The sequence below is a fragment of the Nocardia sp. NPDC058705 genome, assembly GCF_042749305.1.
GTDB lineage: Bacteria > Actinomycetota > Actinomycetes > Mycobacteriales > Mycobacteriaceae > Nocardia.
The window spans coordinates 187,235-302,577 of sequence record NZ_JBHYRN010000002.1 but is presented as its reverse complement, the minus strand read 5'-3'; the positions used below and the strand labels follow the sequence as shown (position 1 = coordinate 302,577).

At 67.5% G+C, this 115,343-nt stretch carries 97 protein-coding genes (2 of these 97 running past the window's edge); 57 read left to right on the top strand and 40 right to left on the bottom strand.

Going from position 1 to position 115,343, the window contains the following annotated elements:
• The 3 genes from ACFW6D_RS04515 to ACFW6D_RS04505 all read right to left on the bottom strand — a co-directional run.
• Positions 1-497 carry the start of a PQQ-binding-like beta-propeller repeat protein gene (locus ACFW6D_RS04515; RefSeq protein ID WP_379324693.1) on the bottom strand. 1,183 nt of this gene lie to the left of the window's left edge, so 497 of the gene's 1,680 nt are visible here — the first part of the coding sequence; its start codon is at positions 495-497; its stop codon lies off the left edge, out of view.
• Between the two features lie 56 nt (positions 498-553).
• On the bottom strand, positions 554-1,612 hold the full coding sequence (locus ACFW6D_RS04510; RefSeq protein WP_379324691.1) for an ABC transporter substrate-binding protein: 1,059 nt from the start codon (positions 1,610-1,612) through the stop codon (positions 554-556).
• Between the two features lie 118 nt (positions 1,613-1,730).
• On the bottom strand, positions 1,731-2,534 hold the full coding sequence (locus tag ACFW6D_RS04505) for a VOC family protein (RefSeq protein ID WP_379324689.1): 804 nt from the start codon (positions 2,532-2,534) through the stop codon (positions 1,731-1,733).
• 297 nt (positions 2,535-2,831) lie between these two features.
• On the opposite strand from ACFW6D_RS04505, the gene ctaD reads away from it, so the two are divergent.
• The 10 genes from ctaD to ACFW6D_RS04455 all read left to right on the top strand — a co-directional run bounded on the left by ctaD (position 2,832) and on the right by ACFW6D_RS04455 (position 14,401).
• Positions 2,832-4,574, top strand: coding sequence for a cytochrome c oxidase subunit I (gene ctaD, locus ACFW6D_RS04500; RefSeq protein WP_379233512.1), 1,743 nt, complete (start codon positions 2,832-2,834; stop codon positions 4,572-4,574).
• Between the two features lie 81 nt (positions 4,575-4,655).
• The gene (serB, locus tag ACFW6D_RS04495; protein ID WP_379325036.1) at positions 4,656-5,885 is read left to right on the top strand and encodes a phosphoserine phosphatase SerB; all 1,230 of its coding nucleotides are present in this window, start codon (positions 4,656-4,658) and stop codon (positions 5,883-5,885) included.
• A gap of 72 nt (positions 5,886-5,957) precedes the next feature.
• The gene (locus ACFW6D_RS04490) at positions 5,958-6,734 is read left to right on the top strand and encodes a peptidyl-tRNA hydrolase (RefSeq protein WP_379324687.1); all 777 of its coding nucleotides are present in this window, start codon (positions 5,958-5,960) and stop codon (positions 6,732-6,734) included.
• A 140-nt stretch (positions 6,735-6,874) separates the two neighbouring features.
• A complete protein-coding gene (locus tag ACFW6D_RS04485) occupies positions 6,875-7,033 on the top strand; it encodes a hypothetical protein (protein ID WP_379324685.1) in 159 nt (52 codons plus the stop codon).
• An 18-nt stretch (positions 7,034-7,051) separates the two neighbouring features.
• Positions 7,052-7,888, top strand: a complete 837-nt coding sequence (locus tag ACFW6D_RS04480; protein ID WP_379324683.1) for an ABC transporter ATP-binding protein — start codon at positions 7,052-7,054, stop codon at positions 7,886-7,888.
• 264 nt (positions 7,889-8,152) lie between these two features.
• A complete protein-coding gene (locus tag ACFW6D_RS04475) occupies positions 8,153-8,959 on the top strand; it encodes an NUDIX hydrolase (protein WP_379324681.1) in 807 nt (268 codons plus the stop codon).
• A gap of 9 nt (positions 8,960-8,968) precedes the next feature.
• Positions 8,969-9,745, top strand: coding sequence for an enoyl-CoA hydratase-related protein (locus ACFW6D_RS04470; protein ID WP_379324679.1), 777 nt, complete (start codon positions 8,969-8,971; stop codon positions 9,743-9,745).
• 216 nt (positions 9,746-9,961) lie between these two features.
• Complete coding sequence (locus ACFW6D_RS04465; RefSeq protein ID WP_379324677.1) at positions 9,962-10,939, top strand: class I SAM-dependent methyltransferase; 978 nt, start codon at positions 9,962-9,964, stop codon at positions 10,937-10,939.
• A complete protein-coding gene (locus tag ACFW6D_RS04460; RefSeq protein ID WP_379324675.1) occupies positions 10,940-12,241 on the top strand; it encodes a class I SAM-dependent methyltransferase in 1,302 nt (433 codons plus the stop codon). It abuts the gene before it with no gap.
• A 90-nt stretch (positions 12,242-12,331) separates the two neighbouring features.
• Complete coding sequence (locus ACFW6D_RS04455) at positions 12,332-14,401, top strand: NB-ARC domain-containing protein (protein ID WP_379324673.1); 2,070 nt, start codon at positions 12,332-12,334, stop codon at positions 14,399-14,401.
• Here the strand turns inward: ACFW6D_RS04455 and ACFW6D_RS04450 are convergent.
• A complete protein-coding gene (locus ACFW6D_RS04450) occupies positions 14,364-15,599 on the bottom strand; it encodes a hypothetical protein (RefSeq protein ID WP_379324671.1) in 1,236 nt (411 codons plus the stop codon). The two genes, ACFW6D_RS04455 and ACFW6D_RS04450, sit on opposite strands and share 38 nt — an antisense overlap.
• A gap of 741 nt (positions 15,600-16,340) precedes the next feature.
• Positions 16,341-17,318, bottom strand: a complete 978-nt coding sequence (locus tag ACFW6D_RS04445; protein ID WP_379324669.1) for a pentapeptide repeat-containing protein — start codon at positions 17,316-17,318, stop codon at positions 16,341-16,343.
• 243 nt (positions 17,319-17,561) lie between these two features.
• Between ACFW6D_RS04445 and ACFW6D_RS04440 the strand changes: the two genes are divergently transcribed.
• A complete protein-coding gene (locus tag ACFW6D_RS04440; protein WP_379324667.1) occupies positions 17,562-17,765 on the top strand; it encodes a hypothetical protein in 204 nt (67 codons plus the stop codon).
• On the opposite strand, the gene ACFW6D_RS04435 is transcribed toward ACFW6D_RS04440, so the two are convergent.
• Both ACFW6D_RS04435 and ACFW6D_RS04430 read right to left on the bottom strand, forming a co-directional pair.
• Positions 17,762-18,301, bottom strand: a complete 540-nt coding sequence (locus ACFW6D_RS04435; RefSeq protein WP_379324665.1) for a DUF1697 domain-containing protein — start codon at positions 18,299-18,301, stop codon at positions 17,762-17,764. The genes ACFW6D_RS04440 and ACFW6D_RS04435 overlap by 4 nt on opposite strands.
• A gap of 54 nt (positions 18,302-18,355) precedes the next feature.
• Positions 18,356-19,102 carry an acyltransferase gene (locus ACFW6D_RS04430; RefSeq protein ID WP_379324663.1) on the bottom strand — a complete coding sequence of 249 codons (747 nt, stop codon included), beginning with the start codon at positions 19,100-19,102 and terminating at the stop codon, positions 18,356-18,358.
• 121 nt (positions 19,103-19,223) lie between these two features.
• Between ACFW6D_RS04430 and ACFW6D_RS04425 the strand changes: the two genes are divergently transcribed.
• Positions 19,224-20,516: a PQQ-binding-like beta-propeller repeat protein gene (locus tag ACFW6D_RS04425; protein ID WP_379324661.1), complete on the top strand. Its 1,293-nt coding sequence runs from the start codon at positions 19,224-19,226 to the stop codon at positions 20,514-20,516.
• A 2-nt stretch (positions 20,517-20,518) separates the two neighbouring features.
• Here the strand turns inward: ACFW6D_RS04425 and ACFW6D_RS04420 are convergent, their stop codons facing one another.
• Entirely contained in the window at positions 20,519-21,517 is a 999-nt protein-coding gene (locus ACFW6D_RS04420) for a polysaccharide deacetylase family protein (RefSeq protein ID WP_379324659.1), read from the bottom strand.
• A gap of 154 nt (positions 21,518-21,671) precedes the next feature.
• On the opposite strand from ACFW6D_RS04420, the gene ACFW6D_RS04415 reads away from it, so the two are divergent.
• Both ACFW6D_RS04415 and ACFW6D_RS04410 read left to right on the top strand, forming a co-directional pair.
• Positions 21,672-22,970 carry a putative glycoside hydrolase gene (locus ACFW6D_RS04415; RefSeq protein ID WP_379324657.1) on the top strand — a complete coding sequence of 433 codons (1,299 nt, stop codon included), beginning with the start codon at positions 21,672-21,674 and terminating at the stop codon, positions 22,968-22,970.
• A 110-nt stretch (positions 22,971-23,080) separates the two neighbouring features.
• Positions 23,081-23,488: a hypothetical protein gene (locus tag ACFW6D_RS04410; protein WP_379324655.1), complete on the top strand. Its 408-nt coding sequence runs from the start codon at positions 23,081-23,083 to the stop codon at positions 23,486-23,488.
• 21 nt (positions 23,489-23,509) lie between these two features.
• Here the strand turns inward: ACFW6D_RS04410 and ACFW6D_RS04405 are convergent, their stop codons facing one another.
• The 4 genes from ACFW6D_RS04405 to ACFW6D_RS04390 form a co-directional block, all read right to left on the bottom strand.
• Complete coding sequence (locus ACFW6D_RS04405; protein ID WP_379324653.1) at positions 23,510-25,480, bottom strand: TerD family protein; 1,971 nt, start codon at positions 25,478-25,480, stop codon at positions 23,510-23,512.
• A gap of 482 nt (positions 25,481-25,962) precedes the next feature.
• Positions 25,963-27,216, bottom strand: coding sequence for a glycosyltransferase family 4 protein (locus ACFW6D_RS04400; RefSeq protein WP_379324651.1), 1,254 nt, complete (start codon positions 27,214-27,216; stop codon positions 25,963-25,965).
• A complete protein-coding gene (locus tag ACFW6D_RS04395) occupies positions 27,213-28,757 on the bottom strand; it encodes a 1,4-alpha-glucan branching protein domain-containing protein (RefSeq protein ID WP_379324649.1) in 1,545 nt (514 codons plus the stop codon). The genes ACFW6D_RS04400 and ACFW6D_RS04395 overlap by 4 nt, the downstream gene beginning before the upstream one ends.
• Positions 28,754-29,542, bottom strand: coding sequence for a class I SAM-dependent methyltransferase (locus ACFW6D_RS04390; RefSeq protein ID WP_379324647.1), 789 nt, complete (start codon positions 29,540-29,542; stop codon positions 28,754-28,756). Before ACFW6D_RS04390 ends, ACFW6D_RS04395 begins: the two co-directional genes overlap by 4 nt.
• 188 nt (positions 29,543-29,730) lie before the next feature.
• Between ACFW6D_RS04390 and ACFW6D_RS04385 the strand changes: the two genes are divergently transcribed.
• The 5 genes from ACFW6D_RS04385 to ACFW6D_RS04365 all read left to right on the top strand — a co-directional run bounded on the left by ACFW6D_RS04385 (position 29,731) and on the right by ACFW6D_RS04365 (position 35,087).
• A complete protein-coding gene (locus tag ACFW6D_RS04385) occupies positions 29,731-30,516 on the top strand; it encodes an electron transfer flavoprotein subunit beta/FixA family protein (RefSeq protein ID WP_379233472.1) in 786 nt (261 codons plus the stop codon).
• Positions 30,517-30,553: 37 nt separating this feature from the next.
• The gene (locus ACFW6D_RS04380; RefSeq protein WP_379324645.1) at positions 30,554-31,510 is read left to right on the top strand and encodes an electron transfer flavoprotein subunit alpha/FixB family protein; all 957 of its coding nucleotides are present in this window, start codon (positions 30,554-30,556) and stop codon (positions 31,508-31,510) included.
• A 103-nt stretch (positions 31,511-31,613) separates the two neighbouring features.
• Positions 31,614-32,264, top strand: a complete 651-nt coding sequence (locus ACFW6D_RS04375) for a Uma2 family endonuclease (protein WP_379324644.1) — start codon at positions 31,614-31,616, stop codon at positions 32,262-32,264.
• 235 nt (positions 32,265-32,499) lie between these two features.
• Positions 32,500-34,065, top strand: a complete 1,566-nt coding sequence (locus ACFW6D_RS04370; protein ID WP_379324642.1) for a protein kinase — start codon at positions 32,500-32,502, stop codon at positions 34,063-34,065.
• Positions 34,066-34,100: 35 nt separating this feature from the next.
• Positions 34,101-35,087 carry an aminoglycoside phosphotransferase family protein gene (locus tag ACFW6D_RS04365; protein ID WP_379324640.1) on the top strand — a complete coding sequence of 329 codons (987 nt, stop codon included), beginning with the start codon at positions 34,101-34,103 and terminating at the stop codon, positions 35,085-35,087.
• 19 nt (positions 35,088-35,106) lie between these two features.
• Here ACFW6D_RS04365 and ACFW6D_RS04360 read toward each other — a convergent pair whose 3' ends face one another.
• Entirely contained in the window at positions 35,107-35,961 is an 855-nt protein-coding gene (locus ACFW6D_RS04360) for a LysR family transcriptional regulator (RefSeq protein WP_379233462.1), read from the bottom strand.
• A 145-nt stretch (positions 35,962-36,106) separates the two neighbouring features.
• Between ACFW6D_RS04360 and ACFW6D_RS04355 the strand changes: the two genes are divergently transcribed.
• From ACFW6D_RS04355 to ACFW6D_RS04345, 3 genes are all read left to right on the top strand, one after another.
• A complete protein-coding gene (locus tag ACFW6D_RS04355) occupies positions 36,107-37,447 on the top strand; it encodes an NAD(P)/FAD-dependent oxidoreductase (RefSeq protein WP_379324638.1) in 1,341 nt (446 codons plus the stop codon).
• A gap of 244 nt (positions 37,448-37,691) precedes the next feature.
• Entirely contained in the window at positions 37,692-38,510 is an 819-nt protein-coding gene (locus tag ACFW6D_RS04350) for a GNAT family N-acetyltransferase (protein WP_379324636.1), read from the top strand.
• A gap of 46 nt (positions 38,511-38,556) precedes the next feature.
• Positions 38,557-39,468, top strand: coding sequence for a lysophospholipid acyltransferase family protein (locus ACFW6D_RS04345; RefSeq protein WP_379324634.1), 912 nt, complete (start codon positions 38,557-38,559; stop codon positions 39,466-39,468).
• A 69-nt stretch (positions 39,469-39,537) separates the two neighbouring features.
• Here the strand turns inward: ACFW6D_RS04345 and ACFW6D_RS04340 are convergent, their stop codons facing one another.
• The 5 genes from ACFW6D_RS04340 to ACFW6D_RS04320 all read right to left on the bottom strand — a co-directional run bounded on the left by ACFW6D_RS04340 (position 39,538) and on the right by ACFW6D_RS04320 (position 43,917).
• Positions 39,538-40,389: a 3-hydroxybutyryl-CoA dehydrogenase gene (locus ACFW6D_RS04340; protein WP_379233455.1), complete on the bottom strand. Its 852-nt coding sequence runs from the start codon at positions 40,387-40,389 to the stop codon at positions 39,538-39,540.
• A 124-nt stretch (positions 40,390-40,513) separates the two neighbouring features.
• The gene (locus ACFW6D_RS04335) at positions 40,514-40,669 is read right to left on the bottom strand and encodes a hypothetical protein (RefSeq protein WP_379324632.1); all 156 of its coding nucleotides are present in this window, start codon (positions 40,667-40,669) and stop codon (positions 40,514-40,516) included.
• 116 nt (positions 40,670-40,785) lie between these two features.
• Positions 40,786-41,637 (bottom strand): helix-turn-helix domain-containing protein, encoded by an 852-nt coding sequence (locus ACFW6D_RS04330; protein WP_379324630.1) that lies wholly within the window; start codon positions 41,635-41,637, stop codon positions 40,786-40,788.
• A 43-nt stretch (positions 41,638-41,680) separates the two neighbouring features.
• Positions 41,681-42,322: a Rid family hydrolase gene (locus ACFW6D_RS04325; RefSeq protein ID WP_379324628.1), complete on the bottom strand. Its 642-nt coding sequence runs from the start codon at positions 42,320-42,322 to the stop codon at positions 41,681-41,683.
• Positions 42,323-42,351: 29 nt separating this feature from the next.
• The gene (locus ACFW6D_RS04320; RefSeq protein ID WP_379325034.1) at positions 42,352-43,917 is read right to left on the bottom strand and encodes a flavin monoamine oxidase family protein; all 1,566 of its coding nucleotides are present in this window, start codon (positions 43,915-43,917) and stop codon (positions 42,352-42,354) included.
• Between the two features lie 239 nt (positions 43,918-44,156).
• Here ACFW6D_RS04320 and ACFW6D_RS04315 point away from each other — a divergent pair, with 239 nt between their 5' ends.
• Together ACFW6D_RS04315 and ACFW6D_RS04310 are read left to right on the top strand one after the other, a co-directional pair.
• Positions 44,157-45,650 carry an APC family permease gene (locus tag ACFW6D_RS04315; RefSeq protein WP_379324626.1) on the top strand — a complete coding sequence of 498 codons (1,494 nt, stop codon included), beginning with the start codon at positions 44,157-44,159 and terminating at the stop codon, positions 45,648-45,650.
• Positions 45,647-46,384 (top strand): IclR family transcriptional regulator, encoded by a 738-nt coding sequence (locus tag ACFW6D_RS04310; protein ID WP_379324624.1) that lies wholly within the window; start codon positions 45,647-45,649, stop codon positions 46,382-46,384. Before ACFW6D_RS04315 ends, ACFW6D_RS04310 begins: the two co-directional genes overlap by 4 nt.
• Positions 46,385-46,420: 36 nt before the next feature.
• Here ACFW6D_RS04310 and ACFW6D_RS04305 read toward each other — a convergent pair whose 3' ends face one another.
• From ACFW6D_RS04305 to ACFW6D_RS04285, 5 genes are all read right to left on the bottom strand, one after another.
• Positions 46,421-47,908 (bottom strand): APC family permease, encoded by a 1,488-nt coding sequence (locus ACFW6D_RS04305; RefSeq protein ID WP_379324622.1) that lies wholly within the window; start codon positions 47,906-47,908, stop codon positions 46,421-46,423.
• Between the two features lie 27 nt (positions 47,909-47,935).
• Entirely contained in the window at positions 47,936-49,015 is a 1,080-nt protein-coding gene (locus ACFW6D_RS04300) for a Glu/Leu/Phe/Val dehydrogenase dimerization domain-containing protein (protein WP_379324620.1), read from the bottom strand.
• Positions 49,016-49,291: 276 nt separating this feature from the next.
• Positions 49,292-52,744: an indolepyruvate ferredoxin oxidoreductase family protein gene (locus ACFW6D_RS04295; protein ID WP_379324618.1), complete on the bottom strand. Its 3,453-nt coding sequence runs from the start codon at positions 52,742-52,744 to the stop codon at positions 49,292-49,294.
• Between the two features lie 187 nt (positions 52,745-52,931).
• Positions 52,932-53,417, bottom strand: a complete 486-nt coding sequence (locus ACFW6D_RS04290; protein WP_379324616.1) for an Lrp/AsnC family transcriptional regulator — start codon at positions 53,415-53,417, stop codon at positions 52,932-52,934.
• A 154-nt stretch (positions 53,418-53,571) separates the two neighbouring features.
• Positions 53,572-54,693, bottom strand: a complete 1,122-nt coding sequence (locus tag ACFW6D_RS04285) for an amidohydrolase family protein (protein ID WP_379324614.1) — start codon at positions 54,691-54,693, stop codon at positions 53,572-53,574.
• Positions 54,694-54,876: 183 nt separating this feature from the next.
• On the opposite strand from ACFW6D_RS04285, the gene ACFW6D_RS04280 reads away from it, so the two are divergent.
• Positions 54,877-55,791, top strand: a complete 915-nt coding sequence (locus ACFW6D_RS04280) for a sigma-70 family RNA polymerase sigma factor (protein WP_379324612.1) — start codon at positions 54,877-54,879, stop codon at positions 55,789-55,791.
• On the opposite strand, the gene ACFW6D_RS04275 is transcribed toward ACFW6D_RS04280, so the two are convergent.
• Positions 55,748-55,957, bottom strand: a complete 210-nt coding sequence (locus ACFW6D_RS04275; RefSeq protein WP_379324610.1) for a hypothetical protein — start codon at positions 55,955-55,957, stop codon at positions 55,748-55,750. The two genes, ACFW6D_RS04280 and ACFW6D_RS04275, sit on opposite strands and share 44 nt — an antisense overlap.
• Before the next feature lie 11 nt (positions 55,958-55,968).
• Complete coding sequence (locus ACFW6D_RS04270; protein ID WP_379324608.1) at positions 55,969-56,547, bottom strand: dihydrofolate reductase family protein; 579 nt, start codon at positions 56,545-56,547, stop codon at positions 55,969-55,971.
• Positions 56,548-56,676: 129 nt separating this feature from the next.
• On the opposite strand from ACFW6D_RS04270, the gene ACFW6D_RS04265 reads away from it, so the two are divergent.
• The 6 genes from ACFW6D_RS04265 to ACFW6D_RS04240 all read left to right on the top strand — a co-directional run bounded on the left by ACFW6D_RS04265 (position 56,677) and on the right by ACFW6D_RS04240 (position 65,405).
• The gene (locus tag ACFW6D_RS04265) at positions 56,677-57,492 is read left to right on the top strand and encodes a type II CAAX prenyl endopeptidase Rce1 family protein (RefSeq protein ID WP_379324606.1); all 816 of its coding nucleotides are present in this window, start codon (positions 56,677-56,679) and stop codon (positions 57,490-57,492) included.
• Between the two features lie 164 nt (positions 57,493-57,656).
• Entirely contained in the window at positions 57,657-58,877 is a 1,221-nt protein-coding gene (locus ACFW6D_RS04260) for a cysteine desulfurase family protein (RefSeq protein WP_379324604.1), read from the top strand.
• A complete protein-coding gene (mnmA, locus tag ACFW6D_RS04255) occupies positions 58,877-59,983 on the top strand; it encodes a tRNA 2-thiouridine(34) synthase MnmA (RefSeq protein ID WP_379324602.1) in 1,107 nt (368 codons plus the stop codon). Before ACFW6D_RS04260 ends, mnmA begins: the two co-directional genes overlap by 1 nt.
• 187 nt (positions 59,984-60,170) lie before the next feature.
• On the top strand, positions 60,171-61,244 hold the full coding sequence (locus tag ACFW6D_RS04250; protein WP_379324600.1) for a methionine synthase: 1,074 nt from the start codon (positions 60,171-60,173) through the stop codon (positions 61,242-61,244).
• A 248-nt stretch (positions 61,245-61,492) separates the two neighbouring features.
• Positions 61,493-63,583 (top strand): NAD-dependent DNA ligase LigA, encoded by a 2,091-nt coding sequence (ligA, locus tag ACFW6D_RS04245; RefSeq protein ID WP_379325032.1) that lies wholly within the window; start codon positions 61,493-61,495, stop codon positions 63,581-63,583.
• Positions 63,584-63,671: 88 nt separating this feature from the next.
• Positions 63,672-65,405 carry a protein kinase gene (locus tag ACFW6D_RS04240; RefSeq protein ID WP_379324598.1) on the top strand — a complete coding sequence of 578 codons (1,734 nt, stop codon included), beginning with the start codon at positions 63,672-63,674 and terminating at the stop codon, positions 65,403-65,405.
• Positions 65,406-65,420: 15 nt separating this feature from the next.
• Here ACFW6D_RS04240 and ACFW6D_RS04235 read toward each other — a convergent pair whose 3' ends face one another.
• Positions 65,421-65,732 carry a hypothetical protein gene (locus tag ACFW6D_RS04235; protein WP_379324596.1) on the bottom strand — a complete coding sequence of 104 codons (312 nt, stop codon included), beginning with the start codon at positions 65,730-65,732 and terminating at the stop codon, positions 65,421-65,423.
• Positions 65,733-65,992: 260 nt separating this feature from the next.
• Between ACFW6D_RS04235 and ACFW6D_RS04230 the strand changes: the two genes are divergently transcribed.
• The 3 genes from ACFW6D_RS04230 (at position 65,993) to ACFW6D_RS04220 (ending at position 68,335) form a co-directional block, all read left to right on the top strand.
• Positions 65,993-67,168: an ATP/GTP-binding protein gene (locus ACFW6D_RS04230; RefSeq protein WP_379324594.1), complete on the top strand. Its 1,176-nt coding sequence runs from the start codon at positions 65,993-65,995 to the stop codon at positions 67,166-67,168.
• Between the two features lie 213 nt (positions 67,169-67,381).
• Entirely contained in the window at positions 67,382-67,726 is a 345-nt protein-coding gene (locus tag ACFW6D_RS04225; RefSeq protein ID WP_379324592.1) for a hypothetical protein, read from the top strand.
• A 93-nt stretch (positions 67,727-67,819) separates the two neighbouring features.
• Positions 67,820-68,335 (top strand): GNAT family N-acetyltransferase, encoded by a 516-nt coding sequence (locus ACFW6D_RS04220; RefSeq protein ID WP_379324590.1) that lies wholly within the window; start codon positions 67,820-67,822, stop codon positions 68,333-68,335.
• 99 nt (positions 68,336-68,434) lie between these two features.
• Here the strand turns inward: ACFW6D_RS04220 and ACFW6D_RS04215 are convergent, their stop codons facing one another.
• The gene (locus ACFW6D_RS04215) at positions 68,435-69,085 is read right to left on the bottom strand and encodes an amino acid-binding protein (RefSeq protein ID WP_379324588.1); all 651 of its coding nucleotides are present in this window, start codon (positions 69,083-69,085) and stop codon (positions 68,435-68,437) included.
• Positions 69,086-69,385: 300 nt separating this feature from the next.
• Here ACFW6D_RS04215 and gatC point away from each other — a divergent pair, with 300 nt between their 5' ends.
• A complete protein-coding gene (gene gatC / locus ACFW6D_RS04210; protein WP_301902357.1) occupies positions 69,386-69,682 on the top strand; it encodes an Asp-tRNA(Asn)/Glu-tRNA(Gln) amidotransferase subunit GatC in 297 nt (98 codons plus the stop codon).
• 23 nt (positions 69,683-69,705) lie between these two features.
• Complete coding sequence (gene gatA / locus ACFW6D_RS04205; RefSeq protein WP_379325030.1) at positions 69,706-71,220, top strand: Asp-tRNA(Asn)/Glu-tRNA(Gln) amidotransferase subunit GatA; 1,515 nt, start codon at positions 69,706-69,708, stop codon at positions 71,218-71,220.
• A 72-nt stretch (positions 71,221-71,292) separates the two neighbouring features.
• Here gatA and ACFW6D_RS04200 read toward each other — a convergent pair whose 3' ends face one another.
• Together ACFW6D_RS04200 and ACFW6D_RS04195 are read right to left on the bottom strand one after the other, a co-directional pair.
• Positions 71,293-71,724 (bottom strand): SRPBCC family protein, encoded by a 432-nt coding sequence (locus ACFW6D_RS04200; RefSeq protein WP_379324586.1) that lies wholly within the window; start codon positions 71,722-71,724, stop codon positions 71,293-71,295.
• Between the two features lie 105 nt (positions 71,725-71,829).
• Positions 71,830-72,588: a hypothetical protein gene (locus tag ACFW6D_RS04195; protein WP_379324585.1), complete on the bottom strand. Its 759-nt coding sequence runs from the start codon at positions 72,586-72,588 to the stop codon at positions 71,830-71,832.
• A gap of 167 nt (positions 72,589-72,755) precedes the next feature.
• Between ACFW6D_RS04195 and ACFW6D_RS04190 the strand changes: the two genes are divergently transcribed.
• Together ACFW6D_RS04190 and ACFW6D_RS04185 are read left to right on the top strand one after the other, a co-directional pair.
• Complete coding sequence (locus ACFW6D_RS04190; protein ID WP_379324583.1) at positions 72,756-73,919, top strand: sensor histidine kinase; 1,164 nt, start codon at positions 72,756-72,758, stop codon at positions 73,917-73,919.
• A gap of 115 nt (positions 73,920-74,034) precedes the next feature.
• Positions 74,035-74,700 carry a response regulator gene (locus ACFW6D_RS04185; RefSeq protein ID WP_379324581.1) on the top strand — a complete coding sequence of 222 codons (666 nt, stop codon included), beginning with the start codon at positions 74,035-74,037 and terminating at the stop codon, positions 74,698-74,700.
• A gap of 10 nt (positions 74,701-74,710) precedes the next feature.
• On the opposite strand, the gene ACFW6D_RS04180 is transcribed toward ACFW6D_RS04185, so the two are convergent.
• The gene (locus ACFW6D_RS04180) at positions 74,711-75,601 is read right to left on the bottom strand and encodes a hypothetical protein (protein ID WP_379324579.1); all 891 of its coding nucleotides are present in this window, start codon (positions 75,599-75,601) and stop codon (positions 74,711-74,713) included.
• A gap of 154 nt (positions 75,602-75,755) precedes the next feature.
• Here ACFW6D_RS04180 and ACFW6D_RS04175 point away from each other — a divergent pair, with 154 nt between their 5' ends.
• On the top strand, positions 75,756-78,284 hold the full coding sequence (locus ACFW6D_RS04175) for a protein kinase (RefSeq protein ID WP_379324577.1): 2,529 nt from the start codon (positions 75,756-75,758) through the stop codon (positions 78,282-78,284).
• A 49-nt stretch (positions 78,285-78,333) separates the two neighbouring features.
• Here ACFW6D_RS04175 and ACFW6D_RS04170 read toward each other — a convergent pair whose 3' ends face one another.
• The 3 genes from ACFW6D_RS04170 to ACFW6D_RS04160 are packed head-to-tail and all read right to left on the bottom strand — an operon-like array spanning position 78,334 to position 81,897.
• Positions 78,334-80,826 (bottom strand): FtsX-like permease family protein, encoded by a 2,493-nt coding sequence (locus ACFW6D_RS04170; RefSeq protein WP_379324575.1) that lies wholly within the window; start codon positions 80,824-80,826, stop codon positions 78,334-78,336.
• Positions 80,823-81,545 (bottom strand): ABC transporter ATP-binding protein, encoded by a 723-nt coding sequence (locus ACFW6D_RS04165; protein ID WP_379324573.1) that lies wholly within the window; start codon positions 81,543-81,545, stop codon positions 80,823-80,825. The genes ACFW6D_RS04170 and ACFW6D_RS04165 overlap by 4 nt, the downstream gene beginning before the upstream one ends.
• A gap of 28 nt (positions 81,546-81,573) precedes the next feature.
• Complete coding sequence (locus ACFW6D_RS04160; RefSeq protein ID WP_379324571.1) at positions 81,574-81,897, bottom strand: hypothetical protein; 324 nt, start codon at positions 81,895-81,897, stop codon at positions 81,574-81,576.
• A 156-nt stretch (positions 81,898-82,053) separates the two neighbouring features.
• Here ACFW6D_RS04160 and ACFW6D_RS04155 point away from each other — a divergent pair, with 156 nt between their 5' ends.
• The 3 genes from ACFW6D_RS04155 to ACFW6D_RS04145 all read left to right on the top strand — a co-directional run bounded on the left by ACFW6D_RS04155 (position 82,054) and on the right by ACFW6D_RS04145 (position 87,171).
• On the top strand, positions 82,054-83,373 hold the full coding sequence (locus tag ACFW6D_RS04155) for a sensor histidine kinase (protein ID WP_379324570.1): 1,320 nt from the start codon (positions 82,054-82,056) through the stop codon (positions 83,371-83,373).
• Positions 83,370-84,059 (top strand): response regulator, encoded by a 690-nt coding sequence (locus tag ACFW6D_RS04150; RefSeq protein ID WP_379324568.1) that lies wholly within the window; start codon positions 83,370-83,372, stop codon positions 84,057-84,059. The genes ACFW6D_RS04155 and ACFW6D_RS04150 overlap by 4 nt, the downstream gene beginning before the upstream one ends.
• Positions 84,060-84,177: 118 nt before the next feature.
• A complete protein-coding gene (locus ACFW6D_RS04145; RefSeq protein WP_379324566.1) occupies positions 84,178-87,171 on the top strand; it encodes a protein kinase in 2,994 nt (997 codons plus the stop codon).
• 45 nt (positions 87,172-87,216) lie between these two features.
• Here the strand turns inward: ACFW6D_RS04145 and ACFW6D_RS04140 are convergent, their stop codons facing one another.
• Genes ACFW6D_RS04140 through ACFW6D_RS04130 form a run of 3 tightly spaced genes read right to left on the bottom strand, consistent with a single transcriptional unit; the run spans position 87,217 to position 90,741 of the window.
• A complete protein-coding gene (locus ACFW6D_RS04140; protein WP_379324564.1) occupies positions 87,217-87,717 on the bottom strand; it encodes an NADPH-dependent FMN reductase in 501 nt (166 codons plus the stop codon).
• A 12-nt stretch (positions 87,718-87,729) separates the two neighbouring features.
• Positions 87,730-88,395 (bottom strand): hypothetical protein, encoded by a 666-nt coding sequence (locus ACFW6D_RS04135; protein ID WP_379324562.1) that lies wholly within the window; start codon positions 88,393-88,395, stop codon positions 87,730-87,732.
• Between the two features lie 21 nt (positions 88,396-88,416).
• The gene (locus tag ACFW6D_RS04130; protein ID WP_379324560.1) at positions 88,417-90,741 is read right to left on the bottom strand and encodes an FdhF/YdeP family oxidoreductase; all 2,325 of its coding nucleotides are present in this window, start codon (positions 90,739-90,741) and stop codon (positions 88,417-88,419) included.
• A gap of 298 nt (positions 90,742-91,039) precedes the next feature.
• On the opposite strand from ACFW6D_RS04130, the gene ACFW6D_RS04125 reads away from it, so the two are divergent.
• From ACFW6D_RS04125 to gatB, 8 genes are all read left to right on the top strand, one after another.
• Positions 91,040-92,278: an FUSC family protein gene (locus ACFW6D_RS04125; protein ID WP_379324558.1), complete on the top strand. Its 1,239-nt coding sequence runs from the start codon at positions 91,040-91,042 to the stop codon at positions 92,276-92,278.
• An 11-nt stretch (positions 92,279-92,289) separates the two neighbouring features.
• Positions 92,290-93,201: a LysR family transcriptional regulator gene (locus tag ACFW6D_RS04120; RefSeq protein ID WP_379324556.1), complete on the top strand. Its 912-nt coding sequence runs from the start codon at positions 92,290-92,292 to the stop codon at positions 93,199-93,201.
• 46 nt (positions 93,202-93,247) lie between these two features.
• The gene (locus ACFW6D_RS04115; protein ID WP_379324554.1) at positions 93,248-93,883 is read left to right on the top strand and encodes a DUF1345 domain-containing protein; all 636 of its coding nucleotides are present in this window, start codon (positions 93,248-93,250) and stop codon (positions 93,881-93,883) included.
• Between the two features lie 77 nt (positions 93,884-93,960).
• Positions 93,961-94,770 (top strand): formate dehydrogenase accessory sulfurtransferase FdhD, encoded by an 810-nt coding sequence (gene fdhD / locus ACFW6D_RS04110; protein WP_379324552.1) that lies wholly within the window; start codon positions 93,961-93,963, stop codon positions 94,768-94,770.
• A gap of 108 nt (positions 94,771-94,878) precedes the next feature.
• Positions 94,879-95,772 carry a hypothetical protein gene (locus tag ACFW6D_RS04105; protein ID WP_379324550.1) on the top strand — a complete coding sequence of 298 codons (894 nt, stop codon included), beginning with the start codon at positions 94,879-94,881 and terminating at the stop codon, positions 95,770-95,772.
• 28 nt (positions 95,773-95,800) lie between these two features.
• Complete coding sequence (locus ACFW6D_RS04100; RefSeq protein ID WP_379324548.1) at positions 95,801-96,835, top strand: ATP-dependent 6-phosphofructokinase; 1,035 nt, start codon at positions 95,801-95,803, stop codon at positions 96,833-96,835.
• Between the two features lie 50 nt (positions 96,836-96,885).
• Positions 96,886-98,262 (top strand): alpha/beta hydrolase family protein, encoded by a 1,377-nt coding sequence (locus ACFW6D_RS04095; RefSeq protein ID WP_379324546.1) that lies wholly within the window; start codon positions 96,886-96,888, stop codon positions 98,260-98,262.
• 45 nt (positions 98,263-98,307) lie between these two features.
• Complete coding sequence (gene gatB, locus ACFW6D_RS04090) at positions 98,308-99,813, top strand: Asp-tRNA(Asn)/Glu-tRNA(Gln) amidotransferase subunit GatB (protein WP_379324544.1); 1,506 nt, start codon at positions 98,308-98,310, stop codon at positions 99,811-99,813.
• Positions 99,814-100,020: 207 nt separating this feature from the next.
• Here gatB and ACFW6D_RS04085 read toward each other — a convergent pair whose 3' ends face one another.
• The gene (locus tag ACFW6D_RS04085; protein ID WP_379324543.1) at positions 100,021-101,142 is read right to left on the bottom strand and encodes a PQQ-dependent sugar dehydrogenase; all 1,122 of its coding nucleotides are present in this window, start codon (positions 101,140-101,142) and stop codon (positions 100,021-100,023) included.
• Positions 101,143-101,279: 137 nt separating this feature from the next.
• Between ACFW6D_RS04085 and ACFW6D_RS04080 the strand changes: the two genes are divergently transcribed.
• Positions 101,280-102,131, top strand: coding sequence for a DoxX family protein (locus tag ACFW6D_RS04080; protein ID WP_379324541.1), 852 nt, complete (start codon positions 101,280-101,282; stop codon positions 102,129-102,131).
• Here ACFW6D_RS04080 and ACFW6D_RS04075 read toward each other — a convergent pair.
• Positions 102,124-102,627 carry a MarR family winged helix-turn-helix transcriptional regulator gene (locus ACFW6D_RS04075; protein ID WP_379324539.1) on the bottom strand — a complete coding sequence of 168 codons (504 nt, stop codon included), beginning with the start codon at positions 102,625-102,627 and terminating at the stop codon, positions 102,124-102,126. The two genes, ACFW6D_RS04080 and ACFW6D_RS04075, sit on opposite strands and share 8 nt — an antisense overlap.
• An 87-nt stretch (positions 102,628-102,714) precedes the next feature.
• Between ACFW6D_RS04075 and ACFW6D_RS04070 the strand changes: the two genes are divergently transcribed.
• Positions 102,715-104,334, top strand: coding sequence for a DHA2 family efflux MFS transporter permease subunit (locus ACFW6D_RS04070; protein ID WP_379324538.1), 1,620 nt, complete (start codon positions 102,715-102,717; stop codon positions 104,332-104,334).
• A 66-nt stretch (positions 104,335-104,400) separates the two neighbouring features.
• Here the strand turns inward: ACFW6D_RS04070 and ilvD are convergent, their stop codons facing one another.
• Together ilvD and ACFW6D_RS04060 are read right to left on the bottom strand one after the other, a co-directional pair.
• Positions 104,401-106,242, bottom strand: a complete 1,842-nt coding sequence (gene ilvD / locus ACFW6D_RS04065; RefSeq protein ID WP_379324536.1) for a dihydroxy-acid dehydratase — start codon at positions 106,240-106,242, stop codon at positions 104,401-104,403.
• Between the two features lie 306 nt (positions 106,243-106,548).
• Complete coding sequence (locus tag ACFW6D_RS04060; RefSeq protein ID WP_379324534.1) at positions 106,549-107,295, bottom strand: PH domain-containing protein; 747 nt, start codon at positions 107,293-107,295, stop codon at positions 106,549-106,551.
• A gap of 313 nt (positions 107,296-107,608) precedes the next feature.
• On the opposite strand from ACFW6D_RS04060, the gene ACFW6D_RS04055 reads away from it, so the two are divergent.
• From ACFW6D_RS04055 to ACFW6D_RS04035, 5 genes are all read left to right on the top strand, one after another.
• Positions 107,609-109,537, top strand: a complete 1,929-nt coding sequence (locus ACFW6D_RS04055) for an acetolactate synthase large subunit (protein WP_379324532.1) — start codon at positions 107,609-107,611, stop codon at positions 109,535-109,537.
• Positions 109,534-110,037, top strand: coding sequence for an acetolactate synthase small subunit (gene ilvN, locus ACFW6D_RS04050; protein ID WP_019048314.1), 504 nt, complete (start codon positions 109,534-109,536; stop codon positions 110,035-110,037). Before ACFW6D_RS04055 ends, ilvN begins: the two co-directional genes overlap by 4 nt.
• A 75-nt stretch (positions 110,038-110,112) precedes the next feature.
• Positions 110,113-111,114 (top strand): ketol-acid reductoisomerase, encoded by a 1,002-nt coding sequence (ilvC, locus tag ACFW6D_RS04045; protein ID WP_379233794.1) that lies wholly within the window; start codon positions 110,113-110,115, stop codon positions 111,112-111,114.
• Positions 111,115-111,527: 413 nt separating this feature from the next.
• A complete protein-coding gene (locus tag ACFW6D_RS04040) occupies positions 111,528-114,464 on the top strand; it encodes a toll/interleukin-1 receptor domain-containing protein (protein ID WP_379324530.1) in 2,937 nt (978 codons plus the stop codon).
• A 71-nt stretch (positions 114,465-114,535) separates the two neighbouring features.
• Positions 114,536-115,343, top strand: the 5' portion of a protein-coding gene (locus ACFW6D_RS04035) for a TRAFs-binding domain-containing protein (RefSeq protein WP_379324528.1). The gene runs 575 nt beyond the window's last position; 808 of the gene's 1,383 nt are visible here — the first part of the coding sequence; the start codon lies at positions 114,536-114,538; its stop codon lies off the right edge, out of view.

Sequence of the window (115,343 nt, the reverse complement as noted above, 5' to 3'; positions counted from 1 at the left end):
GCGCCGGCGCGGATCGGCAGCACGCGGTGGCTAGGTGGTGCGAAGCTGACAGCGAGGACGAGAACAGACCCGAGGACGATGAGATACCACGCGACAACCGCTGTCGGGAGTTGGGGATACGCCACGTAGTAGCCGAATATCCGGTCGACAGTGGAGGGGATTTCGCGGTCCGCGGAGATGAGAATCTCGACGGTGACAACTGCGGCCATGATGACGACGGGCGGGTTCCCCGCGCCCATCGCACGCAGACTCACCGACCATCGCATGGCGACGGCCAGGACAAGTAGAACCACCACGCCGAAGGCGTTTGCGAAGACTCCGAGTTGTTCCGCGATGGGGTCGTAGGAAGAAATATTCGGTTCGAACGGATTATGCGCGGCGAAGAACAGGCTGTAGCTACCGAGACCCACCCCACCGACGAGAACTGTCGTCCCCAGGATCGCGGCAGCGACGATCGCCGCCGAATAGTCCGGCAGGCGTGGCAAAGATGTGTTCATCGACCCTCCCCAGCGATGGTGCGATCACCGTCGCGGTGCTGAGGATAGCGGGTGGGTCAGTCGGTGACGTAGCCGTTGAGGCTGTTGCGGAGGTCGGTGAGGATGGCGCGGGCGGCGGTGAGACCTGTTGTGTGCCAGATCTTGTCGTCGACGGCGAAGACGCGTTTGTCGGTGGCGGCGCCGAGTTCTTCGAACTGGTCCGAGCGGAGGACTTCTTTGCCCTGGGTCTCGCCTTCGGGGCCCGCGAACATCACGTAGATGACGTCGCCTTCGGCTTTGGTGGCGAGGTCGGACTCGGTGATGTCGTAGGAGGTACCGCGTTGGGCGGTGGGGCGCTGGACGCCGACGTCGGAAAGGACCTGGGCGGCAAAGGTTTCGGTGCCCTGGACCTGGATGGTGTCGGGGGTGAAGCGCAGGACCGAGGCCTGGGATTGGCCCGCGTTCAGGGCGGGGCCGAGGTCGTGGGCTTCGGTGAGATAGGACTGCATGGCGGTTTCGGCGGCGGCGTTGCGGTTCATGCCCGCGGAATACGCGGCGAAATCGGACTGCCAGCTGCCGCCCGCGCCGATCAGCACGGTGGGGGCGATCTTGCTCAGTGCGTCGTAACCGCCTGCGGCAGGGGCGATGTCGCCGAGGATGAGGTCGGGCTTCAGTTCGGCGATGCGCGCGGGATCGGGCTGACCGATCGGGCCGACGCTGGGCACCTTCACCACGCCGTAGCCCAGGTACATCGGCTGCGTGCGATCGCCGTCGAACGTGACCGCGCCCGCGACCCGTTCCCACAGGCCCAGCGCGCAGGCCGCGTCGAGCGCGGAGGTGGTGAGCACGACGATGCGCTGCGGGTCGGCGGGCACCTGCGTGACACCGGCGGTGTGGGTGACGGTGCGGGTCGCGCCCGATCCCGCGTCGGGCGCGCTCGGCAACGGGCACGCGGTCGCGGTATCGCGATCGGCGCCGACCACACCCGCACCCGCGATATTGGTGGTGGTGCGGATGATCGTGCTCGCGTCGTCGTGCTTGTCCGCGCAACCTGCCGCGAAAGCCGCCGTGCACAGCAGGGCCACGGCAGCAGTCGTGCGACGGAATCGGGTGCGTACTCGGGCGCTCACCGGCATGCGGACGAGGGTACTGCGTCGACTACGACCCGGGTTCGCGGCCCCGAGCGCCCGTCGGCCGAGCACAGCGGCCCGTGGCCCGGATCGTCCGACCGCGCACCGTCCACCTGCGGCAGATCTACTTCGTGTTGCCGCCGATGCTGAAGTGCGCACCGGTCGGGTCGATCAAGCCGGCCAGGCGGCCGTACGGGGTGTCGATCGGGTCGAAGGCGACGGTGCCGCCGAGGGCTACGGCCTGTTCGGCGGACTTGTCGACGTCGTCGGCGCCGAAATAGACCGTCCACGAGCCGGGCACGCCTTCGGCGAGGTGGGTTCCGACGTCCAGGATGCCGCCGCCCATGGGTGGGGTCGCGTGGATGGTCGTGTACCGGAAGTCGTCGGTGTCGGCGATGGTGAGGGTGTCGCGCCAGTCGAAGACCTCGCGGTAGAAGACCAGTGAATCGTCGTAGGCGCGGGTCGTCAGCTCGAACCAGGACGGGACGCCGACGTGGTCGGACCAGTTGCCGCCGGCGACCAGACCCACCGATTCGAAGCCCGCGAAGGTGTCGGCCTGCCAGACGCCGACGCCGATCCCGCCCACATCGGCGAGCACCGCCATCGCGCCGAGATCGCCGACGGCCATCGGCTCGACGATCACATTGCCACCCGCCGCGCTCGCCTTCGCCGTGGTCGCGAGGGCGTCGGGGGAGCTGAGGTAGACGGTCCAGCGGTCGGGATACGGGTCGCCGGGATCGTCGTGCCTGCCCATCGCCCCTGCCACCGCCCGGCCGTCCTTGCGCAAGGTGGTGTAGCCGCCGAATTCCTCGCCGCCGCGTTCGGCCGTCCAGCCGAACAGTTCGCCGTAGAAGGCGATCGCGCGGTCGAGATCGGTGGTGTAGAGGTCGACCCAGGTGGGATCACCGGGCTTCGGGGTGAATGACATGACTCTCCTCCGCTGTTGGTGTGGCGCGACAGAGACGGTGACACGGGGGCATCCCGTCATCGATCATGACGCGCCGAGCGTCGAAAAGTCATCGCCGACAACCATTGCACCCACGCGACCTGCGGAGGAAGATCGGGAACGCGAACTACGGCGCGCCGAATACGACACAGAGTAGGACCCGCGCGGAATGCTGCGGCAGCACGGTTTACGATTCACTCCAACGCATGTCTGCTGCTGTTCGTTCCCGAAGACGCGGCCGGCCCTGCGAGTGACGTACAGGCATCTTCAGGAGGATCAGTGACTGCGGTAGAGCCCAGGCCAGTCCCTCAGTTGGAAGCGACTCGACCGTATCCGGCTCGGACCGGGCCCAAGGGTTCGTTCCTCTACAAGGCGGTCACCACCACCGACCCCAAGGTGCTCGGCACCATGTACTTGGTGACGGCGATCAGCTTCTTCATGGTCGGTGGCCTCATGGCCCTGCTCATGCGTGGTGAGCTCGCACGTCCGGGTCTGCAGTTCCTCTCGCCGGAACAGTTCAATCAGCTGTTCACCATGCACGGCACGATCATGCTGCTGTTCTACGCGACGGCGATCGTGTTCGGCTTCGCCAACATCATCCTGCCGCTGCAGATCGGCGCGCCCGACGTCGCCTTCCCGCGACTGAACGCGTTCAGCTACTGGCTGTACCTGTTCGGCGGCTCGATGGCGACCGCGGGCTTCGTGACCCCCGGCGGTGCCGCGGACTTCGGTTGGACGGCCTACGTGCCGCTGACCGACATCCTGCACTCGCCCGGCGTCGGCACCGACCTGTGGATCCTGGGCCTGGCCGTGTCCGGTCTCGGCACCATCCTCGGTGGCGTCAACATGCTCACCACCGTGGTCTGCCTGCGCGCACCCGGTATGACCATGTTCCGCATGCCGATCTTCACCTGGAACATCGCGGTCACCTCGGTCCTGGTGCTGCTGGCGTTCCCGCTGCTCACCGCGGCGCTGTTCGGTCTGGCCTACGACCGCCACCTGGGTGGTCACATCTACGACCCGGCCACCGGCGGCATCCTGCTCTACCAGCACCTGTTCTGGTTCTTCGGCCACCCCGAGGTCTACATCATCGCGCTGCCGTTCTTCGGCATCGTCTCGGAGATCTTCCCGGTGTTCAGCCGTAAGCCGATCTTCGGTTACACCACGCTGGTCTACGCGACGCTGGGTATCGCGGCGCTGTCGATCGCGGTGTGGGCGCACCACATGTACGCCACCGGCGCGGTGCTGCTGCCCTACTTCTCCTTCATGACCTTCCTGATCGCGGTTCCGACCGGTGTGAAGTTCTTCAACTGGATCGGCACGATGTGGAAGGGGCAGTTGACCTTCGAGACACCGATGCTGTGGTCGATCGGCTTCCTGGTCACGTTCCTCTTCGGTGGTCTGTCGGGCGTCATCCTGGCCTCGCCGCCGCTGGACTTCCACGTCACCGACTCGTACTTCGTCGTCGCGCACTTCCACTACGTGCTCTTCGGCACCATCGTGTTCGCGACCTTCGCCGGTATCTACTTCTGGTTCCCGAAGATCACCGGCCGCATGATGGACGAGCGCCTCGGCAAGTGGCACTTCTGGACCACCTTCGTCGGTTTCCACACCACCTTCCTCGTCCAGCACTGGCTGGGCGCCGAGGGCATGCCGCGTCGCTACGCCGACTACCTGCCGTCCGACGGTTTCACCACGCTGAACACGATCTCCACGATCGGTGCGTTCATCCTTGGTTCGTCGATGCTGCCGTTCATCTGGAACGTCTTCAAGAGCTACCGCTACGGCGAGGTCGTCACGGTCGACGATCCTTGGGGTTACGGCAACTCGCTCGAGTGGGCCACCACCTGCCCGCCGCCGCGCCACAACTTCTACGAGCTGCCGCGTATCCGCTCGGAGCGTCCGGCGTTCGAGCTGCACTACCCGCACATGGTCGAGCGCATGAAGGCCGAAGCGCACGTGGGCTGGGGCTCGGGCAAGCACAACGCGCATGCGTCCGAAGGCGCGCTCGCGAAGAAGTAAGACACCACCGAACGACAGGGTGTGCACCTGCTGACAGACCAGCAGGTGCACACTCTTTTTGTGGGTATTCGAACGGAGCAGATCGACTTGGCTGACACCACAGTTCTCGTGACCGTCACCGGACCTGACCGACCCGGCGTCACGTCAGTGCTGCTGGCGGCGCTGTCGCGGCACGCGGTGAGCCTGCTCGATGTGGAGCAGGTCGTGATCAGGGGCAGGCTCACCCTCGGTGTGCTGGTGTCGTGCCCCAACGACGCCGAGGCGTTGCAGGACGAGCTCGAAGAGGCGATGAACACCGTCGGCATGCAGGTCGACGTGTCGGTCGACGCGCAGATCGGCAAGCCGCCGATGTCGACGCACGCCGTCGTGGTACTCGGCGCCCCCGTCACCGCACGGGCGTTCAGCGCGATCTCGCGCGAACTCGCCTCCCTCGGCGCCAACATCGACTCGATCCGTGGCATCGCCGACTACCCGGTGGTCGGCATGGAACTGATGGTCACCGCGACCGATACGAGCCCCGAGGGCGATGCGTTGCTGCGTACCGCGCTCGCCGAGGTGGCGGTCGCCGAACAGGTCGACACCGCCGTGGAACGCGCGGGACTGGCACGCCGTGCCAAGCGACTCATCGTGTTCGACGTCGACTCCACCCTGATCACCGGCGAGGTGATCGAGATGCTGGCCGCGCACGCCGGCGTCGAGGACCAGGTCCGCGAGGTCACCGAGGCGGCGATGCGCGGCGAGCTCGACTTCGCCGAATCGCTGCGTCAGCGCGTGGCCACCCTCGAAGGCCTCGACGAGTCGGTGATCGAGGAGGTCGCCGACCGGATCGAACTCACCCCCGGCGCGCGCACCACGATCCGCACCCTGCGCAGGCTCGGCTTCCGCTGCGGCGTGGTCTCCGGTGGCTTCCGACAGGTGATCGAACCGCTCGCCCACGAGCTCGAACTCGATTTCGTGCAGGCCAACACCCTCGAGATCATCGACGGCAAGCTCACCGGACGGGTCGTCGGCGAGATCGTCGACCGGGCGTTCAAGGCGACCGCGCTGCGCAAGTTCGCGGCTGAAGCGGGCGTGCCGATGGAGCAGACCGTGGCGGTCGGCGACGGCGCCAACGACATCGACATGCTCAACGCCGCCGGGCTCGGCGTGGCATTCAATGCCAAGCCCGCGCTGCGCGAGGTGGCCGACACGGCGCTGTCGCATCCGTACCTGGACGCGGTGCTGTTCATCCTCGGCGTCACCCGCGACGAGGTGGAAGCGGCCGACGCTCGCGACGGTGGCGTGCGCCGGGTTCCCCTGCTCGGCCGCTAGCGTCGAATCGCGACCTCGACGACGCTATTAGGCTGGCGATCGGACTGGTGTCGATCGAACGGGTGTTGTGGCATGGGTAGTGGGTTGGAAGCCGAGGTACCGGCAGAGGTCCGTGACGAGGCGGCCGAGTTCGCCGCTCGGCACGCGGAGTTGGCGCAGGGTTACGGCGGCAACGGTGACCCCGACGACCCGGCGATGGTGCAGGCGATGCAGATGGTGCTGCACATTCCCAAGGCCGGTCCGCCCGCCCGCAGTGCCCTGCTGGCGGCAGCGGCCGCGGCGGCGGTCGCGGTGTGCCTCGACCCGCGTTCGGGGCCGGACGGGGAGTGGGAGCCGCGCTATCTCGCGTGGAAGCGGTCGCGGATCAGGAAGGTGGCCCGGCGGGCGCGTGGTGCGCAGTGGGTGGCGGCGCAGGATGTCGACGGGGTGACCGTCGAGGTCGACGGCGCGCAGGCGCGCGCATTCGTTCCAGGGCCGGTCGGGGAGATCGACCAGCGCATCCGCAAGCTGCAGATCGGCGGTACCGATCTCGAGCACGATGAACCAGGGCCGGTGGATGCCACATTGCCGGTGCTGTGGGTGAACGCGGCGTTGGAGATGTCGGTCGGCAAAGCGGCCGCGCAGGTCGGGCACGCGAGCATGCTGTTGGCCGGCGCGTTGCCGCTGGCCGCGGCCGCCGAGTGGGCCGAGCGGGGGTTCGGGTGCGCGGTGCGCGACGCCGACGAAAAGCAGTGGGCGGGGCTGGTGGCCGAGGTGGCGGCGGGTCGCGCGGTGGCGGTGCGCGATGCCGGTTTCACCGAGGTCGCGCCCGGTTCGATGACCGTGATCGCGGTGCCCGCGCGGGGCTGACCCGTTGTGACCGAGCAGTCGAATTCGACAGTTCGGTTGCGGATTTCACGACTCGCCGTGAATTCTGGCGTGTGCGTTCGTGGCGCGCGGGTATACGTATCCCGACGGCTTGGCACATCGAGGTACAGGGAGGTTCCGCGATGATTACGACGATTGTGGTGATCCTGATCGTCTGGGTCGCGCTGTCGGTGCCCGTCTCCTTCGTCGCCGCGCGGATGTTGCGCAGCGAGCATCGCAACACGGGGGACCCGTCGACGACCAGGGCCGACGAATTCCATCCGGGCCGGTCGCTGCGCTGAGGGCTCGCGTGGGCCAAGATGGAGCGCGTGTCGCAACCCGATCCCGATCTGCTCATCGACTTTTCCGACGTGACCATCCGCCGCTCGGGCCGAACCCTGGTCGGCCCCGTCTCTTGGCAAGTAGAGCTCGACGAACGCTGGGTGGTGCTCGGCCCGAACGGCGCGGGCAAGACCTCCCTGCTCAGAATGGCCGCAGCCGAACTCCATCCGACCTCCGGTACCGCGAACCTGTTGGGGGAGACGCTCGGTCGCGTCGACGTCAACGAATTGCGGCCGCGCATCGGGCTGTCCTCGGCGGCGGTGGCCAGCCGAATCCCGGTGGACGAGAAGGTCAGTGACCTGGTGGTCTCGGCCGGCTACGCGGTGCTCGGCCGCTGGCGCGAACGCTACGAGGACATCGACACCGAACGCGCCGTCGACATGCTGGAAACCCTTGGCGCCGAACACCTTTCCGACCGCACCTACGGCACCCTGTCCGAAGGTGAACGCAAGCGGGTGCTGATCGCGCGCGCCCTGATGACCGACCCGGAACTGCTGCTGCTCGACGAACCGGCCGCGGGCCTGGATCTGGGCGGGCGCGAGGAACTCGTCGAGCGTCTCGGCGATCTCGCCGCCGACCCGGACGCGCCCGCGATGGTGTTGGTGACCCACCACGTCGAGGAGATTCCGCCCGGGTTCACCCATGCGCTGCTGCTCAAAGAAGGTGAAGTCGTCGGCCAGGGGCTCCTGGAGGATGTGCTCACCGCCGAGAATCTGAGCAATGCGTTCAGTCAGTCGATCGCGCTGGACCGGGTCGACGGACGGTGGTTCGCGCGCCGGGCGCGGCGTTCGGGCGGGCATCGACGACGCAACTGACGTGGCTCGCTGAGCTCGTACACGCGTCGCGTCGCGTCACCTCGATTCGCTACCGCTCCCTTCCACCGGATGGCGTGCAGTCGGCCCGACTGCGATGCGGCGGCACCGACCTGGCATGCGGCAGGCACCGACCTGGCATGCGTCGATCAGGCCGGGGGATCCGCGCACCGTCGACCAAGCGGGCGTTAGGGTGCTGAAAGGTCGGCTGTGTTCGCCAACGACAGCCGGGCGCCGGGCAGTGGGTTCGGCGGTGAGAGGAACGGTATGAGTGAGTCCGGGGTCCGGGCGCGTGACGCGTCGACCGTGATGCTGGTGCGTGACGGTGCGGCGGGTATCGAGGTGTTCCTGCAGCGCCGGGTCAGCGGGATGGCGTTCGCGGGCGGGATGACGGTGTTTCCCGGCGGCGGTGTCGACGCCGCCGACGGGACCGCCGATATCGCCTGGACAGGCCCCGAACCCGCCTGGTGGGCACAGCGTTTCGGCACCGACGAACAGACCGCGCAGGCGCTCGTCGCCGCTGCCGTGCGGGAGACCTTCGAGGAATGCGGCGTGCTGCTGGCCGGACCGACCGCGGACTCCGTCGTCGACGACTCCGCGCGCTATCGCGAGGCGCGCGGCAAGCTCGAGCGCCGCGAACTCTCGCTCGCCGACTTCCTCACGGCCGAGAACCTGGTCCTGCGCGCCGATCTGCTTCGCCCGTGGTCGAACTGGATCACCCCCGAGGCCGAACCCCGCCGCTACGACACCCGCTTCTTCGTCGCGGTGCTCCCGCAGGGCCAGATCGCCGACGGTGCCACCTCCGAGGCCGCGCAGGTGGTCTGGCGGACGCCACAGGACGCCTTGGCGAGCTGGCGCACCGGCGAGCACGTGCTGATGCCGCCGACGTGGTCGCAGCTCGACGCCCTGTGCGGGTTCGCCGACACGTCCGCGGTGTTGGCCGCCGAACGGGTCATCGAGCCGATCATGCCGAAGTACTCGCCGGGCGAGGGCGGCCGTCCGCTGTCGGACTTCCCCGACAACGAGCGGTATTTCGACGAGCTGCCGCAACAGGGTGGTTTCGGCGGCCGGTAGGTTGCTCCCATGGCCGAATTCGTGACCCTCGAGCTGCCCGCCGAGCCGACCACCCGTGGCGTCGCGCTGCTGCGCATCGATCGTCCGCCGCTGAACCTCGTCGACGCCCAGCTGGCCCGCGAGGTGGCGGCCGCGGCGGCCACGGTGGCCGAGCACCCCGGCGTCTCGGCGTTGATCGTCTACGGCGACGAGCGGGTGTTCAGCGCGGGCGACGAGATGAAGGAGCTGGCCGAACTCGACGCCGGGCAGGCCGCCGCCATGGCCGCCGATCTGCAGGCCGCGCTCGGCTGCCTCACCCGGGTGCCGCAACCGACCGTCGCCGCGATCACCGGTTACTGCCTCGGCGCGGGCCTGGAACTCGCCCTCGGCGCCGATCACCGGATCGTCGGCGACAACGTGAAACTCGGCCTCCCACAGATCAAAGCAGGCCTGATCCCGCTCTCGGGCATCCGCAGGCTCTCGCTGCTGATCGGTGCGAGCCGCGCCAAGGACCTCGTCTACACCGGTCGTTTCGTTGATGCGAAGGAAGCTGCCGAGCTCGGCTTGGTCGACGAGGTCGTGCCCCCCGACGACGTCCTCACCGCCGCCCGCGCCTGGGCCGCCCAGTTCGTCACCGCCGCACCCCGCGCCCTCGCCGCCGCCAAGGCCGTCTTCGAATCCGGCCCCCACGGCCACTCCGCCGCCGTCACCGAATGGTCGGCCCTTTTCGACACCGACGACGCCCGCACCGGCACCCGCACCTTCGCCGCCGAGGGCCCGAACGCCGCGACTTTCACCGGGCGCTAGCAACCAGGCCGGAACCCGCGTTAACTTCGCTCGGGCTGGCGTTGCGAGAACCTGGGTAACCTCGCAGCCACCCGGCGCTGATGCGGTGCGAACCGCCTGTTCGGTCCGTTTCGGGCTCGCCCTCGCAGGAACCCGGCGACCGGTCCCGCGTGTCGGCGAGGGCAGTCTGTTGTCCCAGCAGTAGCGTGCCCGGGCGCACATATTAGGCTGGCCTGCATGACGGTCCATCCCGACGACCCGGCGCCGAACCCCCACGCCACCGAGGCCCAGGTCGAAGCAGCGCGCAAAGACACCAAACTCGCCCAGGTCCTGTACCACGACTGGGAAGCGGAGACCTACGACGACAAGTGGTCGATCTCCTATGACGAGCGCTGTATCGCCTATGCCCGCGGCCGGTTCGACCTCGCCGTCGGTCCGGCTCCGCTGCCCTACGAGCGTGCGCTCGAGCTCGGCTGTGGCACGGGATTCTTCCTGCTCAACCTGATGCAGGGTGGCGTGGCCAAGTCCGGTTCGGTCACCGACCTCTCGCCCGGCATGGTCAAGGTCGCGCTGCGCAACGCCGAGCACCTCGGCCTTGATGTCGACGGTCGCGTCGCCGATGCCGAGACCATCCCCTACGACGACGACACCTTCGATCTGGTCTGCGGCCACGCCGTGCTGCACCACATCCCCGACGTGGAACTGGCCCTCAAGGAGTGCCTGCGCGTGCTCAAGCCGGGCGGACGTTTCGTCTTCGCCGGTGAGCCCACCACCATCGGCAACATCTACGCCCGCCGCCTCGGCCAGGCCACCTGGAAGGTGACCACCGAGATCACCAAGCTGCCGTTCCTGTCCGGTTGGCGTCGCCCGCAGACCGAGCTGGACGAGTCCTCCCGCGCCGCCGCCCTCGAGGCCGTCGTCGACCTGCACACCTTCGACCCGAGCGATCTCGAGAAGATGGCGAAGTCGGCCGGTGCCGTCGACGTGAAGGCCACCACCGAGGAACTCGCCGCCGCCCTGTGGGGCTGGCCGGTGCGCACCTTCGAAGCCGCCGTCCCCGACGAGAAGCTGACCATGCCGTACCGCCTGGCGCAGTACCGCGCGTGGCTGGGTCTGAGCTGGCTCGACGAGAACGTGCTGCGCAAGGTCGTGCCGCGCGAGTTCTTCTACAACGCGATGATCACCGGCGTGAAGCCGGGCGCGGCGCAGAAGTAAGTGGGCTATCGCTTCGGCCGCGACGACGTCGCCTATCTCGGCAGCGCGGCAGGCCGTGCCGCGCTCGCCGAGGTCGACCGGCTGGAGCTGACCTCCGCGACGCACCTGCGCGATATCGAGCAGGTGCGTCGCTCGCACGGTGAACTGGCGCCCGCGCTGATCGAGACCGTGCGATTGCGTCGCAAGGCCGTGGTGAAGCTACCCACGGCGGGGGAGTGGTTGTTCACCGACGACGCGCTGCAGCAGGCCACACCGGCGCTGGTCGCCCGGCATCGGGCAGCCAGGTTGGCCGGTCGCGCGGTGCACGACGTGACCTGTTCGATCGGTGCTGAGCTCGCTGAGTTGGCCGAGGTCTGTCCGGCCGTGATCGGGAGCGATCTGGACGACGTGCGCTTGGCGATGGCCGCCCACAACCTCGCCACCGTTCCCCCGTCAGCGACCGGCGACATCGAGTCTGTTCAGGCGAGCGACAACGGTGCGTTCGTGGCCGCCGAACCCACCGCCGGGCGCGATGCGTTCGACCGCCTGCGAGTCGGCCACCGAAACATCGTGCTGGCCAAGGCCGATGCCCTCACCCCGACCACCCGCGACACCGTGATCATCGCCGATCCCGCGCGCCGAGCAGACGGCCGCCGCACCTACGACCCCGCGAAACTCCAACCCCCACTTCCGGATCTGCTCGCCGCCTACGCGGGCCGCGACATCGCCGTGAAATCCGCCCCCGGCCTGGATTTCGACCGTCTCGCCTGGGACGGCGAAGTCGAAATCGTCTCCCTCGACGGCGCCGTCCGCGAAGCCTGCCTCTGGTCCCCCGGCCTCACCGACCCCGCCGTCACCCGCCGCGCCACCGTCCTCGACTCCCGAGGCACCACAACAACTCTCACCGACGCCGCCCCCGACGACATCCCCGACCTCCCGCCCGGCGACTGGATCATCGACCCCGACGGAGCCGTCGTCCGCGCAGGCCTGGTCCGCCACTACGCCGCGAAACACGGCCTCTGGCAACTGGACCCGCGTATCGCCTACCTCACCGGCGATACGGTCCCTGTGGGTATGCGAGGGTTCCGTATCGAAGACCGCTTCGAACTCCGCGAGAAGACGCTGCGCCAAGAGCTCAACCGCCGCGACTGCGGCAGTCTGGAAATCCTCGTCCGCGGCGTCGATGTCGATCCCGACGCCTTGCGTAAGAAGCTCAAACCACGTGGATCCCGGCCTTTCACGTTGGTCATCACCCGAATCGGTCGCACCGCAACGGTTTTCCTGTGTACGGCACATACGGCACAACTGATGGCACCGCGCTGACCGATCCCGCAACTCCACGGTCGAACCACGATAGTCTCGGCAACGAGTCGTAGTGTGTCGATGGCTGGATCGAGCGGTGGGGAGTTGTGCATGGTCGTGCCACGTGGGGTTCCGGCGGGGCCCGAGGTATTCATCAACCGGCAGCCGGATTTCGAATGGATGGATGACTTCTGGACGCGGCAGACCACCGCGAGGGTCGGTGTCTGCACCGGGCTTCCGGGGGTCGGAAAGACGGCATTCGTTCGCCGCTGTGTCGAAAAGGTCAGGGTCGAAGGGATGTTCGCCGATGGCGACCTGCATGTCGACTTCGGTCCGGTCGACGGTGAGGAGATGTCGGTCACCGATGCACTCGTGATGTGCCTGCATGAGTTGGGCATCAGCATCGAACCGGGCCGCCCACGCTTGCAGCACCTCTCGAACCGCCTACGCAGCGTTACCGCGCAGCGCTCTGTATTGATCGTGCTCGAGAATGTCACCGATTCCGCCCAGGTGATGCCTTTCATCCCCAACAGCGCATCGAGCGCGGTACTGGTGATCAGCAATAGTCCCCTGACCGAATTGGCGGCCGAGAATGCGGTGGTGCGACGGTTGTCGCTGCTGGATGGGGAAGTCGGTCACCATCTGCTGAGTGAATGGATCGGGGCGCGTGCGCAGGCCGAGCCGTCGGCGGTGGCCGACCTCGTTCGGCTGTGTGGCGGCCTTCCGGTGGCAATGCGGGTCGTGGCGAACCGACTGCTGGAGCGCCCCGCCTTGCGGATCGAAACGGTCGTGGCCGGAATCGACGCTGACGAGATCGGGCTAGCGCCTTTCGTGCTGGCGGGGCAGGCGGCGAATCTGTTCGCTGTGTTCTCGGAAGCGTACGCGGCGCTGGGGAAGGCCCAAACCGACGCGATAGCGGCGAATGACAAGGTTCGCGCGGTCGCCGCCGCGGACGCCGCGCGGTTGTATCGTCTCCTCGGTTGCTATCCGGGACACGATCTCAGCACGGAGTCGGCCGCCGTTCTGATGGCGTGCGACAAGGAGCGAACAGGCGCCGCGATCGCGATGTTGATTGCCGTGGGTTTGGCCGAGAGGGACTCCACCGGGGAGCGACTGTCCGTGCATCCGTTGCTGCGACGCCATGCGGCTACCCTGTCGGAGAAGCTGGACTCCGACCGTGAACGGACCGAGGCGCTACTGCGCATCACCCGGCACCTGCTGGTCCGGGCAGCCTTCGCCGATCTGGCGATTCTCGGCCGCGATCGGTACCGGTGCCGCCCGGAGACGCTGACGCAGGGCTTTCTCCCACCATTCAAAGGTTCGGGCGCCTACCTCGAAGCGCTGGGCTGGCTCGACAATGAGCGGATGAACTTGCTCGCTGTCCAGCGTGCTGCCGCCCGCAACGGTTGGCAGGAGCTGTCCTGGCAGCTCGCCGAAGCTCTCTCGGCTCTCTACGTGACCAAGCGCTATTACGTGGACTGGACGGTGTCGTCGAAGATCGGTGCCGACTCAGCGAGGGCGGCGAACAACATTCGCGCCGAGGCCCGTCTGCGCAGCTTCAGTTCCCGCGCTTGGAATGAACGGGAAGATCACGCGCGCGCCGAGACCGAGCTGATCGTGCTGGCGCTACCGCTGGCGGAGTCCGCGGGCGATGCGCGACTGCTCGCCTCGGTCTGGGAGCTGATCGGGCGCCACCGCGAACCCGGTGATCCGAGTGCGGCCGCAGCGGCGTACCAGCGTTCCCTTGCCCTTTTCGCCGGCGAGAACGACGAGCGCGGAACAGCTTTCGTGATGTTCTTCGCGGGCGTGGCTGCTGACCGAGCCGGTGATCGGGATCAGAGTGAGGCGCTGCTGCGTGCCGCGTTGCCGCTGGTTCGTGCCGAAAACAACCCACGCATGCTCGGCCGCTGCCTGACCGAGCTCGGCCGAATCAGCATTGATCAGGGAAAGGCGGACGGTCCGACCTTGCTCGCCGAGGCGGTCGAGGTGCTGTCGGCTTCCGGCAGCACCTACTACGAGGCTCGCGCACACGACCAGCTCGTTCGTCTCGCCGTTGCGGTCGGCGATCTCGCGGCTCAGCGCGCGGCACTGACCCGGCTGATCCAGTTGCACCGTGAATTGGATTCGGACCGGGTCGAAGAGCTCACCGAGACGTTGGCTCGTCTGCCCGATCAACCGTGAACGAGATGTCCATCGTGTGCGCACCCGCTCCGACAGTGATGCGCTGATCATCGAGGCAGCCGTCGAGCAGGCGGCAGTACAGCGCCGAGGCGATCAACGCAGCATGGTGCGGGTGTGACGAAGTAGAGACCGCGGTGACCGTCATGCCACCACGCAGCGCCGCGACCGCACCGTGCGGCGTCCTCGCCACCGCGAGTCGCGCACCCGGATAGTCGATCAATATCGAACGAGCCCAGTGTCTTCCGAGGCCCGGGTCCAGCTCGCGATCGTGCGTGATCGCGGCGGCGCGTTCGATGATCTTCGGATCGGGCTCGGCTTCCCCGGCAACGACATGTGTTTCCGGCAGCGGGTCCGCGTGGCGGTACTGCCATACCGCCGCGGGGATCCGCACGAGACCCAGCGCCGCGTCGGTGGTCCGGTCGGCTCGGACCACGAAGGAATGGACCGGACGGAAATCGCACTCCGGGACCGGGATTCGTGACGCCGGTGTTGTGTGGGCGGGCAGCGCGACACCGAGTTCGCGATAGATCAGGGACTGGACGTTGTGCGCCGCGATACCGACGTCGGCGAACACCTGGTCGGCGATGTGCTGGTAGCGGCCCGTTCGATGGGTGGTGACGGCCGCATCGAGCTGGCGGCGTAAGTCGTGATCGGGGTGCAGCGTCGGTGCCGCTGCGGCCAATGCCGCCACCGGTGTGCCGGAGACAGTCTCGGCGGCCGGTCCTACCATCAGCATCGGTCGATCCAGGGCCGCGGCGAACAGCCCGAGCGATCCTTGATCGGACACGACGATGTCGGCGGCGATCAGCGCGGCATGCCAACCGGATTCGGGTGGCATCAGTACCATTCCGGCATCGAGGGCGGATGCGAGCCACAATTCGATCTGCAACCTGCCGTAACGAGCCCAGACATTCGGGTGCAACACCACGACCACCTGATAGGAATCGACGGGCAGCGCGGCGAGCAGCTGTGCGGGCAACTCGGACCTGCGGCCGATCAGCGACTCCGTGCCCCAGGTGGAAGCGAGGGTGACCAATGTTCGATCCCCGGTGCCGAACGCCGCACGGTAGCGGGTACGAAGGCCGAGGCTGGCAAGCAGGCGGTCATAGGTCGGGTCACCCACGATCGCGGTGCACGCTGCCGCGTGTGGGCTTGCCGCGGCGAGTTGTGCGTGTTGGTCGGGGTGCGAAAGGGTCACCGTGACTCGGCCCGCGCGCAACGTCACCTCCGGCGGGAGCCCGGCCAGTCGAAGTGCCGAATTATCCCCGACCGGGAGCATTTTGTTGAATCCGAGACCATGCGGCAACAGAATGGTGTGCGTTGTGATAGCGGTAAAATCTATATTTTCACTCGCCGACAAAGCGAGGTGATAATGAAATGTGCCGTCGACGATATTTTTCCAGGGTACTAGAAATGCGCCTTTTGCGCGCAAGAGGTCGTGTACTCCGGCGCTGAATGCCGAAGTGCCGTGCACGGTGAAGGCGACTCGTATTCGAAGATCGTCTCTGAGCCAGGCTGTGGCTTCCAGGAGCCGATATGTCGAGGTGAATGTTCTTGCCACGAAGAGGACGGTGTATTCGGCAGTGCGGATCGTGTCCCAAGCCGGGTTGTTATCAAATGGCTGCTGGGCGGCCGGCAAGCGATCCATCAGTGGAATCCCCACCGAACACGCCCACAAAATCTAGTTTCCGGTTTCCGGTTTCCGGTTTCCGGTTTCCGGTTTCCGGTTTCCGGTTTCCGGTTTCCGGTTTCCGGTGCAATCTTAGCAATTCAGTGGTTTTCCGGTGGTTTAATCGCAGGATCGCGCCGTCCAGATATTCCGGTCGACAGATCATCCGGGTGACTGCTGACTGGACGAGCACGGAACTCCCTATAGTGACAACTGGATCGGCGACGCCGAACAACCCTAGCCGATTCACGGTCGGCTCGAACCGAAGCGCTACTGCTCTGGGTGGCCGATGCCAGGGGGCAGCGCGGTAGTCGAGTCGACTACCGCCGCGCGCACCATCGCTTCGGTCAGACCGATGACGGTACGCAGGTCGGTCCCGGTGAGATCTGCTCCGATCAGATCGGCACCGGTCAGGTCGGTCGAGTCCATGACGGCGCCGCAGAGTCGAGCTCCACGAAGATTCGCGCCGGTCAGATCTGCGCGGGTGAGATCGGCGGTGAACAGTACCGCATCAGTCAGGTGGACACCGGCGCCGGAAGCCTCGGTCAGGTCGGCGCCGGTCAGGTCCGCCCTGTCCAGTTGCGCGCCGACGAGCCGCGCTCGGCGCAGGATCGCGCCAGCCAGCTGAGCATGCGCCCATTTCGCCCCGGTGAGGTCGGCATCGGTGAGGTCGGCACCGGTCATGTCGGCGGTACGGTGTTCGTCCCGACCGAGGCGGACCCCGCGCAGTCGCACGCCGGGCAGATCGACGCCGCGCAACCACACTCCGGTCAAATCGAGGGGGGTTTCGTCGCGATCGGGTCTGCCGCGCAGTGCGGCGACAGCTGCTCTGACCTCGAGCGGATGTTCGGGTGTTCGGGTGGGATCGGTCGGCGCGACTGCGAATCGCCGCAGTATGTCGCAAATAGATTCGAGCGCCAACATGTGGTCGCGGGGCGAACCGAGCATGAACTCGAACAGTGTGCGCACCCCGGCTGCCCGAACGTACGATTCCTCAGCCGCGAGACGTCCGGCGGCGGAGTCGAACCAGCCGATGAGATGTTTTTCAACGTCGAGCCGCTGTTTGTCCTGTTCGAGGTAGTGACGGGAGACCCCGAATTTGATGACGGCCAGCGCGCTGAGCACACTGGCCAGTGCGCTGAGCACTCCAACGGAAGCGATGAGCTGACCACGCACCGCTGTCTCAGCGGTTACTCGCTCGGCAGGCGTCATCGTCGCCGGGCCGATCACCCATCCCGGCGCTACCATCGTCAGCCATCCCAGCGCTGCGAGGAGAGCGCAAATCCCTACCGCGACAACAGCCCACATCGCTTTCGACTTCATCCCACCCCTACGACGCCCGGTCCGTAACAGAGTCCACAATGCCATCTCGCACGTCGGGATGTCGATCGAGATGGTGTCCGCGAGTGCGCCTGCGACGTCGCGGCCGGCTTGTCGGTATCGGGGTCTAGTCTCAGCGCCCGAAGGACCAATCGGAGGAGGTCGGTTGTGGTGGATGCAGCGATCGAGACAGAATTCCCGCGCGGGATCGGCAAGGTAGCGACTCGTGAGTTGGCCGCACACGGCTATACCCGCTACGCGCAGCTGACCGAGGTGACTGCCAAGGAACTACTGGCCATCCACGGTGTCGGGCCCAAGTCGATTCGGATTCTCGGGGAGGAATTGGCTGCTCGTGGACTCGGGTTCGTCGGCTAGGTTTCCATCTTCTTCACGACCCGCTGCACCGTGAGCCAGGTGCGGGTGGTGATGTCCTTGCCGTAGGTCTTTTCCAGGCTCGCCATGAAGTCGGGGGTTTTGCCGGTGGTGTTGTCGATGACGGTGAGGAAGGCGCGGGCCTTGCGGTCGTAGCCGATGACGCGGATGAGGGGGTCGTCGTCGAAGGCCTTGATGTCGGCTTCGCGCATCGTCGATTTGAAGAAGGTGACGGTGAGGTAGGAGCCGCGTTCGTGGGGGAGGCCGTCGAAGGGGTCGCGGTCGAGGAGGGCGCGCAGTACGGGGTGGCTGCGGATGATGGTGCCGCCGGGGATGCCGAGTTCGGTGTTGAGTGCCTGCTGGATGCGGGCTTCCAGGTCGGCGGGGTCGTCGGCGGTGCGGAAGACGACGTTGCCGCTGGTGAGTACCGAAGCGACCTTCTCGAAACCGAGCCCCTCGAACACCCCGCGCAGTTTCTCGTTGCGCATGTTCGGGTTGGTCGGCATGATCCCGCGCAGCAGTGCCGCATAGCTCTCCACGCCGCTGACCGTACCGACCGCCACCGACAGAAACCATCGCAAAGAGCAGCCGTGTCAGGACTTGGCCGCGGCGTTCTTCTTCCGCTCGATGTCGGCCAGTGCCGCCATGTAGGCCGCGCGCTCCTCGGCGCTCGCATCCCAGGCGACCTTGCGGTTCTTCACGACCTTGGCAGGCGCGCCGACCGCGATGCTGTAGTCGGGCACATCCCCACGCACCACCGCGTGCGCGCCGAGCACGCACCCGCGGCCCACCCTGGTGTCGCGCAGCACGGTCACCTTGGCGGCGATCCAGGTGTCGGGGCCGATGCGGACCGGGCTCTTGACGATGCCCTGGTCCTTGATGGGCATGTTGATGTCGTCCATGCGGTGGTCGAAGTCGCAGATATAGCACCAGTCGGCGACCAGCGTGGATTCACCGATCTCGATGTCGAGGTAGGTGTTGACGACGTTGTCCTTGCCGAACACCACCTTGTCGCCGATGCGCAGCGAGCCCTCGTGGCAGCGCAGGGCGTTGCCGTCGCCGATGTGCACCCAGCGGCCGATTTCCATGCGCGCGAATTCCGGCGTCGCGTGAATTTCCACATTGCGGCCGAGGAAGACCATTCCGCGCAGCACGATATGCGGGTTGGCCAGGCGGAACTTGGCCAGACGGTAGTAACGCACCAGGTACCAGGGGGTGTAGGCGCGGTTGGCGAGCACCCAGCGCAGCGAATCCTTGGTCAGGAATCGGGCCTGCTGCGGATCGCGGCGGCGTGAACCACGCCAGCGCGCGCTCAACGGCGCGCCCCACATGCTCGTCACGAACTAGTCTCCCGTCATGATCCGCCGGGCCTGCCCCGAGGATTCGGTCATCGGGTACACAGAGTACTTTCGCAAGGCACACTTACCGTGCCATACCCCGACTAAACAGGGAGATCAGCAGGTGCGAACTCGGACTCGCGTCGTTGCCTCGCTCGCTGCCGCCGGTGTGGTGGCGCTGGCCGGGTGCGGCACGGATGTGGACGACATCACCGTCGGTGCCGGAAAGGGTTGGCCCGCAACGCATCACGGCGGCACCAATGCGAGCAACAGCCCGGTCTCTGGTGCGGACTCGGTGTCGTTGAGCTGGTCACGTCCGGTGGGTGGACCGATCGCCCAGCCGTTGACGATCGGCGCCGAAGGCCAGATGTTCGTCACCACCAGCACCGGCAACTGTGCGATCTTCTCCTTCCAGATGCTCACCGGCCGCAAACGCTTCTGCAACCCGCTGGGACCTTCGACGATCGAGGCGCCGACCGTGCTCGACGGGGTCACCAATGTCTATGTCGGTGACGACGGCGCGGTGAATTCGTTCAACTACCTCGGTCAGCCGCGCTGGCGCACCCCCGTGGCGGGCGTCCCGGTGGCGATCCAGTTCACCGGTGACGGCAATGTGCTGACGGTGACCCAGTCCGGTCAGGTCGACGTGCTCAGCCGCCAGACCGGCGGTCGGGTGGTGCCGACGGTGCAGTTGCTCGGTGAACCCGATTTCCTGCAGTACCCCGGCCTCACCCGTCCCGCTTCCGGCGACGGACTCGACGACTGCCAGGTCGGCGGGCCACGCTGCGCCGTCGCCAACACCACCGCCGTCGACCCGTCGACCGGCCGTTTCTTCGTCACCGTCTGGGAGCCGGGCAAGCCCGCCGCCGCGCTGCGCGCGATGCGCTACGCCGACGGCGCCGTGACCCAGGAGTGGAACGCCGAGGTCCTCACCGGCGGCAGCGCGACCAGCCCCGCCCTCTCCGCCGACGGCGACACCGTCTACATCGGCGACAACAGCAAGCGCCTGATCGCCATGAACACTGCCGACGGTGCCACCCGCTGGGTCCAGCCCCTGTCCTGGGCCCCCCGCGGGGGCATTTCCGTCGCCGGTGATCTGATCATTCCCGCGGGCGACGACGGTTACCTGACCGCTCTGCGTGACAACGATGACAAGGCCGAAATCGTTTGGGAGCGAAAGGATCTCGTGCTCCGTGGCACCCCCGCCCAAACGGCGGGCGACATCGGCTACACAGTCGCCGCGATCGGTGCGGGCCTCAACCTCATCACCTTCGACACCACCAACGGCAACACCATCGACTCCGATCCGCTGCCTGCCGCCACGGGAACCACCACGGGCACCTCGATCGGGCCCGAAGGTGAAGTCGTCGTCGCCACTCGCCTCGGCGAGATCTTCGCCTTCACGCCGGACGCCTGACGTCAGTACGGGTTGGCGCGGTCCAGCCAGCGCGCGTCGAGTTCTGTCGCGTTCTGGCGGGTGAATGAGATGCGCGCCGGGTCGCCGTCGGCGGTGTAGCGCTGATCGGGATTCGCGGCGAGCCAGTCCAGCCAGTAGGCCGAATCGAACGGGACCGCGCCTCGGCCCGACCGGATGCGTGGCACGGCACCGGGATCGACTGACCCGTACGGGCTGGGGGCAGGGTTGGAGCCCACCAGCATCACGGCGTCGAAGCGGTAGGACGTGCCGTCCCAGCTGCCCGCCGAGGCCAGCGTTTTGTCGCGGGGGTAGACGCCGAGCGGTAATGCCATGGTGCGCACGGTGATTCCGGCCATGGTGACCGCGCGGATGTTCTGTACCAGTTCGCGTTGCACGCCGTCGGCGTCCAGGCTCGCGAGATTCGCGTGATCGGCTGTGTGCGCGCCGATTTCGTGACCGTTCGCCACCAGCCACGGTAGTGCGCGCGGGTCGCCGCCGAAGGGGTCGTTGTTGACGTAGAAGGTGGCCACCGGTCGGAAGTCCGGGTAGCGGGTGTCGAACTCGGCGAGAATGCCCGCAGCGCTGTCCGGTGCCACCGCGCCGGAATCGGTGAAGCTGAGTTGGCTGCGGGTGGAATCGTCGAAGGTGAGGACGACCGGGTGGGTGCCTGCGGGTACATCCAGGTCACCCGAAATGTATTGCGCGGCAGTCACCGGCCGGTAGCCCTCGCGGTACAGCCGTTCCAGTTCGTCCCGGAATTCCTGTGGGGTCTGGTCGTATTCGCCTGCCGGGTCAGCTGCGATCTGGTGATACATCAGGACCGGGACGAATCCGAGTTCGTTGGCGGCGATCTCGGCCGGGTTCGGCAGCGCCGGTTTCGTTGTCGTTGGGGCGGGTGGCTGGGGCGGAGCAGGTGGGGATGTTGCCGTGCAGGCGGTGAGCGTTGCCGCGAGCAAGAGCGCAGGGACGAGCCGGATCATCGAGTTCGAGCAGCCCGCCATCGGGCCAATATAACGCGCCCGCAAAGGTTTTCTCTTGATCTTGTCGATAACCGGCGACCGTGCGGGAACTGCGGGATAGTGGGCCCGACAACGGTAGTGGAAGTTGGTGTGAGCGTTGGTTTTGCGGCTCTTGTCGGTCGATCGACGGCGATGGGTGGTAATTGCCGCCGGTGCCGTACTCGCCGTGGTGACAGCGGCGCTGTTGGCCGGATTCGCGCTGGGTAGATCCGCCGAGGTGGCTGCGGTGGACACCGTGCCGCCGACGCTGCGGGTGACACCGCCTGAACCGGCCCGTTCGTATCGTGCGCCGATTGTGGTGCGGGGCAACGCCGTCGACGCGGTGGCGGTCTCGATCGGGCAGACGGCGGTATCCACCGGCCCGGACGGGGCCTTCGAGATCTCGGTGCCGTGGGCGCCCGCCGTCGAGGTCGTCGCGGTGGATGCCGCGGGCAATCAGAGCAGCATCGTCGTCGTCGCGGGAGTCGACCTGCCGCGGATGCGGGCCGTGCACGTCACCGCACATGCTTGGTCGCATGAAGGCTTGCGTGAAGCCGTTCTCGATCTCGCTCGCGAAGGTCGCATCGATACCGTGCAGCTCGATATCAAAGACGAGGACGGCGTCGTCGGCTACGACTCCCAGGTGCCTCTCGCACGTGAATCCGGTGCGGCCACCGCGATTTACGATGCGCGCGCGGCCCTCGGGCAGTTGCACGACATGGGTCTGCAGGTCGTCGGCCGTATCGTCGCGTTCCGCGATCCGACACTCGCCGACTGGGCCTGGCACAACGGTCGTCCCGACTGGGTTGTCCAAAACCCTTCCGGCCAGCCCTATTCCAGCCACTACGGCCCGATCGCCTTCACCAACTTCGCCAATCCACAAGTGCGGCAATACAACATCGATCTCGCGGTAGAAGCCGCACAGCTCGGCTTCGACGGCGTCATGTTCGACTACGTCCGCCGCCCCGACGGCAGCCTGACCAGCATGAATTTCGCCGGCCTCGCCGACACTCCCACCGAGGCGGTCGCGGCGTTCCTCGCCCAGAGCCGCTACCCGATTCACCAAGCAGGCGCACACGTGAGCGCCGCGGTCTACGGCATCGCCTCCACCCGCCCCGACGAAATCGCCCAGAACATCCCCTTGATGTCGCGCAGCGTCGACTTCGTAGCGCCGATGATCTACCCATCCCATTGGGGCCCAGGCGAATACGGCGTGTCCAACCCCAATGCCCAGCCCTACGACATCATCTTCCGCTCGCTACAGGACTTCCGGACAGCTACCGCTGGCACCGGCGCGAAAGTAGCCCCATGGCTCCAGGACTTCAGCCTCGGCGTCACCTACGGCGACGCCGAACTCCGAGCCCAGATAGACGCCACCCGAGACGCGGGCATCGACAGCTTCTTCCTCTGGAACGCCGCCACCCGCTACCACGGCGGCGGCCTCCAACCTGCCTGATATGCGCATCGTCGTGACTCTCTAACAGCTTGTCGCACAACTCATTTCGTGATCGAATGAGCGGTTCGAATCGATCGGATCTCGAACCTCGAAGACGTGGAGGAGTTGGCATGATGAGCGCCCGTGGAATCGGAACCGCAGTGGGGATCGTCGTCTGGGCAGGTGCGGCCGTAGTCGGAGCGGGCAACGCGACGGCGGTGCACAGCTTCCGTCTGGATCCAGGCGCGGGGGTGTTCGGAGCGAACCTGACGCACGAGGAGACGGTCGCGTTGGCGGGAACACCGGTCTTGCAATGGCTGGACGCGACGATCGACCCGGGCACCAGCCGAATTCAGCTGGCACCGTATTCGCAGGCCGAGCCATACCTGGCTGCCGACGGGAAATGGCGGGTACACATCACGCTGCACCAGGCTGCCATCGAGGCCGCCGCCCAGCCGGACGGCGGCGTCGCCATCTGGTTCACCAACCCGGTCGCCTTCGACGGCACGGTGGTCCAGCTCTTGCAGACCCCTCGGTAACCCGCATGACCCCTGGCGGGGTTACTCGGCGGCCTCCGGTGTGGTGATGTCGGTCTGCTTCGGGGCCGCGGGTACCCACTCGCGTAGGGGTTGCATCACCGAGCCGTAGAAGGTGTCGGTGGCGGTGGTGACGCTGGTGATGAAGCTGGCGGCGGTGCCTGCGCGTTTATTGCCCATCGGGAAGGCCTGTTCGAGGGTGAACGACACGAGCGCACTGGTACGGCCGTCGAGCAGCGACTTCGGATTCGAACGAACCGTGTCGAGGAATTCGCAGGTTTCGTTGCCGCGCTCGGCGAAGACCGCCTCGACCTGGACACGGTCGGGCGCGTCGGTGAGTTGTTTGGTCAGCCAGGACACGCGTCGGGCCGGGGTGCCCTCGTCGGGTGCGGCGATGGTGGTGCGGCAGCGCACCTTGTTGGTACGAATATCGGCAACGATGGTGAGATCGCTTGCGGTGTCGGGGATTCGGAGCACAGCTTCGAACGAACCGTCGGTGGCCAATCGTTCGGCGATGGCGGCGGCACGGACCGTCGGGTCGGCGTTGAACTTGCGGGCAAGCACGTGCTTGACCTCCACGCCCAGTTCGGCCGTGAGACGCAAGGCCAGATGCCGGCACAGCGACACCCACGTATCGGCCACCGCGAACGCCTTCTGATCGCCCGCGCGCAGGGTGCCTGCGGTGACGGCATCGCGAACGGTGACCCAGTGTCTGCCCATATCGATGAATTCCGCCGCTCCTGAGCGGGGATGGTCGAGGAAGCGCAGGAACTCCGCCAGCACCCAGGACTGCAGCGCGTCATCGATTCCACCGTGCGACAACAACATTCGTGCCTCGTGCGCGACCTCGGCCCAGGACAGGTGGCGCAGCGCCACCTTTGTCAGCTTGCGGCGGTCGACCTGCACGGGCAGTTCGCCGGGCCCGGCCGGGATATCGTTGGACAGGCTCACGACGACGTCGTACTTCTTGCGTCGCGCGATATCGAGGTAGCTTTCCAGCTGGTCTTTTCGGAGCTTGCCGTTGCCCGTCTTCACTTCGAGCAGCCCGGTCCACTGCCTACTGCCACGGCTCACCTTGAGCACCGCGTCCGGAATGACCTTCGAATCGCCTGTCTCGTACTGGACTTCGATGTAGCCCTCGAAAGCGCCTGCGGGCGCACCGATCCTGGCGCAGATCGCGCGGGCGAACGGCCGCACCGCCTGCATGGTCGAGATCAGTGCGGAGGTGGTGCGTCGTTCCTGTTCTTCGCCCGCCCCGACGCCGATCACCGAGAACAGTCGGGCCGGTTGCCACGCCTCCGATTCGGCTTGCCGGAACTCGATCGGTTTCGGCTTGCGTACCGGGCGCTTGGCGGTGCGGACGCCCTGCGTTCGCGACACGGCAGGTTCGGGCACTTGCACGTTCTCCGACGGAACCGGCTCGGTCGCAACAGCTTCGGTGGCACTCGCCTCTGCGTCGTCGACGGTGACACCGAAATCTGTTGCCAGTCCGCTCAACCCGGACTCCCAGCCCTGACCGACCGCACGTACCTTCCACCCGCCATCGCGGCGGTATACCTCGCCGAACACGAACGCCGATTCCGTCTCGGCATCGGCGGTCAGGTACTCGGCCAGCGACTGCCCCGCCGCATCGATGACATTCAGGGAGAGTTTGCCGAGGTCACCGAAGTTTCCCGAGGTGACGCTGCCCGCCAGAACAACGGTCTGGACGTGGCCGGGGACCGCGGTCAGATCGATCGAGATCCTGGCCTGCATCCCCTCCTCGGTCGCGCTTGTCCCGAGGAATCGGACCGACCCGTCCGGTGATTCGGACTGGTTGTAGAAGACGAAATCCGCGTCCGACCCGACCCGACGGTCCGCACCGAGCAGCAGCGCGGACGCATCGACCTCGATCGCCGGTTCCGGCCAGCCGATCACGATGTCTACCCGGTCCACATCCTCGGGCAACGCGATGTTCTGGCCTTTGGACAATTGCGAAAACAGCGGAGACGACACAGCAGCAGTTCACCCTTCGAGGTTCGGCACACATTCACCCGCAAGGTTGACGCAGCCGACCCACTCGCTGACCCCTTGCCGCGCACCGCGTTTCAGCGTCGATGCCGAGGGATGTCGGCGTCAGAGTCCGCTGTGTTACACAGCTCACGTTTAGAGAGGCGGAGCCCGTGCAATTCACCGCACGGGAGGTCATCCACCCTGACTGACCTCCCGTGATTCGTCGAGATTCCGCAGTAGCGTTCGGCTATGCAAAACTCCGAAACCTCGCTGCTGCGCCCGGCGATCCAAGGCACGGTCGTTTCCTTGCTCGCTTCTGCGGTGAAGGCGAAAAGCGAACCGCCACTGCAGCATTTCTTCGAGGACCTGTTCCCGCCGACCCCCGCCCAAATGGGAAGCGACCAGCCACGTCATCTTCGGCACAACCATGACCCTGGGCCTACGCCTGCTCAGGCGCTGAGCCCAGGTAGCGCCTTGCGGACTGACTACTTCGGATCCCGTTCCGGGAGTGGACGTTCCACGATGTCGGGGCGGCCGAGGGAGGTGCGGACTCGGCGTTTGGCGACGGTGTAGACCTGGGCGGTTTCGGCGGCTACCACGTCCCAGGCGAAGTCGGCGGTGAGGCGTTCGCGGGCGGTGAAGGCGCGGTCCTGGGCCGTGGCGGGGTCGTCGAGGACGGCGCGGGTGGCGTCGACGAGGCCGTCGATGTCGGCGGGGGCGAAGGAGGCGCCGGTGACGCCGTCGATGACCGCTTCGCCCAAACCGCCTGCGGTGGAGGCGATCAGGGGCACGCCCGCGGCGGCGGCTTCGAGGGCGACGATGCCGAAGGGTTCGTAGCGGCTCGGTAGGACGATGGCGTCGGCGCCGTGCAGCCAGCCGAGGAGTTCGTCGTGGCCGAGGCTGCCGACGAAGTGGACGGCGCGGGCCACGCGGTGGCTGCGGGCGCGTTCACGCAGCCATTCGAACTGGGTGCCGACGCCGGCGACGGTGAGGGTGGTGCCGGGGTGCGCGCGGCGGATGCGGGGCAGGGCCGCGATCGCGTCCTGCACGCCTTTCTCGTATTCGAGGCGGCCGACGTAGAGCAGGCGCGGCGGGCCCGAGCGCGGTGCGCGGGGGCGGAAGGTCCATGAGCCGACGTCGATGCCGTTGCGGATCACCGTGATCGGGGCCAGTTCGGGTCCGTAGAGGCGGTCGACTTCGTCCTGCATGGAGGTCGAGCAGGTGATGAGCTGATCGGATTCGTTGGTCAGCCACCATTCCACCGAGTGGACCTGCTTGTTGACCCGGCCCGACACCCAGCCGCTGTGGCGGCCGGCTTCGGTGGCGTGGATTGTCGAGACGAGCGGCACGTCGTAGTACTCGGCCAGCGCGATCGAGGGGTGCGCGACGAGCCAGTCGTGCGCGTGCACCACATCAGGTGTCCAGCCTTCGCCCACGCCGGGCTTACCGAGCGCCACCCCGGCCCGCACCATCGCGTGCCCCATGGCGAGGGTCCAGGCGAGCATGTCCTCGCCGAAGTCGAAGCACGGCGGGTCCTCGGCCACCGCGACGACGAGCACGCCGTCGGCGATGTAGGAGTGCGTGGGGTGGGTGACCGAATCGGTCCCCGTCGGCCTGCGTGCCAGCACGACGACCTCGTGACCGGCCGCGGCCAGCTCGACGGCCAGGTGATGCACATGCCGCCCGAGCCCACCGACCACGACCGGCGGGTACTCCCACGACACCATCAAAATCTTCATGCGAATCCTTCAGCGGCGGCCGACGGGACAGCGGTCGGCAACCGCCGCGCGTCCAGACCAGGGAAGAATCCGTCGGCCGCGTTCCATCCTGCCGCGAGACGGGCCGCTTTGGCGAACTGGCCAGCGCCGATCGCCTCGGCGAGCTCGCGGACGGCGTGCGCGTGTTCGTGGGCGCGATCGCGGGCGTACCCGGCGGCGGAGTCCTTGCTCACCATGAACGCCCAGTCGCTGGAGACAGTGAGAATCGCCTCGCGCAGCAACTGATCGGCGACCGGATCGCGCAGGGATCCGTCGCGGCGCACCTTGTCGAGAGTGTCGAGGGCGAGGCGCACAATGTCGGCGTTGAGCTCGACGAGGTCGGAAACCTGGTCGCCCGCCCAGACCCGCCAGTCCTTGCCCGAACCCCACGAGGAGTCGTTGAGCTGCACGGGTTCGCCGACGTAGCCGTTCTCGCGGGCGTCGGCGAGGGTGCCCACGTTCACGCCCGCTTCGGGTAGCGCGCGCAGCACCTGCTCGAGCCACTGCGGGCCTTCGTGCCACCAGTGCCCGAACAATTCGGTGTCGAACGCGGCCACCACGAGGGCGGGCCTGCCGATCCGCGCGGACTCCTCGATCAGCCGGGCGCGGACGGTTTCGACGAAGTCGGCGACGTCGCGGGTGACCGCTTCGGCCGCCAATTCGGGATCGTAAGGGGCCTTGTCAGGTCCGTCGACGGTCTTGCCGGTGACGCGGGAGGGCTTGAGGCCGGTCGCGTGGTCGTAGTGGTGGAAGTCGCGGTAGGCGCTCTGGCCGGGGTAGCCCTGTTTCGGCGACCAGACCCGGTAGCTCACGGCCAGGTCGCGGCCGAAGGCGACCACGTCGGCGTCGCGGACGGGCCTGCCGAGCGAGGTGTCACCGCGCAGCGACGGTCCGTCGACCATGAAGTGGGTGATGCCCGCGGCGTCGTAGCCCAGTTCCATGCCGGGGGTGTAGCCGCATTCGGGCGCCCAGATGCCCGTCGGCGTGGTGCCCCAGCGCAGTTGCGCGTCGGCCAGGCCCTCGGTGAGCTGGAACTGGCGCATGCGGGGGTCGAGCAGTGGCTGGAAGGGGTGGGCGAGGGGGCCGCCGAGCAGTTCGATCGCGTCGGCGTCGATCAGCGAACGCCACACGGGCGAACCGCCGTGCTGCCAGTTCTGTTCGAAATCGGCCAAAGCCGTTGCGGCAAGGCGATGTTCGTGACGGCCGAGCGCAACGTTGCCCGACATCGACGCCTCGTCGGCGCGCAACTGCCAGTTGCCCAGCCAGTGATGCATGCCCGCGAGGCAGTGCGGATCGTCGAGCTGGGCGGCGAGCACCGGCGTGATGCCGAGGCTCAACAGGTGCGAACGCCCTTCGGCGGCAAGATTTTTCAGCACCCGGACCAGCGGCAGATACGACGCGGCCCAGGACTGGTAGAGCCATTCCTCGCCGACCGGCCAACGCCCGTGATGGGCGAGCCACGGCAAGTGGGAGTGCAGGACCAGTGTGAACTGGCCCGGCACGGCGGAGCGGGAGTCGGTCAACGCCTTGCCTTTTCGGCGATCGCGACCAGGTCCAGGCTCGCGTCGATATCGCCTTCGCGCAGGTCGAAATCGTCGATGGTCACGGCGGCGACGTCGGCGGTGAGGTCGGCGGGCCACGGCTCACCGGCCAGCGCGCGCTCGATCTGGGCGTCGATGAAGGACCCACCGTGCTTGGCGTCCAAGGCTTTCAGGCTCGCGCCGTGGTGCACGCCCAGCATCTCGGAGACGGTGAACCCGGCGTCGACGAGCAGTTCGGTCAACTCGGCCGCATTGAGTTCGCGGGTGTGGAACGGGTTGAGCGGGGTGTCGCGACCGGGGGAGAAGGTGATCCGGTTCGGGGTGCTGATCAGCAGCACGCCGCCGGGACGCAACACGCGCAGGCATTCGCGCAGGAACTGTCCCTGATCCCAAAGATGTTCGATGACTTGGAAATTCACCACGACGTCGACGGATTCGTCATCGAGGGGCAGCGCGGCGAGGTTGCCCTGGATCATCTCCACGCGCGGGTAGCGCGCGCGAACATGGGCGACAGCGCCCTCGTCGTAGTCCAGTCCGGTGACGCGCTGGGCGACGCCGGCGATCATGTCGGCGCCGTAGCCCTCGCCCGAGCCCGCCTCGAGCACGATCTTGCCGGTGCAGCGGTCGAGCAGGCGGGCATAGGCGATCTCGTGCCGACGGAACCAGTAGTTCTCCTCGGCGATGCCGGGCACCGTCCGCTCGCCGGTCAACGGCAGTGGTTCATGTGTGGCGGCCGCGGGTGCGGCAGGGATCACAGCCTCGCTCATTGCTCCGAGGTTACTGGTACCGCCGGTCCGCGCAGGAGTCAGGGACCTCTTGCGCAAGTAGGTTACCCATGGGTAACTTAGCGTAGGGTAGTGTTCCGAACTGAGCTAGATATCTCACCTGGACGTACGGCGCCAGCTCGTGCGGCCCCACCACACACGTGTCCCCAGAAGGAGGTCGACGAAGACCGATGCCGAACATCGTCGTACTCATCAAGCAGGTCCCCGACACCTGGTCCGAGCGCAAGCTGACCGATGGTGACTACACCCTCGACCGGGAAGCCGCCGACGCGGTGCTCGACGAGATCAACGAGCGCGCCGTCGAGGAAGCGCTGCTGATCAAGGAGGCACAGGGCGGTGAGGTCACCGTGCTGGCCGCCGGTCCCGACCGCGCCAACGAGGCCATCCGCAAGGCGCTGTCCATGGGCGCCGACAAGGCCATCCACATCAACGACCCGGCGATCCACGGCTCCGACGCCGTGCAGACCGCCTACGTGCTCGCCGCCGCGCTCGGCCAGGTCGAGGGCGTCGAGCTGGTCATCGCCGGTAACGAGGCGACCGACGGCCGCGCCGGTGCCGTGCCCGCGATCATCGCGGAGTACATCGGCATCCCGCAGCTGACGCACCTGCGCAAGCTCACCGTCGACGGCGACAAGATCACCGGCGAGCGCGAGACCGACGAGGGCGTCTTCAAGCTCGAGGCCTCCCTGCCCGCGATCGTCTCGGTCAACGAGAAGATCAACGAGCCCCGCTTCCCCTCCTTCAAGGGCATCATGGCCGCGAAGAAGAAGGAAGTTCTGGTCTTCACCCTGGCAGATCTGGGCGTCGACCCGGCGACCGTGGGTGTGGCCAACGCCGGCACCCAGGTCACCAGTGCCACCCCGAAGCCGGCTCGCACCGCGGGCGAGAAGATCGCGGACGAGGGCGAGGGCGGCAACCAGATCGCGTCCTACCTCATCGGTCAGAAGATCATCTGATCCGGCACCGTCCGAGACTTCGAAGGAGAAAGAACTAATGGCTGAAGTACTTGTGCTCGTTGAGCACGCCGACGGTGCTGTCAAGAAGGTCACCACCGAACTGCTCACCGCCGCCCGCGCACTGGGCGAGCCCGCCGCCGTCGTCACCGGCCCGGCCGGCACCGCCGACAAGCTGGCCGCCGCGCTGGCCGCCGCGGGCGCCGAGAAGATCTATGTCGCCGAGTCCGACGACATCGAAGGCTTCCTGGTCACCCCGAAGGTCGACGTGCTCGCCGGTCTGGCCGAGTCCGCCGCACCCGCCGCCGTGATCGTCGCCGCCACCGCCGAGGGCAAGGAGGTGTCGGGCCGCCTTGCCGCGCGCATCGGCTCCGGTCTGCTCGTCGACGTCATCGGCGTCAACGCCGACGGCTCCGCTGTGCACTCCATCTTCGGTGGCGCGTTCACCGTCGAGGCCAAGGCCACCGGCGACCTGCCGGTGATCTCGGTCCGTCCCGGCGCCATCGAGTCCGCTCCGCAGGCCGGTGCCGGCGAGCAGGTCGTCGTCGAGGTTCCGGCGCAGGAAGACGGCGTCGTGAAGGTCATCTCGCGTGACCCGATCGTCGGTGGCGACCGCCCCGATCTCGCCGAGGCGAGCATCGTTGTCTCCGGTGGTCGCGGTGTCGGTTCCGCCGACAACTTCGCGGTCGTCGAGGCGCTGGCCGACTCGCTGGGTGCCGCTGTCGGCGCCTCGCGTGCCGCCGTCGACTCGGGCTACTACCCGGGCCAGTTCCAGGTGGGCCAGACCGGCAAGACCGTCTCCCCCCAGCTCTACATCGCCCTCGGCATCTCCGGCGCCATCCAGCACCGCGCCGGCATGCAGACCTCGAAGACCATCGTCGCTGTCAACAAGGACGAGGAAGCACCCATCTTCGAGATCGCCGACTACGGCATCGTGGGCGACCTGTTCAACGTCTCCCCGCAGCTGACCGAAGCGGTCAAGTCCCACAAGGGCTGATCACCTTCCGGTTGAGTTGACCTCGGCCCGCGAAACCTGTTGGCGCTTGCGCGCAGGCAGGTTTCGCGGGCCGTTGTCGTTGGTGGGCGACTACTATCATGCTATGTCGCTTCCCGGTGTCGAGCGTCCTGACCTGCCTGAATTCATGACGTGGGAAGAGTTGGAGCAGCTTCCCGCGGAGATCGCTGATCAGATCGAGCTGTGGGACGGGCGAGTTGTCTGGATGCGCCGCGGCCCCGGGGAGCATCAACTGGCTTTGCTCATGCTGGCGCAGGAACTCCGGCGTTGTGCGGGCGAAGACAGGTCGACCCATCCCGAACGGTGTTGGCGGGGAAACATCGAGACGAATGTCTTCTTCGGCCACACCGGGAAGTCCGACTTCGTCACCCCGGACTTCCTTGTGCACCGCTGCCTTTCGCCGGGTGCCGACGTCCGTGCCAGCGACACAGTGCTTGTCGGGGAGGTGCTGTCGCCGTCCAACACCCCTTCCGAAATGGAAGCGAAGAAGGCCCGCTACGCGAGCGCGGGCATCCCCTCGTATTGGGAAGTCGACCTGACGCTGGACCTCACCGGCATCGGTGCACTTCGCGTGTACATTCTCGAGGTCGGACACGCCGAACTCCCGCCCGGCGTGCGCCCCCTCCGCAACGCGAATTACCTCCTGGCGGGCGAGTGGACCCCTGACGCGCGCGCGGGAATCTCCTTCCCCTTCCCGTTCCCCATCGAAATCCTCTGGCCCGCACTGGACTTCTGAGCAACGTGTCGCCTTGGCCGACGCGGGATCGGTGATGGTCTGATCGTTCTCGCTGCGGAATCGGCATCGGGTACGTCCGGACGGGTTCGAACTCGTCGAGAAGGGATTCGTCCAGGGATCTTTCGCGGGCACGAGGTCTCGATCGCGGTGGCCGGACCGGTGATCGGTAGATAGCCGAAGTTCGTCCACACGGGTAGCGTGCGAGGCTGCGAGTTGGGGACAGTGAGGAGCGGTTGTGCTGCACGCGGGGGCTGATTTCGCTGGGTACCAGGTGGAAGGCGTACTGGGGCAGGGCGGGATGGGAACGGTCTACCTCGCCAGGCATCCTCGGCTGCCGCGCAGCGTCGCGCTGAAACTGTTGAATCGCGAGTTCTCGGTCGATCAGGAACTGCAACGGCGATTCGAGCGGGAGGCCGATGTTGTTGCGCAGCTGGATCATCCGAGTATCGTCGGGGTGTACGACCGTGGCAGCGATGACGGCTATCTGTGGATCGCGATGCAGTTCATTCGCGGAACCGATGCCGCCACCTGGGATTCGCGTGCGCACGAGCCGCGGGTCACCGCACGTCTGATCGGGGAAACGGCGTCGGCACTCGACTACGCCAACCAGCACGGGGTGCTGCACCGTGACGTCAAGCCGGGCAACATTCTGATCGCCGACGCCGAACACGGGCGCGAAATCCGTGCGGTACTCACCGATTTCGGGATCGCCCGGGTGGCCACCGCCAACACCCAGCTCACGGCGACGGGCACTTTCACCGCCACCCTCGCCTACGCCTCGCCCGAGCAGCTCTCCGGTGAGATCGTCGACCACCGCAGCGACCAGTACTCCCTGGCCTGCGCGCTGTTCGCGATGTATGCCGGGCACCCGCCCTACACCGCGACCAACCCCGGCCAGGTGGTCGCGGGCCATCTGTCGCAGCCGGTGCCGCGACTCACCACGGCCAGAACGGATCTGCCGCCCGCGGTCGACGGCGTCATCGCCCGCGCGATGGCCAAGCGTCGCGACGAGAGATTCGGCAGCGCAACGGAATTCACCGACGTACTGCGGGATGCGCTCGAGGGAAGGCATGTCGTCGCGCCGACCGTGCGTCAGCCGTGGACCGACCCCGCACCCCGGGTCCCGGGCTCCGGTGAACACTCGCAGCGGCCATGGACGGACCCCGCCCAGCAGTGGCACAGCTCCGATGGACACCCGCAGCGGTCTGGCCCCTCGGGGTACGTACCGCAGCCCGCCCCGCAGGCGTATGGCTCCGGCGGACAGGCGCAGCCCGGGTGGGGACGCGCGGAATACGGTGTGCCGGTTGGGGACCCGCGGCTGCACCCGATGGCGGCAGGCGGTCCGTGGCAGCAGGCCCCGGTCGGCGGCTCGGAGCCGTCGAAGGCCGCCGCCGTCTTCGTCGGCATCGTGACATTGCTGTTCAGCCTGTCGATCGCGGCCTTCCTGATCTACGGCATCACCGAAACGCTCGACGAGATCGACCGGGGCAAGGACCCGAGCGGGTCGTTCATCGCGATCGCGATTCTCACGGTCGTCGTCGCGTTCACCGGCAGCGGCGCGGTGTTACTGCTCTGCGCGCGCACCGCCGGTCGTGTCATGTCGATCATCACGGCGGTACTCGTCGGGCTCTTCGCGCTGTTCGGGGTCATCGGGTCCGCGGTGGGCGAGGTCTATGCCGCGACCGCAGCCAGTGCCGCGGTGTTCGTCCTCTCGGCGGCGCTGGTCGGCTTCGCGGCATCATCGTCGACCGGGCGCTGGATCCGGTATCGCAAGGCGGTGCGCGCGAGTCGTCGGCGATGACCGGCGGTATACGCGTTGGTCCGTAGGGTGGGCTGATGTCGTCGGGGTCTGTGCCGGTGGTGTTGCCACCGTCGGTCGAGGAGACGGTTCGCGCGGTGTTCGGTGCGGCCGGGGCGCGGTGGATCGACGCGTTGCCCGAGGTGGTGGCCGGGTTGGCCGCGCGGTGGGGGCTGGCGGAGTTCTCCGCGCCGTTCGGTGGCGGAACGCACGCCTATGTGGCGGCCGCACGGCGCGTGGGCGGGGCATGGGTGGTGTTGAAGGTGCCGATGGTCGATGAGGAGAACGTCGCCGAGGCCACCGCACTGCACAGCTATGGCGGCGACGGTGCGGTGCGGCTGCTCGATTTCGACCCGGACAGCGGTGCGCTGCTGCTCGAATGGGCCCGTCCGGGCACGGAATTGCTCACGCAGCCGGGGTTTCCGAGCCTGGAGGGTCGGCCGGAGAACGCCGACAAGGTGGCGTTCGCCTGCGGGCTGTATCGCCGACTGCGGCGCGTCCCGTCCGCGGTTCCCGCCGGTTTCCCGGAGCTACCCTCGGCCACCGATATCGCGGCCGGTCTCCGCGCACGGCTGGCCATCCCTGAACCCGCACTGGCCGAGTACATCTCACCGTTGCTAAGAGAACAGGTGACACGCAAGTGTGCCGAGTTGAGCGAGCCTGCCGGTGAACTGCTGATCGTCAACCGCGACACCCATCTCGGCAATATCGTTGCCGCCGAACGGGAACCGTGGCTGCTGATCGATCCGAAACCCTGCCTCGGCGAGGCGGCCTTCGACGCGGGCTTCCTGATCATGATCCAGGTCCAGACGACTCCCACCCCCGAGCACGCGCGCGCCGTCGTGGTCACGACGGCGCGACATCTCGATGTCCCGGTCGACCGCGCGGGCGCCTGGGCTTTCCTGCGCGCGATCGAGGAGATCGTGTGGACGGTCGAGGACGGTGACGACGAGACCCTGCCCTTGCACCTGGCGGTCGCGACGGCGCTGGCAGGCGACCCGTGGCGATCCGGCGACCCGAGGTGAACGGCCGGACCGCCGCCGCTCACGGTCGGTGCAGGGCATCCAGCAGGGTCTGCACGATGGGATTCTCGCGGGCATCCTCGCGCAGGACGGCCGAGACCGGGATGCGGAGGCGGTGGTCGGTGAGGTCGAGGGTGAGTAAGCCCTTGGTGGGGCCTTCGTAGAGGATCGTCCAGGATTCGGGGCGGTTGAGGAGTTCCATGGTGGCGGTGTGGTCGGGGGGGATCGGGGGGCCGAAGGTGGGGCCGGTGGGGAGGTCGGCGAAGGCGGTTCGGATCATGGTGTGCAGGAGCACCTGTTCCTGTTCCGGCGGGAGCAGCAGCGGGTAGGGGCTGAGGTCGGCGAGGGTGACGGCGCCGCGCTCGGCCAGGGGGTGGTTGCTCGAGATCGCGATCACCAGGTCTTCGACCCACAGCTGTTCCACCGCCAGGCCCGGTTGGTCGATGCTGCCGCGGATCAGCGCCAGGTCGCAGTCGCCGTCGGCCACCGCGGTGATCCGCTGACGGAACGGTTTGATCACGTACTCGATCTCGGCGTCGGGATGGGCGGCGCGTGCGGCGGCGATCGCCGATAGGGAGGGCGCCGCGAAGGACATGTTGGCGGCCAAGCGAATTCGCGGTCCGGTGGTGCGCACGGCGGCGCGGATCGCCGATTCCAGGCTCAGCATCTGCTTGGCCAGGGGCAGCAGGCGCAGGGTGGCGTCGGTGGGGACGACGGCGCGGGTGGTGCGCTCGAACAGTTGCGCGCCGAGGTCACGTTCGAGTCTCGCGATCTGATGGCTGATCGCCGATTGGGAGATGAAGCAGCGGTTGGCCGCGCGGCTGAAACTGAGCTCCTCGCAGACGGCCACGAAGTAGGCCAACTGTCGAAGTTCCACCAGGTACCTCCCATTGATTAGTTATACAGATAAGAGTCATCTTCATTATGCGCCCAGGCAGTGGAAACATCTACGTTCCGCATCGCGTTTACTCATAGGAAAGGGTTGATTACCGATCTAGAACGCGATCTTGGAGCGAGCGATCATGGAACACACAGATGTCGTCATCGTCGGCTCGGGCTTTGGTGGCCTGGCCGCAGCCAAACAACTGGCGAAGTCACACGTCAGTGTCGTACTGATCTCGAGCACGCCCGAGCACCTGTTCCAGCCGCTGCTGTATCAAGTGGCGACCGGCGTGCTCGCGCCCGAAGAGATCGCGCCGCCGATCAAGAACGTACTGCGCCGCCACCCCGAGATCGACGTCCGCCTCGGCAAGGTCACCGGCATCGACGCCGACAACGCCGTGCTCACCTACGAGACCGCCGATGGCCCCCGCGAGATCGCCTACGCCTCGCTGATCGCCGCCACCGGCGCCAGCCAGAGCTACTTCGGCCGCGACGACTTCGCCGAGAAGACCTACTCGCTCAAGACCATCGACGACGCCCAGCGCCTGCGCGACCAGATCGCCCACGTGTTCGCCCTGGCCGAGAACGCCGACGAGGTGACCAGGCACCGGCTGCTCAGCTTCGTGGTGGTCGGTGCGGGCGCGACCGGTGTCGAGGTCGCCGGCCAGATCAAGGAACTCGCGAAAAGGCACTTCCACCAGCAAGTTTCGGTAACCCTCGTCGAGGGTGCCGGTGAGGTGCTGCCGCCCTTCGGTGGTGGGCTCTCGGAATACGCGAAGCGCTCGCTCGTCGACAGCGGCGTCGAGGTGCTGCTCGGCACCTTCGTCACCGATATCGACGAGGGCAAGGTGACGGTCAAGGACAAGGAAGGCATGGAGCGTCGGATCGCCGCCGAGACAGTCGTGTGGTCGGCGGGCGTGCAGGTGGGCGGCTTCGCGACGCTGCTGGCCGAGGCCACCGGCGCCGAGACCGACCGCGCCGGCCGCATCCTGATCAACCCCGACCTGACCGTCGGCGGCCACGCCGACATCTACGCCATCGGCGACATGACCTCGCTCAACGGCTACCCCGGCCAGTCGCCGGTCGCCATGCAGGAGGGTCGCCACGCCGCCGACATCATCCGTCGCAAGAAGGACGCGGGCACGCCGTTCGTCTACTGGGACAAGGGCTCGATGGCGGTGATCAGCCGCTTCAGCGCGGTGGTGAAGCTCAACGAGAAGATCACCTTCAAGGGCACCATCGCGTGGGCGATGTGGTTGGCCGTGCACCTGATGTACCTGGTCGGGTTCCGCAATCGTTTCGCGGCGGTGGCGGGCTGGCTGGTCGCGTTCATCGGCACCGCACGCCCAGGCTTCGACGAGGCCGAACGCACGGAGGCCGAGCGCGCGAAGGCCGCGCCGACGAAGGCTGAGCCTGCGAAGGTCGAGTCGGCGGACGCCGATCGCGACGCCGCGCCCACCAAGGAGCCGGTGCACGCCTGATCCACCCGAGACGGCCCGCCGCGGAGGCGGGCCGTCGTCGTTTCCGCAACGCTCGAAATACACGATCGTGAACCGGGTTTCGCACCGAAAACCGCCGAGTTCGGCTAGAAACCCGCAGGTGGGCGAACGATGGGCAGCGGGTCGGTAAACGCCCGGTGTGACCCCCATCTCGTTCACCGAACGGGCATCGACACGACACTGAAGCGTCGCTCCGATGCCAGCTCGGACTGGCTTCATCAGCAGTATGAACATTTCGTCCGTGTTGACCGCCCCGGCGCCGGACTCCGGGGTGGGGAAGTCTCGGTACTCCTTGGTCGTCGCATCCGATGCCGAGCACCGGGAAGCCGCGCAGCGACTGCGCTACCAGGTGTTCGCCTCCGAGCCCGGTTTCCAGATGCCAGAGAACGGCGCCGGCCTCGATGCCGACAAGTTCGACGAGCACTGCGACCACCTGCTGGTTCGCGACGAATTCTCCGAACAGTTCGTCGGCTGCTACCGCATGCTGCCGCCGGACAAGGTCGACGCGGCGGGCGGCTACTACACCGCCACCGAATTCGACCTGACCCAGCTCGATCCCACCGGCAACCGCATCGTCGAGATGGGCCGGGCCTGCGTGGTGCCCGATCACCGCAACGGCTCGGTGCTCACCCTCATGTGGGCGGGCATCCTGCACTACATCCAGCTCACCGGCTACGACTGGGTGATGGGCTGTGTGTCGGTGCCGATGCAGGATTCGCCCGAAGACCCCGCGGGCGTGAACGTGCGCGGCGTGCGTGACCAGCTGCTCGGCCGCCACGCGTGTGACCCCGAGCGTCGCGTGCACCCGTACAACCCGGTCGTCGTCGACGGTCTCACCCTCGATCAGATGACCCCGCCGAGCCGCCCGAAGATGCCGCCGCTGCTGCGCGGCTACCTGCGCCTGGGTGCCGAGATCTGCGGCGAACCCGCCCACGACCCCGATTTCGCCGTCGCCGACTTCGTCGCGCTGCTCGGCATGGAAACCATCAACACCCGGTACCTGGAGCGGCTGCAGAGCGCGGCCGCCAATTTCGACGGGAAGTAAAACCATGGTGTTCGACGCGCCGCTCGCTACTCACTCTCATTCGTGGATGCCGTCGAGCCCCTGTGGTTCCGGCTGCATCGAGCCGATCGACGAGGTCGGCACCGCAACGATGTTCGCCCGGCTGGCCGGTATCGCCGGACTGGTGCTCAGCTTTCCGGTCGTGACCGTGGCCACCCCGAAGTCGCGGCGCGAGCAGGTGCAGCGCCGTTACGCCAAGGCGGCACTGAGCTGCCTCGGAATGCGCTTGCGCATCATCGACAACCGCACCCCCGGCCAGACCTCGCGCGAGGGTTTCGCGGATACGGGCACCCCGGTGATGATCGTGGCCGGGCACATCGGCTGGGCGGATGTGGTGGCGCTGGCCGCGGTGCAGCCGGTCAGTTTCGTCGCCCGTGCCGACATGGTCGAATGGCCGCTGCTCGGCAAGCTCGCCAAGCTGACCCGGGTCATCCCGATCGAGCGGGCGCGGCTGCGTGACCTGCCTGGCGTGGTCGGGCAGGTCGCTGATCGGCTGGCTTCGGGGAACCGGATTGTGGTCTTCCCGGAAGGCACCACCTGGTGCGGCCGGGCCTACGGTTCGATGCGGCCCGCGATGTTCCAGGCGGCCATCGACACGGTCACTCCGGTGCAGCCGGTGCGCCTGCGTTACCTGGACAGCGACGGAATGCCTTGCACCGTACCGGGTTTCGTGGGTGAGGATACCTTTGCCGATTCCGCGAAGCGGGTGCTGCGCAGTAGGGGCATGATCGCCGAGATCGTGCTGGAACCGCTCGAGCATCCCGGACTGGATCGTCGCGATCTGGCTCGGCGCTGTGAGACGGCGGTGCGTGGCACGGACCGTTCGCGCCACGGTGTGGCCGACACCCAGTGGATCGAAGCGGGCAATACCCGCGTGCAGGACCCCTCGATGGGGGAGCAGGAGCAGGTTCGCCGACCGGCCGGGGCCGCTGTCCGGTAGCCACTCGGCGCAATGGAAACCGGAGGCCGTGTTCGCGGCCTCCGGTTTCGTCACTCCGGCGTGGTCACGTCACTTCGCGTAGTCGTAGAACCCGCGCCCGGTCTTGCGGCCCAGACGGCCCGCGTCGACCATCCGGCGCAGCAGTGCGGGCGGCGCGAGGTGCGGCTCGGCGAACTCGGCGTACAGCGACTCCGACGCCGCGAGGGCGATGTCGAGGCCGACGGTGTCGAGCAGGGTGAGCGGGCCCATCGGGTAGCCGCAGCCGCCCTTCATGGCCGCGTCGATGTCCTCGGCGGTGGCGTAGCCCGACTCGAGCATGCGGATCGCCGAACACAGGTACGGGATGAGCAGCGCGTTGACGATGAACCCGGAGCGGTCACCGGCCTGCACGGCCATCTTGCCGAGGGTGTTCTTCACGTAGTCGGTGACGGCCTCGGCCGCTTCCGGCGCGGTCACCAGGGTCGAGATGATCTCGACCAGCGGCATCACCGGCACGGGGTTGAAGAAGTGCACGCCGACCACGCGCTCGGGACGCTCGGTGGCACCGGCCACCTTGATCACGGGGATCGAAGAGGTGTTGGTGGCCAGGATGCCCTCGGGCTTGACGATCTTGTCCAGCTTGCCGAAGATCTCGTACTTGAGCGACTCGATCTCCGGGGCGGCCTCGATCACCAGGTCGCGATCGGCGAACTCGTCCATGTCGAGGGTGACGCGCACCCGCGCGAGCACCGCGTCGGCCTCGTCCTGGGTGATCTTGCCCTTGGTGACCGCACGGCCGATCGAGGTGGCGATCCGATTCTGCGCCGCCTCGGCGAACTCGGGCTTCGTCTCGAGCACGAGCACCGAGCTGCCCGCCTTGGCGCACACCTCCGCGATTCCCGCGCCCATCGTGCCGCCACCGATTACACCGATCAACTCCACAGGAGAACTCCCAACATCGCATTGCCTGGCTGTCGCGCCGATTATTTCACCCGGGCTGGCACTGAGTGCCACAGGCTGGCGGAACGTGGGATATCGCACCCGGTCAGGCACACCGGTCGGGGGCTCAGATGACCTGCGCGGAACTTCCGGTCGAGCCGCTGTCATCGACGGCATTCAACGGTGAAAAGGGCTGTGCGGCCGCAGTGTGCGCATTGATTACCGGCGACAGCAGGACACCGGCCGACAGCGCGCCGATGGTGAGACGAGTGATCAGAGACATCTCGAACTTGCCTTTCTCGCGGGGATCGGCCCGTTGGCGTGGACCGACCGAACAAGGGTGATGTCTGGATCCGGTCCGGCCAAGCCCACAGAATTGGCTAGCCAAAAATTGGCCAGTCAGGCCGACGGGCGCACCGCGTGGCATCGCAGGGTGTGGCGGCGCAGGGCCGATTCGGTCGGTGAACCCGGCTCGACCACCAGGGCCGTGAAGGCCTGGTCGCGGCTTTCGCCGGGTTGCATCGTTTCGAGGGCGAGCTCGAGCGGCCCCAGTTCAGGGTGATCCAGGCGCACCCGACGCGGCGGCCAGGTGCCGACCTCGTGCTCGTCCCACAGTGCGCGGAATTCCGCGCTGTGCTCGCGTAACGAGCTCAGATGGGTGGCCAGCGCCGGGTCCCCGGGATGGCGACTCCAGGCGATGCGGGTGAAAGCCACCTGACAGCGCGCGATGTCGAGCCAGTCGGCCGCGCAGAACATCGCGCGAAACGGCGAATCGAGAAAGATCAGATGCGTCCAGGTGCGCAGGGCGGGCGGTACGGCGGCGAAGTCGTACAGCACGGTCGCCGTCATCGCATTCCACGCGAGGACATTTCCGTAGCGGCCGGTGATGTAGGCGGGCACCTGGGTGATGGAATTCACCAGGTGCACCAGGTCCGTGCGAACCTCCGTGGGTCCTGAGCACGGCTCGTTGTGCGGCGGATGAACCAGGTTTCCCAGGTATTCGCGTTCATCGTCGGTGAGGCCGAGCGCGGCGGCGACCGCGTCGAGCACCTCGGCGGAGATGTTTCGGCTCTGTCCTTGTTCGAGGCGGACATAGTGCGTGACGCTGACCCCGGCCAACTGCGCGATCTCCTCCCGGCGCAGGCCGGGCACCCGCCGCCGATCGCCGTAGGTGGTCAGGCCTACCTCCTCGGGCCGCAACCGTGCCCGGCGCGACATGAGGAAGCTGGTCAACTCCGAGCGCCCGTCCATCCAGCGATCCTAACCAGCGGATTCGCCGGGCAATCCATCACTTTCACTCGTCCGGATACACCGCGTCGACTTCGACTTCGACCAACCACCCTGCGACCGGCAGGCTCGCCACCTCCAGCGCGAACCGACTCGGGCGAGCCGCGTTGCGGACCAGCGGAGCGGCCGGGGCGGCGGTGCCGAGGGGGACCAGTTCGGTGTCGCCGGTGGTGAGGTTCGTGTTGGCGAAGAATTGGCGGTAGGCGCGGTTCCAGCCCGCGTAGTCGGCGCGGTCGGTGCCGGGGGCGTTGTCGAGGAACACGCGCATGGTGATCACGTTGTCCAGGGTCAGGCCCTGGGCTTCGAGGTTCTCCCGAATCCTGGCCAGCACCGACATGCCCTGTGCTTCGGTGACGGTGACACCGGCGGGCAGCTTCGCCTCGGGGAATTGCTGTGTGTCGATGAAGGATTCGGGGCTGCCGGTGGGTGCGGCCTTGTTGGTGGCGGTGGGGCCGAGGCCACTGGTCTTGTAGACGGTGGCGTCGGCGGCGATCGTCACGCCCTGGGCGATCATCGGATTCGCCTGTCCCGCTTCGAGAACCGATGTGCTCGGCGTCCCCGGCGGTTTCGGGTCGGCGGAGTCGGCGGAACAGGAGGTGAGGGCGAGCGCAGCGAGGGTGGTCACGGCCAGGGTGATGGTCGTCTTCATGGTCGATACTCCTTGTCGGGGTGCGGGATTCAGGCGGCGACGCGGGCGTGCAGGGCGGTCACCACGTCGCGGGCGGAGGTGAAGGCGCCGTGCTGCCAGGCGATCGCGTTGGACAGGTGGTCGCCCGCGAAGTAGATGCGTTCCACGGGGGCAAGGAGTTTGGTGTATTCGGGGGTGGCCTCGCCGCCGTGGGAATTGCTGCCCGCCCAGCCGACCCAGGCGCCCTCGGAATACTTGGTGCGCCGCCAACTGCCGGAGAACGACGAGGCGATGTCGTTGCGATACTTGTCACCGTGAATCGCCGCGCCCTCGTCGACGGCCTTCGCCAAACGCTGTCGGTGCGTGAGTGATTCGAAACTCTGATGGCGTTTGCCGGTGTTGTAGTAGCCGACCACCACGCCTCGGTCGCCGTTGTAGTGGTCGTACGGGAACATGATCTGCGCGATGTCTTTGTCGGTATTGCTCGCGCCGCCGTAGATCCGGTCGTCGAGCTCCCACCAGCGTCGCGAGTATTCGATGCCGAGCTTGCCCGACGACACCGGGACCGCGGCCTTCAGCGCGGTGAGCACGTCGGCGGGCAGGTTGTTGGCGAGGCGTCCGACGAGATTGGGCGGGAGTGTGCAGATGCAGTAGTCGGCGTCGAGGGACTTGTTCGCACCGTCCTGGGCGTACTCGATCCGCACCCCGTCGGGGGTGTTCTTCATCGCCGCCACGTCGGCGCCGAAATGGATTCGCTCCTTACCGATTTCGCGCTGGAAAGCGGTGTAGATGCGGTCCATGCCGCCGACCGGGGTCATCATCATCATGGCCTGGTCGTAGCCGAATTCGAAGCTGAAATTGCGGCCGAGGCCGCTGCGGATGGTGTCCGACATCGGGAACGGCGCAGGCTGGTCGCCGAAGTTCAAGCCCGCGCCGGGTTCGGAGGTGTAGCCGCGTCGGGTCGAACCGAGGTAGCGGCCGTCGCTGGAGAGGTCGCCGAAATCGCGAAGGAACGAGGCGAGCGCTTCCTTGTCGGCGCCGGAGAGCACGTCGTCGAGCGCACCTCGCGACGCGGCCTTCTGCAGCAATTCGGACATGTAGCCGTACATATCGGCCTTGGCCGCGCGGTACTGCACCGACTGCCCGGAGATCGAGGTGCCGCTCTGGTAGTTCACCAAGGTGTTGGCGTTCTGATTGCCGAAGGGCTGGATCTCGACGCCGAGTTCGCGACAGTAGTCGAGGGTGATGTGGCCCTGCGGAATTCGCGTGGCACCGAGGTTGAAATAGTGGCCTTCGGCGAAGGTGCAGCTCTGCGTTTCGCCGTTGAGATCGGTTTCGGTGGTGCCGTTGCGCACCGACCACACGCGTCCGCCCACTCGCGTCCTGGCTTCGAGCACGGTCACCTCGTAGCCTGCCTTGCCCAGTTCGTAGGCCGCGCACAATCCGGCGGGCCCGCCGCCAAGGATCGCCACTTTCGCGCCACCGTCTGCCTTGCCGATGAGGTCGCCCATGGCAGGCGATCGGAACGACACCTGTGCCGTCGCGGGCGCGAGGCCGAGGGTCGACATCGCGCCGTAGGCCAGGCCCGCACCGCCGGTGATGCCGAGACTCTGCATGAAAGATCTTCTGGTGACTGCCATGGGTAGCTCCGTCCGCCGCGATATCCGTTCTGCGACAGCGTCCGTCGCCGGTGGGTCGGTACCGCTACGCCACGGAAAACGTTCGCCGATCAGCGAGTGAGATCGGCGTCGGGCACTTTCTCGCTCGGCGCGCACTGCCACGACTCGCGCCCGCAATATCGCCGAAACCGGCTCTGGTTATCCTCGCCCGCACCGACAACGCTGGGAGGTGTGTGGTGACGGCATTGGCCGATGCGGTCGCGCGGTCGTTCTCGGCGGACGAACCCGAGCGACCCGCGCAATCACCGTTACGTGCGCTCGGGCGCAGGCGGCTGTCCGGGGTGGCGCTGCTCGGTCAGTCGGTGGCCACCACCGCGCCCGCCGCGTCGATGGTGCTGTTGCCGGTCATCATGCTCACCCACGGGGCGTTGCTGCCCGGGTTAGTGACGATCGTCGTGGCCACCTCGGTCGTCACCCTGATCGCATACTGCGTCGCCCAGTTCACCCGGCGGCTGTCCGCGGCAGGCGGGCTGTACACCTTCGTCAGCCATGGTGCCGGACCACGTGCGGCGCTGACGTGTGGTGTCGGCATGCTCGTGAAGTACCTGGGCAGTGCGTCCTTGACGATGTATCACGGGTCGCAGACCGCACTCGCGCTGGCGGCGCAACTGGGAATCACGCTGCGCGGCTGGCAGATCGGGGCCGTGTATCTCGGCATCGCGGTGCTGGTCGGTGCGGTGCTCGTGCGGGGGGTGCGGTTCGCCGCGATCGCGATTCTGGCGGTCGAGGTGTGTTCGCTGGTCTTCATTACCTGCCTCATGCTGTTCTCGGGGCCCGCTGTCGCGATCACCCCGACCGCACCGAATGTGCCTGCGGTGCTGGCGATCGCGATGTCGGCGCTGTTCGCGCTCGCCGGCTTCGAGAGCGCCACCTTCTTCGCGCCGGAGACGCGGCGGCCGCTGGTGACCGTCACCCGTACCGTGCTGCTCACCCCGGTGCTGTGCGGTGCGCTGTTCATCTTCGCGTCGTGGGCGGCCTGGTCCGGGCACGCTGGGGCGGTGGTCAACGCGTATCTGCACGGGACGGCGAGTGGGTCGAGTCTGCTCGTGGTCATCTTGCTCGACGCGGGGTTGACGTGTTCGTGGCTCGGATCGTCGATGGCCTCGTCGAACGCGGCGTCGCGGCTGGTGTATTCGATGAGCGTGGAGGGTGTGCTGCCGCGAGTGTTCAGCCGGGTCGGCACCCGATTGCGGACCCCGCATGTGGCATTGGTGGTGATCATCGCGATCGTGGCCACGGCCGGTGCGGGTTTCGTCGTGCTCGACGGTGTGCCCGCGGCGGCCAAGACGGTCATGCGCACGGCGCTGGCGCTGGCCTACATTCTGGTCGCGGTGGGCGCGGTGCTGTTCCTCGGCCGTATTCGCGAGCTGAGTACGGCCGACCGATTCGCCGGGTGGATCGGCAGTGGTGTGCTTGCCGCGGTGCTGGTGTGTCTGACGGTGTCGGATGCGAGCGACGGTGTGCTGGTCGCGCCCGCGACGGTGCTCGCGGTGGTGCTGGTCGGCGCCGCCTGGTACCGGTACCTGCGGGGCGCCCATCCCCGAACCCTCACGGCCATCGGCGTTTTCGACAGTCCCGAGTCGGCTGACGTGCTGCCCGGTGCCGGAGTGTTCGCCGTCAACGCCCGTGGCGCGATGGCCCTGGTAGGGGCGGATCGCGGCACACCGTGACCACGACGACCCGCCGCGACGGCCCGACCGGGCACGAGCCGAGGGCTGTCCAGAAGGCCCTCGCGCTACTCGAAGCGGTGGCGCAACTGGGTTCGGGTGCGACCGCGAAAGACATTGCCGCGCAGACCGGTATCGCACCGGCGACCGCGTATCGATTGCTGAATCTGCTCGTCGCCGACGGCTACCTGGTGCGGATCGAGGACCTGTCCGGGTTCGCCCTCGGCCGTCGCACCCGCGAACTCGCCGGAGCCGCCGCACCCGAACCCGTGTCGGGCAATCACCGGGTCCTCGGCGAACTGCGCGCCCGGCTGCGGTTCGGCATCCATCTCGCCGCGTTCGCCGACGGCCGGATCAGGATGATCGACAAGGACCCCGATCACGAACTGAGCGGAGAGAAGGTGCTGGTCACCCATCCGCACGCCTGCGCGATCGGCAAGATCCTGCTGGCGCGGCGGCCCGAATTCGCGGCCGAGACAACCCTGCGCAAGGTCACCACGTTCACCGTCACCGCGCCCGCCGACCTCCGCGCCGAATTGCGTCGAGTCGCCGCGAACGGTGTCGCCATCGAGGTGAACGAATGTCGCCTCGGTCGCAGCGCGGTCGCCGTCCCGATTCACACCGACGGCATCATCACCGGCGCGCTGGCCGCGATCGGTAAGACCGGTCGCCTGCCGGTCCACGACCGCGACCTCATCGACCTGCTCGCCTCCGCCGCCGAACAGCTGACGCTCTGAGGACCGGCGTTCCGTGGGAGCGCCGGTCCTCGTGAACTATCGAACGGGTGTCAGCTCGGGTTCTGTGGGCTGTGCGCGGCCGAGGAGTGAGTGTCGGCGGCCGTACGCGAAGTAGACGATGACACCGAGTGCCATCCAGATGACGAAGCGGATCCAGGTCTCGATCGAGAGGTTGACCATCAGCCACAGGCAGGCCAGGGCGCCGAGGATGGGGACCACCGGGACGAACGGGACGCGGAAGCCGCGTGGCAGGTCCGGGCGGGTGCGGCGCAGGACCAGGACTCCGAGGGAGACCAGGACGAAGGCGACCAGGGTGCCGATATTGACCATTTCCTCCAGGGTGCCGAAGTCGACGAAGCCGGCCAGCAGGGCGCAGACCACGCCGACGAGCACGGTCAGGCGAACCGGTGTGCCCTTCTTGCCGGTCTTGGCGAGGCCGCGGGGGAGCAGGCCGTCGCGGGACATGGCGAACAGCACCCGGGTCTGGCCGAGGAACATCACCATGACCACCGTGGACAGTCCGGCGAGGGCGCCGATGGCGATGATGTTCTTCACCCAGGTGTCGCCGTGGATGGCGAAAGCCGTTGCGAGCGTGGCGTTGCCGTCGGCGAGTTCGGTATAGGAGACCATGCCGGTGAGGACCACCGAGACCGCGATGTAGAGCACCGTCACGATCGCCAGTGAACCGAGGATGCCGCGCGGGATGTCGCGCTGCGGGTTGCGGGTTTCCTCGGCGGTGGTGGCGACCACGTCGAAGCCGATGAAGGCGAAGAACACCAGGCTGGCCGCGGCGAGCAGGCCGTACCAGCCGTAGCTGGTGCCGCCGGAGCCGGTGACGAAGGCGAACAGCGACTGGTGCATGCCCTCGGCCTTCTCCGACGGTTGCGCGGGCGGGATGTAGGGCGTCAGGTTCGACGGCTTGAAGTAGGTCGCGCCGACCACCAGTACCAGCGCGATCACGCCCAGTTTGATCGCGACGGCGATGGCCGAGATCCGCGACGACAGTTTGGTTCCGGTGGCGAGCAGCACGCCGACCACTGCGATGATCAGCACTGCGCCCCAGTCGAAGGTCACCGATCCGAGGTGCACCACCGGCGCCGATGATCCGAGGACCTCGCCCAGATATTGCGACCAGCCCTTGGCGACCACCGACACCGCGAGCGCGAATTCGAGGATCAGGTCCCAGCCGATGATCCAGGCGATCACCTCACCGAAGGTGGCGTAGGCGAAGGTGTACGCGCTGCCCGCCACCGGCACGGTCGACGCGAACTCGGCGTAACACAGGGCTGTGAGCCCGCAGGCGATCGCGGCGAACACGAAGGCCAGCGATACCGCCGGTCCCGCTACCGTGCCCGCCGTGCGTGCGGTGAGGGTGAAGATGCCCGCGCCGATCACCACGGCGACGCCGAAGATCGTCAGGTCTTTGGCCGTCAGATCCTTGCGGAGCTTGGCATCTGGGTCGTCGGTGTCGCGGATCGACTGCTCGACGGATTTCGTGCGGAACAAGCTGCTCTTGATCGCCACTGTTGGTGTCCTCTTCGAAACTCGGGCTCAGAGCGAGCGGGGGATGGCGTCGAGACGGCGCTCGGCGAAACGGTTTGCGGCGGCGCCGGTTCCGATGCCCTCGGTGACCGCGGCGGCGATGATTTCGCGGCAGCGCGGGTAGATGTCGGCGACCTCGGCTTCGACCTCGGCCGGGGCCGCGGCGCGCAGTTCACCGGCCACCTGGATGAGGCCTCCGGCATTGGCGACGAAGTCGGGTACCCAGGTGATGCCGCGATCGGTGAGTGCCTGCTCGATCTCGGGTGTGGCGAGCTGGTTGTTGGCTGCACCGCAGATCAGTTTCGCCTCGATCGTCGCGGCGCTGGCGGCGGTGAGGGTGGCGCCCATGGCGCAGGGGGCGTAGACGTCGACCGGTGCGGTGGAGACTGCCGACAGCAGTCGCACGGCGGGTTGTTCGGCGGAGATACGTTGCAGCGCTGCGGAGTTCACATCCGTGACGCAGACGTCGGCACCGTCGGCAAGCAGCAGTGCGGTGAGCTCGCTGCCCACCTTGCCGACACCTTCGACGCCGACTGTGCGTCCAGCCAGTGTCGGTGCGCCCCAGACGGATTCGGCCCCGGCTCGCATCGCGTGGAAGACGCCGAGCGCGGTCAGCCGGGCGCTGTCGCCGCTGCCGCCCGCGCCGACGCTGCGGCCGGTGACGTGGCGGGTGTGCTTGCCGATGACGTCCAGGTCGTCGGTGTTGGTGCCCACGTCACCGGCGGTGATGTAGCGCCCGCCGAGGGTTTCGACGAAACGTGCGTAGGCGGCGAGCAGTTCCTCGCTTTTCAGGGTGGTCGGGTCGCCGATGATCACGGCCTTGCCGCCGCCGAGGTCGACGCCCGCCGCGGCGGCCTTGTAGGTCATGCCCCACGACAGTCGCAGCACGTCCTGCAGGGCGGCGGATTCGTCGGCGTAGGGGTAGAAGCGGGTGCCGCCGAGGGCTGGGCCGAGCGCGGTCGAGTGGATGGCGATGATCGCCTTCAGCCCGGACCTGTCGTCCTCGCAGAATACGACCTGTTCGTGGGCGCGGGCGCTGAGCTCGTGCGATCGGCCGAAGACTCCGGCTTCGGTGTGCGCGACGGTCATTGTCGATTCCTCTCGATTTTCCGCGCGGCAGGGTTGTGCCCTGAGCGGCGGATAGTGGTGCCGCGGGGTTCGCGGCGGTTCAGTTGTGCCGCTGGTGCGGCAACGTGGTGGCGCCGAGGGCGTGCGGCGGTTCAGTTGTGTCGCTGGTGCGGCGACGCGGCGCTCTGGTTGCGCCACAGATGGTTCGGGCACAGCGCAGTCAGTGGCTGCGACGCGGGTGTGAGGGTTTCGGGCCATCGAGGCGAACTGGTTGGGCCTCAGGATTGGCGCCCTGGGTCAGTAGTCGATCCCGAGTTCGCGTAGTCCGGCGCGGTAGAGCTCGACGTTGGCGAGTTTGATGTCCTCGTAGCCGCGCACCACATCGGGCAGTGCCGCTGCCGCAGTGGCCGTTTCGTAGTTCTCGGCGGTCAGGTCATCAGCCAGTCGGCACACCATGGTGGTGTAGTGGGCCAGCAGTTCGCGCTCGACCTTGCGGACGTGCGCGTAGCCGAACGGGTCGAGTTTGGTACCGCGCAAGACCTTGGCCTTGGCCAGGACCTTCAGCACCACATGTGATTTCGGCCTGAGACCGATCTTCTTGTCGCGGCCGAGCGCACGCAGCATCGGCGGGTGCAGCTTGTAGGTGAGCTTCTCGCCGCCCGGCACCTGGGCTTGCACGTCGGCGAGGAAGTCCGGGTCGACCAGCAGTCGGGCCACCTCGTACTCGTCCTTGTAAGCGGTGAACTTGTACAGCCCGCGTGCCACCGCCTCGCTGAACTCGGTGCGCTCGGTGACGGAACGCTCCGCGGCCCAGACGGATTCGACGGTGTCGATGTAGCGGCGGGCCGCTGCGACGTTCTGGTAGCCGATCAGCTGACCCGCGCGCAGTTCCACCAGCCGACGTACTTCGCCGTCGAAGGTGGTGTGCGCCAGCAGTTCCACGGGCACGACAGGGGTTCGCCGTGCGGGCTTGTCGACCGCCACGGCGAAGGCGGCCGGATCGGCGATGGCGACCCGGCCCCAGCGGAACGCCGCGATGGTGGCGTCCACCGCGACACCGTTGATCCCGATGGCCTCCTCGATCGCCGCGACGGGCAGCCGCAGCCCGCCCCTCTGGACCGCTGCGCCGACGATCAGGAAATTGGCCGCCGCAGTGTTGCCGAACAGGGTTTTGGCGGCGTCGAGTGCGTCGAAGTGGTCGATCGAATTCGTCACCGTGGCAAGGCGATCCAGCAGTGTCTCGGTGGCGGGGTAGGCCACCGACTTGTCGTAGACCATGTCGCCGGTCGGAGTCTGGCTCGTCGACGCCACGGCAACCGTGCTCGTCGCATTGCCGAACTGGAGGTACTTGGGATCGGTGGCGGTGAGCAGGTCCACAGCGAGCAGGCAGTCCGCGCTGCCCGGGGTGAGCCGGTTGGCGGGTTCCAATGGTGTTGCGGCGAAACGCAGGTGGGACAGAACAGGTCCGGCCTTCTGGCTCAGGCCGATCTGATCCAGACTCTCGACCTCGTATCCGGCGCGCAGGGCGGCGGTGGCGAGCACCTGGTTCACCGTCACGATGCCGGTGCCGCCGATGCCGGCGATCAGCACGTTCTGTGTGCGCAGCGGCGCACCCACGCCCGGATCGGCCACGGCGGGCGGCTCGATCATCGTGCGCCGCTGTGGTTTACCCGGATCCACCTCCACCGTCACGAACGACGGGCAGTCGCCGTCCAGGCAGCTGTAATCGGTGTTGCACGAGGTCTGATCGATGCGGGTCTTGCGCCCGAACTCGGTCTCGACCGGCTGCACCGACAGGCAGTTCGACTTGGCGCCGCAATCGCCGCAGCCCTCGCAGACGGCCTCGTTGATCACCACCCGGGTGTTGCGCACCGGCAGCGTCCCGCGCTTGCGCTGCCTGCGGGCGTCGGCGGCGCAGTGCTGGTCGTAGATCAGCACCGTCACGCCCTCGACTTCGCGCAGCAGCCGCTGGGCCTCGTCGAGCCGGTCGCGATGCCACAGCAGCGTGCCCTTGGCCAGCGCGCGCTTGTTGTGCCGCTTCGGTTCGTCGGCGCAGATGATGACCCGCTTGACACCCTCGGTGGTGAGCTTGTGGGTCAACTTCGCGACGGTGAGCCCGCCCTCCACGTCCTGGGCGCCGGTCATCGCGACGACCTCGTTCCACAGCAGCTTGTAGGTGATGTTCACCCCCGCCGCCACGCAGGCCTGGATCGCCAGCTGCCCGGAGTGGAAGAAGGTGCCGTCGCCGATGTTCTGGAACAGGTGCCCCACATCGGTGAAGGGTGCCTGCCCGATCCACTGGCTGCCCTCACCGCCCATCTGGGTGAGCCCGGTGACCGCGCTGTCGGTGCGCCCGGACAAGGTGACCAGCGTGTGGCAGCCGATGCCGCCGCCGCCGATCGAGCCGTCGGGCAGGGCGGTGGAGCGGTTGTGCGGGCAGCCGCTGCAGAAGTAGGGCGTCCGCTTGGCGGAGAGTACTTCGAGTGAAAGTGCGGGCGGTGCTGCTCTTTTCAGCTCTACATGTTCACGCAGCACCCGGCGCAGCGGAGCCAGCAGTCGTCCTGCGGTGAGTTCGCCGTCGACGGGCATCAGTCGTGCGCCGCGTGCATCCTGCTTGCCGAGCACGCGCGGCGCATCCGTTGTGCCATAGAGGATTTCGCGTACCTGGGTTTCGATGAAGGCTGTCTTGTCCTCGACGACGATCAATTCCTCGAGACCGCAGGCGAATTCGGTGAGCGTCGTCGCCCCGAGCGGATACGGCATACCGATACGCAGCAAGCGAATTCCGGCCCGGTGCATGGCTGCTTCGTCGACGCCGAGATCCAGCAATGCCTGGCGGACCGCATCGAAAGTGGTTCCGGTAGCGGCGATTCCGACCTTGGCCTCGGGCGGATCCACCTCGATCACGTCGAGGGCGTTGGCCGCGCCGTACGCGTGCACCATCGCCCAGCGCGGTCCGTACAGGTCGGCCTCGGCGAGCACGCTGTCGGTCGGCGCCGCCATCGGTCGCTGCCGGTAGGTGAAAGGCTTTCCCTCCCACTGGACTTCGGGAACCGTGACAGCGAGATCGGCCACGCCCGCGCCGATCGTCCATGCACCGTCGGCCACATCGGCGACGATCTTCAACGCCACCACACAGCCCGAGGCCCGCGACAGCGCGATGCCCTGCATGCCGAGGGTGATGATCTCCTCGGCATTGCGCGGGAACAACACCGGCACGCCCATGGCGGCGAGGGAGCGCTCGCTAACCGCGGGCACCGTCGACGATTTCGAGGCCGGATCGTCGCCCACCAGTAGCAGCACGCCGCCGCGCGGGTTCACCCCGTACATGTTGGCGTGCCGGATGGCGTCGGTCGCGCGGTCGACGCCGGGGCCTTTGCCGTACCAGACCCCGACCACGCCGTCGTGGGTCGGCGTTCCGGCGGGCAGCTCGGCCTGACTGCCCCAGACCGAGGTGGCGGCGAGTTCCTCGTTGAACCCGGGGACGAAGGTGATGTCGTGCTCGGTGAGCACCGCGGGCATGCCGAGCAGCATCTTGTCCACCCCACCCAGCGGGCTGCCCTGGTAGCCGGAGACGAACGTGGCGACGCGGCGACCGGCGCGGATATCGCGCACGTGCTGTTCGACGAGCAACCGGGCAATGGCCTGAACTCCGGTCAGCAGGACCGGGCCCGCGCCGGAGCGATAGCGGTCGGCGAGGTCATAAGGGGCGGCCGGCTGTCGAGTAGTCGGACAAGCGACGGTGGTCATGGCGCCTCACCACACTTTCCACAACCCAGATCGTGAGCTGCGCAACGAAGGAACTTGCTATCGGTGCTGCGCAATGTGCCGGGGAAGGGTGATCTGTGTCAACAGTCAGCCGAAAAGTTGATCAGACTGCTCAAAAGTGATCTACGCCACTGGTTCGAACGAGTCAATCTGCTCGAGGCGCGGAGACCTACGTCACATCGCGGGTGCTCGTCAGATGCTCGACCAGCGGCAGGCTCCGATAGCCGATCGGAGTGGCCAGCGCGAGCATCGTCTCGGTGTGTTTCACGCCCTCGATGGCGTGCACCCGCTGGATGATTTCTAAAAGATCCTGCTGCGACTGCGCGGCGATGCGCACCAGCAGATCGGCGCGCCCGGTGGTGGCGTGCACCTCGAGCACATGCGGGAACCCGCGCAGCGTCTCGATGATCGGATCCATCTTGTTCTGATCCAATTCGATCCCGAGAAACGCGTGCACCGCGAACCCGATCGCCTGCACATCGATATCGGGCGGATACCCCCGCACCGCCCCCGACGCTTCGAGCCGCTTCATCCGCGCCTGCACAGTATTGCGAGCCACCCCGAGCCGCTGCGCCAGCTCGAGAATCGGCGCCCGCGGATCCCGGGCCAGTTCGGCGAGCAGCGCGGCATCGAGCGCATCGAACTTGATGGTCATGGATGGATCTTGACACGCCAGCCAGACCGTTTACGTCACCGTGAAGTCGGCCTCGGTGCGCAGACCCGGCAGGATGTCGAGATGTGCTGTGCCACGACCGTGGTCGCGATCGCCCGGAACAGCGGCAGCGGCCACCGGGCGACCACGGCCGCGGTCACCGGCGAACCTGGCACACGCCGCGCCGCCACACGTCGGCGATCGAGGAAGTGGCGGTGATATCGATGGTCGGGTCCCCGTCGACGAGCAGCAGATCCGCCCGCAGGCCCGGTGCGATACGTCCACGATCGGTGAGCCCGAAGCGATCGGCGGTCCTGCTCGTCGCGGCCGTGAGCACTTCCAGCGGGCTCAAACCGACCTCGTTGAGCAGCAACAGTTCCCGATGCATACTCGCGCCGTGCGTGGGGATGTACGGGTTCGCGTCGGTGCCTGCGAGCAGCGGCACCCCGGCTCGATGCAGTGCCCGCGTCACCCGCATCGCGTCGGCGAACGACCCGGGCACCGCGCAGTCCGCGGTGATCTCACGCTGTCCGGTGACGGCCTCGAAATACACAAGCGTGCTCACCACGAACACGTCCTGCGCGGCGATCCGATCGACCAGATCGCCGGTGTGGGCGGTGAAGTCGGTCCACACGTGGGCCAGCCCGTCGACACCGGCATCGAGTGCGATCGTCACCTCGGCTTCGGTGATCGCGTGCGCGATGACCTGCAATCCCGCGTCATGGGCGTGGGTGGTCAGCGCCCGCGCGGTCTGTGCCGACAGCACCGGCAGGCTCGTGCTGTGCACGCTGCCGTCGTCGATGACGATCTTGAGGTAGTCGGCGCCCTCGGCCAGCCTGGCCTGTACGAATTCGGCCGCTTGCTCGGGGCCGGAGATGGTGTCGAACGGCGCGAGACCGAGCGCGGCGATTTCCGGTGAGGCCAGCAGTTGACTCGGATGCCCGCCCGGCGCGTTGGCCAGGGTGCCCGCGCTGCGGAAATCGGCGACATCGTCACGCAGCTTCGCCGCCGTCCGCTGGGCGCTCAATACCGCTGGGAGACAGAACATGTCGAGCTCGGTCGTGACGCCGTAGGTGAGTGCGTCGGCCAGGTCACCGTCGAAGATGTGGGTGTGTGCGTCGATCAGTCCCGGCAGCAGGGTGCGATCGGTCCCGTCGATCTCCACGTCGGCGGGAGCATTGTCGGTGGCGATGATCCTGTCGTCATCGATGAGCACTGTGGTGCGGTCGGTGCGTCGCTCGCCGTCGAAGACGCGGACATTGCTGATTCTGGTGCGCATGAGAGCTCCTGATCGGGACGGGAAAGGATTTCGTCGACAAGGAGCGAGCAGTGGCGGCGAAATGTGACGTCGCGGTGGTGACTTTGTGGGATGGATCACCCGATCCGGTCCCTTTGTCACACTTGGTGTCGCCGCAGCCCTCTTCGTAGAAGGACCATCACCCTGCCGGACCGGAGGACTGCCATGACCGACGACATCGACAACGCGACCGAGACGTTCGTCAGCTACCGCGAGCTGCTGTTCTCGGTGGTCTACAACATGCTCGGCAGCGTCGCCGACACCGAAGACGTCTTGCAAGAGGTGTGGTTGGCATGGCAGGCCCGCGCTCGTGGCGCCGAGCCGATCGACAACGTCCGCGCCTACCTCACCCGGATCGCGGTGAACCAAGCGCTCGCCCGGCGGTCCGTGTTGGCCCGGCGCCGGGAAGATTATGTGGGGCAATGGCTTCCGGAGCCGCTACTCGACAGCGTCGCCGACGACGGTGCGGCGAGCGTGGTGCGGACCGAATCGTCCTCGATGGCGATGCTGGTGGTCCTGGAATCGCTGACGCCGCTGGAGCGGGCGGTGTTCGTGCTCAACGAGGTCTTCGCCTACCCGCACACCGAGATCGCCGACATGGTCGACCGCTCACCCGCCGCCGTTCGCCAGATCGCCCATCGCGCCCGCGCCCACGTTCGGGCACGCAGGCCACACACCCAGGTGGACCCGCGGATCCGCCGGGAGGTCACCGAGCGTTTCGTCGACGCCGCGATGGGCGGAGACCTCGAAAAGCTCCTCGCGGTCCTGGCGCCGGAAGTCACCCTCTGGACCGATGGCGGCGGCGCCGGTGCCGCCACCTCCTTGCATCCGGTCCATGGGAGAACCGCTGTTGCCGAGGTGTTCATGTCCGTCGCGGCAGCCGGTCTCGACGGTTACCGGGTGGGCTGGCGCACGGTCAGCGGCGATCCGTGCGCGGTGGTCTTCGACGGTGACGCGCCCTTGGCGGTCGTGGTCCTCGACGTCGCCGCCGACGACACCGTGATCGGGGTCTACTCGGTGACCAACCCCGCCAAACTCACCCGGGTGAACGCACGCCAGGACCGGCGGGGTGCGCGGTGATCGCGCAGCCGCTGCTGCCGAACACCTCGACCGGTCCCGCACCGCGGCCCTGCTCGGCAGATCGGCGACGGTCTTTCCCAGCTACCAGGGCGAATTCCTCGACGGCGAATTCGGCTGCCGGGCAGCCCGCGGCTTTCGCGGTCAGATTGCGCGAAGTCCTCGGCACCGCTTGAGGATTCAGCCGTGCAAGGTCGGCCGGTAGACGAGCTCGAGAATGTTGCCGTCGAGGGTGCGGCTCTCGAGCAGTTCGAGGTCGAAGTCGGCGGCGTCACGGAAAATCGGGTCGGCACCGTTCAGGCCGGTGATCACCGGAAACAGCGTCACCTGCACCCGATCGACGAGCCCGGCGGCCATCAGGGCCCGGTTCATCGACAGGCTGCCGTGTGAGCGCAGCGGCACGTCGGACTCCTCCTTGAGCCGGGCGACGACGTCGACGGCGTCGCCGCGGGCGATGGTGCCGTCCGGCCAATCGAGCGGGCCCTCGAGGGTGTTCGACACCACCGTGGCCGGGAGGTTGTGCATCCGCGTGACCCAGGGGTCGCGCACCTCCGGCACGTCGTCGGAGGCGAGCATGTCCGCGAACGCCCGATAGGTTTTGGGCCCGAGGACCATTCGCTGCTTCGGCTCGAGCATTTTCAGGCGGTGGTCGAGCAGTTCGGGGCCTTGCTTACCCCAGTACCCACCCCAGTCACCACCGCTGACGCTGCCGTAGCCGTCGAGGCTGGAAAAGACATCGAAGGTGTAGGTGGTTGCCATCGGGTGCTCCTCTGTCGTGTGCCGGGTACATCTGTGCAGACGAGGTCGCACGGGGAAACTCATCGCGCGGCGCTGAGCGAATGTTCAGCTATTCTCCGAGTTCGCAGGAACACGAGATCGGAGCCGACCATGCCCCCGACACCACCCGTCGCCGCAGGTACTTCGCTGGGACCGCGTAGCTCACAGGGCTGGGCGGTGCGGGCGTGGAGCCTGCAGCTGATCGCGTATCTGTGCGCGTTCGGGTCATCGATCGTGGTGGCTGTGATCGCGTTGGTGACTCGTCGGATACCGGACCTCGGCGATACGGTTTCGACGCTGTATCAGTGGTCGCAATGGCTGATGTGGCCGATAGCTGCAGTGACGCTGTTCCTGGCGTGGCGGTGGCTACGGCTCAGCCCGTCTGAACTGGGATTGCATCAGCCGCGGCCGGTGCGGTGGGGCTGGGTCGGTGCGATCGCGGCCGCGTTCGCGGCGCAGTGGATCGCGAAAACGCTCACCGGATGGCTGCCCGGAGGGACCGGTACCTCGGCAGGCGAGGAATCGGTCGGCGTCGGCCAGGTGGTGGAGTGGTGCCTGCGGATGGGCGTGGTGGAGGAGACGCTGCTGCTGGCGTTACCCCTGGCGATCATGCACCGCCTACGCATGCCGTGGTGGGCCCAAATTCTCGTCCTGACCGCACTCAGGACACCGTTCCACCTCTACCAAGGCCCCGCGGTAATCGTGGAATGCCTGATCTGGATGGCACTGCTCTACTACACCTACACCAGGGTGAAACTGATCTGGCCGATCATCATCGCCCACATCATCGCCGACCTGTCCATCTCCGTCTTCCCCCTGGCACCCCGCCTGCTCACCACGGTTTTCCTCGCGGTAACCGGTGTAGTGGTGCTGGTGCTGTGGTGGCGTGCGAAGACCCCGAGCTGGAACGAGAATTCGTCCGCCTGATCTCGACCTCCGACAGCCTTCGCCAGGTGTATCGCTGAAGGTTTGTCGGAATATCAACGGGGGTCGGCGGGTTGGAAGTCCTGGGCAACTCGTCGAAAAATCGTAGAAGGTAGGGGTGGACCCCGAAGATGACCAGGTCAGCGGTGGGATAGGCTTTGACGGTCATGAAGTCGGCTAATTCGGGTCCGGTCAACGGTGCGCCCAGGACGGTCTACCTCGATCATGCGGCGACCACTCCGATGTTGCCTGCCGCTGTCGAGGCGATGACGGCTGCCCTCGGGGCGGTTGGGAACGCGTCGTCGCTGCACGGGTCGGGTCGGGCGGCGCGGCGTTCCCTGGAGGAGGCGCGCGAGTCGATCGCGGCTGATCTGGGTGCGCGGCCGTCGGAGGTGATCTTCACTTCCGGGGGGACCGAGAGCGACAATCTGGCGGTCAAGGGGATTTTCTGGGGTCGGCGGGCGGCTGATCCGCGGCGCACCAGGATCGTGACCAGCGCGGTCGAACATCACGCGGTGCTCGACGCGGTCGAGTGGCTGGAGAAGCACGAAGGCGCGCAGGTGAGCTGGTTGCCTGTCGATGCCGAGGGTGTTGTCTCGCCGCAGGTGCTGCGTGCGGAGTTGGCCGCGCATGCCGACGAGGTGGCGCTGGTCAGTGTGATGTGGGCCAACAACGAGGTCGGTACCATCGAACCGATCGTCGAATTGGCCGCTGTCGCACAGGAATTCGACATCCCGATGCATAGCGACGCCATTCAGGCCGTGACGCAGATTCCGATCGATTTCGCCGCTAGTGGACTGGCCGCGCTCAGCGTCGCCGGACACAAGGTGGGCGGTCCGCACGGGATCGGGGTGCTGCTGCTGGGGCGCAACGTGCCGTGCGTGCCGCTGGTACACGGTGGTGGACACGAGCGCGATCTGCGCTCGGGTACCTCGGATGTGGCCGCGGCGATCGGGCTGGCTGCTGCACTGCGTGATGCCGTCGGCGATCTGCCCGCGCGCGCTGAGCAGTTGCGGGTGCTACGCGACAAACTGATCACCGGGGTCGAAGCGGCGGTGCCCGACGCGATGCTCAACGGTCCGGCGCAGCGACTACCCGGCAACGCCCACTTCACGTTCCCCGGCTGCGAGGGCGACTCGTTGCTCATGCTGCTCGACGCCGCCGGTGTCGAATGCTCCACCGGCTCGGCCTGCAACGCGGGCGTCGCCTCGCCCAGCCATGTGCTGATCGCGATGGGTGTGCAACCGTGGCAGGCGCGCAGTTCGCTGCGCTTCACCCTCGGTCATACGTCGACCGAGGCCGATGTCGAAACACTGTTGACCGTGCTCCCGCAGGTCATCGATCGGGCCAGGGCCGCAGGCCTGGCCGGCGCTAGAGGAGGTGCCTGATGAGAGTTCTCGCCGCGATGAGTGGTGGTGTCGATTCCGCGGTGGCCGCGGCGCGGGCCGTGGACGCCGGTCACGAGGTGGTCGGGGTGCATCTGGCACTGTCGGCCAACCCTGGCACGTTGCGGACCGGGTCGCGTGGTTGCTGCTCCAAGGAGGACGCGGGCGATGCGCGTCGTGCCGCCGATGTGCTCGGAATCCCGTTCTACGTCTGGGATTTCGCCGATCGGTTCAAGGAAGACGTGATCGACGATTTCGTCGCCGCGTACGCCGCGGGGGAGACCCCGAACCCGTGCTTGCGCTGCAATGAGAAGATCAAGTTCTCCGCGCTGGCCGACCGCGCTGCCGCCCTCGGCTTCGACGCTGTCGTCACCGGGCACTACGCCCGTCTCGACGAGGGTGTGCTGCGTCGCGCCGTCGACGCCGACAAGGACCAGTCCTATGTGCTGGCGGTGCTCACCGCCGAGCAGCTCGCGCGGGCGATGTTCCCGGTCGGCGACACCCCGAAGCCGCGAATCCGTGAAGAGGCGGCCGAGCGTGGGTTGGCGGTGGCGAACAAGCCCGACAGCCACGACATCTGCTTCATCCCGTCCGGTGACACGCGCGCGTTCCTCGGCGCCAAGATCGGTATCCGGCCGGGTGCACTGGTCGACTCCGACGGCACTGTCCTGGGCAAGCACGAGGGCGTGCACGGATTCACCGTCGGCCAGCGCAAGGGGCTCGGCCTGAGCCACACCGCTGCCGACGGCAAGCCGCGTTACGTGACCGGGATCGACCCCGATTCGGGGACGGTCAAGGTCGGTTCGGTCGAGGATCTGCAGGTCGACACGATTTCCGCCGACCGGGCGATCTGGACTTCCGGCGTCCGGCCGACCGGGCCCGTCGAGTGCGTGGTGCAGGTTCGTGCGCACGGCGGCACCGCGCCCGCCGTGGTCGAGCCGCAGGGTGACGGGTTCGTGGCCCGTCTGGGTGAGCCGCTCACCGGTGTCGCGAAGGGGCAGGCCATCGTGCTGTACCTGCCCGATGCCGACGGTGGCGACACGGTGATCGGCAGCGGCACCATCAACGGCACCGACCGCGCCGAAGTCGTCGCCGACGTTTCGGCCTGATCGGTCGCCGGGCTGACACCGGAATCGCGGCGCATGGCCTGCGGTGTGGGTCGGCCGGGGCGGTGCAGGCAAAATGGTGCACGGCGGGTCCGTGCGTCGCACGATCGGCGTGTGCGGTCCGTGGCGCGTTGCGTCCACACCGACCGGGTGCGGGCAGACGTTCGATGAATCGAAAGGTGTTGAGCGCGTGACACTCTGGCGAAGCGAGCATTTCCAGGAGCCCGCGGCACCGGAGCCGGTCGAGCTCCTCGTCGGCGGCATCGCCACCGGCGTCGGCTCGTGGCCCGGCACCGACCCGCTCGAGGCCGCCGCCACGATCATCGGCGAACTCCCCGCCCTTCCGCACCTGGTCGAACTGCCAGAACGGGGCATCGGCGCCGACATGATCGGCCGCGTCTCCGCCCTGCTGGTCGACCTCCGTTTCGATTCCACCACCCGCGGCTACCGGCTCGCCGACCGCCGGACCAACGTCTCGCGGCGCGCACGCGATCTGATGCACGCCGACCTCGATGCTCTCGAAGAGGCCTGGGAGACAGCGGGTTTGGCTGGTTCCGGCCGGGTGATCAAGATTCAGTCGGCGGGCCCGCTCACCCTCGCCGCTGAAGTCGAACTCCCCGGCGGCCACCGGATCCTCACCGATCACGGTGCGGTGCGCGATCTTTCGGAATCCCTCGCCGAAGGGCTGGTCCGGCACGCCGCCGAGATCCGCAAACGATTGGGTGCCGAGGTGGTCATCCAACTCGACGAACCCCAGATCGACACAGTCCTCGAAGGCGCCTTGCAGGGCCCGAGCATCCTGAACACCATCCGCGCCCTCCCGGAACCGGACGCCTTGCACATCCTCGACACCGTCATCAACGCCCAGTCGGCACCGGTCTTGTTGCACACCTGCGCATCCCGCCCCCGGCTCACCACACTGGGTCGCACGGCGGCGGCCGCGATCTCCTTCGATGCCTCGACGATCACCACCGCCGACCTCGACGCCCTCGGCGAGATCATCGACTCGGGCAAGAAGATCGCCCTCGGCCTCACCCCCGCCGAACCGCCCGCCGCTCCCATCACCTGGCGTGACGTCGCCGAGCCAGCCGCCCGTCTCATCGACCGCCTCGGCTTCCCCCGAACCACCCTGTCCACCCAAATCCTGGTCACACCGGCCTGCGGTCTTGCCGCAGCACCGCTTCCGTGGGCCCGCAAAGCTCTCGCCCTGAGCGCCGACGTCGCCCGCGCCTTCACCGAAGACCCCGAATGGTCGCCGGAGTAGCATCGCACTGACCGGTCACTCTCGCGGGTCTCGGCACCGACGCCGACCGTGCTTTCGTCGCGCTGACCGAGCTGACCGGTCACTCTCGCCGGAGCCTGCGCGATTCAGGACTGATCGAACGTGCGGAGTGCTCGCAGACATCGCGTCGTCGGCCACAAAGCCCTGACAACGTGCGGTGATGGTCGCGGAATGTGTCGGTGGGCTCGACTAATCTCGGCGGGGTGAGTGAGAGCGACAGCGCGGTATCCGTGAGTGCCGACTCGGCCACACCCGAGCAGCGGGTGCGGTGGCAGGAGCTTGCCGACGAGGTGCGCGAGCACCAGTTCCGCTACTACGTGCGGGACGCGCCGATCATCACCGACGGCGAGTTCGACACGTTGTTGCGCGAACTCCAAGCCCTCGAGGACGCGCAGCCGGATCTGCGGACGCCCGATTCGCCCACCCAGCTGGTCGGCGGTGGGTTCGCGACCGAGTTCACCGCGGTCGACCATCTCGAGCGAATGCTCTCGCTGGATAACGTGTTCGACTACGACGAGCTACGCACCTGGGCGAGCCGGGTGGAAGCCGAAACCGGGTCCGACCTGCACTATCTGTGCGAGGTCAAGATCGACGGTGTCGCGCTGAACCTGGTGTACGAGAACGGCAAGCTGGTGCGAGGGGCCACCCGTGGGGACGGGCGAACGGGCGAGGACGTCACCCTCAACGCCCGCACCATCGAAGACATCCCCACCGAACTCACCCCCACCGCGGAGTTCCCGATTCCGGAACTCCTCGAGGTGCGCGGCGAGGTGTATTTCCGGCTCGAGGATTTCGCGACGCTCAACGCCCAGATCGTCGCCGAGGGCAAACCGCCGTACGCGAATCCGCGCAATACCGCGGCCGGTTCGCTGCGTCAGAAGAATCCCGCGATCACCGCGCAGCGGCGGCTGCGGATGATCTGCCACGGTTTCGGTCGCATCGAGGGGTACCGGCCGGCTTCCCAACACGAGGCATATCGCGCACTTGCCGCATGGGGCCTGCCGGTTTCGGAGCACACCCGCCTGGTCAAGGGCATCGATGCGGTTGTCGAGCGGGTCGCCTACTGGGGTGAGCACCGGCACGACATCGAGCACGAGATCGACGGCCAGGTGATCAAGGTCGATGAGATGGCTTTGCAGCGCCGTCTCGGTTCCACCTCGCGCGCCCCGCGCTGGGCGATCGCCTACAAGTACCCGCCCGAAGAAGCGACGACCACCTTGCTGAACATCGAGGTGAATGTCGGCCGGACCGGTCGGGTGACCCCGTTCGCGGTGATGGCACCGGTCTCGATCGCGGGCTCCACGGTCTCGATGGCCACGCTGCACAACGCGTCCGAGGTGAAGCGCAAAGGTGTACTGATCGGCGACACCGTCACCATCCGCAAAGCCGGTGATGTGATCCCCGAGGTGCTCGGTCCCGTCGTCGACGCGCGTACCGGCGCCGAACGCGAATTCGTCATGCCGACGCACTGTCCCGAATGCGCCACCGAACTCGCCCCGGCGAAAGAGGGCGATGCCGACATCCGCTGCCCCAACCAGCAGCACTGTCCCGCCCAGCTGCGCGAACGCGTCTTCCACCTTGCCGGTCGCGGTGCCTTCGACATCGAAGCTCTCGGCTACGAAGCGGCCAACGCCCTGCTCACCTCGGGTGCGATCACCGACGAAGGCGACTTGTTCGCCCTCGACGAGCAGGACTTACTCGGCGTCCCACTGTTCACCAAACAGGACGGCGCCCTCTCCGCCAACGGCGCCCGCCTGCTCGAAAACCTGAACGCCGCCAAGGACACTCCGCTGTGGCGGGTGCTCGTCGGTCTGTCCATCCGCCATGTCGGGCCGACCGCGGCCCGTGCGCTGGCCGCCGAATTCGCGAGCCTCGAACGCATCGAAGCGGCTACCGGAGAAGAACTTTCGGCTTCCGACGGTGTCGGCCCCACCATCGCCGCCGCGGTCGTGGAGTGGTTCACCGTCGACTGGCATCGCGCGATCGTCGACAAGTGGCGCGCGGCCGGGGTACGGATGGAGGACGAGCGCGACGAGTCCATCGAACGCAATCTCGAAGGTCTGTCGATCGTCGTTACCGGTTCCCTGCAAACCTTCACCCGCGACGGCGCCAAGGAAGCGATCCTCGTGCGCGGCGGCAAGGCGGCGGGCTCGGTGTCGAAGAAGACCGCGTTCGTGGTGATCGGCGAAGCTCCCGGCGCCAAAGCCGCCAAGGCGGAAGAACTCGGCGTGCCGATCCTGGACGAAGACGGCTTCCGGCTGCTGCTCGACAAGGGGCCGCTGGCCGTGCGCCCGGAATCGGGATCGGTCGAGGGACAGTAGCGCTGGTGAATCAGGAACGCGGACAGCGTAATCGGGCCGTCTGACTACACTGGCCGTAAACCTGTTCGAGGAGAGGCATGGGGGCGGAGTGGTTCAGCTCGTAGAGGGCCAGACCTTCGCCGAATACACGATCGAGGGAACGCTCGGCAAGGGCGGCATGGGCAGTGTCTACCTGGCCCGACATCCCCGGCTCGAGCGTCGGATCGCGCTCAAACTGCTCGCGCCCGAGGTGTCGTCCGATGCGGACCTGCGACGGCGGTTCGAGCAGGAAGCACAGGCGATCGCGCGCCTCGACCATCCGAGCATCGTCGGTATCCACGATCGCGGGATGCACGAGGGGCAACTGTGGCTCGCCATGCAATACGTGCAGGGCACCGATGCCTCGGCGCTCGATCCACGAGATGTCGGGGTGCGGCGGGCGTTGCGGATCGTCGCCGAGACCGCGTCCGCACTCGACTACGCACACAGTCGCGCGGTGCTGCATCGTGACGTGAAACCGGCCAACATCCTGTTGTCCGCGCCTGACACCGGTCGTGACGAGCGGGCGGTGCTCACCGATTTCGGCATCGCCCGCCTGCTCGATGCCACCACCGAACTCACCGCCACCGGAATGGTCACCGCCACTGTGGCTTTCGCGTCCCCCGAACAGCTCGGCGGTACTCCGGTCGATCACCGCGCCGACCAATACTCCCTGGCCTGCACACTTTTCGCGTTGCTCACCGGACGTTCCCCTTTCGCCGGGCGCAGCCCCGGTGAGGTCGTCGCCGCCCACTTGGGACAGCCGTTGCCCGCGCTGAGTCGGCTCCGAAACGATGTCCCGGCACAACTCGACGAGGTGATCGCTCGCGCCACGGCCAAACGCCGCGAGGACCGTTTCGCCAATTGCACAGAATTCTCGGCCGCGGCCGTAGCGGCAGTCGACGGGGCATCGATGGACGCGCGGCGGGCAACCACGCGGGTCGCGCCCCGCGAGCAGGTGACGGCGTCCACCCGGTCGGTGCCGCGCGAATCGCCCGGGCCACGGGAACAGTCCGCGGCGATGGCGCGGCCCGCACCGCCCGCGGTGCGCGGCCCGCGGCCTGCCCACCCGGCGTCGTTCCAACTGCCGCAGGGCAGGGTCGCGCCGGGGGACCAGTCCGCGAGGCAACCGTCCGCGCCACGCACCCCGCCTCGGGACCGGCCGGACGAACGGGTGCGGTCGGATGAACGGGTGCGGCCGGACGAACGGGTGCGGTCCGACAAACGGGAGCGGCCGGATCGGTCGGTGGCACGCTCCGCGTCGGTGTCCCGGGATTCGCGCGCGCCGCGTCAGGCCGGATCCGAACTTGCCCAGCGAAACCCGGTCCGCCGCTCGACGCGGTCAAGTCGGGTGGTCATCGCACTGAGTTGCGTCGCGCTCGCCGGTGGCCTGTACGCGGCTTTCGGGGCGTACCGACTGTGGGCGCAGATCCGCGCGAGGGACGAAGGTGGGCCTTCGTATCAGATGACCGGTGGGTACGGCCCGCTGCCGGTCGAACATCTCGCTGTGTTGACCCTGGGGGTGGCCGCCGTCGCGGTCCTGCTGTCGATCGGCGCGGCCGGACTGCTGGCCAGGAAGGGATTCGGCCGGTGGGCGGTTGCCCTCGGCAGCGCCGGTCTGGTCGGGATCACGATCTTGCAGTCGCTGCAACTGTACTCGTGGGACCTGAAGTACAAGATCCTGCGGGACACCACCATCGATCCGTACGTCCCCGACGTGCCCGGCGCCGTGGTCTACAGCATCGTGGCGATCACCGCCGTGACAACAGGATTGATGGCGCTGTGGCGGCACCCGGGCCGGTGACCGGCCGCGCGACGGTCAGTTGGCGGTGACGGTGACGGTGTTGCCGATCTGGGTCTTGATGTCGAACGACGCGCACTGCCCGTTGGTGAGCTCCTGGGTGCGCAGCGGCCGCTTCTTGATGTTGGTCCGAATCTCCACCGTCACATCGGTGCCGGCCATCGAGCACACTTTGGAGACGGGACCATCGGTGTAGGACACCGACCCCGCACCCTGACACGAGTTGGTCGAGTTCCCGAGGAACACCCGCGCGGTCCCGTTCGGGCACGGATCAGCCATCGCGCTCGGCGCGCCGACCAGTGCGGCAGGAACAAGCGCTCCCGCAGTCACGGCAGCAACGACAACTCCGCGAACCATCATCCGAACCGCCATCAGGGCACCCATCCTCGTCGCCGACCGTCACACCTACGACCGACCAGCCGCAGTGCTCAGCACCTTAATGTGTTCCCGCCGAACACGCCCGGTTTAGTAACAGTCGTTCACCGCCTGCGCCGACCCCGCAATTCGGGAGCGGCGCGTCGGTGGGACGTGACGTCCCCTAGTCTTGCGAAGAATCTCGGAGAGGTGGACCTTTGCTGCGTAGTTTTCAGGTGACCAATCATGGATCGCTGGCCGAGGCTCAGCAGTTGCGCCTGACCAAGGGGGCCGGTCCGTTGGCGGTGCCGGTCACCGCCGTGCACGGGGTGGCGGCGTCCGGGAAGACGAGCCTGATCGATGCGCTCGGGCAGATGCGTGATGCCGTGCTGAATTCGGTGAGCGGGTGGGATCCCTATGCGGGCCCGGTGCGGCGACCGCATCTCGGGTTCGCTGATCGCCCAACGGAATTCGTGGCGGGATTCGTCGCCGAGGGTGTGCCCTATACCTATGGGTTCCGGCTCGACAATGCCGACGTGGTGGCGGAGTGGTTGTACACGCATCCGCGCTCGCGCAAGCGGATCGTGTTCGAGCGCAACGGTGACGAGGTGAAGATCGGGCCGATGTTCGAGGCGGCTCGGTACGGCGTGGCGGCACTGGTGCCTCTGGTGCGGCCGAATGCGCTGCTGTTGAGTCTGGCGGGACAGATGTATGCCGAGGCGCTGGTGCCCGCGTACCGGTGGTTCGCGGCGAATCTGACTGTGCAGCAAGGCGAGGTCGAGATCGACGCGCTCGCCCACGACCTCGGCAGCCACATCTCCCGTTCGCCCGACAATGCCGCGCGCCTGCTGATGCTGCTGCGCACCGCCGATCTCGGGATCGAAGACCTGCTCGTGGCCGAACACGACCCGATGTACGCGGACTATCTGCGCGACCTCGACACCGAAATCGCCGCGCTGGCAGGACATCTCGACCACCCGGAGCAAATCCTGGTCGACCGTGAACTGAGCACCCTGCGCGCGGCGCGTGACGCGCTGTACCGGCGCATGGTGGACCGTCGCGGGGCCGGGCTGAGCCTGGTACACGAGGGCATCGGCGTCCCGTTCGAACTGGCCGACGAATCCACCGCCACCCGCTCGCTGCTGCGCGTGCTGCCCGCCATGTTGGAAGCCCTCGACACCGGTCAGGTGCTCGCGGTCGACGACCTCGGCGTCGGCCTGCCGGTCGAGGAGACCGACCGCCTCGTCCAGCTGTTCCAGAACCCCGAAACCAATGCCCGTGGCGCACAACTGATCTACACCACCGCCAACCGCACCCTGATCGACCGCGGCAACGGCCGCTCCCAGCGCACCCGCACGGCCGTGTGGCAGCTGCGTCGTGAGCAGGGGGTCAGCGAGCTCACACCGCTGTAAGCGCGTCGCCGCGACAGACGCGGCTGAGTTGTCTCGGCGTCGTGTCGGCTCGAATCGCGGGACGCTCCAGCTGGTTCGCCGCTTGGCCCGAGCGCTCGGGCCGGTGCAGATCGGTGCCGGACACTGGCGTAATCGACCACTCGGCCCTCCTGGAATCAGTTTTCTGACTGAACGGCGGCGAAGTGGGCGAAAATGCCGGGCTAGCATGGGCGCATGCTCGAAGTGGTGATGGCGGTTGCGCTGGTGACGATGCTGGTGGTGATGATCGGGGCCGTTGTCGCCGGACGCAACCGCGGGCGTGGGGCGAACCTCGAGCAGGGGACGCTCGTCGTGACCGGGGTGAGCCCGCTGCCCGAGATGACCGGCGAGCACTACGTGACGATCACCGGCACCCTCACCGGTGCCACGGTCGCCGACAAGGTGGTCTACCGCCGCTTCGCCTGGGACGCGGCCCACTGGCCCGCCATCGGCGACCATCTCTCCGTCGCCTACTCGCCCCGCAACCCGGACGACTGGTACCCCGACCACCCCGGCCAGCGCCCCTACTTGGGCTCCTGACCGCTGAGCTGCACCTCTCCGCCGATCCGGCGGCACGGTGAGGAACGCTGGGTGCGGTATAGCTCACATTCTCGCGGGTGCGATCATGCCAGGATGCACGGCAACGAAGACCAGGCCACCGGACTGCAGATCCGTCCCGCTCACCCCGATGAGTACGACGCGATCGCCGCGCTGACTGTCGATGTGTACGTGGGGGACGGGTATGTCGCCGACGGGGACGAATACATGCAGGAGCTCGCCGCCGTCGCGCACCGGGCGGCCGAGGCCGAGGTTATGGTCGCTGTTCATGAGGGGCAGGTCGTCGGCTCGCTGACCGTCGCCGAGCCCGGCACGCCGTATGCGGAGATCGCCCGGTCGGGCGAACTCGAGTTTCGGATGCTCGCGGTCTCCAAGCAGGCGCGTGGTCTCGGGGTTGGCACGGCACTGGTGCGCGCCGTCGTCGACCAGGCGAGATCAGGCGGCTACGAAGCGGTCGCCCTCACCACGATGTTCTCGATGGTCGACGCCCACCGAATCTACGAACGGCTCGGCTTCGTCGGTGTCCCGGAACGGGATTGGGCCACCCACGACGGGTTGCAACTGATGGTCATGCGCCTCGCGCTGAGCTGATCGCGGCCTTCGAACGGACGCCGTCTCAGTCGATCAGCCCGGCCGTCGCGAGCCGGCGCGCGAACCCCGCCGATACGCAACAGGTTTCGGCGGCGACGATCAGTTCAGGACGGTCGCGACGATGCCGGCGAGGTAGCCCAGTCGCGCCACTTCCGAGGGACGGAAGTCGGGTCCGCCGGGGCGGCCGAGCAGCAGCGCCCGGCCGGTGTTGCCCAGCGGCGCGGCGGCGAGTTTGGTGTCCATGTCACGCCAGATCTCCGGCACCCAGTCGGCCTCGCCGTCGAGCCACATCGGCTTCTCGATGGGCATCCACGGGGCCGAACCCGCTTGTGTCTCAGGCGCACTCGGGCTGCCGACGATGCGGTAGGCACCGGCCGGACCCATGCCGATGATGGTGGACCAGCCGACGCGCAGCACGCGCGGGCAACCGTCGACGAGCACCTGGAGACGGTCGTCGCGGGCGCTGGCGACCTGGTCGATCAGCTCGAGTTCGCGGTGGGTGTCGAGCACCCCGGAGTACGGGCGGATGGAGTCGACGGCCACATCGCGCACCGATTCCGCGGCGGTGATCAGGGTGTCGGGCAGTGCGCCGGTGGGCACTTCGACGACGAGATCGTCGATGGCGAAGCCGGCGCCGCGTTCCACGACATCGAGCGAGAGTATGTCCGCGCCGACCCCGCCGAGGGCGAGTGCGAGGGAGCCGAGGCTTCCCGGTCGATCCGGAAGTTGCACGCGGAGCAGGTATGACACGTGCGGTCCTTTCCTTGCCGGCCGGGGCTGTTCGAGACGAATACCCGGTGAAGCAATACTTACACCCCTGAACGCGGGTTATCGACCCGAAGTATGACCCCATCCGCCCGACATGCGCGAACTTTCGTTCCGTATGGGTGCGTCCGACGTGTGGGGCGGGCGCGTCGAAACCGATAAGGCCCGCCAATTAGGCGTACCTCCGCCTTCGCTCCGGCCATGCGCAGGCTGAGGATTGCTGCGCAACCGTGCTGAATTAGGCTGTACCGACTACTGCCCACCGAAGCCGAAAGGGGTCCCGCGGTGCCCGCAATCTCCCGCGACGAGGTCGCTCACCTCGCCCGGCTGTCCCGGCTGGCGTTGACCGACGCCGAACTCGACCAGTTCGCCGGTCAGCTGGACTCGATCCTCAGCCACGTGCAGACCATCACCGAGGTCGCCGCCGATGTCCCCGCCACCGCGTCGCCGAACCCGACGACCAATGTGACCAGGCCCGATGTGGTCGTCCCCGGTCTCACCCCGGAGCAGGCGCTGGACCAGGCGCCCGCTGTGGAAGAACAGCGTTTTCTGGTCCCGCAGATCCTGGGAGAGGGCGAATGACTTCAGCATCGCGAAGCGATTCCATGGGGGGCGGCGGTCGGGCGACGGGTGGGCGCGAGTTGACCCAGTTGTCGGCTGCGGAGCTGGCGAGCAAGATCCACGGCGGCGAGGTGTCCTCCACCGAGGTCACCCAGGCGCACCTGGACCGCATCGGCAAGGTCGACGGCGAGCTCAACGCCTTCCTGCACGTCGCGGGTGACCAAGCTCTCGCCGCGGCCGCCGTGGTCGACGCCGCGCTCGCCGCGGGCGAGACCCCGGCCTCGTCGCTGGCGGGAGTTCCGTTGGCGCTCAAGGACGTTTTCACCACCACCGACATGCCGACCACGGCCGCCTCGAAGATTCTCGAAGGCTGGATGTCGCCCTACGACGCGACGGTCACCGCCCGGCTGCGCGCCGCGGGCATCCCGATTCTGGGCAAGACCAACATGGACGAGTTCGCGATGGGCTCCTCCACCGAGAACTCCGCCTACGGCCCCACCCGCAACCCGTGGGACACCACCCGCATCCCGGGCGGGTCCGGCGGCGGTTCGGCGGCGGCACTGGCCTCGTTCCAGGCGCCCCTTGCCATCGGCACCGACACCGGCGGCTCGATTCGTCAGCCCGCCGCGGTCACCGCGACCGTCGGCGTGAAGCCCACCTACGGCACCGTCTCGCGCTACGGCCTGATCGCGTGCGCGTCGTCGCTGGACCAGGGTGGTCCGTGCGGTCGCACCGTGCTCGACACCGCGCTGCTGCACGAGGTGATCGCCGGACACGACCCGCTCGACTCCACCTCCCGCGATGTGCCCGTGGCGCCGGTCGTCGCGGCCGCACTGCAAGGTGCCAACGGCGACCTGACCGGTGTGCGCGTCGGCGTGGTGCGCGAATTGCACTCCGACAGTTACCAATCCGGTGTGCTCGCCTCCTTCGACGCTGCCGTGGCGGTGCTGAAGGAACTGGGCGCCGAGGTGATCGAGGTGTCGTGCCCGAGCTTCGAGTACGCGCTGTCCTCGTACTACCTGGTGATGCCGTCGGAGGTGTCGTCGAACCTCGCTCGCTTCGACGCGATGCGCTACGGCCTGCGCGTCGGTGACGACGGCAGCCACAGCGCCGATCAGGTGATGTCGCTGACCCGCGAAGCCGGTTTCGGCCCGGAGGTCAAGCGCCGCATCATGATCGGCACCTACGCGCTGTCGGCGGGCTACTACGACGCCTACTACGGCCAGGCTCTGAAGGTCCGCACGATGATCGCGCAAGACTTCGACGCCGCCTACGAGAAGGTCGACGTGCTCGTCTCGCCGACCAGCCCGTTCACCCCGTGGAAGCTCGGCGAGAAGGTCGACGACCCCCTGGCTATGTACCTGTCGGACCTGTGCACCCTGCCGACCAACCTGGCGGGCCACCCCGGCATGTCGGTGCCGTCGGGTCTGTCGGCCGATGACAACCTGCCGGTGGGTCTGCAGATCATGGCGCCCGCCCTGGCCGACGATCGCCTGTACCGGGTCGGCGCGGCCTACGAGGTGGCGCGCGGCGCGCTGCCGACGCCGAGCACGGTCTGAGAAAGCTGTTCCGGGAGCGGGGCGCGCCGGGCTGAAAAGCCCTGGCGTGCCCCGTCTTTCGTTTCTCGCCGCTCAGGCCACAGACCGGTCCGCGACCCCGCGCGTCATCGCGCCGAAGCCCGCGCGCAGGTGCTTACCGAGTGCCAGGTTCACGACGGGGCTCAGCCAGCCTGCGAGGGCGAAGCGGGACTCGTAGCGGCAGCGGTCGGGGCCGAGGGGGACGACGGTGTGGGAGCGCAGGCTGTGCAGGGCGCCCAGCGGCACCGGCTTCATGGTGTAGCTGAACTCGACCCCCGGAGTGTGGGTGCGGATCCATTCCCGCTGCGGCCGGCGGTTGTCGCCCAGCTGGACCCGCATGTCGATGGTCGAGCCCGGTTCCAGGGTGCTCGACGCCTCGTAGCAGAAGGTGTTCCACTCGCCGTAGCGCTCGAAATCCGTGAGCACCTCCCACACCTTCGCGGCGGGGGCGTCGATCTCGATCGTTTCGTCGATGACTAGAGACATGCGTGAAAACTAGGACATGTTCTAGTTTTCGGCAACCGGATTCAAGCGAAACCTCCGCCTTCGCTCCGGCCGTGCGCGGCTGAGGACGCTTCGCGGCGGTGTGCACTATGCGAATCGGCGGCGGAACTTGCGCAGGGCGTCGATGATCACGGCCGAGGCCGCCGTCACCGCGAACAGGCCGAGGACCGTGCGGGCCAGGGGCCAGAGGTTGGGGCGGTCGGCCGGGTCGGTCTGGGCGAAGACATTCTCGACCACCGGGGCGGCGTACTCCTGGCGGCGCGAGTTCACGTCCACGGCGGTGAACGCGATATCGGCCATCACGCTGCAGCGGGCGCGGGAGAACTCGTCGTCGCGCAGCTCGCAGGAGGCGTGGATGCGCCGGTTCAGTGCCGCGTCCACCGAGCGCCGCGCCCAGGCGCCGAGGGGTTCGTCGACCCGCTCGGCGTAGCGCAGCACGTCGTAGCCCAGGTCGTGCGCCTTGCAAGCCGACTCGAACTCGGCGGGCAGCGTCACCGGTGAGGAACAGCCGCCGTTCGGGTTCACCAGCAGCCCGTCCTGCTGCGCGGGGTCGTAACCGAACTTGAAACCGAAGTCGCGGGGGATGAGCGAGGTGGCGTCGGGGCTGTCGTCGATGAGCGCGCGCACCGCTTCGGCGGCGGCGACGTTCTCCGTGCCGCTGGGGGTGGTGCCCATGGCGCCGGGAGCCGACATGACGACGGCCGCGGCCATGGCCAACCCGGCCGTGCACAGCGCGACACCGCTTCGGCGGCGGTGCTGCGCGGGAGCGGGGGATGGCGCGGAGGCGGCGGAATCTGCGGTACGGGCCACAGCGGCGGCGGGTACCGGGCGAAGCGGGGTGTTCATGGCCTCCGACGGTAAAGAGCGGGTCACACGGCGGGCATCCCGCTGCGGACTGGTTTATCAGGGCGCGCGGGTGGCAGACCCGGCGCCGGGGTCACACCAGGGTAGGGGGTCGCATTCGGTTCGTGGGTATGAGGTCCGCTGACCGGACGGTTCGTAGTCTCATTGTCATGACCGCACCACTGCGCCCCGCCGCGCGACGAATATCCGCGCAGACCTGGTTCGATTTCGCAACGGTGCTGGTCGCGCTGGTTTTGTACAGCATCGCGTGGCCGACGCTGTTCGTGACCCACCAGGTTTCGCCGGTGGTGGCGCCGATGCTGTCGGCACTCGCGGTCTTCCCGATTCTGTTCGTGCGGGTGAACCCGGCGCTGGGGTGGGCGATCTCCGCGGGCGCCGCGCTGCTGTTCTCGATCGGCATGCAGCCGGGCCCGGACAACGATCTGCCCTTCCAGGTCGTGCACGTCATCGTGCTGTTCGTGCTGCTGTTCGCGGTGGCGATGCGGGCTTCGGTGCCGATCGTGGTCGTCGCGTGGGCGGCCACCTCGATACTGTTCGCCACCACGATGCCCGGCTCGGACACCGGTCCACTGTGGGGCTGGGCGATGGGGTTCGGGGCGCTGGCGCTGTTCGGCTACCTGGTGCGGATCCTGCTGGCCTCGCGGCGCAAGCTCGAGCGGCAAGAGGAGGAGACCGAAGTCGAGCGCGCGCGCCGGGCGATCCTCGAGGAGAAGGCGCGCATCGCCCGTGACCTGCACGATGTGGTCGCCCACCACATGTCGATGGTCGTGGTGCAGGCACAGACCGCGCCGTACCGGATCGCCGATCTGGACCCGGCCGCGAGCGCCGAATTCGCATCGATCGGCGCCACCGCTCGCACCGCGCTGAACGAGATCCGGGGCATGCTCGGAGTGCTGCGCAGCGACGGCCAACTGCCCGAACACGCGCCGCAGCCGCGCGCCGCGGACGTGCCCGCGCTGTGCGAGTCGGCCGCGCGCGCCGGGCTGCCGGTCGAGTGGACGGTGAGCGGCGATCTGGGCTCGGTGCCGGATACGACCGGGCTGGTGATGTATCGGGTCGTGCAGGAATCTATGGCCAACTGCGCGCGGCACGCGCCGGGGGCGGCGGTACAGGTGGCGGTGGCGGTCGACCCGGGGGTGGTGAGCGTGAGCGTGCACAATGCGGCGGCCGCGACGGTGGCGCTGCCGAGTGCGGGCGGTGGGCACGGCATCGACGGAATGCGCACCCGCGTCGGCGCGGTCGGTGGTGAGCTCACGGCGGCGCCGACGCCCAGTGGCGGATTCGAGGTCTCGGCGAAGTTGCCGACGCTCTAGACGGATTGCAGCTGAGGAACGCTTCGCGTCGGCGCCTATTAGGCGTACCTCCGCATTCGCTCCGGCCGTGCGCAGCTGAGGAACGCTTCGCGTCTGCGCCCATTAGGGTGGTCGAGTGGCTATTACCGTGTTGATCGCCGACGACCAGGCGATGGTTCGCCAGGGGTTCGGGGCCCTGTTGGGCGCGCAGACCGATATCAGCGTCGTCGGTGACGCACCCGACGGGAAAGTCGCGGTGGCCGAGGCCAAGCGGTTGCGGCCAGATGTGGTGTTGATGGATGTGCGGATGCCGGAGATGAACGGACTCGATGCCGCCCGCGCGATTCTCACCGCGAATTTCGATCCGCCGGTGCGGGTGCTCATGCTCACCACCTTCGATATCGACGACTACGTCTACGAGGCGCTGAGTATCGGTGCGAGCGGGTTCCTGCTCAAGGACGCGCCCGCCGAGGAGCTGGTGCGCGCGGTACGAGTGGTCGCCGACGGGCAGGCGCTGCTCGCTCCGACCATCACCCGCAGGCTGATCGCCGACGTCACCCGCAGACGCAATACCGTGCGCGCCGCCCCGTCGCCGGCGCTGGGCACGCTGACCCCGCGCGAACGCGAGGTGCTCGAACTGGTGGCGAAGGGGTTGTCCAACACCGAGATCGCCGCGGCGCTGTTCGTGGCCGAGCAGACCGTGAAAACCCATGTCTCCAAGGTGTTCTCGAAGCTCGGGCTGCGCGACCGCGCCCAGGCGGTGGTCCTGGCGTATGAATCCGGCCTGGTCGTTCCCGGCTGAGCCGGTGCGCTCAGCGCGGGCAGACCCCGCCGCGCAGGTTCGGCAGGTGCCGCGACAGCAGCAGCGTCATCCGGTCGAGCAAGGCGGTGGTGTCGTCGAACGAGCCCGAATCAGCTTGTGCCGCAAGGGCGACCGCGAGCTGCCCGCTGCCGACGGGCACCAGCCCGAACTGGCGCACCGTGTACATCCCGGTGATGTCGTCCGGGCCCCAGCCGCCCTTGAACTCGGTGTCGTCGAGCAGGCCGAGGCCCCAGCCCTGGTCTTCGGTGATCTCGCCCATCAGCGCGGTGACGACCTCACTGTTGGGCAGGCACGGCAGCCGCGACGCGAACCGCACCTGGTTGGCCAGCGACCACTCGGTGCCGCCGAATGCGGTGGTGTCGAGTTCGGTATGGCTGGAAGCCTTTCCGGTGTCGCCTGCCTCGTCGAGGACCTGCTGCACGGCGTCGGCGGCTTCCGGTGCGTCACCGAGGGATTCCCAGAGGCCTTCGGCGGCGTCGTTGTCCGACACCGTGATCGCGGCCTGCACCATCTCGAAGATCGACTGGGTGGAATCGTGGCGCAACGCCGCGACGGCCAGGGGGACCTTGATCGTGGACCAGGCGATGCCGGTGGACCAGTCGCCGTAGATCGTCATCCGGCCGCCGCCGACCGGCATCAACGCCATGCCGACCTGTCCCGGCAGCTTCGACTGCAGCAGCGTGAACTCCGCCGCCAGCGAATCGGGCAGACCGATGGACAGTCCTGGATGCCAGGCGTCTTCGCTGTTGACGGTGACCGTGGGCGCGCTCACCGCCGTCGGGGTGCCCGGCGTGGTACACGAGGTGGACAGTGCGGCCGACGCCAGCACCCCACAGAGCAGCAGCCTGCGACAGGCAGCCGCCGTTCCGGTCGACTTCACCACCGAATCCTCCCCACCACCCACTGCGCGTGCTCCGGCGGTGCAAACTTCTCGTCGAGCGCGTCCGGAAACTCCCGGACGACTGTTAGTAAGTTTCACCGATTTTCGGCGAGAATTCGAATGAGCGTGGTCACACGGTCGGAAGGGGGTCGTTGTGCACGACATCGGTGAGGTGTTCGCCGGGTTCACCATTGAGGCGATGCTGGGCCAGGGCGGCATGGGCACGGTGTATCTGGCCCGGCATCCGCGACTGGACCGGCTGACCGCGCTCAAGCTGCTCAACCGGGATCTGTTCGCCGACGAGCGCGTTCGGGCCAGGTTCGAACGGGAGGCCGATTTGGCCGCCGGGCTCGACCATCCGGGGATCGTCACCGTGTTCGACCGGGGGTCCGAGGGTGAGCAACTCTGGATCAGCATGCAGTACGTCGACGGGATCGACGCCGCGACCGTCGATCCGATGGCGTTGCCGCCCGAGCGGGCCGTGCAGATCATCGAAGGTGTCGCCGACGCACTGGATTACGCGCACGGCAGGGGAGTGCTGCACCGAGATGTGAAGCCCGCCAACATTTTGCTGGCGCGGTCCAGTGGCGGTCAGGGCGAACGGGTGTTCCTCACCGATTTCGGGATCGCCCGCCTGCGTGCGGACTCCACCCACCTGACCCAGCAGGGAATGTTCACCGCCACACTGGCTTACGCGTCGCCGGAACAGATGACGGGTGCCGAACTCGACCACCGCTCCGACCAGTACTCCCTGGCCTGTTCGCTGTACTGGTTGTTCACCGGGGTGGCACCGTTCGACTCCGCCGACCCGAACGAGATCATTCGCGGAACCCTCTACGCCCCGCCGCCGCCCTTGGCGCTGCGCCGGGCGGGTCTGCCGCCGATCATGGACGCAGTCCTCGCGGCAGCGATGGCGAAACATCCTGCGGCACGGTTCGATTCGTGTGCGGCATTCGCCAAGGCGGCGCGCCAGGCGTTGACTTCCAAGACGCCACCGGTTCTTCCGCGGCCGCCAGCCAACCCGGCGCCCGGTTACTACCCACCTGCTCCGCAGCAAGGACCGGCCGCGCCCTTCGTGCAGCCCGGCATGGTGCCGCCCGGCATGGTGCCGCCCGGTTACCAAGCTCCGCCCATGCAGCCTGTGCCACAACCTCATTGGCAGCCACCATCCCGGCCGTTCGGAGCTGTTGCGCCGGCACCGCAGCACCCGCCTGCGGCGCCGCCCGGCGAAATGCCTCCGGTAGCTCAGCGACCCCCAGTCAATCCCATTGCCGCACATCCGAATACCCGGCAACCGGTGCCCGGTGCCGAGGCCCCCTCGTCGATGTCTGCCAGGTCGCCCGCAGTCGCGGTGCCGACCGCAGGGGCACCGGCCGCAGGGGCACCGGCCGCAGGGGCGCCGACTGCTGGGGCGCCGTCGGCGCGATCGTCCGGCGCACAGCTGCCCGGTGTGGGTGCGGCTTCCTCGAACGACTCGACTGTCGGACCGCCCGCCGATTCGGGGGCACCCGCGGATTCGGCAAGCCCCGTCGAAGGCACGCAGGCGCCACCCGGTGGGGCTGCCGGAATGCCGTCCAGCCCGGTATCTCTGGACAAGCCGCCAGCGGCTGGCTCGCTCGGCAAGGAGGCGGCCGACGATGAGGTATCAGCCACGGCTGCAACCGATGTGCTGGCGACGCGCGATGCGGATGCGCTTGATGCGGCGAACGCGGCCGCGCTGACCGAGGTGACGTCGATCGCGGGACCACCGACCGTGGCCCCAGCGGGGTCTGTGCCGCCACCGAGCGCGGCCGGGCAGTCCAGCCGGCTGGGGCCGGCTGGCGAGGCGGAGCAGGGCAATGCGGGCCGACAAAGGGGTGCGGGTCAGCCGGGTAGCGCTGGTCAGCCGGGCGGGATGGGGCAGCCGGGTAATGCTGGGCAGCAACCCGGTTCGGGGCAGCAGGGTGAGGTGCCGCCGGGGCATCGGGGGCCCTTGGGGCCGTATCGGGGGTATTGGCCGGTGCCTCGGCGGGTGTCGGGGATGCAGCGGTTCGGCTGGGTTGTGTTGGTGGCGTTGGTGCTGGTGTTGATCGCGCTTGTTGTCGCGTTGGTTGTGGTGGTGTTGCCGGACGACGACGGCGATCTCGACGCCGCGGGGGGCGCGAATGTGCCGTCGAGTTCGGTGGCGGAGGTCGCCGATTCGTTCGGGGAGAGTCGGCGGGTTTTCCCGACGTTGGTTCCGCAGGGTGAGAACGGTGAGGGGGTTGGGTATCGCGGGGCTCGATGTGTGGGGGTGCGCAGCGTCAGCGAGTTGGCGTGGAAAGAGCCTGCGCTGCAGTGGACTCCGGTCGAGACCGCGTGGCAGTGCGATCGGGTGGACAACCAGGTCGGGGCGGTGAGTTACCTGGTGCTGGAGTACGCGAACGCCGGGCAGGCGCGGTCGGTGGTGGATGCGCTGCCGGGGGCCGTTCGCGATGCGGGCGACAAGGACGGGGTGCCGTTCTCGGTGCAGCGGTGGGCCGTCGGCGATCCGGGGAGCGCGCGAATGCAGACCGCGTACCAGTTCGTGAGCTTCCCCGACGACGACGATCGCGCGAATTACCTTGTCGCGGTGAGCCGTCGGGGCAGCAGTGGCACTAACGGGGCCCCACGCCCCTCCGCACAGGACGAGGTCATCGCCTGGTGGGAAGACGTCCCACTCTGACCACCGCAGCGGTCGGGCGGGGTATGCCCGACCGCTGCGGTGACAGACTTCAGTCCACGGCCAGCGCTGCCACGATCGGCATCTTGGATGCGCGCAGGGCAGGCGGGATCGAGCCGAGCAGGGCCAGGCCGAGGGCGACCACACCGTAGACCGCGATCAGCGGGCTCGGGCGGTAGATGATGTCGATGGTCATCGCGTGGCCGATTGCCACGGTGGCCAGGTACTGCACCGCGATCCCGACGACGAGTCCGATTGCCGCGCCGATGAATCCGATGCCCGCGGCCTCGGCCAGCACCGAGCGCAGCAGGAATTTGCGGTTGGTGCCCATGGCACGCAGCACCCCCAGTTCCCTGCGCCGTTCCAGGACCGACAGCATCAGGGTGTTCAGCAACGCCACCGTCGCGACCAGCACGACGATCCACAGGATCATGTTGCTCATCGCCGCGCCCTGCTGCACGCTCGAGGAAATCGCGTCGACCATGGATGCGCCGGTGTCGACGTGGATTTCCTGGGGAACCATCGCGCGCACCGCGGCTTGCACGGCGGTGGGATCAGCGCCGGGCGCGTACTGGATCGACAGGATCGTCTCGCCGGGCCGCTGATACCACTCCCGCATCTGGTCGAGATTCATCATCACCACACCGGAGACGGCAGTGAAGTACGGAATTACCTGCAGCACAGTGGTTTTGCGCTCACCGGAAGGTGTGGGCATGGTGATCTCGTCGCCCGCGGCGAGCGACAGTGAACGCGCGACATCGCGGGTGATCACCACGCCTTCGCGTCGCTCCATCTGATCGATCACCGCCCGGTCCACCGCGCCGAGGCGAGTGTCGGACGTACTCGGCGGATAACCCTGCAGCATCACCCGGCCGCTGCCGATCGTCGCGAACGCCATCTGGGCGGGATTCACCTGCTCGACACCGGGCACCGTCGCGACCCGCTCGGCCAATCCGGCGGGCAGCACGGGTCCGGTCGGGAACTGTTCGACGGGGCTCGGACTCACGTAAAGGTCGGTGTCGCCGAGACTTTGGAACGAATCGGTCGCCGACTTCACCATGTTGCCCGACGCCCCACCGAGCGCGACCACCGCCGCGACCCCGATCATCACCGTCATCGCGGTAGCCCACACCCGCCGCGGCGCGCGCTCGAGCGAAGTGGCCCCGAGTGCGCCGGGCGCGCCGAACCAGCGGGCGATCGCCGCGGACCCGCGCACGATCGGCCCGGTGGCGGCGAAACACAAGAACACAGTCGCCGTGAACGAGGTCGTGATCGCCGCCAGGGACAGTCGTCCGAGGTCGAGGAACGCGACGACCACGGCCACCGCACCCAGTAACAGCCCCGCGGCCAGCGCGACCCAGCGCAGCACCGTGCCGGTGGCCGCGGCATCACTGGCCTCCACCGGCGCCAGCGCCTCGACCGGGGCCACCTTGTACACCTGCCGCGCGGCGATCGAGGCGGCCAGCACCGTCGCCACCACACACGCCGCGATCGCCACGGGCACTGCGTAATTCGGCACCTGGAACTCGGTGCGCGCCTCGACCGATTGCACGATCGCGGCGGGCAGCCTGCCGATCGCGAACCGGCCCATCAGCGCACCGATCCCGGCACCGATCGCCCCACCGATCAGCCCGAGCAGCGCCGCCTCGACGAGCAGATCCCGCACCATCGGCGCGCGCTTGCCGCCGATCGCCCGCAACAGCGACAGCGTCGGCCTGCGTTGTGCCACAGCCATACTCATCGCGTTGTAGATCAGGAAGGCCGACACGATCAGCGCCGCCGCCGACGACATCAGCGTGGAGTACCGCATGATCTGGATCGCGCCACCGGCCTGCGCGGTCCGCAGACTCGGCTCGGCCACCACCGCACGCCCGTCCACCGCTTCGGTGAGCGCCGTCCGCAGCGCGCCCACATCGGTGCCGGGTTTCACCACGATCTGCACCGAATCGAGCTTGCCGACCCGGTCGGTGAGGAACTGGATCAGCGGCAGCGGACCAGCCACCAGGTGGCCGCTGTTGAGCCGGTTGGTGGCCTCGGAGTCGAGGACGGCGGCCACCGTGGCCGTGCCCGATCCGATCCGCACCGGGTCGCCTTCGCGCAGGCCCATCGCAGCGCCGACCAGCACGCCGCGTTCGGTGCTGATCAGCTTGGTGGTGTACTGCGACATCGGCCCGGCCAGGTCGCTGCCGAGCGCGCCGATGTGTTGATCGGCCCCGATCAGCAGTGCCCGGTCAGGGCCCGCCCCCAGGGTGCCGCGCAGCATCGGCACCGCCGTCGCCACCCCTGGCGTCGCGGCGATCTGGGGTAGCAGTGATTGTTCGAAACCGGCGTCGGTGATGCCGGTGATCTCGAGCTCGGCGGTGCCCGCCAGGCCCTTGGTGAGCTTGTCGACCGACCCGGTGACCGAGCCGGAGATACTCAGCACCGCCACGATCAACGCCGCCGACACCCCCATCACCGCCCCCGACATCAGGGTCCGGCCGGGATGGCGGAGCAGTTCACCGAAGTTGAACAGCCGCAATCGATCCCATGCCGCGGCGATCATGCGTCCACCCGCGCGGCGGCCAACTCGTCGGCGCCGATCTGCCCGTCACGCAACGTGATCACCCGGTCGCAGTAGTCGATCGAGTTCATGTCGTGGGTGACCATCACCACCGAATTGCCCTGCGCCGTAATGTCACCGAGCAGTGCGAGGATCGCCGCACCGGTCTTGGAATCGAGGTTGCCGGTCGGCTCGTCGGCCAGGATCAGCGGCGGATCCATGATCAACGCCCGCGCCACCGCCACCCGCTGCATCTGCCCACCGGACAGTTCCGCGGGCCGGTGCTGGGCCCGATCACCGAGGCCGACCATGTCCAGCAGCTCCAAAGCGCGTGGCTTGGCTTTACGTAACCCGGTGCCGTCCAACAGTTTCGGGACAGCCACGTTCTCCCACGCCGACAAGGTGGGCAGCAGGTTGAAGAACTGGAAGACGAAGCCCACCTGTTCGAGCCGGAACGCCGCCTGCTTGTCCTCGTCGAGATCGCCGATCTCGGTGCCGCGGAAGCGAATCGAACCTGCGTCGGGGCGGTCGAGCGCGCCGAGCAGGTGCAGCAGGGTGCTCTTACCGGAACCTGACGGCCCGATGATCGAGGTGAACTGGCCCGCCTCGATCCGCATGCTCACTTCGTCGAGCGCGCGGACTTCCTGATCACCGACCCGATACTGCTTGACCACCCTGGTCAGCTCGAGCATCGGCTGCTGCGGCGATTCACTGTCGGGCATAGCATTGTCTCCCAAGGAGTTTCGGATTTCAGCGTGCGAGTGCGCGGTCGCGGGTAGTCTGCCCGATCGCCGGACGCGCGTCGAGAAGCGCACGCAGCGCAGGCTGTTCGGCGGCCAGTTCGAGATAGGCCTCCATCGGGGTGCGGCCGTCGATCTCGGCCAGCTCCAGCTTGACGTGCAGATGGTTGTCCCAGCGGTTGGTCAGTGTCAGGAGCAGGCCCTCGACGCCACCGAATAGCTGGTCGAGCTCGGGGAGGCCGTCGAACAACGCGGGGTCGTGCGGGTCGATCGCGGCCCTGGCGAGCACAGTGTGCACGATCTCAGTGCGGTGGTGCAGGTCGGTCCAGGTCATGGGCTTCACCTTCCGTGAGCGGGTGAATCAAACGCTACGGTCGGTGAAAGGCCGATTCGTCGTGCCGGGGACCCGACTTCTTCTCCTGCCTGGGTAGGAGAAGGCAACCGTTTCCGGGACGATGCTCACCCGGCAGGCGGCGACTAGCCTTACACCATGGATGTGAGCCACGCCATCCCCGCGAAGGCGCCGGGTCGGGAGAGCCGCCTGCAGCGGTTGTCCGCCCGGACGATGAGCGGGTGCAGGCGGTTCGTGGCGACCGTGCGCGAGCGGCTCGAAGCACTGCCCTACGACTATCCGCCCGCCGTGATCATCGGGGCCGACCTCGCGCTGCTGGTGGTCACCGGTGCGGCGGTGATCCAGCGACATTCCTACTTCCCCAACCCGCTGCCGCTGATCGCGATGGCGGCAGCGTTCCTGCCGATCCCGCTGTACGCGCTCTTCGGCGTGAGCCCGCACCCCATACTGCTGAAGTCGAGCGCCCTGCTCTCGTGTGGGCTGTTCCTGCTGCAGCCGACGAGTAACGACTTCGCGCCGTTCGTGCTGGTGATCGTCGCCGGTGAGGTAGCCGCGATCGCCTCGCGCGGAATCTCCATCGGATTCGCCGCGGTCGCGTTCGCAGAATTGCTGGCGTTCGACCTCGCGGGGCATCTGCACTGGGGAGTATCGGGGCAGCGGCTGCAAGGGCTCCCGATGTATGCCATCGGCATCCTGCTCGGCACGTTCTGCGGGGTGATGCTGCAGTACCAGCGTCGATTCCTCTACCAGGAACGCGAGAATCAGGCCATCCGCTCCGGCCAGGCCGCCGACGAGGAACGCCGCCGGATCGCCCGCGAGGTCCACGATGTGATCGCCCATTCCCTCTCGATCACCCTGCTGCACTTGACCGCCGCCCGGCGCGCGCTGCAAACCGACGACGACCCCGCCGAGGCGGTGGAAGCGCTCGTCGAAGCCGAACGACTCGGCAGGCAAGCGATGGCCGACATCCGTCGAACCGTCGGCATGCTCGACGCGGGCCCGTCACAAATGACTCCCGAGCCGGGCGCCGCCGATATCGACGAGCTCGTCGGCGACTTCCGCCGCGCCGGGCTCACCGTCGACTACACCCGCACCGGCGACCTGGCCACCGTCACCGGCGCCATCGGCCACGCGCTGTACCGGATCGGCCAGGAATCACTGGCCAACGTCATCAAACACGCGCCGGGAACGGCCGCCGAAGTCCGCCTCGATGTCACCGCCGAAGCGGCGATATTGGTCGTGTCGAATCCACTGCCGTTCGGGCCCGCCCCCCGCCGAGACACCGGGATGGGACTGCGCGGCATGCGTAAACGCACCGAACTGCTCGGTGGGAAGATCACCGCGGGCAACGGCGACGACGGCTGGACCGTGCGCGTCGGCTTTCCCATGAAATCGGGCTCGTGCATTTCGAGCGTGCTGCCGAGCAAGCTCCGTAGCAAACCCCAGGAGGAATCGTGACAACCGCTTCGCCGATCGAGCAGGTGGTGACCGTGCTGGTGGTCGACGATCAGGAACTCGTGCGCGGTGGACTGCGCCGGATCCTGCGCCGCCGCGACGGTTTCACCATCAACGAGTGCGCCGACGGCGACGAGGTGGCGGCCGCCGTGGCCGCGCAACGGCCCGATGTGGTGCTGATGGATCTGCGGATGAAGCGGGTCGGCGGCATCGATGCGACCCGGTTGCTGCGCGCCCGCCCCGATGCCCCGCCGGTGCTCGTGCTCACCACCTTCGACGACGATCAGCTGCTCTCCGGTGCGTTGCGCGCGGGCGCCGCGGGGTTCCTGCTCAAGGATTCGCCTGCCGAGGATCTGATCCGCGCCGTGCGGACCGTGGCAGGCGGCGGCGCCTGGCTCGACCCGTCGGTGACCGGACGGGTGCTCACCGCGTATAGAACAGTGAAACCGGTCGGTACCCGCACCGATCGCCGACTCGGCGAACTCACCGCCCGCGAGTACGAAGTGCTCGAATTGATCGCCTCGGGCCGGGTCAACAGCGAGATCGCCGCCGAACTAGGTATCTCCGAAGTGACGGTGAAAAGCCACGTCGGACACATATTCGGCAAGCTCGACCTGCGCGATCGGGCCGCCGCGATCGTGTTCGCGTTTGACCACGGCGTAGTCACGCCAGGAGAATCGTCCTACTGAGAAGCAGGTCCACGGGCCTGCCAGAAGTGGGAGGCGGACGCTGGTGCAGGCACCTGGGTCACGGACGGGGAGCAGATTCGGCCCGTACGAGTTGCGGTCGTTGCTGGGTAAAGGCGGAATGGGCGAGGTCTACGAGGCCTACGACACCGGCAAGGACCGAGTGGTCGCTCTGAAGTTGCTGGCGCCCGAGCTCGCGCAGGACCCGGCCTATCAGGTCCGGTTCCGCCGTGAGTCCCAGGCCGCGGCGAAGCTGGCCGAACCGCACGTCATCCCGATTCACGACTGGGGAGTGATCGACGGGGTCCTCTTCATCGACATGCGCCTGGTGCCCGGCTCGGATCTGCGGACCGTGCTGCGCGGGGGCGGGCCGATGAGCCCGGAACGCGCGGTCGCCGTCGTCGAGCAGATCGCCGCCGCGCTGGACGCCGCGCACGCGGGTGGGCTGGTGCATCGCGATGTGAAGCCCGCCAACATCCTGGTCACGCCTGCCGATTTCGCCTACCTCGCCGACTTCGGCATCGCGCACACCGAGGGTGACAGCGCGGTGACCCAGGCCGGGATAGCGGTCGGCTCCTACATCTACATGGCGCCGGAACGCTTCGACGTCGGTCCGATCTCGCATCGCGCCGACGTCTACTCGCTGGCCTGTGTGTTGCACGAATGCCTCACCGGCGCTTCGCCTTTCCCCGCGGCCAGCATGAGCGTGCTTGTTCGCGCGCACCTGTCCGAGTCCCCGCCACGGCCGAGTGAGTTACTGCACGGGATTCCGGGCGCGCTCGACGATGTCATCGGGACGGGTATGGCCAAGGATCCTGGCGATCGATATGCGACGGCCGGTGCGTTGGCCGTCGCCGCTCGCCGGGCGCTGGGCTCGGCCGTGCGTGAAGGCACGCCGAGGCCCGCGCCGTCGGGTGCTTTCGCGTCGTATGAGGGTGCCCGTCGCGTCCCAAGTGGACATGATGTGACTCCAGGTTCTTCGCCGGGCGCCACGCTGCGTGGGCCCGCTGGTGCACCGGGCCGTGCGCCCGGCGGACCTCCGGCCGGTGCCCCGGGTGCCGGGCGCGGGTTCGCCGCCGCAGCCGGATTCGCCGCCGGTGCGGGCCGTGGTGCTCCCGGGGTACCGCCGGGTGCCGAGCGTGGCCCTGGTGCCGAGCGCGGAGTACCCGTGCCGCCGGGTGCCGAGCGTGGCTTTCCCGCGGGATCCGGCGCCGAGCGCGGAGTACCTGCGGGCCCTGGCGCCGAGCGTGCTGTTGCCGCGGGGCCTGCGCCCGGCGTGGGGCGTGCTGCGCCCGCTGGTTCCCGCAAGGGAGCCCCGGGCTCCGCGGAATCGGAGAAGGCCGATCAGCCGCCGACGCCGACGGGGGAGTTCCGCGTGATCGGCGCGGTGACCGCGACCGGTGGCGTGGAGACCTCACGCAGCCAGTCCACCGCGACCGGTGCCCAGCCGACACTGATCATCCGCCCACCCGAGGCGCGTGCAGGTGGCGCCGACACCACCGGGTTCCGCCGCGTTCCCGCCGAGGGCACCGGCGAGATCTCGATCCCCGCGGTGATCCAGCCGACCGGCCCCGCCGAAATCCGGCCCGCCGACGCCTACTTCACCCCCCTGCCGACGGCCTCGGAACCGGAAGCGGCCCCCGCGCCCCCACCGGCCTACACCCCCGACCAGGGCCTCCCACGGATGCGCCCCTTCCCTGACGCGCACCTCTACGACGGTGCCACCCCCGGCGAAACCTCCGCGCCCCTCCTGCAACCGCAACGCCCCTCGTCGGCCACCCCGTACCCGGCCCCCACCGGCCCCCACCGCCTTCCACCCCAGGACCGGGCCGCACCCACCCAGCGCTACTCCGGCGAACACCCGATCCCGGCCGCATACACCCCGCCGACCGAGCAGTACAGCCTCCCGGCCTCGAACCCCGATCCGCGTTTCCCCGCACCGGAATCCAGTTCGAACCCACCCGCCCCCTTCGCGGCTCCGACCCAGCGTTTCGGGGGTGGCCAGAATGATCCCGAGGGCCGGTTCGCCAGTCCCGCAGGGGCTTTCGGTGCCGGATTCGATGGGCGCCCCGATCGGTTCGGCGGCGAGCAGGCAGATCCGGCGCCGTTCGGCCCGCCGACCGAGCAGTACGCCGCCCCCGCGTCGCAGCCGGGTTTCGTGCCCCCTACGCAGAAATTCGGCGGCGATCTCGACGATCCGCGAGATCGTTTCGCTGGTCCTACTGAGCGTTTCGATGACGAGGCAGACGACCGGTTCGGTGCACCGGCGCAGTCCGACGATCAGTTCAGTCCGGCGACCGAACAGTACGACCCCGCCGAGGTGCGACGGTCGGCGCAGACCCAGCACTACGGTGCCGACGAACCGGACCCGCAGCGCTCGCAGCCGACGCACCGATACCGCGGCGGCGCGGCACCTTTCGGCGCGCATCAGGCCCCAACGGATGATCCGGCACGGGCGGCCGCGACCCGGCAGTACTCGGGCCAGGAGAACGCGTACTCCGACTACGACGAGCCGCCCAGCGCCTACGGCGATCACGCCTACCGTGAGCAGGCCTACGACCCCGGTTACGGTCCGGAGCCCGCGTACGGCCCCGACCCTGCCTACGGACCCGATCCGTCTTGGGCGCACCAGGATTCGGATCGTAAGCGGTCGGTCCTGCTGCCGGTTCTCGTCGGCGTCCTCGCCATGGTGGTCGTGGCGATCGGTGGCGCGATCGGCTGGCGCGTGATGTCTGCCGGATCCGACGAAACCTCCACGGCCGCACCGACTTCGCAGGTGCCGGCCGGTTCCGGTCAGCCCGCGGGCACCACCCCACGCGCGACGACGGTCCGTCCCACCACCTCGGCCGGGCCGGTCACCTTGCCCGCAGGTGCGCAACCCTGCGAAGCCGGTTCCACCACAGGCGATTACAGCAAGGTCGCCGTCGGCACCACCGTCACCAGCTGTGGTTTCGCCGAGGCGGTCCGGCAGGCCTACGCCGCGGGCGGAACCGGTGCGCGCCCCGTGGTGGCGACGAGTCCGGTCACCGGCACCACCTACACGATGAACTGCGCCCCGGAAGGCAAGCTCGTCACCTGCACCGGCGGTGAGAACGCCGTGGTCTACGTCTACTGACACAACAATGGCCGCGGCCCCTGCTCGACAGGGGCCGCGGCCATCTCAGCTTGCTGAAGCTACCGCTACTACGGTGTCCCCGAGCCGGTTCAGCGTGTCCGGATCACTCCATGACCCGGTGATCGACATCCCGTCGGCCACCACATCGGCACCGGCCTTGCGTAACCGATCAGCCAGATCCTGATTGATCACCTCGCCGGGCCCGACGGTGATCACCGCCACCGGCTTGCCCCCGACGGTCGGCGCCGATTCCGGACCTGCCAGCCAGGCGATCACGCTCGCTGCCAGCGGCGGTACCGTTTCGCCCTCGGCCGCGAACAGCAGCACCCCATCGGCTTCCAGCGTGGAGCGCCGCAGTTGGTTGGCGATCAGTGGACGCCCGTCCTCGGTGTCGATCGCCGCACTGTAGGTGGGCAGCGTGTCGAGTTCGGCCAGGCTCACCACGTCGACATTGTTGCGGATGGCGACCCGCTGGGCCTCGGTCGCCAACTGTTGCGCCGTGGAATTCTCGCCGGGATCGGCGACGAGCGCGAGCAGATATGACATCGGTGGTCCCTTCTACTTCGCGTTCTTGACGATCTGCTGGGCCGCCGCTTCGATCGCGGCATCGTTGGCAGCGCTGAGGTCGATCACTCCAACCCCGGAAATCCGCTGGGCGAGTGGAGGATTGATCTCCTTCAACCGCTTCACGAAATCATCGGCCACATCGGAATTGCCCCTGCCGTGCCCGAGCAGCACGAAATTCTCGGTGCCGATCTCCTCGATCAACGCCACCGCGAGATCATCGAAATACTTGATGAACACCTGCGGGTCGTCGTGGCCGGTGTGGTGCTCGACCGTGCGGATGTGGTGGGCGACCTTGTCGTGATTGGTCACGTCGTGTTCGGTATCGGCGACGGTGGGGGTGGCGAGGTCGAAATGCAGCACCCGCGCCTTCTCGCTGTCCATCGCGACCACGAACATATCGCCGGAACCCTTGAGTTCCGGTGTGTCCTTCAGCAATTGACGCGCATGCTCGATGTCACCGATCGACACCCGGCCGTCGTGCTGACGGTGGAACACCTCGCGGTGCCCGTTCATCTTCACCGCCAGCCGATCGCCGTGCTCCTGTTCCACCTCGTCGGCGATGTCCTCCCACATCGTGATGAACTGCTTCCATTCGATATCGGTCGGCGCCGGGTGCCCCTTGATCGAAGCCAGAGTCTTTCGCGTGTGCTGGTTCATAACCTCTCCTCAACGAAAAGTTCAGCTCGACGGTGTGACGGTCACTTTCACGCTCTTCATCAACGGCTGGTCGCTCTCGGTGCTGTAGTCGCCGATCGCGCACAGCACATTCATCTCCGGCATGTACCCGGCCGCGCAGCCCACCGGAATGTCGTAGGGGACAACCTTGTACTTGTACAGCGACCGCTTGGACCCGTCCCTTGCGGTGCTGGTGATATCGACCTCGTCGAACTCCTTCAAGCCGCGGTCGTGCATATCGGCGGAGTTCATGAAGATCAGCGTGCGCAGGTTCTTCACGCCGCGATAGCGGTCGTTATTGGTGTAGATGGTGGTGTTCCACTGGTCCTGCGACCGTTGGGTGGCGAGAGTGAGCACACCGGGCGGGTTGGTGGTGTCGGGCAGTGTCGCCGCCGAGAACTCCGCCTTCGCCGACGGGGTGAGGAAGATGAGTTCGCGCGCGGGCTGACGGATCCGGAAGCCGAGACCGAGTCGCACCCGCCGGTTGTAGTCCTCGAAACCGTCGAGCACCTTCGACATGGTGTCGCGGATGCGGTCGTAGTCCTCGACGTAGTACTCCCACGGCGTCTTCGTCTCGGGCAGTGCGGCTTTGGCGATGCCGGCCAGAATCGCGGGCTCCGACAGCAGATGCGGCGAGGCGGGTTTTTTCATGCCCCGCGACAGGTGCACCACGGCCATCCCGTTCTCCATCGAGATCACCTGCGGCCCACTGCGCTGATGATCGTGTTCGGTGCGCGCGAGGCACGGCAGGATCAACGCCTTCTTGCCGTGGATGACGTGACTGCGATTGAGCTTGGTGGAGACGATGACGGTGAAGTCGGTCTTCTGGAACGCCTCGAAGGTGTAGGCGCTGTCGGGTGCGGCCTGCACGAAGTTGCCGCCCATGCTCATGAAGAACTTCAGCTTGCCCTTCTGCATCGCCTCGATGGTGGCGACCACGTCGTAGCCGTTGGCGCGCGGCACATCGATCTCACAGACTTTGGCCAGCCGGTCGAGGAATTCGGCGGGCGGATTGTTGTCGATGCCGCAAGTGCGGTTGCCCTGCACGTTGCTGTGCCCGCGCACCGGCGAGGGGCCCGCGCCTTCGCGACCGAGATTGCCGCGCATGAGCAGCAGGTTCACGATCTCGCGGATCGTCTCCACGCCGTGCTCGTGCTGGGTGATGCCGAGGCACCAGCTGATGATGCTGCGGTCGGAGTCGCAGTAGATGCGGGCGGCCTTGCGGATCTCGGCCTCGCTCAGCCCGGACTGGGTCTGGATATCGGCCCAGGTGGTCGCCTCGACCTCGCGCACGTAGTCGTCGAAACCGACGGTGTAGCGCTCGATGAACTCGTGGTCAAGGGCCTTCTCGTTGGTCGCGGACTCCTCGAGTACCGCCTTGGACATGCCACGGATCAGCGCGAAGTCCCCGCCGATACGCACCTGCAGGTTGAGGGTGCCGGTCTTGGTCGGGTGGAAGGTGCCCATCGCGACGAAGTCGTGCGGGATGATCGTCTTGGTCGCACCCGCCTCGATCAGCGGGTTGACGTGCACCACCTGCGCGCCACGCTTATAGGCCTTGGCCAGCGCGGTCAGCATGCGCGGTGCGTTCGACGCGGCGTTGATACCCATGACGAACAGCGCGTCGGCCTTGTCCCAGTCCTCGAGGTCGCAGGTGCCCTTGCCGGTACCGAGCGAGGCCTGCAGACCGCGGCCACTGGCTTCGTGGCACATGTTCGAACAGTCGGGCAGATTGTTGGTGCCGTACTCGCGCACCATCAACTGGTAGAGGAACGTGGCCTCGTTGCCGAGGCGCCCCGAGGTGTAGAACGACGCCTCGTTCGGGTCGGACAGCTCGCGCAGCGCCTTGCCGGTCATCTCGAACGCGTCGGCCCAGCTGATCGGCACATAGTGGTCGGTCTCGGGGTCGTAGACCATCGGCTCGGTGAGCCTGCCCTGGTCCTCGAGGTCGTAGGAACTCCAGGTGGCCAGCTCGGTGACGGTGTGCTGGGCGAAGAACTCCGGGGTGCACCGCTTGTGCGTCATCTCCCAGGTGACGTGCTTGATGCCGTTCTCGCACACGTCGAGCAGCAGGCCGTCGGTCGCGTCGGGCCAGGCACAGCCGGGGCAGTCGAAGCCGTGCACCTGATGGTTCATTTTGAGAATGGCTTTGGTGCCGATGAACGGCTCGTGTTCTTTGAGCACCATGAACTTGCCGACCGCGATCGCCGCACCCCACCCCGCGGCCGGGTGCTTATAGGGGGCATTCACCGCAGGCACCGCCGCCCGGTCGGCTGCTTCGCTCGGGCCTCTATCGGGGTCCCAGATGGTGTGCGGACCGTCAGCCATGTCAAATCTTCCCTTCGCGATGAATTGCGGGTCGAGAAAGATACGAGCTCTGTCCAGTGTCTCGCTTGGATTCTCTACCGTCGAGATCACGGAAGGGCGTAGCTCACTGTCGTCGTGTCGCCACACCGCGTCCAAGACCGATTTCCGACCGGCCGATTGGTCGCGCTTATCACCGCCGGTACAGCCCCTCCTGCGCCGGTGCGACCGGGATCACCGCAGGTTGACGGCCTGCGCGCCGATGATGCACCCTTGATCATCGGCCCTACGGGCATGTCCCGCGACCGACTTCGGAGGAACCTTGCGCACCACGGGAACAGGGGCGCGCCAGCTCTGGCGACGGTTCGTCACCGAGATCGATCACCTGCCCGCCGCCCGCGTGTTCATCGGGCTCGCGATCCCCGGCCTCGCGCTGATCGCGCTGGGGCGCACCGACCTGCTCATCTACGCGGTCTTCGGTTCCTTCACCGGCATGTACGGCTTCGCCGAAGCGCCGCGACAACGGCTGATCCACCAGAGCGAAGCGGCGGTGATGCTCGTCGGCGGGGTCGGCGCGGGCATTCTGCTCGCCCGCCTGCACGCCCATCCCGCGGTGCTGGTGTCGGCGGTGGCGGTGTTCGCGGCCGTGGCCTCGCCGATCACCGACCGCCTCGGCTTGCGGCCGGAAGGGCCGTTCTTCGGGATCTTCGCGTTCGGCGCCATCGCCATGGTGGCCGGCGTGCAGCGCGATCCGATCCTGGCGTTGGCGCTGTGTGCGGGGACGGCGGTGCTGTGCGTGGTGGTCGGCTATGTCGAGTCCGCGCAGCGAGTCCGGCGCGGCGGGTGCAAGGACCCGGTGCCGATCGCACCGCATCGGACCGGGCGGGTCTCCTACGTCCAAGCGGGCCGGTACGCGATGGCGATCTCGATCTCCGGCGGGATCGGAGTGTTACTCGGTGTCGGCCATGCCAATTGGGCGATGGCGGGCGCGGCGGTACCCCTCGCGGCCTACAGTTCGCGCGACCGGATCACCCGTGGCGTGCACCGGATCACCGGCACCTTCATCGGACTCGCCGTCACCGCACCGCTGCTGCTGCCGGGCTGGAGTCCGGCGATGCTCGGCCTGGTCATCATCGCGCTGCTCTACCCGACCGAGCTGTTCATGGCACGGCACTACGCGGTCGCCCTCGGCTTCTTCACCCCGCTGATCATGGGAATGACCGAACTCGCCGACCCGACCGACCCGCTCACCATGCTCACCGAACGCGGCGTCGACACGGTGATCGGAGTCGCGGTGGGAATCGCTGTCGCGCTGCTCATTCGCGAACCGGCAACCGCCGTGTTACCCGCCGACGAGACGCAGGTATGCGAAACGTTGCATACTGTCGGCATGGCTGAAGACAACGAGTGGTACTACTGCATCAAGCACCACAAGGCCGAACAGGGCAAGGCCTGCTGGTACGGCGACCGGATGGGCCCCTACCCCGACCAGGCCACCGCCGAGCAGGCCCTCGAGATCGCGAAGGCGCGCAACAAAGCGGCCGACGACCAGGACGACTGACCGACATCTGAATGCTGTTCCGTCAGCTCGAATACTTCGTCGCACTCGCCCGAGAACGTCATTTCGCCCGGGCGGCGAAGGCCTGTTACGTCTCCCAGCCCGCGCTGTCGGAGGCGATCCGCAAACTCGAACACGAGCTCGGCGTGCCGCTGGTACGCCGGGCCCGCACCTTCGAAGGACTCACTCCCGAGGGCGAGCGGCTGGTGCTGTGGGCACGGCGGATCATCGCCGACCGCGAGGCCCTCGAACACGAGGTGCGGGCGCTGCAGACCGGTCTCACCGGCGAGCTGCGGATCGGGGTGGTGCCCGCGGCGTCGAGCACGGTCGCCCTGCTGACCGACCCGTTCTGCACCGAACATCCGTTGATGCGGGTGCGGATCGAAACGAGTCTGCGCTCCCTCGACATCGTCGAACGGATCCGTCGGTTCGAACTCGACGCGGGCATCGTCTACGTGCAGGGTGTCGACACCACCGGGCTCACCCTCACCCCGCTCTACGCCGAACGCCACGTCCTCGTCGCGGGATCGGCGCTGGTCGCGGGCCGCACGGCGATCTCATGGGCCGACGCGCTGGAACTGCCGATGTGTCTGCTGCCGCAGGGCATGCGCGGTCGCCAGCTCATCGACGACGCGCTGGCGACACTCGGTCTCACGGCGACCCCGCAACTGGAGAGCGACTCGGTGGCAACGCTGCTCGAGCACGCGCGCACCGGGCGCTGGGCGTGCATCGTGCCGCAACCGTGGGTCGCGGCGTTGGGCCCCACCGCCGACATCCGGGTGTTCGAACTCGCCGACCCGGTCGTCACCGCGCAGATCGTGCTCGTCACCGCGGCGGTCGAACCGGGGTCGGTGCTCACCACCGCGCTCATCGGCACCGCGCGGGCCACCGATTTCGCCCTCGCGCCGCGCCCGGTCACAGGGTGATCTAATTCAGCTATAACTCGGCAACTGTTGAGTACTGTGCATTCCCATGAGCACTCGGTTGCTGCTGTCTGCGGTCACTCGCCTCGTCGGGTCGGTGGTGCTCGGCATCGTGGTCGGTGTGATCGTCGGGCTCGCGCACGAGTTGCCGCTGGGAATTCTCTCCGGAATCGCTAGCTCCGCAACGGTATTCGTCATCACCGGTTGGCTGGTGCTGTGGCCGATGAGCTCCGAGGAAACCAAGAAGGTGGCACGGCGCGAAGACTTCCAGCCGTTCATCGAGGAGCTCTCGGTGGTGGCGTCGGCGCTGGCCGGGCTCGTCGGCATCGTCGTCGTGTTGGTCCTGCGCCATTCGAACGCGACCAATATCGCCGCGGCGATCGCGCTCGGCGGGGTGTTCATGGCGTGGGCGTCGGTGCACCTGATGTATGCCGCGCGCTACGCCTACGTCTACTACCAGGCACCCGGCGGCGGGATCGACTTCAACATCTCCGAGCCGCCCGACTACCGTGACTTCTTCTACTTCAGCTACAACCTCGGCATGACGTATCAGGTTTCCGACACCAACGTCTCCAACGAAACGATCCGCGCCATCGTCCTTCGACACTGCCTGCTGTCCTACATTTTCGGCACCGTCATCCTGGCCACGACGATCAACCTCGTCGCCGGTCTCGCGACGAATTGACGCGGTGATCGCTTCCGCCGATCGAGCGATCGGCAGCCGGTGTTGATCGCAGCCCTCACAGTGAGCAGAGTCATGGGATGAGCAGAGTTACCGCACGGCGCAAGACGACCCGCCTTTCCCCGGCCGGGCGGATCGAGCGACCCGATACTCTCGCCGTCGAGGAACCCCTCGAGATCCGGGTCGACGGCCAGTCGCTCACCGTCACCATGCGCACCCCCGGCAGCGATATCGACCTCGTGCACGGCTTCCTGTTCGGCGAGGACATCATCGGCTCGGCCGACGACATCGTCACCGCCCGCTACTGCGCGGGCACCGACGACACCGGCCGCAACACCTACAACGTGCTCGACCTGCGCCTGCGCAACCCCGTGCCGATCCACGCCCGCAACTTCCTCACGACCGGCGCCTGCGGTCTCTGCGGCAAGACCGCCCTCGACGAAGTGCGCACGCACACCCGCTTCCCGATCCCGCACGAGTCCGCGTCGATCAGCACCGGCACCCTCGCCAAACTGCCGAAACATCTGCGCGCGGGACAGAAACTGTTCGAAGCCACGGGCGGGCTGCACGCGGCGGGACTGTTCACCACCGACGGCACCCTGCTCGCCCTGCGCGAGGACATCGGCAGGCACAACGCTGTCGACAAGGTGATCGGCTGGGCGGTGCGCGAGAACCGGGTGCCCGCACACGATCTGGTGCTTGTCGTGAGCAGTCGCGCGTCGTTCGAACTGGCGCAGAAGGCGGTGATGGCGGGCATCCCGATCTTGGCCGCGGTGTCGGCGCCGAGCTCGCTCGCCGTCGATCTGGCGGCTGAGAGCGACCTCACACTGGTGGGCTTCTTACGTGGCGAGACGATGAATATCTATACAGGCGAACACCGTCTGACCTGAGGGTTGCTTGTTCGAAGTGGGCGATCGGCATATGTCGCAGTACGGTAACGGTACGGGTCGCCAGCACCGAACGCCCGGGGGAGTTTACAAACAAAAATGCTTCACATCATGAACAAAGAACGACGCCACCGCGTTCGGGTGGCGCTGTCGACAGTGCTCGGCATGACCGTGCTCGCCACCGCGGGCTGCGGCACCGAGCCGCCGAAGGCCGCCGCACCGCGCGTGACCACCACGGTTCCCGCCGTTGATCCCGGTACCGGTGTCGGTGGTGGCGGCGTCTCCATCGCGATGCCCGGTAGCCTGGCCGCCGATTTCACCCAGCTCCAACAGGGTTTCCGCGGCAGCGCGGGGCTGGCGATCATGCCGGTGGGCGGCAAGCAGATGGTCACCTTCGGCAACTGGACCACCGGTCCCGCCTGGTCGACGATCAAGGTGCCCCTTGCCATCGCGGCCTTGCGCAACAGCGCTTCCTCGTCGTCCTATGCCTCCGCCGCCATCACCGCGTCCGACAACGGCGCGGCCGACTCGCTGTGGGCCTCACTCGGCAGCGGCGACGACGCCGCCCAAGCGGTGGAAGGCGTACTGCGCGAAGGTGGTGACGCGCGCACCACGGTGCCGACCACGCGCACCCGAGCCGACGCCTCGGTCTACGGCCAGGCCGAATGGACCCTCGCCGACCAGGTGCGCTTCGCTTCTCAGCTGCCGTGCATCCCGCAGAGCGAGCGCGTGGTCGGGCTGATGCAGCAGATCATCGTCAGCCACCACTGGGGTCTCGGCGTGTTCGGCAGTGCCGAGTTCAAAGGCGGGTGGGGTCCCGACCCCGGCGGCAAGTACCTGGTCCGCCAGTTCGGTCTGATCGATTCGCCCACGGGCCGGATCGCGATCGCCTTCGCCGCGCAACCGGATTCGGGCAGCTTCAACGACGGCATGGCGATGCTCGACAAGATGGCGACGCTGATCTCGGGGCACCTGACCGAGCTGGCCGGAGGCCACTGCCCCTGATCCGATCCGGTGCGGCAAGATGAACGGCATGCGCATCGGAGTCTTGACCGGAGGCGGGGATTGTCCAGGTCTGAACGCGGTGATCCGGGCCGTGGTCCGCACCGCGAACGGACGTTACGGCGACGCCATCGTCGGGTTCGAGGACGGCTGGCGCGGTCTGCTGGAGGATCGAAAGATCCGCATTCACAACGACGATCGCACCGACCGCCTGCTCACCAAGGGCGGCACCATGCTCGGCACCGCGCGCACCAACCCCGAGGTGCTGCGCGCGGGCCTGCCCCGGATCATGCAGACCCTCGACGACAACGGCATCGAAGCGCTGATCCCGATCGGCGGCGAAGGCACGCTCACCGCGGCGAGCTGGCTGTCGGACGAAGGTGTGCCAGTGGTCGGCGTGCCCAAGACCATCGACAACGACATCGACTGCACCGATGTGACATTCGGCCACGACACCGCCCTGTCGATCGCCACCGAGGCCATCGACCGCCTGCACACCACCGCCGAATCCCACCAGCGAGTGATGCTGGTGGAGGTGATGGGCCGCCACGCGGGCTGGATCGCGCTGAACTCCGGTATCGCCGCCGGCGCCCATCTCACCCTGGTGCCCGAGGAACCGTTCGATGTGGCGAAGGTGTGCGCGATGATCAAGAGCCGCTTCCAGCGCGGTGACAAGAGCTTCATCTGCGTGGTCGCCGAGGGCGCACACCCCGCGGAGGATTCCGGATTCGCCTTGCGCGAGGGCGGAATCGACGAATTCGGGCACGAGCGGTTCACCGGCGTCGCCCAGCAGCTGGGATCGGAGATCGAACGCCGCATCGGCAAAGAGGTTCGCACCACGGTGCTCGGGCACATCCAACGTGGCGGCAGCCCTACGCCTTACGACCGGATTCTGGCCACGCGATTCGGGGTGCACGCGGCCGAGGCGGTGCACGCCGGGCATTTCGGTCAGATGGTGGCCTTGCACGGCACCAAGATCGGGCTGGTGCCGCTGTCGGAGGCGACCAAGCAGCTCAAACGGGTTCCGCCGGAACGACTCAGTGAGGCGTCGGCCTTCTTCGGCTGAGATCAGGTCGGTTCGCCGAATTTGTCGGTGGGCGTCGGTACCGTGGGTTCATGCGTACCGGTCGAGTGATCGTTTCGGTTCTTGTCGTCGTCGCCGCGTTGGTGGCTGGGTGTTCGTCCGCGGACGAGCCTGCCGGTCCCGCGGTGGCGGGGCCATGGCACGGCGACCTCCAGGGGCCGGGGGAGCCGATCGGGATCGGGGTGACCTTCACCGAGAACGGGTCGGCCACCATCGATATCCCGATCCAAGGGATACGTGGTGCGGCATTGAAAGATGTTCGGACCGAACCGGATCGGGTGGCATTCACGATGCCCGACGTGCCCGGCGACCCGGGATTCCAGGGCAAACTCGACGGGGAACGCATCGTCGGCGACTGGACACAGTTCGGTGAGAAGTTGCCGCTCACCTTCGACCGTGGCGTGATCGAGAACGTTGCCCGCCCACAGGACCCGAAACCGCCGTACCCGTACCGTAGCGAGGACGTCACCTACCGCAACGGCGACATCACCATCGCGGGCACCCTCACCGAACCCGAAGGCAGCGGGCCGTTTCCGGCGATGCTGATGATCACCGGCAGTGGTCCGCAGGATCGCAACGAGGAGCTGGCGGGTCACCGGCCCTTCCAGCTGCTGGCCGACACGTTCACTCGCGCGGGATATGCGGTGCTGCGCACCGACGATCGCGGGGTCGGCGGTACCAGCGGTGTGCTCGACGACGCGACCTATCCCGATCTCGCCGCCGACGTGGCCGCGGGCGTGGCTTTCCTGCGGAGCCGTTCGGAGATCGATCCGGCGCGGGTCGGGCTGTTCGGACACAGCGAGGGCGGATACCTCGCTCCGCTGGTCGCCGCGAAGCCCGACAGCAATATCGCGTTCGCCGTGCTGATGGCAGGCCCTTCGGTGCTCGGCGCCGAGGTACTGATCGAGCAGAACAAGGTGGTGATGGCCGCGGCAGGCGCCTCGCAGGAGGAGATCGACGCGCAGGTGCGCTATCTCACCGAATGGTCGGCACTGTTGCGTGCGGGCGACACCGCGGGCGCCAAGGCCTACTCCCAGCAGCACAACGACTCCCTGCCCGAGGGTCAGCGCGCGCCGCAGGCGGCGGTCGATTCGCTGAACACCCCGTACATGAGCGCACTGATCACCTACGACCCGAAACCGGCGCTGGAAGCCTTACGTATTCCGGTCCTCGCCTTCTTCGGCGGCACCGACCAGCAGGTGATCGCCACCCAGAACGAGCCGCCGATGCGGGCCGCCCTGACCGGCGACCCCGATGCCACCGTGCACACCTTTCCCGGCCTCAACCACCTGATGCAACCATCAGCCGAGGGCAAACCCAGCGAATATCCGTCCATCGAGACCACCATCGACCCGGCGGTGCTCGCCTACGTCACCGACTGGCTCACCCAGCGCATCCCGCCGCGCTAGGACCACCGGACAATGGCGTCGTAGGGCTTACATAGACTGATCGGCATGAGCGCACCCACGGTCGAGTTGATGGATTACGCCGATGTCATCTCCCGGTACGAGCCGGTGCTCGGCATGGAGGTCCACGTCGAGTTGTCCACGGCGACCAAGATGTTCTGCGGTTGCCCCACCGAGTTCGGCGCCGAACCCAATACCCAGGTGTGCCCGGTGTGCCTGGGCCTGCCCGGCTCGCTGCCCGTGGTGAACGAGAAGGCCATCGAATCGGCCATCCGGATCGGTCTCGCGCTGAACTGTTCGATCACCCCGTGGGGCCGGTTCGCGCGCAAGAACTACTTCTACCCGGATCAGCCGAAGAACTACCAGATCAGCCAGTACGACGAGCCGATCGCCACCGAGGGCTACCTCGACGTGACCCTCGACGACGGGTCCATCTTCCGCGTCGAGATCGAGCGCGCGCACATGGAGGAAGACACCGGCAAGTCCCTGCACGTCGGTGGCGCGACCGGTCGCATCCACGGCGCCAGCCACTCGCTGCTCGACTTCAACCGCGCCGGTGTGCCGCTGATCGAGATCGTCACCAAGACGATCTCCGGTGCCGGTGAACGCGCACCCGAGGTGGCCCGCGCGTATGTCACCGCGCTGCGCGAGGTGCTGCGCTCGCTCAACGTCTCCGACGTGAAGATGGAACAGGGTTCGCTGCGCTGCGACGCCAACGTGTCCCTGATGCCGATCGGCGCCAAGGAACTCGGCACCCGCACCGAGACCAAGAACGTGAACTCGCTCAAGAGCGTCGAGGTCGCGGTGCGCTACGAGATGCGCCGCCAGGCCGCCGTGCTCACCGCGGGCGGCGAGATCATCCAGGAGACCCGCCACTTCCAGGAAGCCGACGGGTCCACCGCGTCCGGTCGCCGCAAGGAAACCGCCGAGGACTACCGCTACTTCCCCGAGCCCGACCTCGAGCCCGTCGCCCCCGCGCCCGAGTGGGTCGAACAACTGCGCGCCACCATCCCCGAGTACCCGTGGCTGGTGCGCGCCCGCATCCAGGCCGACTGGGGCCTGTCCGACGAGGTCATGCGCGACCTGGTCAACGCCGGCGCCCTCGACCTGATCATCGCCACCGTCGAGGCCGGTGCCCCCGCCAACGAGGCCCGCTCCTGGTGGGTCGCCTACCTGACCGAGAAGGCCAAGGCCCGCGATGTCGCCCTGGCCGACTTGCCGATCACCCCGGCTCAGGTCGCCGCGGTGATCGGGCTGGTGGAAGCAAAGACGGTCAACAACAAGGTCGCCAAGCAGGTCGTCGACTTCGTCCTCGAAGGTGAAGGCGAACCCGCCGCCATCGTCGAAGCCAAGGGCCTCGGCATGGTCAGCGACGACTCCGCCCTGCAGACCGAGGTCGAAAAGGCTCTCGCCGCGAACCCGGACATCGCCGAGAAGATCCGCTCGGGCAAGGTTCAGGCCGCTGGCAAGATCGTCGGCGACGTCATGAAGGCGACTCGCGGCCAGGCCGACGCGGCCCGCGTTCGCGACCTGGTCATCGCCGCATGTAGCTAGCGCGGCAGGTTCGGCACTGGGCCAGCCCCTTGCCGCGACGTCGAGGAGGCGGCGCGGATCAGGCCCAGCACGTCGATCGCAGCTGTCTCCAGGCACGAAACCCGGCCGCCCGTTCTGCTTTCGCAGTGCGGGCGGCCGTTTCGCATCCCCGGCCGGGCCCGCGGAACAGCTCGGTCCGCGTTGCGGCGCCGGGTTGCGGGCGCGTCCCTAGTCAGGTCCGCCTGCTCCGCCTTGCGGCGGTGGGATGCGGACGACGCGGTCGTCGAATTCGCCTGGCTCGCCGTCGGTTTTGTTGGTGGTGGTGACCCAGATGCTGCCGTCGGCGCTTGCGGTGGCGCCGAGGAGCTTGCCGTACTTGTCCTGGGCGATCATGGTGGGGGCGGTGGTGACGGCGAAGGTGGTGGGGTCGGCGGCGACCGCGGCCAGTGCCTTGCCTTCGCTGAGGGCGATGCCGACGCCGTCGCCGGTGGCGGTGCAGCCGCCGACGCCGGGGCGGTCGGGCCAGGTCCAGGAGACGCTGAGGGTGCCGTCGGGGCTCAGGTGCTGGAGGCGGTCCTCGGCGGCGGTGCGGTCGGTGACCCACATGCCGTTCTTGCCGTCGCGGCAGATATCACCGGCCGAACCGAGGCCCGACGCCACCACCTGAGGGGTGTTCGTGCCCGACGAGGGTGATTCGAGGCGAAGGAGTTTGCCGCCGAGCGAGCCGGGATCGGCTGCGGCGCCGGGGTTTCCGGCATCGCCGGTGAGCACCATCAGCTGGGTGGGCGTCGACCATTCCAGCGCACCACGATTTCCGTTGGCGCCCTTGGGAATACCGGTGAGGATCGGCTTGGGCGCCCCGTCGGCGGACAGGCGAACGACCCGATTGTCGCTGCCGGTGGTGATGTAGGCGTACATCAGCCCGTCCTCACCGAAGGTGGGGGAGAGCACGATATCGGAGATGCCGCCATCGGCCGATCCGTCGACTGGAACGCTGGCGATCTCCACCGGCGCGGGCTGCGGTGTGCTCGCGTCGACCGCCGTCACCTGCAGGATCCGCCCAGTCTTGCGCTCGGCGACCAGCGCGCCGTCGCCCACCGTGATCAGCCCGGCGCCCGATTCCATACAGGTGGCGATCACGTTGGGATCGGGGTCGATGCACGGTCCGGTCGGTCGCGGCGGCTGCGACGGGTCCTCTTGGGGCTTCTTCGGTTCCGCACCCGACCCGCCCAGTTGCGGTTCGGTGGTGAACGGACTCGACGCCGACTCGTCGAAACGGGCGCACCCGGCCAGCAAAACGGTGCCGAGGACCACCCCGACTGCCACGCGTCCCGCGATTCCCGAACTCATATCCCAGACGTTACCGGCACCGGTGCGGGCCGGGCACGCCCGTCACGTCCGAATCCCGCTCCTCGGCCGTCATGGGATTGACACGCCCGTCGCGGGGAAGGGCAGCACGCCGCCACAGCACGTCATAAGGTGAGTCGGTGACCGACAAGCCGAAAGACAGTTCCAAGGCCGATGGTTCGGCGCAGCCCGGGCAGGGCGCATCGGCGGCAGGTCGCGCGGCGACCAGCCCGTTCGATTCGCCGACCGGGCAGCTGCGCAAGACGGATCCGAAGGATATTCCGCGCACCGACGAGGATCTCGGCCTCGACCCCGGTGACGAGGTACCCGGCGCGAGCACCGCCGAAACCGGCCGTCGCGACAGCGACGAAGATTACGGGTACGCGACGATTCCGCCCGCGGCCGCCACCTCGGCGGAAGCTGTTCGCCTGCAGCGCCGCAACCGCGAAGCGCGCCGGGGCACCCTCGATCTCGGCCTGTTCGTGCTGCGCCTGGTGGTGGGCTACACCTTCATCTACCACGGCCTGCAGAAGCTCACCGGATGGTTCCACGGACCCGGCCTCGACGGCACCGAAACCATGATGGAAAGCGGCGGCTGGGATTATCCGTCGCTGGCGACCGCCCTGGTGATCGCAGGCGAACTCGGCGGCGGCATCCTGCTGGTGATCGGCCTGGCCACCCCGCTCGCCGCGGGCGCCGTGCTGGCCACGATCCTGAGTGCGTGGATGTGGAAGCAGGGCATGGTCCCCGGCTTCCAGTACAACGCGGGCACCCCCACCGGCGTCGAACTCGACAGCGTCCTGGCCGGCGCGGCCTTGGCGATCATCCTCACCGGCCCCGGCCGTTGGTCCTTCGACCGCACCCGAGGCTGGGCCACCCGCCCCGCCTACGGTTCGTTCGTGGTGGTTCTGCTGGCCATCGCCGCCGCCATCCTCACCTTCTGGTTCCTCCACGGCGGCAACCCCCTGAAGGGTGTCGGCCCCTTTAACTGAGCTGTGGCTGCGGCGGTGCGGGTTCAGCCAGGTGGGCTGTCATCGTGGCTTGAAGATCGGCTACGAAGGACTCGAACCGTCGCAGTTCCTCGGGGGAGTACTTGCTCATGACCGCGTCCACCTTGGTGCCGAGCGGGCCGAAGAACTCATCGGCGAGGGTGTGGATGCGCGGGGTGCTGCGCAGGGTGATGACGCGACGGTCGTCGTGCTCCCTGCTGCGCACGATATGACCGGCTTGTTCGAGCCGGTTCAGCAGTGCGGTGGTCGCGCTGTTGGACAACGAGATTCGTTCACTCAGCCGCGCCGGTGACAGCGTGCCGCCGCGTTCCTCGGCGGTGAGGATTTCGATCAGCGCCTCGGCGTCGGTGGAGTGCAACCCGAGCCAGGTCGCGAACCGGCGGGTGAACTCACGATAGTTCGCGCCGTACGCACGCAGACCCTCGTCGAGTCGTTCGTGCTGGGCCCGACCGTTGTGGCTCATAGGTTCCTTTTTCATCGTTTGACATCCTATTGCCCAGAATATACTTTGACCATGGAATTATTCCATCATGGTAATAACTGATTCAGGAAACAGGAGTGTGCGATGAGTCAAGAGTCGTCCCTTCGCCGATGGCTCGGCTTGATCGCCATTGCCCTCGGCGTCGCGCTGATCGTGGTCGACACCACGATCGTGAACGTGATCATCCCGTCGATCATCGGTGACCTGAACACGGGTTCCACTGAGGCGCAATGGATTCAGGAGTCCTACGCGATCGTGTTCGCGGCGCTGCTGCTGGTGGTCGGCCGGGTCGCCGACATGGTCGGGGCGCGCCGGGTGTTCGTGGCGGGCGTCGTGGTGTTCGGCGCGACCAGCATCCTGGCCGGGCTCGCCCCCAACGGCGAACTGCTCGTCATCGCCCGATTCCTGCAGGGTGCGGGCGCGGCGATGATCCTGCCGACCTCACTGGCCCTGCTCAACGCCACCTTCACCGGTAAAGCCCGTGGTCAGGCGTTCGCGGTGTGGGGTTCCACCATCGGCGCGGCCGCCGCGCTCGGCCCGCTGCTCGGTGGCTGGCTGGCCGAACACGTGACGTGGCGCTGGGCGTTCGGCATCAATGTGCCCTTGGCTGTGCTGATCGTGGTCGGCGTCATGGCGTGCATCGCGCCCTCACCCAAGATCGCCGGTCGACTCGATGTGGTCGGCTCGATCCTGTCGGTGCTCGGCCTCGGACTGCTCGCCTTCGGACTCGTCGAGGGCCGCACCTACGGCTGGATCACGACCACGCACCCGATGGGGATCGCCGGATTCACCTGGGGCAGCGGGCCTTCGCCGGTGCTGGTCGCGCTCGTGCTCAGCGTGCTGGCGCTGGGCGGGTTCGTCATCCGGCAGGTGCTGCTGCGTTGCGGCGGCAATGCTGACAAGGCACTGATGGACCTCAGCCTGTTCTCCCTCGCCTCGTTCCGCAACGGCAATATCGCCACCCTGATCATCGGTCTCGGTGAGTTCGGCGTCGTCGCGGTGCTGCCGCTGTGGATGCAGTTCACCCTCGGCTACAGCGCTCTCCAGGCAGGTCTCGCCCTGGTGCCGATCGCCATCGGTAGCTTCATCGCCAGCGGTGCCAGCTTCGGCATGGCGGGCAAGGCCTCCCCGCTGAACATGGTCCGACTGGGCCTCGGCCTCGAGGTCGTCGGCCTGGCCGCACTCGGCTTCTTCGCCGCCACCGACAGCTCCTGGTGGGCGATCGCGCTGGTCCTGTGCGTGTACGGCGTCGGCGTCGGTTTCGCCACCGCCCAGGTGACCAACGTCGTCCTCGCCGACATCCCCGAAGCCGACAACGGCCAGGCCTCCGGCATCCAGAGTGCCTTCCGTCAACTGGGTTCGGCCCTCGGCATCGCCCTACTCACCACCGTCTTCTTCACCACCCTGAGCTCGAACGTCGACAAGGACCTGACCGCGACAGGCATGCCGCCCGCCCAGTCCCAGCAATACGCCCACGCCATCACCGGCAGCGCGGGCGCGGCGATCGAAGGCTTTGCCGCCCAACCGGATACGCAAGAAGTAGCCACCGCAGGCCGCGCCGCCATGACCACCGGCGTCAACCTCGGCGCCTACCTGGCCGCAGCCTTCGTCCTTCTCGGCCTGATAGCCACCGCCCTGATCCCCTCCCGAACCGGCCGCGACGACGAGTCATCGACTACGACAGCCCAACCCGCCCTCGTCTGATCGTCCCCGATCGACAAGAACGGCGTCCTTCGAATCCGAGGGACGCCGTTCTTGTTTCAGTACTTCTTACGGCACGTGCCGGACAGCACCCTTGTCGGCAGAAGTCGCCAGCGCCGCGTAGGCGCGCAGGGCGGTGGTAACCGTGCGGTCGCGGTTCAGCGGCTGCCACGGACGCTCCGAGGCTTCCATCTTCGCGCGGCGTTCGGCCATGACCTCGTCGGGAACAAGGACTTCCAGTGCGCGGGTGTGGACGTCGATGCGGATGCGGTCGCCGTTCTCGATCAGGCCGATGGCACCGCCGGAGGCGGCTTCGGGGGAGATGTGGCCGATCGACAGGCCCGAGGTGCCGCCGGAGAAGCGACCGTCGGTGATCAGCGCGCACACCTTGCCAAGGCCGAGGCCCTTGAGGAACGAGGTCGGGTGCAACATTTCCTGCATGCCGGGACCACCGGCGGGGCCTTCGTAGCGGATGACGACAACGTCGCCGGGCTGGATCTTCTTGCCCAGGATCATCGACACCGCGTCCTCCTGCGACTCGACAACCACGGCCGGGCCTTCGAAGGTGAACAGGTCTTCGTCGATGCCCGCGGTCTTGAGGATCGCGCCGTCGGGAGCGATATTGCCGCGCAGCACGCACAGCCCGCCCTCGACGGTGTAAGCGTGCTCCATGTCACGGATGCAGCCACCGGCAGCATCGGTGTCGAGCGAGGACCAGCGATTGCTTGTGGAGAACGGCTCGACCGTGCGCACGCCACCGGGGGCGGCGTGGAAGAGCTCGACGGCTTCCTCGGACGCCTTGCCCGAGCGGATATCCCAGGTGTCGAGGTACTCCTCGAACGAGGCGGTGTGCACGGTGGTCACATCGGTTTCCAGCAGCCCACCGCGACGCAACTCACCGAGGATGGCGGGGATGCCACCGGCGCGATGCACGTCTTCCATGTGGTAATCGGAGTTCGGCGACACCTTCGACAGGCACGGCACCTTGCGGCTGATGTCGTCGATGTCCTGCAGATCGAAGTCGATCTCACCCTCCTGCGCGGCGGCGAGGGTGTGCAGGACGGTGTTGGTGGAGCCGCCCATGGCCACGTCGAGGGCCATCGCGTTACGGAAAGCCTTGGCGTTGGCCACGTTTCGCGGCAGCACCGAGGCGTCGTCGTCGGAGTACCAGCGCTTGGCGATGTCGACGATCACCGTGCCCGCCCGCTCGAACAGCGCACGCCGCGCGGAGTGGGTGGCGAGAGTGGAGCCGTTGCCCGGCAGCGCCAGGCCCAGCGCCTCGGTCAGGCAGTTCATCGAGTTCGCGGTGAACATGCCAGAACACGAACCACAGGTCGGGCACGCCGATCGCTCGACCTCGTCGAGGCCCTCGTCGGACACGGCCTGGCTCGCGCTCGCGGAGATCGCGCTCACCAGGTCGAGCGGCGCCTGCGCGACACCGTCGACGATCACGGCCTTGCCCGCCTCCATCGGTCCACCGGAGACGAACACGGCGGGGATGTTGAGGCGCATCGCGGCATTGAGCATGCCGGGGGTGATCTTGTCGCAGTTGGAGATGCAGACCAGCGCGTCGGCGGTGTGCGCGTTGGCCATGTACTCGACCGAGTCGGCGATGATCTCGCGCGAGGGCAGCGAGTACAGCATGCCGCCGTGCCCCATGGCGATACCGTCGTCGACGGCGATGGTGTGGAACTCGCGCGGCACGCCACCGGCGGCGCGGACGGCCTCGGCGACGATGTCGCCCATGTTCTTGAGGTGCACGTGGCCAGGAACGAACTGCGTGTACGAGTTCGCGATCGCGATGATCGGCTTACCGAAATCGGAATCGGTCATGCCGGTCGCGCGCCAGAGCGAGCGCGCGCCCGCGGCATTGCGGCCGATGGTGGTTGTGCGTGAACGAAGCGGTGGCATGGAAGTCCTCGTGATGTCGCTGGGTGCGGCCGAGCGTGCGCGCAGGGGGCTGACCTGCGCCGCACGTGCGTGGGCGCGGTGCGTCCGGCAACCCGTCACGTTACTCCGGCGGGCCGTGGTCGGGTCGCGCCGGTGGTGCGTGCTGGGGTGATGGAACCGGGCTCGAGGCGGGAGTGTCGCTTTCGGAGGTGTCGCCGCGGTGGTGGGCGTCGGCGCGGGGGTGCCCGGTCGCTGTCAGCTTACCGGTACAACCGCCCTCGCCTTCGTGCTGATTCCCACAGTGACGGAGCCGACGATCGTCCGGGGTTACTGCTCGGTGCCGGACTCGGGCTCGGTCGCTGCCGTCGCGTCGGATTCGGCCTTCGCCGCGGCGCGCTCGGCAGCGAGACGCTCGGCCTCGGCCGCCTCCGCGGCGGCGAACACATCGGGCAGCTTCCCGCCGGACGCTTCGAGCAGCTCACGCAACCGGTCGTAACCGACGGCAGGCAGCTTCACCTCGGAATCATCGTCGAGCCGCGCCCGCACATAGCCCCGCTTGGGAATGGTGATCCCCTTGATCTGTCCCCAGTCGAGGTGCTTCTTGCCGAACATCGTGCTCAGATCGAGCCCACCTTCGGACACGGTTGTATGCGTGCGAACCACCCACCACACCGCGATCACCGGCGCCATCAGCAGCGGCCACAGCAGTGCGGGCCACCCCACGAACGGGAAGAACACACAGAACGCCAACACCAGCACGCCGATGTAGGCCAGCCGGGGAACGCCGATCACGTGCACACCCGGTGTCGGCGTGTTCGTCTTCCGGGGAATCAGCAACCAGACAATCGCCGCGGTGGGCACGATCAACCCGATCCGCACCCCGAGCGACGAGTCCTGCACCGTTCCGACCACAACGAAGATCAGGTACGCCAGTACCACCGCGCCGATGGCGGCGAGCCGACCAGGGGAAGCCGAGCGCAGGCCACCGGGTCGCGACGGGCGACCCGTATCGGCTCCCTCGTCGGTGGTGTGGGACGATTCAACCGGTGGCACGGACTGATGCGGTGAGGACACCCTCCCATCCTCGCATCTCGGTACACGGACCCACGCAACCACTCGAGTCCCACAGAATGGGACCAGAGCGGTCAGCCTGTTTGACTCGACGCACTACGCGCGCCTAACGTCGTATGCGTGATTCGAAACGAGCTCGTAATCGGCCGGCGCGTCCAGCGTCGAGCCTGACTAGGTAGTCAATACGTCAGCTCGCGTTTGCGACGCGCCACCCTCGAACAGCCATGGCTGGGCGGGGGCTTTTTTGTGTTCGGGCGAATGCCAGGGCCCCTCAGGGCCAGTCCGAGTCAGAACGAGACAGTGAGGAACGAAGACGGTGAGTGCACCAACCGCACGACCCGGGCCATCGGCCCGCAGGTCAGCGCCTTCAGCTACCCCCGGTAGCGCGGCGACCAACCCCGCCCGTCGTCAGGTCGCGCCCGAGCGCGTGACCGGCGCCCAGTCGGTGGTCCGGTCCCTCGAAGAGCTCGACGTCGACACGGTATTCGGCATTCCCGGCGGCGCGGTCCTTCCTGTCTACGACCCGCTCTTCGATTCGAAGAAGGTCCGCCACGTCCTGGTCCGGCACGAGCAGGGCGCCGGTCACGCGGCGACCGGATACGCGCAGGCCTCGGGCAAGGTCGGTGTGTGTATGGCCACATCCGGCCCCGGCGCCACCAACCTGGTGACCCCCCTCGCCGATGCCCAGATGGACTCGGTTCCGATCGTGGCGATCACCGGACAGGTCCCGTCGAGCCTGGTCGGCACCGACGCGTTCCAGGAAGCCGACATCTCCGGCATCACCATGCCGATCACCAAACACAACTTCCTGGTCAAGGACGCCGCCGAGATCCCGCGCACCCTGGCCGAGGCGTTCTACCTCGCCGCCTCCGGTCGCCCCGGCGCGGTCCTGGTCGACATCACCAAGGACGCCCTGCAGGCCCAGACCACGTTCTCGTGGCCGCCGGAGATGCGTCTGCCCGGCTACCGCCCGGTCACCAAGCCGCACGGCAAGCAGGTGCGTGAGGCCGCGCGACTGATCCTCGAGTCCAAGCAGCCCGTGCTCTACGTCGGCGGCGGTGTGATCAAGTCCGACGCCTCGGCCGAACTCCTCGAGCTGGCCGAACTCACGGGCATCCCGGTCGTCACCACCCTGATGGCGCGTGGCTCGTTCCCCGACAGCCACACCCTCAACATGGGCATGCCCGGCATGCACGGCACCGTCGGCGCGGTCGCCGCGCTGCAGAAGTCGGACCTGCTGATCACCCTCGGCGCCCGCTTCGACGACCGCGTCACCGGTCAGCTGGACTCCTTCGCCCCCGACGCGAAGGTCATCCACGCCGACATCGACCCGGCCGAGATCGGCAAGAACCGCCACGCCGACGTCCCGATCGTCGGCGACGCGCGTGAGGTGATCGTCGAACTGATCGAGACCCTCAAGGCCGACCCGCAGACCGGCGACGCCCCGCTGCTGAACCTCACCGAATGGTGGGCCTACCTCAGCGGCATCCGTGAGAACTACCCGCTGGGCTGGAAGACCCCCAGCGACGGCTCGGTCTCGCCGGAGTACGTCATCGAGACCCTCGGCCGCCTCGCGGGCCCCGAGGCCGTGTACTGCGCAGGCGTCGGCCAGCACCAGATGTGGGCCGCGCAGTTCATCAAGTACGAGAACCCGCGCACCTGGCTCAACTCCGGTGGCCTCGGCACCATGGGTTACGCGGTTCCCGCGGCCATGGGCGCCAAGATGGGCGCGCCCGAGAAAGAGGTCTGGGCGGTCGACGGTGACGGCTGCTTCCAGATGACCAACCAGGAACTCGCGACCTGTGCCATTGAAGGCGTGCCGATCAAGGTCGCCCTGATCAACAACGGCAACCTGGGCATGGTCCGCCAGTGGCAGACCCTGTTCTACGAACAGCGCTACTCCAACACCGATCTCGGCACGCACACCCTGCGCATCCCCGACTTCGTGAAGCTGGCCGAGGCGCTGGGCTGCGTCGGCATCCGGGTGGAGAAGGAGTCCGAGGTCGAGGACGCGATCCGCCAGGCCCAGGCGATCACCGACCGCCCGGTCGTGATCGACTTCATCGTCGGCAAGGACGCCCAGGTGTGGCCGATGGTCGCCGCGGGCACCGGCAACGACGAGATCATGTTCGCCCGCGGCATCCGTCCGCTCTTCGACGAGGACGAGTCGGTCTCCGAACCGGCCGTCATCCACGAGGCGATGGAACGCGAGCAGGCCGCATTCGAGAAGGGCGACGACGAATGAGCACCACCCACACCCTGAGCGTCCTCGTCGAGGACAAGCCGGGCGTGCTGGCACGTGTCGCGAGCCTGTTCTCGCGCCGCGGCTTCAATATCGAATCTCTGGCCGTCGGTGGCACCGAGATCCCCGAGATCTCGCGCATGACGATCGTCGTCACCGTCGACGATCTGCCCCTCGAGCAGGTCACCAAGCAGCTCAACAAGCTGATCAACGTCATCAAGATCGTGGAGCAGGACGCCGACGCCTCGGTGGCCCGCGAGCTGATCCTGGTGAAGGTGCGCGCCGACGCGTCGGTGCGCACGCAGGTGATCGAGGCCGTGCAGTTGTTCCGCGCCAAGGTGATCGACGTCTCGCCCGACGCGCTGACCATCGAGGCCACCGGCACCCGCTCCAAGCTCGACGCGCTGCTGCGCATGGTCGAGCCGTACGGCATCCGCGAGATCGTGCAGTCGGGAGTCGTGGCCGTCGGCCGCGGGCCCAAGTCGATCACCGCGACCCGCTGAGCCGACCTCAGCAACCTCCGCGATAACTTTTCCCCACCATCATTTTCAGAAGGGACCAATCAAGTGGCAGTCGAGATGTTCTACGACGACGACGCTGACCTGTCGATCATCCAGGGCCGCAAGGTCGCCGTGATCGGTTACGGCAGCCAGGGCCACGCGCACTCGCTGAGCCTGCGCGACTCCGGCGTCGACGTCCGCGTCGGCCTGGCCGAGGGTTCGAAGTCTCGCCCGAAGGCCGAAGAGGCCGGTCTGACCGTCGGCACCCCCGCCGAGGTCTCCGAGTGGGCCGACGTGATCATGGTGCTGGCCCCCGACACCGCCCAGGCGTCGATCTTCACCAACGACATCGAGCCCCACCTGAAGGACGGCGACGCGCTGTTCTTCGGCCACGGCCTCAACATCCACTTCGGTCTGATCAAGGCTCCGGCCAACGTCACCGTCGCGATGGTCGCCCCCAAGGGCCCCGGCCACCTGGTGCGTCGTCAGTACGTCGACGGCAAGGGCGTGCCCGCGCTCATCGCCGTGGACCAGGACCCGACCGGCGAGGGCCAAGCCCTGGCGCTGTCCTACGCCAAGGCCATCGGTGGTGCCCGCGCCGGCGTCATCAAGACCACCTTCAAGGAAGAGACCGAGACCGACCTGTTCGGTGAGCAGGCTGTGCTCTGTGGTGGCACCGAAGAGCTGGTCAAGACCGGCTTCGAGGTCATGGTCGAGGCCGGCTACGCCCCCGAAATGGCGTACTTCGAGGTCCTGCACGAGCTCAAGCTGATCGTCGACCTCATGTACGAGGGTGGCATCGCCCGCATGAACTACTCGGTCTCCGACACCGCCGAGTTCGGTGGCTACCTGTCGGGCCCGCGCGTCATCGACGCCGGCACCAAGGAGCGCATGAAGGCGATCCTGACCGACATCCAGGACGGCACCTTCGTCAAGCGTCTGGTCGCCAACGTCGAGAACGGCAACACCGAGCTCGAGGGCCTGCGCAAGGCCAACGCCGAGCACCCCATCGAGGTCACCGGCGCCAAGCTGCGCGGCCTGATGAGCTGGGTCGACCGCCCGATCACCGAAACCGCGTAAGTTTCGTCGCACCCTGAAAGGCCCGTTCGCCACGCGCGAACGGGCCTTTCAGAATCTCTGCGTAGCCTCGATTCGTGACCGAGACAACGCCGGGGCAGCGGCTCCGGCTCGCGTTCGAGATGTATGGATTCGGCGTGCAGGTCGAGACCAGCAGCGCGTGCGGTTGGTTCCAGTGTTTGCCCAACTGGGCGCGCGCTGCACCTCTGGGGCCAGGGCGTGATCGGCTGAGTGGCTACAGGAGATGAAGACGTCCGAGCCGCGGGTGGCTTCCCAGGTCGCAGCGTATCGTAATTACCTGCCCGACAGTATGTTTCAGATCTGACAGACCCGCTGACGGCATGGCGCCGCGCTGGCCCGACGCTGTTTTGATGAAAAGCTGGACACCGGGGCGTTGGTCGCCCATGCTGACGCAGGTGACCAATGTGTATGCGGCCATACAGGTTTGGGGTGGACGGTGGCTGTCACGGAATCGGTCGAGTCGACCACGACAACCCGACGTCTTCATCTCCTACAGCCACCGAGCCGATCACGATCTCGCGCCCGCAGTGCGCACCGGCCTCGCCCACCTCGCGCGCCCGTGGACCCGCACGCCCGCGCTGAAGGTGTTTCTCGACGAGAACGACCTCACCGCGACACCGACTCTGTGGCCGGACATCGAGAAGGTACTCGGCGATTCCGGGTACTTTCTGTTGCTGGCCTCACCGGAGGCGGCCGCGTCGGGGTGGGTACGCGACGAAGTCGAATACTGGCGTCGACACAAGGATCCCAGCCGGTTCCTCTTCGCGCTGACCCACGGCACCGCGCCACAATGGGACGCCGACACCGCGGACTACGACTGGGACGCGACCGATGTGCTGCCGGATGCCTTGCGCGGCTACTTCACGCACGAGCCGAAATGGGTCGACCTGCGCGACGGACGATTCGATCGGCCCGATCTGCGTGATCCACGGTTTCAGGACGCGATAGCGACCCTGGCCGCTCGAGTCCACGGGCGCAGCAAATCCGATCTGGTCGGCGAGGACATCCAACAGCAGCGAACCTTCGAACGGCGTCGCAACGCCGCCGTCACCGGGTTGGTCGGGTTGCTGGTGGTGGCGATCCTGGCCGGAGTCGGGCTGTTCTTCCAGGTGCGCGAAACACGGGAACAGCGGGACGCCGCCGAACTGCAGGCACGGATCGCGACCTCCAGGGCGCTCGCGGCCCAGGCTTCGAACCTGATCGGCGACGAAGACGATCTGGCGTATCTCTTGGCGTTGGAAGGGCTCCGGCTCGGTGTGACCAGGGAACCGGTCGATGCCTTGAACCAGGCCCTCGCCAACGACCGACTGGCGCGGTCACTGCGCGGCCACCGCGGCGCGGTGTCGTCGGTCTCGTTCAACGCGGACGCCACGCTGGTGGCCAGCGGCGGTTGGGATTCGACGGTAAGGGTGTGGGACGCGCGGTCCAGTCGACAGCTGCGGCAACTGGAGGGCCACAGCGGAGGTGTCTCGGCCGTCGCCTTCAGTCCGAGGGATCCGGTGCTGGTCACCGTGGGCAACTCGTCGGACGCGATCGTCAAGGTGTGGAACACCGAAACCTGGGAGCAGGTGGTGCCGCCGTTGCCGCAGGCAGGCAGCGTCGGTTTGCTTGCCTTCAGTCCGGACGCGACGCTGCTCGCCACTGCGGGCGGTGGCGACTCGGTCCGGTTGTGGGACACACGGACCTGGACCGAGCTCAGCGATCCGATGATCCACCCCGGCGGCGTCACCGCGTTGGCTTTCGGCGCGGACGGCACCCTGGCCACGGGTGGGGCGGACAAGGACGTGCGGTTGTGGAATCCGAACACTCGCCAACAATTGGGTGATCCGTTGCCGGGCGACAGTTGGGGTGCGTCCGGGGTGACCTCGCTGTCGTTCAGCCCGGACATGCGGTTGCTCGCCATCGCCGACAGCAACCTCTTCGGCACCGTCACCTTGCTGGATCTCGCTACCCGCACCGCGACCGGTGACCCGTTGCAGGGGCACTCGAGTGTCGTGCCGAAGGTGGCGTTCAGTGCGGACGGTCGATGGTTGGCGACGGCGAGCTGGGACGGTGACGTGCGCCTGTGGGATCCGATCAAAAGACAGCAGATCGGCGAACCGCTGACCGGCTACGACAGTCCGCTGTTCGCCGTGACGTTCAGCGCAGTCGGCAGGCGGCTGGCGATCGGTACCGGCGACGGCTCCGTGCGGTTGCTCGATCCGGACAATGTGCAGGAGGTCGGCGGGCTACTCCGTGGTCACCGTGACAGCGTCACCGGTGTCCAGTTCAGTGGCGACGAGGTGGTGACTGCCGGGCTGGACGGGACCGTGCGACGCTGGGATCCGAAAACCGGCAAGCCCGCGGGCAAAGACCTCATCGGCGCGGGCGATCCGTTGCCTCCTGGCCAGATCTTTCGTACCGACGATTCGCGCAAGGGACACCACGGAGCGGTGACGGCGATGGCCATGCGCCCTGGCGGCACGCTGATCGGCGCGCTCGGACTGATCGAGGAGGACGTGTGGATCTGGGATGTCGAGAACGGGAACAAGCTCGTCAAGGAACTCGATGAGAAGGGTGTCGAGGCGATCGCTTTCCATCCGAGCCGAGATGTCCTCGCCGCTGGGTCGGACGGCACGGTCCGACTGTGGGACGCCAGGACGGGCCGACAGCTCGCCGGGTCGCCGATCGCGGACGCCGGCACGGTGTCGGCGCTGGCCTTTCATCCGCGTACCGGGTTGCTCGCCGTCGGCGGCTTCGACGGTTCCGCGCGGGTCTTCGACATCGACACGGGCAAGCCGGTCGGTCCACCGATGAAGGACAGCGCGGGAAAGATCGAGGCGCTTGCCTTCGACCCCACTGGGGAACGCCTGGCGGTCGCGGGTGCGGTAGTGCAATTGTGGGACCTGCCCTCCGGGAAGGCGCTCGGGCCACCGATGCGTGGTGAAGCCGGTGGGATGAACTCGGTCGCCTTTCACCCGAGCGGAAAGTTGTTGGCCACCGGCGGTGACGACAACATGGTTCGTATCTGGAACGCGCGGACTCAACAGCAAGTGGGCGAGCCTCTGCGCGGGCATTCCGGCCCGATCACGGCATTGGCGTTCCATGCGAACGGCGAAACGCTGGCCACCGCGAGTGACGACGACACCGCCAGGGTGTGGGGTCCGGCGCTGTGGATTCGTGAAGCCTGTCGACGGGCCGGTCGCAATCTCACCGAGGCGGAGTGGGATCGGTATCTCGGAGACAGGCCGTACACACGAACCTGCCAGGAATTCGACGCGGGCGAGGGAGCGGAGCCGAACGCCGGGACCGGCTCGGCTTATCCCACGCTGCACGACATCTATCTCGGTTGAGCCGGAAGTGACCGTGAGTCTCACCGGTGCGATGAATTATATTGCGATGCAAGCTGATCGGACGGTCGGATGTGAACGACAGCGTATTCTCGGCTAAGCCGTTGTGCTTTGTGATCATGCCCTTCGGCACCAAAGGCGAAGCCACTTCGGCGATCGAGTTCGACCGGGTGTACGAGGCGATCGTCAAGCCCGCTGTGCAGGACGCGGGCATGGCCTGCCTGCGTGCCGACGAAGAGCAATTCGGTGGGTTCATTCACCGAGCGATGTTCGAGCGGTTGATGGTATGCGACTACGTGGTCGCGGATCTGACGCAAGCCAACGCGAACGTGTACTACGAGCTCGGAATCCGTCATGCCCTTCGGCCATGGAGCACCGTGCTGATCTCGGCAGCGGGATTCCGATTGCCCTTCGACCTCGCTCCTGAGCGAGTCCATCGGTACGAGTTGGATGCGGCCGGATGCCCGAGCCACCAGGAGGTCGACCGCGCCGTGCTGACGAAACAGCTACGGCTCGCGCGCGACGAACAGCGTACCGACAGCCCGTTGTTCGAGCTGTTCACCGGGCTGACAGCGCCCAAGCTCTCGAAGTCCGATCTCGAGGCCTTCAACGACCGCTTCGAAATCTCCGAAGCGGTCCGTCGGCAACTCGACGAGGCACGTGAGGCGGCGCGCACCGATGATCTTCGTGGACGTGAAGAGGCGGTTGAGCAGATATCGCGGGTCCGTCGAGCTCTGTCGGACCTACACGGTTACGACGAGAGCCTGTTGATCGATCTGTTGCTGGCCTATCGGGACTTTCGAATGTGGCAGGAGATGATTGACCTGGTCGAGGACCTTCCGCCCTATCTCGCCCGCAGTGTGACCGTGCGCGAGCAACGGG

What these genes read in the sequence shown, in the direction of transcription:
- ACFW6D_RS04510 (WP_379324691.1), bottom strand. Translation starts at nt 1,612, where the DNA reads ATGCCGGTGAGCGCCCGAGTACGCACCCGATTCCGTCGCACGACTGCT.
- ACFW6D_RS04505 (WP_379324689.1), bottom strand. Translation starts at nt 2,534, where the DNA reads ATGTCATTCACCCCGAAGCCCGGTGATCCCACCTGGGTCGACCTCTAC.
- ACFW6D_RS04490 (WP_379324687.1), top strand. Translation starts at nt 5,958, where the DNA reads ATGGGTAGTGGGTTGGAAGCCGAGGTACCGGCAGAGGTCCGTGACGAG.
- ACFW6D_RS04485 (WP_379324685.1), top strand. Translation starts at nt 6,875, where the DNA reads ATGATTACGACGATTGTGGTGATCCTGATCGTCTGGGTCGCGCTGTCG.
- ACFW6D_RS04480 (WP_379324683.1), top strand. Translation starts at nt 7,052, where the DNA reads ATGGAGCGCGTGTCGCAACCCGATCCCGATCTGCTCATCGACTTTTCC.
- ACFW6D_RS04475 (WP_379324681.1), top strand. Translation starts at nt 8,153, where the DNA reads ATGAGTGAGTCCGGGGTCCGGGCGCGTGACGCGTCGACCGTGATGCTG.
- ACFW6D_RS04470 (WP_379324679.1), top strand. Translation starts at nt 8,969, where the DNA reads ATGGCCGAATTCGTGACCCTCGAGCTGCCCGCCGAGCCGACCACCCGT.
- ACFW6D_RS04465 (WP_379324677.1), top strand. Translation starts at nt 9,962, where the DNA reads ATGACGGTCCATCCCGACGACCCGGCGCCGAACCCCCACGCCACCGAG.
- ACFW6D_RS04455 (WP_379324673.1), top strand. Translation starts at nt 12,332, where the DNA reads ATGGTCGTGCCACGTGGGGTTCCGGCGGGGCCCGAGGTATTCATCAAC.
- ACFW6D_RS04445 (WP_379324669.1), bottom strand. Translation starts at nt 17,318, where the DNA reads ATGGTAGCGCCGGGATGGGTGATCGGCCCGGCGACGATGACGCCTGCC.
- ACFW6D_RS04420 (WP_379324659.1), bottom strand. Translation starts at nt 21,517, where the DNA reads ATGGCGGGCTGCTCGAACTCGATGATCCGGCTCGTCCCTGCGCTCTTG.
- ACFW6D_RS04410 (WP_379324655.1), top strand. Translation starts at nt 23,081, where the DNA reads ATGATGAGCGCCCGTGGAATCGGAACCGCAGTGGGGATCGTCGTCTGG.
- ACFW6D_RS04400 (WP_379324651.1), bottom strand. Translation starts at nt 27,216, where the DNA reads ATGAAGATTTTGATGGTGTCGTGGGAGTACCCGCCGGTCGTGGTCGGT.
- ACFW6D_RS04390 (WP_379324647.1), bottom strand. Translation starts at nt 29,542, where the DNA reads ATGAGCGAGGCTGTGATCCCTGCCGCACCCGCGGCCGCCACACATGAA.
- ACFW6D_RS04385 (WP_379233472.1), top strand. Translation starts at nt 29,731, where the DNA reads ATGCCGAACATCGTCGTACTCATCAAGCAGGTCCCCGACACCTGGTCC.
- ACFW6D_RS04380 (WP_379324645.1), top strand. Translation starts at nt 30,554, where the DNA reads ATGGCTGAAGTACTTGTGCTCGTTGAGCACGCCGACGGTGCTGTCAAG.
- ACFW6D_RS04375 (WP_379324644.1), top strand. Translation starts at nt 31,614, where the DNA reads ATGTCGCTTCCCGGTGTCGAGCGTCCTGACCTGCCTGAATTCATGACG.
- ACFW6D_RS04365 (WP_379324640.1), top strand. Translation starts at nt 34,101, where the DNA reads ATGTCGTCGGGGTCTGTGCCGGTGGTGTTGCCACCGTCGGTCGAGGAG.
- ACFW6D_RS04355 (WP_379324638.1), top strand. Translation starts at nt 36,107, where the DNA reads ATGGAACACACAGATGTCGTCATCGTCGGCTCGGGCTTTGGTGGCCTG.
- ACFW6D_RS04350 (WP_379324636.1), top strand. Translation starts at nt 37,692, where the DNA reads ATGAACATTTCGTCCGTGTTGACCGCCCCGGCGCCGGACTCCGGGGTG.
- ACFW6D_RS04345 (WP_379324634.1), top strand. Translation starts at nt 38,557, where the DNA reads ATGCCGTCGAGCCCCTGTGGTTCCGGCTGCATCGAGCCGATCGACGAG.
- ACFW6D_RS04335 (WP_379324632.1), bottom strand. Translation starts at nt 40,669, where the DNA reads ATGTCTCTGATCACTCGTCTCACCATCGGCGCGCTGTCGGCCGGTGTC.
- ACFW6D_RS04330 (WP_379324630.1), bottom strand. Translation starts at nt 41,637, where the DNA reads ATGGACGGGCGCTCGGAGTTGACCAGCTTCCTCATGTCGCGCCGGGCA.
- ACFW6D_RS04325 (WP_379324628.1), bottom strand. Translation starts at nt 42,322, where the DNA reads ATGAAGACGACCATCACCCTGGCCGTGACCACCCTCGCTGCGCTCGCC.
- ACFW6D_RS04320 (WP_379325034.1), bottom strand. Translation starts at nt 43,917, where the DNA reads ATGCAGAGTCTCGGCATCACCGGCGGTGCGGGCCTGGCCTACGGCGCG.
- ACFW6D_RS04300 (WP_379324620.1), bottom strand. Translation starts at nt 49,015, where the DNA reads ATGACCGTCGCGCACACCGAAGCCGGAGTCTTCGGCCGATCGCACGAG.
- ACFW6D_RS04295 (WP_379324618.1), bottom strand. Translation starts at nt 52,744, where the DNA reads ATGACCACCGTCGCTTGTCCGACTACTCGACAGCCGGCCGCCCCTTAT.
- ACFW6D_RS04290 (WP_379324616.1), bottom strand. Translation starts at nt 53,417, where the DNA reads ATGACCATCAAGTTCGATGCGCTCGATGCCGCGCTGCTCGCCGAACTG.
- ACFW6D_RS04285 (WP_379324614.1), bottom strand. Translation starts at nt 54,693, where the DNA reads ATGCGCACCAGAATCAGCAATGTCCGCGTCTTCGACGGCGAGCGACGC.
- ACFW6D_RS04280 (WP_379324612.1), top strand. Translation starts at nt 54,877, where the DNA reads ATGACCGACGACATCGACAACGCGACCGAGACGTTCGTCAGCTACCGC.
- ACFW6D_RS04270 (WP_379324608.1), bottom strand. Translation starts at nt 56,547, where the DNA reads ATGGCAACCACCTACACCTTCGATGTCTTTTCCAGCCTCGACGGCTAC.
- ACFW6D_RS04265 (WP_379324606.1), top strand. Translation starts at nt 56,677, where the DNA reads ATGCCCCCGACACCACCCGTCGCCGCAGGTACTTCGCTGGGACCGCGT.
- ACFW6D_RS04260 (WP_379324604.1), top strand. Translation starts at nt 57,657, where the DNA reads ATGAAGTCGGCTAATTCGGGTCCGGTCAACGGTGCGCCCAGGACGGTC.
- mnmA (WP_379324602.1), top strand. Translation starts at nt 58,877, where the DNA reads ATGAGAGTTCTCGCCGCGATGAGTGGTGGTGTCGATTCCGCGGTGGCC.
- ACFW6D_RS04225 (WP_379324592.1), top strand. Translation starts at nt 67,382, where the DNA reads ATGCTCGAAGTGGTGATGGCGGTTGCGCTGGTGACGATGCTGGTGGTG.
- ACFW6D_RS04220 (WP_379324590.1), top strand. Translation starts at nt 67,820, where the DNA reads ATGCACGGCAACGAAGACCAGGCCACCGGACTGCAGATCCGTCCCGCT.
- gatA (WP_379325030.1), top strand. Translation starts at nt 69,706, where the DNA reads ATGGGGGGCGGCGGTCGGGCGACGGGTGGGCGCGAGTTGACCCAGTTG.
- ACFW6D_RS04200 (WP_379324586.1), bottom strand. Translation starts at nt 71,724, where the DNA reads ATGTCTCTAGTCATCGACGAAACGATCGAGATCGACGCCCCCGCCGCG.
- ACFW6D_RS04195 (WP_379324585.1), bottom strand. Translation starts at nt 72,588, where the DNA reads ATGAACACCCCGCTTCGCCCGGTACCCGCCGCCGCTGTGGCCCGTACC.
- ACFW6D_RS04190 (WP_379324583.1), top strand. Translation starts at nt 72,756, where the DNA reads ATGACCGCACCACTGCGCCCCGCCGCGCGACGAATATCCGCGCAGACC.
- ACFW6D_RS04170 (WP_379324575.1), bottom strand. Translation starts at nt 80,826, where the DNA reads ATGATCGCCGCGGCATGGGATCGATTGCGGCTGTTCAACTTCGGTGAA.
- ACFW6D_RS04165 (WP_379324573.1), bottom strand. Translation starts at nt 81,545, where the DNA reads ATGCCCGACAGTGAATCGCCGCAGCAGCCGATGCTCGAGCTGACCAGG.
- ACFW6D_RS04160 (WP_379324571.1), bottom strand. Translation starts at nt 81,897, where the DNA reads ATGACCTGGACCGACCTGCACCACCGCACTGAGATCGTGCACACTGTG.
- ACFW6D_RS04155 (WP_379324570.1), top strand. Translation starts at nt 82,054, where the DNA reads ATGGATGTGAGCCACGCCATCCCCGCGAAGGCGCCGGGTCGGGAGAGC.
- ACFW6D_RS04145 (WP_379324566.1), top strand. Translation starts at nt 84,178, where the DNA reads ATGGGCGAGGTCTACGAGGCCTACGACACCGGCAAGGACCGAGTGGTC.
- ACFW6D_RS04140 (WP_379324564.1), bottom strand. Translation starts at nt 87,717, where the DNA reads ATGTCATATCTGCTCGCGCTCGTCGCCGATCCCGGCGAGAATTCCACG.
- ACFW6D_RS04135 (WP_379324562.1), bottom strand. Translation starts at nt 88,395, where the DNA reads ATGAACCAGCACACGCGAAAGACTCTGGCTTCGATCAAGGGGCACCCG.
- ACFW6D_RS04130 (WP_379324560.1), bottom strand. Translation starts at nt 90,741, where the DNA reads ATGGCTGACGGTCCGCACACCATCTGGGACCCCGATAGAGGCCCGAGC.
- ACFW6D_RS04120 (WP_379324556.1), top strand. Translation starts at nt 92,290, where the DNA reads ATGCTGTTCCGTCAGCTCGAATACTTCGTCGCACTCGCCCGAGAACGT.
- ACFW6D_RS04115 (WP_379324554.1), top strand. Translation starts at nt 93,248, where the DNA reads ATGAGCACTCGGTTGCTGCTGTCTGCGGTCACTCGCCTCGTCGGGTCG.
- fdhD (WP_379324552.1), top strand. Translation starts at nt 93,961, where the DNA reads ATGAGCAGAGTTACCGCACGGCGCAAGACGACCCGCCTTTCCCCGGCC.
- ACFW6D_RS04105 (WP_379324550.1), top strand. Translation starts at nt 94,879, where the DNA reads ATGAACAAAGAACGACGCCACCGCGTTCGGGTGGCGCTGTCGACAGTG.
- ACFW6D_RS04100 (WP_379324548.1), top strand. Translation starts at nt 95,801, where the DNA reads ATGCGCATCGGAGTCTTGACCGGAGGCGGGGATTGTCCAGGTCTGAAC.
- ACFW6D_RS04095 (WP_379324546.1), top strand. Translation starts at nt 96,886, where the DNA reads ATGCGTACCGGTCGAGTGATCGTTTCGGTTCTTGTCGTCGTCGCCGCG.
- gatB (WP_379324544.1), top strand. Translation starts at nt 98,308, where the DNA reads ATGAGCGCACCCACGGTCGAGTTGATGGATTACGCCGATGTCATCTCC.
- ACFW6D_RS04085 (WP_379324543.1), bottom strand. Translation starts at nt 101,142, where the DNA reads ATGAGTTCGGGAATCGCGGGACGCGTGGCAGTCGGGGTGGTCCTCGGC.
- ACFW6D_RS04075 (WP_379324539.1), bottom strand. Translation starts at nt 102,627, where the DNA reads ATGAAAAAGGAACCTATGAGCCACAACGGTCGGGCCCAGCACGAACGA.
- ACFW6D_RS04070 (WP_379324538.1), top strand. Translation starts at nt 102,715, where the DNA reads ATGAGTCAAGAGTCGTCCCTTCGCCGATGGCTCGGCTTGATCGCCATT.
- ilvD (WP_379324536.1), bottom strand. Translation starts at nt 106,242, where the DNA reads ATGCCACCGCTTCGTTCACGCACAACCACCATCGGCCGCAATGCCGCG.
- ilvN (WP_019048314.1), top strand. Translation starts at nt 109,534, where the DNA reads ATGAGCACCACCCACACCCTGAGCGTCCTCGTCGAGGACAAGCCGGGC.
- ilvC (WP_379233794.1), top strand. Translation starts at nt 110,113, where the DNA reads ATGTTCTACGACGACGACGCTGACCTGTCGATCATCCAGGGCCGCAAG.